The organism is Halorubrum depositum (genome assembly GCF_007671725.1).
GTDB lineage: Archaea > Halobacteriota > Halobacteria > Halobacteriales > Haloferacaceae > Halorubrum > Halorubrum depositum.
This window is the reverse complement of the sequence record NZ_VCNM01000001.1, coordinates 1-111,446: the sequence shown is the minus strand read 5'-3', so window position 1 is coordinate 111,446 and position 111,446 is coordinate 1. Positions and strand designations below refer to the sequence as shown.

Below are 111,446 nucleotides of genomic sequence, written 5' to 3'. Positions count from 1 at the left end.
TGCCGACGCATTAGGGACTCCCGGCTAGCGCGGCACCTCGTGAGAGGCATCACTATCGATCCGGGGAATTAGCGGCCTATTTTGCTTCTTTTCTGATGGTGTTCGCGACTAGTTCGTCGATCCCTCGCTCTCTCAGTGACGATACCGTCTCCCGCACCGCCCTAACTCCGAGGTGGGGTCCCACCTTTCCGTTAGGTGTGTGGCTAAGAAGCCACTAGAGTAAACCACTGCCTCGCTTCGCTCGGCAGATTCCAGCAGAAACACAGGGGTCGGCGCGCCTGACTCGGCGCGCCTCGATCAGCTATGTCCAATCTATAGGACTTTGAGACTATACGCAGAGTAGCGCTCCGACTCAAACACCAGAGTAGTCAGACTACTAGCGTGTTCCCCCTGACTCGCAGCCATTCGCGCCGGTCCTCGTAGTCAGAAATGAGGATCCCGACGCTGTCGAAGAGATTGGTCCGGATGTAGTTGACGGTTGATTTATCGAATCCTGGATGAGAAACAGTGATCTCAATGCTGTCTGCGGATCCAAGAGAGAAGAAAGGTCAAATTAACGAATGTAATATTGACTTATAGATTATGTCAATCCATTATGTAGATTTTTCTTATTTATTATAAGTCTGTGTATGCTTACGATGCGAGGAATGTCAACCACTCGTCACAATGGTGGTGGCTGGGAATGATCGGATCGCCCAAGAAAACAGCTGTCGTAGCAGTTGCCCTGTTCCTGACATTGTTAGTGGGATCGGGAGCAGGATTCGGACAACCAACCAGTGCACAGATTCAACAAACACCTTCCAGTTCAACCAGGACGGAGTCGTCAACGTGGTTGACGTCCAGAAACTGTTCAACGAGGTGCTGAGCTAAATGAGCACACGTAACATCACACTGTACAACCGCCAACCCTTCGCGGACGGACTGACACCGGCTGATGTTCAGACGCGCGAAGAGATTGCAAACCAAGAGTACGGTGACGATATGGGCGATCTCAGTCTCGACACGCGGTTAGAGATCGAGCAGAAGTACCACGAGCAGTTTAACGGAGAGGGTGGTGAGTCAGATGATTAGGAAGAGACTCGTCACGGTGTTCATTGTATTGTTAATGCTTACAGTCGGTCCGATATCAGCGGTTGGAACGGTTTCTGCTGCGGACGGTGGGACAATCTCGAACGTCAACGTATTCGGCGTAACTGACGAAGATGGGGACGGTAAATACTCTTCGATCGGTATAGCCATTGCCGCCGACACGCGAGTCGGACAGGTCGGAGACTTTTCGACCAACCCATACTTCAAGATATACGTCAATGATCAACTTGTACGTACCACGACGATAGTAGAAACCGAGCAGAACGGCATTTTCGAGTACTCACTCTCGCAGAAGGAACTTGCGGATATCTCAGCTGGCCAGGCGGACGTACGGGTCGAACTCTGGGAGGGCGACTCGGTCTCGAGCGACGATTATTTTGCAACTTGGGATGACTCGGGAGAATACGTTGAGTTCGAACCTGAGAGCGAGGATTATACTATCAGGGAACGTAGTCTCAAGGGTATTCGGCCACTCGACAGCTCCTATGAGGCTGCAAGCAAACGACTTAGTCAGGACTATCTTTTAAATGAGAATCTTGATGGTGTCTTGGACGCGTTCGGGGCACTTGTTCCGGATTCCGAAAGGGAAGCCGAGCTAGAGTCTGCAATCACAGTCCTTGACGATGCTGCTGGGACCTCTGCTGGGGGCATTGGAACCAGCTTGCTCTCGGCGCCAGAGGTGGGCGTTGAGCTAGCGACGTCAGTCCAGGCGGGCAAACTCTCTAACACCCTGTCAAAGACAGATAGGAACACGCGAGAGGATTTCCATCGTAACCTCGACAAACTGAAACAGAACACACAAACGGTCGTTGATAGTTCGGACGTTTCGGACTCAACACTTGAGAAACGCCTCTCGATTATCGAGACCGTCTATAAGAAATCGAAAAAGTACGAATCGGAGGTCGACAACAGCTATACTGACAACCAGCAGTTCTTCCCTGATCTAATAGTTGAAGTATTTGGAGCGGACCAACAGAGCTACCAGACGGTTAAGGGTAATTTCGACCAGCTTCAGCAGACCCTCATCGCAGACTACTACTTTACTCAACTTGCGCTCAATCCGAACCAGACGCCATCGAACCTGACGAATATCGTTGATGACGAGGAGCCTGAGTACCCCGATGCGAAGATTACAGATGTCTCCTATCCGAAGACGGTCCACGTTGGCGAGACGGTAACGGTATCAATGACAGTTGAAACCCAGTATGCGGACACGCCGTACCAGACGTTCACGCTGGGACTCCCAGACGATGAACGCGTCTCTGACATATCGACCGCCTCAAACACCCTCCCCGATCCTTCTTACGCGAAGGTGTATGCCAGCGGGAGCAAACTCTGGGGAGACTATGGTGAGACCGAAAAGACGGTCAATTACCCAGTCGTTGAGGCAGGAGACAGCTTGAATGGTGGGACGACTCATTCAATTACGGTAACATTCACGCCAACAGAGGTGGGTGACATTCGGGTTTGGGCAAAATCGATCGCTTGGGCGGACAACTCTCGAGGGAGCCTCAACCCGGACCCGGGATGGGAAGATGCTGGCAACACTGGTGTGCTGAAGGACGACCAAGGAGAGTACGCATATGAGCACGTTATCACTGTCGAACAAAAAGACACTTCAACACCAACTGCGACTGCTGGCAAAGACAAGACGATCTCTGTTGGTGAGACCGTATCGTTCGACGGAAGCATCTCCTCTGATAACGTCGGTATTGAGTCCTACGAGTGGGACATTGATGACGACGGTAACTACGAGAAACCCGGAGCGACAGTCTCCCACACTTTCCAAAACGTTGGTACTCAAACCGTTACTCTCCGCGTTACTGACGCCGCGGGGAACGCAGACACCGACACTGTGCAGGTAACTGTCGGAGATCCTGTCAGTCCCACGGCAGACGCTGGAGGAGACAAGACGGCTTCCATCGGCAGTGAGATCTCTTTTGATGGAAGTGGATCGTCAGATAATGTTGGCATCACCACCTATGAATGGGATCTTGACGATGACGGTAACTTCGAGAAATCCAGTGGGTCACCTTCTATCGCACACACGTTCCAAACGACCGGGACGAAAGATGTCACATTACGAGTGAGAGATGGCGCAGGGAATACGGACACCGACACCGTTTCCGTGACCGTCGAAGATGGGACCGACCCAACAGCCGATGCTGGCCCACATAAAACGACTACTGTTGGAAGTAGTGTCACTTTCGACGGAAGTGGATCGTCAGATAATGTTGGCATCACTACCTACGAATGGGATCTTGACGATGATGGTGACTTCGAGAAATCCAGTGGGTCATCTTCTATCGCACACACGTTCCAGAATACGGGTCCGACGATTGTCACGCTTCGTGTCTCTGATGCAGCTGGAAACACGGATACCGACACCGTGGAAGTGACCGTCGAAGACGATGCAGGACCGACTGCTGATGCGGGAGATGATATAGCCGTTTCAATCGGTGTCGAGGTGAATTTCGACGGAAGTGGCTCCTCTGACAATGTCGGTATCGAGTCCTACGAGTGGGGCATCGATGGCGACGGAGACTACGAGAAATACGGACCGACCGTCTCCCACACCTTCCAGACCGTGGGTACTCAAACCGTTACTCTCCGCGTTACTGACGCCGCAGGGAACGCAGACACCGATACTGTGCAAGTAACTGTTGAAGATACCGCCAGTCCCACCGCAGATGCTGGAGGAGATAAAACGGCTTCCATCGGCAGCGAGATATCTTTCGACGGAAGTGGCTCCTCTGACAATGTCGGTATCGAGTCCTACGAGTGGGACATCGATGGCGACGGTGACTACGAGAAATACGGACCGACCGTCTCCCACACCTTCCGAACTGCGGGTACTAACACAGTCACTCTCCGTGTGTCGGATGCGGAAGGCAACATGGATACAGATACCGTCGAGGTGGCTATCGAGGACAATTCGCCACCTACTGCTACTGGTGGCGAAGACAAGAGTATCTCTGTCGGTGAGACCGTATCGTTCGATGGAAGTGGATCGTCTGACAATGTCGGTATCGAATCCTACGAGTGGGACGTTGATGGCGACGGTGACTACGAGAAATCCGGACAGTCTATCACGCATACGTACCAAGCCACCGGTACTCAGACAGTGACTCTGCGTGTTTCCGATGCCACAGGAAACACGGACACCGACACCGTGGAAGTGACCGTCGAGTCGCCGGATCCGGCGAACTTCCAGATCTCGAACCTGAGCGCACCGGAGAACGCGACACAGGGCGACGCGATCGACGTCTCCGCCAACGCCACCAACGACGGTGAACAGGTGGCCACCCAGTCGGTGGCGTTCCGGCTCGACGCTGACGACGACGGCTTTGGCGACGACGACGTGGTCCTCACTCGGGAGGTCCAGTTGGATCCTGAACAGTCGACGACTGTCACCTTCAGTGACATTGATACGAGCGACCTTGACGCCGGCGACTACGACCACGGCGTCTTTACCGACGACGACTCGGCGACCGCGACGATCACGATCGACGCGCCCGAACCGGAGCCGGCGGACTTCCAGGTCTCGAACCTGAGCGCGCCGGGCGCGGCGACGCAGGGCGAGAACATCACCGTCTCGGCGGACATCAGCAACGCCGGTGGACAGGAAGCCACGCAGTCGGTGGCGTTCGGTCTCGACACCGACGATGACGGCACCCTCGAAGAGCTGACCGCGCAGGACGTGACGCTGACGTCCGATGAGACGCGGACCGTCACGTTCGACGGGATCGATACGGGCGTCCTCGCACCTGGCGACTACACCCACGGCGTCTCCACGGAGAACGACTCGGCGACCGCGACGATCACGATCGACGCGCCCGAACCAGAGCCGGCGAACTTCCAAGTCTCGAACCTGAGCGCGCCGGCTACTGCCACGCAGGGCGACGCCGTCGACGTCTCCACCGACGTCACCAACGACGGCGGTCAAGGCGCAACGCAGTCGGTCGAGTTCCGGCTCGACGCCGAGGGCGACGGCTTCGGCGACGACGACGACGTGGTCATCTCTCAGGACGTCCAGTTAGAGCCCGGAGAGTCGACGACCGTCGAGTTCACCGGCATCGGGACGGACGGTCTCGAAGCCGGCGATTACGCTCACGGCGTCTTCGCCGAGAACGACTCCGAGACCGCGACCCTCTCGGTCGAGGAACCGGACGACGGCAAGGGGGAGGGACCGCCGGCGATCGGCGACTTCGAGAACGCGCCGACGGACCCGGACGGTGACGGCCTCTACGAGGACGTCAACGGCGACGGCGACTTCACCATCGTCGACGTCCAAGCGCTGTTCGCCAACCTCGACGACGAAACGGTCCAGAGCAGCCTCGACGCGTTCGACTTCAACGGTGACGAAACGGTTGACGTCGTCGACGTGCAGAAGCTGTTCACTGAGGAGGGAACATAACTGAGTACAAGCAACATCGGGACGACATTCGAGTTGGAAAGCATCATGACCATCGCGACGGTGGCGCTGGTAGTGGCTGCCAGCTTCGGCGGCGCTGCACTGGGCGTCGGACCGATCGATAGCCAGGAAACGGTGGCAGCACAGCAGGAGAACCCGCTCAAGACGCGGTGAGCCTCTAGCCGAACAGCGCGACCGTCACGAGCGGCGAGATGACGACGTACGACGTGGTCGTCGACGCGACCAATGGAGGTGTCGGTGCCTACGACTTCGCCGTCAGCATCGCCGATCCGAGCGTCACCTCAATATCCGATGTCGCCGTCAACGGAGACCCGGCCGATCAGACGACCGACATCTCGATCGCGAACGACGGGTCCTCGGCCGACGTGAGAGCCACGCTCGCCGACCAACTTCGAGCAGCCAGCACGGACGGAACTGCCCACGAGGAGTTCGAGAAACTCGTCGCGAAGGCCTTCTCCAAATTAGGGTGTACCGCTGACTGGATCGAGGGAGGGGGTGATACCGATGTGGAGATCCGACCCCCAAAACACGTCGTTGTCGAAGTGAAAGCTCGGGGTAATGGGCGAATCAACTCCTTGGAGGTCACTAATGTGGACAAGCACCGCCGCCAACGAGGGGCCGACCATGCTATCGTGGTCGCCCCGGGGTTCGTACCGAAGGTCATCGACAACGCCGAGACGACCGATCTGACCACCCTTGCCGTCGATGACCTCGTCGAGCTCCTCGACCGCCGGGACCGATACGCTGTTCCCCCGGAGGAGACCCTGGCTCTCTTGACCCGCTCCGGAGCCTTCCAGGACGACAGGCTTGATCTCCTCGACGAATCCATTCAGGACCGCGTTGACGCCGGAGAGACCCTCCTCGCAGTCATCCGGGCCCTCGAACGCGCCGATGGGGCTGTGGAAACGGCGGAAGACGTCCGGTGGATCGTCGTAGGCATGGAGGACTCCGACGATGTCCCGTCCATCAAAGAGGTTCGGTCCGCCCTCCAACTCCTCGCACACCCGAGCATAGGGGTTGTAACACAAGACGAGGACGGGTATCGGGTCACCACCAACTACGAGAACGGGGTCCAGCTAGTGCGGTCCCTCGGAGACGTTGTACAATCCCCTGCCGAAGAAGGGGACAGCTAACAAGCGGAGTGACCGATTTCGACATTTCAGTTCCATCAAACCTGTCGAATTCGAGTATTATGGGTGCTTCCTCTCTTCCCGGCTCTGGGGATTCAAGCGATCCCTAGTTTTTGCCAGGGAAGTCCCCGGAGTAGCCCCGGAAGTCCCGACCAACTCCCCGGAGATTTTGAGAGGTCCCTCCGAGAATCGGACGTCGTTGACGCAGTCCACCAGAGACATCTTACTGTCTCCTAGAAATGGCCGGTAGTTGCTAACCGAAGTATCGGCCGATTTCGGCGTTTTCGTTCGATCAAAAATGCTGAATTCGGATATTCCGAGTACCCCCTATCCTCTGACTCTAGAGACACGTGCCACGTCCAGTCTTTACCGGGACACTCCCGAGTCTCCCCCGGGAACCCCGACCAATTCTCCGGGACCGTTTCGGTTGGGAGTCGCGTACCTGTGATACTTCACAGACACTGTGCTTCCCCCCTCTATGGGCGGCAGCTACTGACTACAACATCGCTCGATTTTACCGTTTCATTCCCACTGGAACTGCCAAACTCACATATTTAGAGGGCTTCGCGTTCATGCCCCTGGTGCGGAGAATAATCTTCCCGGTATCTGTTGGGGCTGTTTCCGGGGGAAGGGGATGATCTCGACCAATTCTCTCGAGGCGTTACCCGTGAAGCCCAGCTGATTCGAAGGCGTCGTCGACGGCGGTGGGGGCAGGAGCGTTGAGATACGGCACGATAGCTTGGAAGGAGTCCCACCCGCCGACCTGTCTCACCACTCGGGGATTCATGTTTTCCTCCACGAGTAACCGCTGGGCGAATCGCCGGCGAAGGTCGTGGGAGATCACATGACGGTAGTCCGAATAAATCGGTACTCGTTGAAAGCTAGATTTTGACTGATCGGTGATTGAATTCGGCCTCACGGTGTTGGACCCGAGCAATCCCGCTTCTGTAATTCGATGAACACACAGAGTTGACTTCAGGTGCCATCGATTACGACCCGGCGGCGAGGACGTCGTACAGCCTTGAGACCACTGCACACACGCTAAAGCTAAACATCGTAACCGCGATTAGCGCGAACGGACCGAAAATCAACATCACGAACAGTGGAAGCGGAGCCTGAAAGGCGAGTTGAATAACGACGATCGCGATACAGAACTCAGCGAAGAGTATCCACAATATCTCCCGGAAGACGGGCGCATGAAATCCGCCCGCGAGCGTCCTGTCGCTCAGTGTGAGTATCCTATCCCTGCCGCCCTCCTGGTCAATCGGCAGTTGCTCTATCGAGACTGACAGCAAAAGTAATCCGATGCTGATGTAGAGGTAGGTCAAAAGAGGTTGCCATCCGAGCAACGCGATCGATGACGCCGCCTCGAGACGCACGTTCCCTGTCGGTGGGACTGACCGAAGCACTCCACCTCGCAGACCCCCGAGAAGTAGTGTCAGCGCGTTGATACCGAGATAGCCGGCGATCGCGACCTCGATCGAAACGATGCGCACGTCAGACTCAGACATATGCTCATCGGAGTCGTCGTCAGGTGGAATGCCCAACTGGGGAGGGTCTCGCGGAACCATCTCTCGGGAGAGCTCGAAGAACGGGAATGCTTCGATCCGTTGCATCCCGTACAGCCGGCGTGTCGGCGAGAGTTGTGAGAGGAGACTGATGACGCACAGGAGGAGCAACGCCGGCCAGTACGCGAACGCGACCACGATGCCGAAGACTTCCCCAACCAACGCGTCCGGTCCGCCGGTTGGAGTCAGCCATCGCGCGACGGCGAAGAGGGCTGAAAGCTGTGTGAACGCGAACAGCAACCACCCTATCGCGAAGACATCCATCGGAGGGCGACGTACCAATCGTTTCGGTCCGGAATGGTCGACCTCGCCATCATCTCTATCGACGGAATAGGACAGCCGTTGAAGCATCCGGTACCAGTACCAGAGGTTGAACAGGCCGACCGACACCGGAATCATTGTCCAGCTCAACTGTTCCAGTGGAACTAAGAATGCCTGAAGGGGCGCACCGCTCACACCAAGCCGCCACAACTCGGTCAGCAGCGCCTCGAAGTGCGCAACCTGGCTCGGCGCGAACCCCATCTGGAGCAGCCTTACTGAAATCGAGAATCCGAGGACGATCACGAGCATCCCATAAAGTCCCTCTCGACCACTTCTGAGCACGTTCAAGTGCGAGTAGATCCGGCCTTCGAGATCCTTGCTCCCGCGGAGGACTTTCCTTGACCTGGGGCCGAGGTCGCGTCGACCGTCGAGCCAGTCGCCGAGAAGCCAGATTGCGATGACGGATTCCAAGATCGGGAACGTGTTCACCCCGAGCGCACCTAGGATGCCGAGGAACAGACAGTAGAGAGCAGGAACAGCGGCGATGCTGCCTGCTGCAGCGAACTCGGCGTCGCGCCACCGGTTCGACGAGCGGGTCGATCTCTCCACGGTGTGTTCGGTTGATCCGCTACGGACCCGAGTGAACCACACGCCCAACATAGACCGGAGCGCTTGGGTAGGAGTCTCGCCAGTGAAGATGTCATCTTCGCCCCGATGGGTGTGGTAGTACGCAAACACTTGGATGGTGAAGACAAACACCCCGACCGTCGCTACGGCAGCACCGAAGCTCATTTCAGGAATCCTCAGCGCAACGAGCAGAGGCAACGCAAGTAATGTGCTCTGAAAGGAGGACAGCACTCTGAAGCCCTTCGCGACTGCCTCCGAATCGATCGTCGGCCGAAAGATCGCGGGGATCACCTGATAGAACGCCGCAAAGAGGATCAATCCCTGGAACGCTACCTCAACAGCGAGCGGTTGTGGGAACAGCTCAAGTCCGGTCGAAATGAGCAGCGCCAGCTCGTTCCCGAGGGGTCCTACGACGATCTCGAAGAGGTGCCAGAGCACATCGACCGAAACGAGGATCGCCACGATCCGTTTTCCACCCCACTCTGGGGAACGCATAGGCCGAGTGACTTTCGACGTTGACGCGTATTAGTATACATCGCGTATCGCGTGTATATGTGACGTATCATCTCTGTTCGAGACGGCAGCGTAAAACTCCGATGCTGACGCCTCGAATCTCACAACGCGGCGAGCGTCCCCCGCGTCGGCTCCTACATCCCTGACAGAATGTCACAATCCATCGACATTGAGCACTTCGCCGTGGATGAACAACGCCTCGTTACTGTCGAGGAAGGCCGCGATTGCCCTGTTCTCCCCGTCGTCCTTTTCCTACCTTCCACGTCGACAAACCGCCACAGCATCTACTACCGGGCAAGGTTCTGAGCTATAGCAATCAGATCTGGATTGGAGATAGAACCCCGTCAACTACGTGCGCACTATAGGCCATGACACGACCGACGTGGGACGTTGGAGATGCAATTCCTGAACCGAATTCGGATGTTTCGGCGGGAAAAGGCCGTTTTCTCGACACAACCCGGTACCGCGAGTCGTTTTTAATTAACACTCCAATATCCTCGACCAACTGGCAATTGTATGGAGTTATCCCCGGCCAATTCGACCCGGCTTAATAGTTGACGAACCCACACCCAGTATAATACAAATCGGTCGTTTCCTCGGGCGAAAATGACGGTTTAGCCGGTAGAATAACCTACAGCGTCCGACACTGAAGACGATCTCAGTCAATGCTCGGAGGTCCCGGGCGACAACCGGAGTCGATAGGTCGAGATTCCGGCCATTTCTACCCGGACCAATGGAGAGTGAACCCGACTCTCCGGAAATCGAATACGGACATTTCGCCCGGCGAAAAAGGCGATTCTACCGACAGAACAGAGTTATTCGCTGACTCATCCATTTGTTGCTCATCGGAGCCTGTCAGTTCTCGGCCATCACCCGACCAATTTATGCCGGTGAGCCGGGAAGGCTCACCCCCGAGATCCCCAACCGTTGTATCCGTATTCCTAAATCCGAATTTCGACGTTCCGGCCGAGCGAGATTCCGATTCTACGGATAGATCGGATTTACTTCCACCGGGGATCTTCCTCACCGTCGATCTCCTGTTCTCTCCTCCGGCTCCCCCGGCCCTCAGTGGCGACCCTATCTACTCTTGGAGTACCTCACCCCCGACAGAGACACTCGTGTGACACCCGCGTCATATCGACGAGGTGCCGGTGGATATCGTCGGCGAGCCGGTACATCGCCTCGGCCTGTTCCTTCGTCGCGATACCAAGTCTGTAATAGGTCTTCGTTCGATTCCGGTTCCACAGCTCGGCAAGGTCCTCCCCAAACGCGTCGTCGTAGAGGCCAATCTCGGCACCACGTTGGTAGAGTCGTCGGTGGCTGCTGATGACCTCCGCTGCGGACATGGCTCCATCGTGGATCAATCGGAACTGGATAGTGCGCTCGATAGCGACGAACGCCGACTCGATCACGACTGTGTAGTACCCTTGCTCGAGGAGATTCGAGCCGACCTCCAACAGCCGGCAGGCACGGCGAAGTTGGACCAACTCTGCGTCGTCGACGTCCAGTCCCTCCTCGATCGTTCCGGGACTGCCCTCGAAGGTTCGCTCGGCCTCCACCAATTGGTCTCGAATATCGTCATTCATCGGCGTACACCTCGGTCCGGAGCTCGGAGAGTTGGTCGGAACCCACCAACGTAATCCCGTCGTCGAACTGCGGGCGGAGTTGGGCACCAATTCGTTGGACGCTGTCCGTCGATTCGACGAGCGGCTGGTACGTGTACCGATTCCCCTCGAACCGTTGATCTTCGAGATCACTAACGACTGACTGAACGGTCCGACGAGCTACCGTTCTATCTTCGTCGACGATCACCAAGAGGTCGATGTCGCTGGTCCTATCTGCTTCCCCCCGAGCGACGCTTCCGAACAGGACGACCCCGACTATCTCGTCCAACCGGCCCTGGAGTTGTTGCAGAAATGCCTGGACTGGTTGGTGAAACTCGTCCTGCGGAATCGAGAGAACCGGGTCCGGTTTTGTGAGCCGGTCACGGTTGATCCGGACCTGCTGGGTCCGCCCGTCCTGTGCAGTCTCGATGACATCGAGATCGGAAAGTAGCCTAACTGCCTTTGAGATCGTTCCTTGATTTGCCCCTGTGAGGTTCGCGAGCTCGCTCATCGAGTACGTCGCATACGGCTGGTCGATGAGAATGTCGAGAACGTCCTGCATCGCTTGGTATCGGAATACCCGATCCTCCGGAAACGGATATTGCAACTCTATCGAGATAGAATCTTTCCTATTAGGCATACAATTCCTATTAGGAAATGGTCTGAAAACTCTGGCGGTGAACTGTTCCAATTATGACGTGCTGGATTCGGCTCTCTTAGTTCGGCCTCATGTCCGCATCGCCTCTCCGATACGTGCCTCGGTCGGCTCTGCAAGGTAGGGCTCGATAGCGGAGTAGTCAGACCACCCACCGACACTCATCATAGTCCGGACGTCGACCTGGCGCTCGACGAGATGATACGTCGCCCAGGACCGACGGAGGTCATGCAACGAGACTGACTGCCAGCGTGGGTCGTCAGTTTTCTCTGAAACGGCGTGAGCCGCTTCCTTAACCCATCGACGAACAGAGGGGGTAACTGGCGTCGACCCACGGGTTGGATAGGCTGAGGTCTCGTTCACGGCTGTATTTGTGGATGTCCTCGGCGACGTCGTCGGGCATCCATGCGTCGCGTGTCGTCTTTGACCCGCCTTTCGTATTCTTCCCCTGGATCTCGAAGAGCCAGATGTCGCCATCGTCGGAGTACCGGAGGTTGCTGTCGTTCGGATAGCTCACCTCCGACGCCCGGAGCCCGCACCGCCCCATCAGTTGAATTGCGACCTCACGCTCCCAACCATCCTCCCCAGCCGTTCGCTCGAGTCGATCCAGTTCGTCAGGGGAGAGCCAGCACTTTGTCACGTCATCGCTGTCATCGATGCGGACCATAATCGGATATCACAGTAAACCCGGTTATAGCTTTGCGTTCCTGAGGCCGACTTCACCGATTAGTGCCGTTCAACGGCTAGTTCGTAATCGGGTTATACAATAACTCGATTATAGGATGGGGTAATTACTATGACCGTTATATCTACCATCTGGTAGAGCAGTGGAATAATTGAACGCTCTGACTCACACAATTAGCGGGAAAATCCAGCTGATCTATTGACGAGGTACAGGATAGAGTCAGTTTTACCTAGAGGATGAGATAGACGTAAGAAACAAGATGAGGCCACGGTCAAGTTGATTTTCATAATCGGCCAGTACCCTAATTATTATTCACCGTAAATTCTGGGACAGGTTTTTATAACGAGTCTATCAAATTCAACCAATAAGGTCTGCCGAAAGGCAGGCAGGAGTGATACAATGGGATTTGATTCGGAACAGGAAATGAGAAAGGTGGCCATAGATTCGATTAGCCAAGACTTTGCGCAGGACGAATCCATTCTCCTAGAAGAATTTACTTATGGGAATGGCAGGGCAGACATTGTACTCGCAAATCCTTCAACAGCCTATCTTGATCACCGGATCAATGAATTGCGAATCTCCTCGGTATTAGAAAGAAAATCACACCTCCAGGCTTTTCTACAACTTCACGGACGGGGTCCGATTACTCGAGACTTTTACTATAGCGTTGGCGCAATGGGGAAGCGGAAAAAGAAAAATGCACTAGAGGAATTGATTAAAAAAGGGTTCGTTGATGAGCTAGATAATGGGAAAATACAGACTGCACATGATCTGCGGCGCCACGTAACCACATCATATTCTATAGAACTAAAACTTAGTAAGTGGAAGAAGGCACTGGAACAGGCCGTCCGAGGGAAGTCCTTCTCTGAGTATCAGTATGTGGCTTTAGACGAGGATAATGTTCTTAGAGCTATAGATAATCTCGAACTATTTGAGGAATATGGTGTTGGTTTGATGGAGATTTCCGAAGACGGAGACGTTTATATTCATAAAGAACCATCTCGTCAGAAACCATATTCACCAATGAATAAGTGGCGCCTGAATGAAAGGACTATAATGGAAGAACTTCCACAATCAATTTGCTCCGATTAATATGTCCCCAGATATAAGTAGATCAGAGGTTGAAGCAGCATTCCCTCAGTTTGAAATAATAGAAGAAATCAGACAGGGGAATATCAAGCAGGTTTACACCGCTGAATACGATGGTGAAAGAGTCTGTTTGAAGATTATACCTGTTGGTGATAATGGGAGATTACGAGAGTATACCCAGCGTGAAGTAGAGATCATGCAACGAATAGACTCCGAATATTTTGTTGACCTAGTTGATTCAGACGAAATATCTCTTGCAGGCCAACAGACCATAGTTCTTGTAGAGCAATACTTGGAAGGAGGTATTTTAAAAGATAGAATCGATAATCGCGAGACGAGCGTCTCACTTGGAATCAAGGTGGCAAACGCGATTCTAAGTGTCCTGCCCGAGTTTGCCAAGGACGATATTGTCCATCGAGATATTAAACCAGGCAATGTATTATTCACGTCAGAAGGCGAGATCCGTCTTATAGATGCTGGCGTCGCAAGAATGAACCAAAAAGATACACTCACTCCTGATTTTAAACAGAGTGGGCCTGGAACCCCTGCATACTCAGCACCCGAAGTTCTCCGAAACGAGAAGAAAAAGGAGAACACCCGCTCTGATTTGTTTTCTACAGGGATCGTATTCTTTGAGTCGATTACTGGGGAACACCCATTCAACCACACACGGGGGGACGCATCAGACGCGATTCGTGAATATAATCGGTTGGAGTTATCCGGGTACTTAGATAACCAACCCCTTGAGCGTGATTTGAATAGCTTCTATCTGCGAATGACCGAGTATGAACCCATGGATCGTTACCGCAAACCGCAACACGCCCAAGAAGACCTCGTTGAAATTTTCAACACCCACCTCAAATAAGAATGTTCGAAGAACCAACGTTCCTAGTCCAAATCGGACACAACGGTCATAAGCTGAGTCAATCACTAATCAGTCAGAATCACGCCGACGGCGCAATTCTCAGTCCGGCAGATTTCACTAAAGAAAAGAACAAAGAAATCGCTCAAGGAATTAACGATGAGGGCGGTACGGTACTCTTTGATCCACAATATTATATACCGAGAACTGAGCGTCCGGGCCTAGAGACATACGATTATTTTGACGATTTTGGTGGTGATGACTTTGATACTGCAATGGTTTCCAGCAGATATAGAGATCTTTGCTCAGACATAATCTCTGTCCAAGATGATCTTCAGACTGATGCATACATTGCACCAGCGAGAAATTTAGATGCATTCTCAGATGAAAAGATAGAGAGTTGGGTTGAACTGACTATGGAATTTAAACAAATAGCTGAAGAGATCGGAAGAGATATTCCAATTCTGGCCTCGCTACCGGTCTATCAAAAATCGCTCGTTGATGCTGGAAGACGGAGTGAGCTACTCAATCGTATAACGAAACATGATGTAGATGGATTCTACGTTTCCGCTGAGTTCGAAAAAGAACAAAGACATCCACTTACAGGATCTTCCGAGGTATATTCTCTACTGCAACTCTTGAACACTCTTAACAAAAATCGATATGAGGTGGTAGTCGGACATACTCACCAAATCGCTCATCTATTCTTTGGAATTGGAATCAATGCATTTGCGTCGGGGCACTATCAAAATCTGAGGGCGTTTGATACACGTAGGTGGGATCCGCAGGATGAGCAGGGAGGGGGACGTCTCGTTGTTAAGTACTATTCTGAGGAAATCCTAAATGAACTAAGAGTGGACCCAGAACTTGATCTAATGTACCAGAAGCCTGATTTTGATATAGAGACTATTCGTACTCCCTCACCTTATGATGAAGATCTCTTTGATGATTCTGTCCCACCATCTGCCACCGGTTGGGACTTCCGTGAAGCAGCTTGGGACCACTATCTGTGGTGTTGCAATCAAATAGCCGAAAAATATCGCGGTTTAGATGATGACGAGCGACTGGATACAGCGAAGGAGAAGTTGGAAGACGCCGAGGAGACATATAACAACGTGAATGATGTCTTCGGTATGTTGTCTGAGCCCGAGCCTGCGATATATTCTGACTGGCAGGTTGCTCTTTCGCTCATTGAGTCCGATTTATAACCCTGTGTCACAACTAATTCTCTAATGAGAATCGGCCTGGTTTCTGATGTTCACTCTAATTCGCCTGCTCTGGAGTCCGTATTTGAGGAACTAGAAAGACTGGGAGTTGACCGAACACTCTGTGCAGGAGATCTTTTAGGATATAATGCATTTCCAAACAAAACCCTCAATCAATTAATTGAGAATAATGTAACCGCTATCCGAGGAAATCATGATGAGGCTATAGTTACTGAGACCCCCTCAAATTTCAATATTCCAGCAAAGCGCGCTGTCGATTGGACTCGGCGACAGTTGTCTGATGAGGAGAAACAATATCTAAAGGATTTGCCGAACAAGCGACGAATGAGTATAGATGGCAAGGATGTAGTCGTAGCACACGGGTCCCCTACGAACCCGGTAAATCAATATGTGTTTGAGGAAGATGTGACTCCATCTGCATTAGACCACTGGTTTTCCTCAAAGCCAGATATAGTGGTCTTGGGACATATTCACCGACAATTCACAAAATCAATTAATGATGTGAAAGTGGTAAACCCTGGAAGTGTAGGCCAACCTAGAGACGGAGACAGTAGATCTGGGTTCGCGGTTTGGAATACGGAAGAGGGTTCTATTGATTTACACCGGACAGAATATAATATTGACAAAGCTGCTCGACGGACTCGTGCAGTTCTACCACGCGAATTAGGTGATAGGCTGAGCGAGGGTTTATAGACTGAATCTCTATAGAACCTTATTTTGTAGATTCTTCGACAGTACCAAGGATCAGAGGAAGAACTCGGAGAGGGTGAAACCGATTCTCGCCTAGATGATGAGATGGTGGCGATAACGTTTGTACGTCGTCTGACTCGCTATGTGATACTATGACTCTCTCTGCATCCGGGGAATATGTCCACCGAAGGAATGGGGAGGTGTCGTCTGTCTGGTCCGTCTGATACGTGATGATGAAATCTCTCGTCTCGTACCATTGAACCTCAAGAATGCCGTGTGCTGTCGATGAAGCCCTATCAGTAACAGTTGCACGTACCAGACGCGGATGAGTCCTCTGTGGCTCAAGGCTAACATTCTCGATCTCCTCCCGCTGATTCAGGAATCGATAAATTACCCGCAAGGACTCCCTATCTGGGTGGGTGTCCCACCGTTTGATCGTCGGGGTATGGTTGGTAGTCATTATTGCGACTCAGCCGGTGCATGGTCATCGGAGGGGATCTCAACAAACGCTGATATCAGGCGCCCATCATTCTGCTGGAGTTGACGTGCTGCCTCGTAAAGGCGGATATCCCGTTGGATACCGTCCCAGGTACCGATTGCCTGCATCAGTTCGTGTGTCGATCGATCACTGTTAGACGCGTATACTGAGGCAGTATCTGGCCCTTCGACACCGAACTCCTCTTGCAGCTCGGATTCTTTCGTTTCTAGCTCACGAACCCGCTCAGCGAGGTCTTGAACGGAATGTTCTTCCGAAATCTGGGTTACCTCTCGCCATTCCAGATATGCATCGTTCCGCCGGAACGCGAGAGACCAGTGCGAACTTTGGCATTCTGCGATTCCCATCTGATTCAGACGGTTCAAATGCTTCTTTGCGGTATTAGGGGCACATCTGGCAATCTCGGCAATATCATTGTGTCCTGTATATTCAGAAATACCTAGAATCGCTTCGTAAACCCGTCCAAATGCATCGTTGTCTCCTTCCCATGAATCGCGGATGTTGGTGACAACCTCCTCTGATGGTTCCATACGGTCTACTAGCCGGGTGGTGCAAACTATTTTTTGATTACGCAATTATCTGGTCTCACTAACCTATTTTTGTCTATGGTCCCTCGTCCCGAGTGTGAATCGCACATCGGCTCTTGAAGGAAATCCAAGATTGCTGGCCGCCGGGGTATCGGTCAGTACTGCGGTCCTTCCCGGAGTCGAGAACGAATTGACGCCGTAACCGACAGCACGAGGAACTCAAAAAATGTCCACAGAAGCGACCAGCATCTGCTCTAGCCAACGAATCACGCGCAAATCGGCTGCCCAGACGGAGGGCGAGCGATGAGTAGCCAAGAATCCATCTCAGAAGTGAGCCAATACGCGGACCGGAATACTGAGTTCCTGTCTCGGGTTCTCGCTCACGGCGACGAAGAGGCGAGAGCCTACGCACTCGCGCTGCTTGCCAACAGCGGCTCCGTCGAGGCGATAGATGAGGTCCAGGCGCAGTTGGACGAGATCCGCAGAGAGATCCGGTAACAGATCGTTCTCACATCAGCGTCACACCACAGTGAAGCAAGCCACTTTGTCAGCCGGTACTCACCGATGGAGAGGTAACGTTCGACCGCTATTCTTCCGAGAGCGCCTCTGCGAACTCACGAGCGTCTTCGACAAGTTCGGGATGGTCGTCGACGAGCTCGGAGAACGCACGGGACTGTTCGAGGTCGTCGAGGAGTTCGTTGTTGTCTTTGACGAAACTGAAGACGGCTTCCCGAACCTCCCGCTCCTCTTCCTCGATCGATCCGAGAGCTCCGTATTCGAGCGGCTGGTTACACCAGACACACGTCGCATGCTCCCGGGGGGTCCGTTCGTGACAGCGCGGACACTCCACCGGTCCGATGGGGTCGGGTTCCTCTTCTTCGACCTCCATTCCGTGTATTCGCGCGTATTCGGAGTCAGCCTCCCCTCCGAACCGGGCGATGTAGTGGGCCGTCGCGTCGCTTCCCCGTTTCCGTCCCTGTCGATCCTCGATACGGGCCTGACTCATCCCTTGGCGGGCGAGGTAGGTGGCGTTCGACTTCCGGAAGTTGGTCGGAGTGACAGGCTTATTGACGCCCGCACGGTCGGCAGAGTCCTCGAAGCAGTTTTTGAACTGCCGATAGCTGAGCCCTTCTGGCTTCGACAGCTTCGACCAAAGGGGAGCACCGGGATCGTCCGGTGCCGGATGGTCGGTCATCCACCGCTGGACGTACGGCACGCTCGGCACGAGGGAGACGGACCGCTGTCCGGTTTTCCCGTCGACTCGGATCATGAGTCCGTGCTCGTGGTCGCTCACGTCGCCGACAGTAAGGTCCTGAAGTTCCCCGCTCCGGGCCCCGGAGTCGAACGCCATCGCGATGAGTGCGGCGTCACGGGTGTTTCGCGTCGCCTCGATCATTGGAACGACGTCTTCGTTCCAGTCGAGCATATTCGAGGGATCGGGAACGGGGTTGTAACTGTTCGAGGTCCCGGACGGAATCCATTCGATGCCAGGGGGATATCCTTCGTCTTCAGTAACGCGTTTCCCGAAAACACGGAGGGCAGTTCGGTAGTCCGAGTTGGTGTTCTCGTTGTCGTAATTGCGGTTGATCCACCGAACGATGTCTTCCGTCGTGGACCGATCCTCAAGCGCTTCAGCGAGTCCACCAACTTCCTCGGCCATGATCGTGCAGTGCCTGAGAAGTTTGTTGTGCCGGTGGTCGGTATACTCCGATTTCAGGAGGTCGAGGCGGTCACTGAACGCGAGCAATACCTCCCTATCTTCCTCTTTGATGTCACTAGACGTCTCAATTCTGTCTTGGAGATTTCTGATTTGCTTCCTGATATCTGGCATTTTTAGGATACCTTATCTTTAATAGGTTGGACTTTGAACCTTCCGGTTGTGTTTCTGCCCTGGCTTCGATATTCTCCGTAGATCCGCGCCGACACCGTCGGGATCCGCTTATGTACGCTCCGAACGGATCCGCGGTATGGACCGGACCGACACCGCGCTGCTCGGGGTCGCCGGGGTCGTCGCCGCCCTCGTCCTCGCAATCGTCTTCGCCGCTGGCGTCCTGTTCGGCCTCGACGAGTCCGTGACGCGGCCGATCCGGCTGCTCGCCGTCGAGCCGTTCGCGTGGATCGTCGTCGCGGCGCTGCTCGTCGCGGTCGTCGGCCACGCGTACATCGACGGGTGACGACCCGACTCGGCGTCGACCCGATTGGGGCGTCCCCGCTCAGCGCACGACCGTCACGGGGACCGGCGAGTGCTGGAAGACGGACTTCGCCACGTTACCGACGAGGAGCCGGTCGGCCAGCGACCCGCCGTGCGTCCCGATCACGACCACGTCGAACTCGTCGGCGCGCTCGACGATCCGGCGGGCCGGCGACCCGACCTCCGCCAACGTGTCCAGCTCGACCCCGTACTCCTCGGCGATGTCGTGGGCCCGTTCGAACACGTCCTCGCAGAGCTCTCGGACCCGCTCCTCGCTGTCGTCCGCGAGAGCGATCCCCGTCGCCGCCCCCATCATCCGAGAGGGCTCCCCGACGACGTGTAACACCGTCACGTCGGCGTCCCGGTGCACGTCGAGCGCGTAGCGCAGCGCTCGCTCGGAGAGCTCTGAGTCGTCCATCGGCACCAGCACGCGTTCGACCATGGCGCCCGTACACGAGCCACGGGGATAAACGCTCGCGCGCTCGGACGTTCGACGCCGGCGTCGGCGACCGGTCTCACTCCCCGGCGTCGACCTCGCGGATCGCTCGGAGCAAGGCGTCGAGCGCGGCGTCGACCGCGCCGCGTTTCACGGCGGCGCGGTCCCCGTCGAGGACGACGCGCTCGCTCCGGACGAACGACGCCTCGGTCCCCCACGGCGCGGCGTACGCGACGCCGACGTAGACGAGGCCGACGGGCTTCTCCGCGCTGCCGCCGCCCGGGCCGGCGATCCCGGTGGTCGCGACCGCCCACGTCGTGCCCGCGCGGTCGCGCGCCCCGGCCGCCATCTCCTCCGCGACGGCCGCGCTCACGGCCCCCTCGGCGTCGAGCGACTCGCGGGAGACGCCGAGCAGCTCCCGCTTCGCGTCGTAGGCGTAGGTGACGAATCCCCGGTCGAAGTAGGCGCTCGCGCCGGGCACGTCCGTCACGCGCGAGCCGACCAGCCCGCCGGTCAGCGACTCCGCGACCGCGAGCGTCTCGTCGCGGTCGGTCAGCAGCTCGCGGAGGACCTCAGCGGCCGACTCGGTCTCGTCCATGCCCGCACTGAGACCCGCACGCCCGTGGGGTTTACGCTCGGCCGGGCGCAAGCGCCCCCATGACGGACTGGGACGAGCGGTTCGCGTCCGGCGAGTACCCACGAGAGCCGGAGCCGTCGCCCGTGTTGCGCTCGTACGAGCCTTCGATCCCCGACGGGCGCGCGCTCGACGTCGCCGCGGGCACCGGCCGGAACGCGGTGTTCCTGGCGGAGGCCGGCTACGCGGTCGACGCGCTCGACGCCTCGCGCGAGGGGCTGAAGATCGTCGGTGAGCGCGCCGCGGAGCGCGGGATCGGCGACCGGATCGAGCCGATCCGCGGCGACGTCTCGACGTACGGCTTCCCGAGCGAGGCGTACGAGCTGATCACCGTGAGCTTCTTCCACACGCTCGACCGCTTCGCCGACCTCGCGGAGGCGCTCGTCCCCGGCGGCTACCTGTTCGTCGAGGGGCACCTCCGATCGGACTCCTCTACCCCGTCCGGCCCGAGCGACGATCGGTACCGGTTCGCGGCCAACGAGCTCCTCCGGGCGGGCCTCGGGCTGACGGTGCTGTACTACGACGAGACGGCCCAGGAGCGCCCCGACGACCGGCGGCGCGCGACGGCCCGACTGCTCGCGCGGCGGTCGACCGGCGGTCGGCAGTCGTACCCGGCGCGACCCGGCGGGGACGCGATCGATGAGTGAGAACGCATCGCACGGAGACTCGCTCCGCGCGCTCGTCGCCGAGGCCGTTGACGGCGACCACTCGGGGATGGAGAGCCGAGTCGCCGTCGTCGAGCGCGGCGAGGACCCCGGACCCGCCGCGCGGCTCTCCGCGCTCGTCACCGGCGGCGGCCCCCTCGTCGGCGTGATCCCCCGGGTCGACCCGTCGCTCGCACGACGGGTCGCGGACGGGATCGAGGGGGAAGCGCGGCTCGTCTTCACCGGGAGCGCGGGCGACCGGTTCGACGGTCCCGCGGGCGCCGCGGTCCGATCGGCTCTCGCCGGACACGGCGTGGAGGCGTACCGCCACGAGGGGGACTCCCCGATCGGCGTTCTCCTCGTCGGCGACCGCGCCGTCGCGGGCCTGTTCGACGAGCGGGGACTCGCCGCGCTGCTGTGGTCCGACGCGCCGCCGGTCCGGGAGTGGGCGGCCGCGACCTGTCGCCGGTTCCTCGCGGCCGCCGAGCCGGTGTGACGGGCGGCGGCGCGCCGCGTCGAACGCGAGCGCCCGCGGCGCATCGCTTTTGCCCGCGCCCGACGAATCGACGGCCATGAAAGCCGCGCTGCTGTTGGTCGTCGGCCTCGTCGGACTGGTGCAGACGCTCGCCCCGCGCCCGGTCGTGCGGGCGTGGACCCGCGTCGTCTACCGCGATGCGGGCGACGCGGAGCCCCGCGAGTGGGCTTACGTCGCCGCGCGAGCCGAGGGAGCGGTGCTCACGCTCGTCTCGCTCGTCGGGCTGTACCGCGTCGCGACGGCGTCGGACGACGCCGAGGCGTCTTCGACGAGCGACGAACGGTCGGACGGATAAACGGCGGTCGCCCTCTCAGTCGTCGCTCGCGTCCACCGGCTCTCCGATCTCGTCAGCCCGTGCGTCCGGATCGTCCGAGTCGGCCTCGCCATCGGCCAGGTACGACCGGCCGCCGTCGGCGCGCTCGCCGGTCCGCAGGACGTGACAGTCGCGACACCGGGCCTCGTAGGACTCCTCGGCGCCGACGAGGATGGTCGGGTCCTCGGCGTGGGCCGGCTCGCCCTCGATCAGGCGCTGGTTCCGCGAGGCGGGCTCGCCGCACTGCGAGCAGATCGCCTGGAGCTTGTCGACGTACTCGGCGGTCGCCATCAGCTGCGGGAGCGGCTCGAACGGCTCGCCCCGGAACGTCTGATCGGTGCCGGAGACGATCACGCGGGTCCCCGCGTCGGCGAGCGCGTTACAGACCTCGACGAGCGCGTTCGAGAAGAAGTTCGCCTCGTCGACCGCGACGACCTCCGGGAACGGCTCGTCGTCGAGGATGTCGAGGGGGCCGTCGCCCTCGTTGTCGACGACGGTCGCGTCCCACTGGCGGCCCGTGTGGCTGCCGATCGTCGTCTCACCGTAGCGGTCGTCGACCGCCGGCTTGTACACCGCGACGGACTGCCCGGCGATCTCGGACCGGCGGAGCCGGCGCAGCAGCTCCTCGGTCTTTCCCGAGAACATCGACCCCGAAATGACCTCGATCCAGCCGGATCGAGTGATGGCGTGCATGAGCGATCGGGCCGGTGCCAGCGACTAAACCGTTTCTCTCCCGGCTCGTCTCGGCGACTGCGACGGCGACCGAATCGCGGTCAGATACCGGCCGCGATCGGCTTCAGTCCCCCGCCGAGCCGATCTCCTCGCCGCCGATCACGACCCGCGAGACGTCCGCGGCGCCGGCGCGCCGGACGATCGCTCTGACGAGGTCGTGCGCCCCGGCGAGGTTGTCCGAGTCGCCGTCGAGGACGAGCAGGTCCGCGTCGGCGCCGGGGTCGACGACCCCCTTGTTCAGCCCCGCGATCCGGGCGCCGTTGACGGTCGCCATCCGGAGCACGTCGCGGGCGGGCAGGTCCGCCAACTTGGCGGCGAACTCCATCTCGCGGAACATCGACGGGGAGTCGAGCATGACGTTGTCGGTGCCGAGCGCGACGGTCGTCCGCTCCGCGAGATCGCGAATCGGCGGGACGCCGACCTTCGTCACGAGGTTCGAGCGCGGGCAGACGACGACCGGCGTGCCGCGGTCGTCGAGCCGTTCGAGGTGGATCGGCTCCGCGTGGACCATGTGGACGAGGAAGTCCGGGTCCAGGTCCATCGCGGGGTTGACGTCGTCGGCGTCGCGCTCGCCCGCGTGGATCCCGAACAGCTTCCCGGCCTCGCGCGCCTCCGTGCGTACGGCGTCGAAGTCGGCGTCGCGGGCGCCGGAGGCGCCGTAGCCGTCGGCGACGGAGAGCACGTCGGGATCGTCGCGGCCGAACACGACGGGGTCGATCGCGCGCTCGCCGAAGGCGACGCCCTCGCCGGCGACCGCGTCCCGCAGCGCGGCCACGCCGTCGACGCCGCCCTCGCGGAACTCCAGGAAGGCCCCGGTGCCGGTCGACTCCATGTACCGCAGGGTGCGGGCCATCGCCGCCACCTTCTCCTCGCGGCTCGCCGACCGGAGGAGCCGGTGTTTGAGCCCGTCCGGCGGGGCGACGAGCTCATCGAGCGAGAGCCCCTCGCCCGCCTCCTTCGCGATGGAGTCGCCGATGTGGGTGTGGGCGTTGACGAAGGCGGGGAGGATCACGTCGTCGCTCTCGACGGACTCCTCCTCGACCCGGACGATCTCGCCGTCGTCGACGACCACCCGTCCCTCGACGGGCTCGAACGCCTCGCCGACGAGGACCGTCCCCTCCAGATGCATACCTCTCGGTCGCCAGCCCGAGGTTAAAACGGTACGGGAACGGGTCGACGGAGGGCCGTGGCTTCCCCTACTCGAACTCGTCGAGCGTCGTCGGCATCGCACCGCGCACCTCGGTCACGAGCCCGTCCGGGTCGAGGCCGAGCACGTCCGCGGCCGCGCGCCCGACGCGGTCGGTCGCCGGCCGGGGGGCGTAGACGCCGAGCCGCCACTGGTTGCGCTGTGCGGTCCGGAGCGCGGAGACCAGAGGCGACTGCCGTTCGAGCCGGCGCACCTCGCCGCTGACGGTCACGCGGGCGGTCGACTCGCGCATCGACGGCTCCGGCGGCACGTCGAGGATCACGTGTTCGCGGTCGACGCCGGCCTCCTCGGCGATCTCGCGCTCTAAGGCGACCTCGGTCTCGCGGTCCGCCTCGTGGACGCGCTCGGGGACGTCGTCGTACTCGGCCCACACCGCCAGCTTGTAGAGGTCGCGCTCGTCGTAGCGCCGGGAGAGCTCGGCGGTCGCCCGGCAGTCGCGGACCGCGGCGAGGAAGTCGTGGTCGTCCATGCGCCGGAGCTCGGGGGCCGTCGTCGCGGTCGCCTCCAGCAGGTCGCTCGCGGCCCGCCGCAGCATCGCCTTCGAGATGCGCGCGACGTGGTGGGTGTAGACGACCGGGTTCATCAGCGCGCGGGCGAGCAGGAGGCTCTCCGCGGTCTGGACGTTCCCCTCGTCGAGGACGAGTTCGGGGCCGTCTCCGCCGGGGCCCGCTGCGTCGCCCTCCCGTTCGACGAACGTCAGTTCGCGGACGAACCGCTCGGTGTCGATGGTGCCGTACGGGACGCCCGTGTGGTACGCGTCGCGGACGAGGTAGTCCATGCGGTCGACGTCGAGCTCCCCCGAGACGAGCCCGGCGTACCGACCCTCGCCGGCGACGATCCCGGCGATCCGGTCCGGGTCGAGGTCGTGGTCGCGGAGGACTTCTCCGACCGCGCCGGTCGCGAGCAGTTCGCCCACGTCGTCGTGGTACTTCCCGGTGCGCCGATGGGTGAGCGACTCCAGGTTGTGGCTGAAGGGTCCGTGGCCGACGTCGTGGAGCATCGCCGCCGCTTCGATGCGTTCGGCCCGCTTCCCGCCGATGCCGAGGTGATCGAGCGCGCGGCTGGCGAGGTGGTAGACGCCGAGGCTGTGCTCGAAGCGGGTGTGGTTCGCGGAGGGGTAAACGAGCTGAACCGTGCCGAGCTGTTTCACGTGGCGGAGGCGCTGGACGGCGGGGGTGTCGATGAGCGCGGCGGCGACACCGTCGATCTCGATGTGGTCGTGGACGGTGTCCTTGACCGTGATCATGCGGACCGGTTCGTCGGCATCTGATAAAAGGAGTGGGAGGGCCGGTGGCGGCGAGCGGGAACCGCGGCTATTATTTATAAGGGTCGTCCGCGAAGGTCGGCGTATGTACGAGGTACTCATGGGGATCGATAACGCGACGGACAGCCGCGCGGTCGCGCAGGCGGAGGCCGTCGCCGACCTCCCGCGGGCGGCCGACGAGACGAAGGCGCACCTGTGTCACGTGTTCCGAGACAATCCCGAGGGGGCCTCGGTCCACCAGCTCTCCGCGGTGCGGCGCGCCCGGGAGACGCTCGAAGCGGCGGGGGTCACCTGCGTCCACTACGAGGCGAGCGGCGAGCCGGCCGACGAGCTGCTCTCGGCCGCCGCCGACGTCGACGCGAACGCGATCTGCGTCTCCGGGCGCCAGCGCAGGCCGTCGGGGAAGGCCGTCTTCGGGAGCGTGACCCAGGACGTGATCCTCGGGAGCGATCGGCCGGTGTTCGCGGTGCCGGCGCCGCGGGACGAGTGAACGGGGACGACCGGACGCGTTACGTCCGCGCTCCGGCGGTCCGGAGCCCGAGCACGTCGCTCGCGGCCTCGCCGACCGCGTCGACGTGCTCCGGCGGACAGTAGACGCCGAGCGTCCAGCGGCGGCGCTCGGCGCTCCGCAGCCCGCCGACGAGCTCGGAGGCGTCCTCCAGCCGCTGCGGGACGCCGTCGACGACGACGGTGGAGCCGGACTCCTTCAGCCCGGGCCGAGAGGGGACGTCGACGACGACCGCCTCGCGGTCCAGGCCGACGCGCTCGGCGATCTCGCGCTCGGCGGCGACCTCCTCGGCGTGGCCCGCGTCGACCGTTCCGGCCGGCACGTCGGCCAGCCCGACCCACACCGCCCGCTTGTAGAGGTCGCGGCGCTCGATGCGCCGGCCGAGCTCGGGGACGGTCTCGCGGAGCTCGACGAGCAGGTCGTGGTCGGCCATCCGGCGGAACGTCTCGGCGTCGGTGTCGGTGCGGTCGAGGTAGCGTTCGCAGGCGCGCTCCAGCATCGCGCCGGCGACCCGCGAGACGTGGTGGCGGTAGACGACCGCGTTCATCAGCGACCGGGCGACGAGCAGGCTCTCCGCGGTGGGGACGTTCCCCTCCGCGAGCACGAGCTCGGCGCTTTCGGGATCGACCGAGCCGAGGTCGCTCGCCCCGCCGTTCCCGGCTGAGCCGCCCTCGCCCGCCAGCCGGAGCTCGTTGACGAGCCGCCCGGTGTCGACCGTGCCGTACGGGACGCCCGTGTGGTGGGCGTCGCGCACGAGGTAGTCCATGCGGTCGACGTCGAGCTCGCCCGAGACGAGCGCACCGAGCCCGCCCTCGCCCGCGATCAGCGAGGCGACGCGCTCGGGGTCGAGCCCGTTGCGCTCCAGGACCTGGCACACCTCGCGGTCGGCGTCGGTCAACAGCCACGCCACGTCGTCGTGGTCACGTCCGGTCGCGCGCCGGATGATCCCCTCGGTCTGGTGGCCGTAGGGGCCGTGACCGGCGTCGTGGAGGAGCGCCGCCGCGCGGACGTGGGCGGCGGTGTCGGCGTCGACGTCGAACCCCTCGACGGCGCGGCCGGCGAGGTGGTAGACGCCGAGGCTGTGCTCGAAGCGGGTGTGGTTCGCGGAGGGGTACACCAGCCTGACGGTGGACAGCTGTTTGACGTGGCGCAGCCGCTGGAAGGCGGGCGTGTCGATCAGCTCGGCGGCGACGTCGCCGAGCCGAACGTGGCCGTGGACGCTGTCCTTGATCGCCTTCATCGTCCCCCGCGGGTCACTCGTCGACGATCTCGACGCCGAGCCGCTCCTCTACGGCCCGGACGACGGAGCCGCCGACGCCGGCCGTCGCGGCGCGGCCGTCCTCCACCGCGAACAGGTCGTCCTCGTCGACGTCGAGCTCGTCGGCGAGCTCCTCGACGGTGAGGCCGGCCTCCTGCCGGGCCGCCGCCACGTCGTCGCCGTAGCCGGAGACGAGGTACGGGAGGCGGTCGGACTCGTAGCTCGTGCCGCCCTCCTCCCAGTGCTTGGAGTCGCCGGTCACGGAGTCGTACATCTTCGCCTGCTTCCGCGCGAGCTCTTTCTTCCGGCTCTCCGAGCCGCTCGACTCGGCGCTGGCGCCGCCCGGGCTCCCGCCGGAGCTGCCGCCGCGACTGCCGCCCGAGCCGGAGCCGCCCCCGCTCTGCGGCGCGTTGCCCGCGTCGTCGTGCGGGCGGCAGTCCGAGCACACCAGCAGCTTCGCGCCGGCGACCGTGGCGCGCTGGAGCTTCGTCGTCTCCCGCCCGCAGAGCTCACAGGCGTCGCCGTCGTCGCCGCCGCCGCCTCCGCCCGTCGAGTACTTCGCCATACCGCGAGTGGTGGACCCGGACGGTTAAAAAGTCGTGGAGCGACGGCCGTTCGAACGAGCGGCGACCGTCGGCGCCGGCCTCACTCCCCGCCGGGCCCGAACCTCACTCTCCGCCCGGACCGAGGTACCCCCACGCGAGCAGCCGGTCGCCGTCGCCGTCGACCCACCGCTCGCCGATGTCGTCGCGGTAGTACATGTTCGGCATCACGATGTCGTCGATGCGGTCGTACGCCCGCTCGCGGGCGGCCTGCATCGTCTCGCCCTTGCCGGTGACGACGATGGGCATTCCGTTGTCGCCCGCGGCCCGCCACTGCCCGTCGACGCTCTTCGCGTCTTCGAGGTGGATCCCGTCCCTGCTCTCCGTCTCGAACACCACGGCCGCATTCCGCGAGTTCTCGTCGTACGTCTTCTCGTCGTCGAACGGGAACGGCGGGAGCACGACGCGGACCGCGATCTGGTACCCCCGGTGGACCGACAGCTCCGGGTCGTTCCCGTGGGCGAGGTCGTAGAAGAACTGGCCGGTCCCGGACTCGAACGACTCCTCCTGTAACGCGATCGTCGGATAGCCGAACCGCGGCGTGAACTCCAGCGGGTAGATCCCGCTCTCGTTCACGATGCAGTTGATGTCGATGCTGCCGACGTACCCCTCGTCGGCGAGCCAGCCCTCGATCTTACCGAACGTTTCTTCGAATAACTCGTTCTGGCCGGCCCAGAACATCGACGTCCCCATCTCGCCGGTCGAGGGACCGATGTTTCCCGGGAACAGTTTCTTGTGCTCGAAGTTGAAATTGACCTGGTCGATGAACTCGTCGCCGTTGAAAAATCCGCAGATGGCGATCTCGACGCCCTCGACCTTTCGCTGAAGCTGGAAGCCCTTCATGCGGTGGCCCCACGCCTTCTTGTACGCTCGGAGAACGTCGACGACGTCGCTGCCGTCGTCCTCGTTACCGACGTAGAGCAAGCGCTTGACGTTCTGGACCTCGCCGAGGGGTTTGATGACGTACGGCGCGGGGTTCTCCTGCACGTGCCGGATGCCCTCGTCGAAGTCGCGGAAGACGTGGTGGTCGATCGTGGTGACGCCGTGCTCCTCGAGCACCTCCATCGCGTAGCCGCGGTCCTCTTCGAGGCGATCGGTGTTCGGCGTCCCGCCGACGACGGCTTTCCCCTCCTCGCGGAGCTCCTCTGCGAGCGCGCCGGTGCCGACGTCGGAGCCGACCCAGATGTCGTCGAAAACGACGACGTCGGCCCAGTCGACCTCGGCCTCCCAGTCGTCCGTCTTCGGGACGAAGCCGTCGCCGATCTCCTTGTCGCTCTCGGCCTCGATGTAGTACTTCACGTCGTGGCCCTCGCGGTGGACCTGCCAGGCCAGGTCGGTGATCAGCGCGGCGTCGGCGGAGACGAACAGGAAGCGAGCGGAGTCCATACGTCGGTGTCTCCCGGCGAGAACTTGAGTATGGGTGTCGACCCCGCCGCTACCGTCCGACGACGTCCGGTTCGAGCGCGCCGACCTCCTCGAGAATCGCCTCGACGTCCCCCTCGGCGACGCCGTTCTCTCGGAGCGCCTCGCCGAGGTACGTCGCGACGCGACCGAACGCCTCCGCCGTGATCCCCATCCCCTCGTGCGCCGTCCGCATGTCGGCGCCCTCGTACGAGACCGGCCCGCCGGCGACGGCGCTGACGAACTGCACCTGGTGGGCGTACAGCGCCTCCCGGTCGACGCCCTCGAAGTACGGCTCGAGGAGCGGGTCGTCGAAGACGCGGTCGTAGAAGTCGGACACGACGGCCTCGACGGCCTCGCGGCCGCCGATGTCGGCGTAGATCGATTGGCTCTCCGTCATCGCTTCGACCGTGTTTCTTGCGACTTAAGACCGATTCGAAAGAACATGTTCGGGGACGTCGTTCGCGACTCGCGGGGACCGGAGGCTCGTGGCGAACACGTTCGGGTGAACGCTGACCCGCGTGGCGGCCGGCGATCCGATATGAGACACGAACGGCTCGACGCGCGACGACGACCGGCCGTTCGCGAGCCCGGCGACGAATCGAGCGGAGACGGAGGGGCCGACAACGGATCGGCCGATGACGGAGCTCCCGATCCGGACCGCGTCCGGCGGCGGATACGGGACCGAGCGGAGCGGATCGAGCGCCGCGAGGTCGGGGAGGCGATCTCGTCGCTCGAGGCGCGCGGCGGTCTCACGGACGAGCAGCGCGAGACGGTCCGTCTCCTCGGAACGGCGATAGCCAGGGGGCTGACGGCCGCTCCCGAGTCGGCCTTGGAGCGACCCGCACGGGACGAGCCGGCGACCGTTCGGGCCGTCGCGCGGTTGTTCGACGTCGAGCGCGAGTAGCCGCGACCCGGCGCCTACGTCTCGACCTTCGGGAACTCGGCGACGAACTCGTCGGGCGCGTCCTGCCGGACCTCGTACCCCTCCTCGTCGAAGGCGGGCACCTCGGCGGCCATCTCGTAGTACAGCGGCTTCGGTTCGTGGTCGTTGACGATGGTGAGCGTCTCGCCGGGCTCCATCCCGTCGAACTCGTCGTGGATCCGGTCGTGCCTGTTCACCGGCGGAATGTCGCGCACGTCTAGTCTCGGCATGCGGTCGACCGTTGCGTGCGCGTCCGCATCCGCCTTGAGACGAACACGTTCGGGTACAGCCACTCCCCGCACGGGCCCGAAGATCCGGACGTGACACGCTCGATGACGCCGTCGATCGGAAGGCGCACGGACAGAAACCGCCGCTCGGACGGGCGACGCGGCCCGCACCGCCGGGGTGAGTGACGTGCCGGCGACGAGCCTCGACGCGGAGCGAACGTACGACGAGGAGCGCTTCTCGACGAGCGGCGTGTTCCGGAGCGACCGAGCGAAGGTCGTCTGCGGCTACTTCGAGCCGGGGCAGTTCATCCCGGTCCACGCCCCCGAGAGCGACGTGGTCGTCACGGTCCAGTCCGGCACGGGAACGGTCCGTGAAGGTGACACTGACCACGCCGTCGCCCCCGGCGACGTGGTCGTCGTCGAGGCGGGGACCGAGCGCGGCGTGAAGGCGGACGAGGGCGAGCGCCTCGAAGCGGTTCTCGTCACCGCGCCGCCCCCGACCGACGCGGAACACGATCCGGTCCGGGAGGGGATCCGACGCGGCGAGTTCGACCCGCGGGACGGACGGGAGTGAGGATCGCCGCGGGGATCGACCGCCGCACTCGGCCGTCACCTCACGTCGAATACAGTATTTAAACACCAGTATATGGGGGAGAACTGCGGTGTTCGCCCCGGTATTATAGAACAGTATATACGATATATGATGCGACGTCGCGTCCGTTCGAACGGAGAAAGACGATGACACAGAACCTCAGCAGGCGGCGGGCGGTGCAGGCGATCGGCGCGGGAGCGGTCGGTGCCTTCGCCGGGTGTATCGGCGCGCCGGTGAACGCGGAGCCCGCGTCCAACGCCGGGACGAGCCCGGACGAGGCCCCCGAACTCGACCCCGCACGCGACGTCGACGTCGACCGGATCGCGGCGGACCCGACCGACGTGCCGGCCCCCGTCGACTGGGACGAGCCCCGCGAGCACGACGTCACCCTTCGCACGAAGGAGCTCGTCGCGGAGATCGAGCCCGGCGTGACGTTCAAGTACATGACGTTCGAGGGACAGGTCCCCGGACCGATGATCCGCGTCCGGCGGGGCGACACCGTGAACCTCCGGTTCGAGGTGCCGGCCGACGACAACAGCGACATCCACAACGTCGACTTCCACGCCGTCTACGGCCCCGGCGGCGGCGCCGTCGACACGACGCTCGTGCCCGGCGACGACGCCGCGGAACTGAGCTTCCGCGCCGAGTTCCCCGGGCTGTTCACCTACCACTGCGCGGTGCCGGCGATGGACCACCACGTCAGCTCCGGGATGTTCGGCGCGATCCTCGTCGAGCCCGAGGCGGGACTGCCGGCGGTGGATCGCGAAATCTACCTCGGACAGCACGAGCTGTACACGACCGGCGACCTCGGCGAGAAGGGCCACCACGCGTTCGACCAGGGCGCGATGGTCGACGAGGAGCCGACGTACGTCGTCTTCAACGGCGAAGACCACGGCTTCACGAAGGACCGTCGCGGCGCGATCGGCGCCGCGGTCGGCGAGACCGTCCGGGTGTTCTTCGTCAACGGCGGACCGAACCAGTCCAGCTCGTGGCACCCGATCGGCAACGTCTGGTCGCGGCTGTACCGCGACGGCGACCTCGTCTCGCCGCCCGCGCGCTACGTCGAGACCACGCCGGTCGCGCCGGGTACGGCGACGGTCGGGGAGATGGACCTCGTGGTTCCGGGGCCGATCAAGATCGTCGACCACGCGCTCTCGCGCGCCGGCCGGCGCGGTGCGCTCGCGGTCGTGGACGTCGAAGGCGAGCCGAACCCAGACGTGTACGACCCCGGATCCGACGCGTGAGCCGTTCGGTCCGCCTCGGGAACCCCCCGCGGCGAACCGCCCGATAGCGGTACTCACTTACCCGCGGCGCGACCAGCGGGGGACGATCGGGTCGGCGAACGGCCCGCCCGCGAGTACCACCGATGACCGAGTCACCTCGAACCGACGAGACGCCCGCCGAGTCGACGATGTCGGAACGCCTCGGCGCCGCGCTCCGAGAGCTCGACCCGGCGTACTTCGGGCTCGTCATGTCGACCGCGATCGTCTCGATCGCGTTCCGGGAGCTCGGCGTCTCCGCGGTCGCCCGACCGCTCGCGGTCCTCTCCGCGGCCTGTTACGCGCTGCTGATCGGTCTGTTCGCGGTCCGAACCGTCTCGTTTCCGAGGCGGATGCTCGCCGACCTCCGGGACCGACAGCGACACTGGGGGTCGCTGACGTTCGCGGTCGCGACGAACACCGTCGGGACGGTCTTACTGCTCTTCTTCGACGCGGTTCACGTCGCCGCCGCGCTCTGGGGAGTCGCGGTCGTCGCCACGCCAGCGCTCCTCTACTACCTGTTCGCGACCGAGATCGTCGGCGCCGAAAAGGCGGCCGTGAGCGAGCGGATCGACGGCGCCTTCCTGTTGGTTATCGTCTGCATGCAGTCGCTCGCCGTCCTCGGCGGACTGCTGGCCGAACCGCTAACCGAGAGCGCGAACGCGCTCGTCCTGTTGAGCATGAGCTACTTCGGGTCGGGGTACGTCCTCTACTTCGTCGTCGTCACCGTCGTCGCCTATCGGCTCCTCGACGGCCCAGTCCGGCCCGACGACTGGACCGGACCGTACTGGATCACGATGGGCGCGGCGGCCATCACGACGCTGGCGGGGGCGACGCTCGGTCCGCGCCTGGGGACGGTTCCCGGCTGGGAGCCGTACGTCCCCGTCGTCGTCGGCGCCACGTTCCTCGCGTGGGCGATCGCCTCGTGGTGGATCCCGCTGCTGCTCGTCCTCGACGCGTGGGCGTTCCTCGCCGACGGGATCGACGGCCGCCCTCCCGCGTGGGTCGCGGTCCTGCCGTGGTCGCGACTGGCGTTCGGCGACCGCCTGCACGCCTACGCGCCGACGGCGTGGGGGCGAGTGTTTCCGATGGGGATGTACACCGCCAGCACGCTGAACCTCGCCGGCATCGGGACGTTCGAACTCCTCTCCGTCGTCCCCGCGTACTGGGGGTGGTTCGCGCTGACCGTCTGGGCGCTGACCTTCGCGGGGACGGGACGAGCGGTCGCGCGGGTGCTCGTGGGTTCCGAACCCGAGACGGACGGACGGTCGTCGTCGACGTAGCCTCGCGCGAGCCGAGCGAATGTAACGGTGCGAACCGAGCGCATCCGACGGCGTGAACCGAGCACGTGTAACGAAGTCGTACCTTTTTCGGAGATTCGAAACGAATCTTCATAATCTCAAAATACAGGTTGTTTTCACCGGGTGTTTCTCTCCAAAGTGAACACCTTTTTATTCGAGGTGACGGAAGGTTCGGACGACTCTGATGATTCAGAAGACAGACCGCGAGTGGTGGCCGAACCAGTTGAACCTGGAGATACTCGACAAGAACGCCCGCGACGTCGGACCCTACGACGACGACTTCGACTACGCCGAGGCGTTCCAGTCGCTCGACCTCGACGAGGTGAAGGCGGACCTCGAGGAGCTGATGACGAGCTCACAGGACTGGTGGCCGGCCGACTACGGTCACTACGGGCCGCTGTTCATCCGGATGGCGTGGCACAGCGCCGGGACGTACCGGACGGCGGACGGCCGCGGCGGCGCGGCGGGAGGTCGGCAGCGGTTCGCCCCGCTTAACAGCTGGCCGGACAACGCGAATCTCGACAAGGCGCGCCGGCTGCTCCTCCCGATCAAACAGAAGTACGGCCGCAACCTCTCGTGGGCCGACCTGATGATCCTCGCCGGGAACGTCGCCATCGAGTCGATGGGGTTCAAGACGTTCGGCTTCGCCGGCGGTCGCGAGGACGCCTTCGAGCCCGACGACTCCACCTACTGGGGCCCGGAGACCGAGATGGACACCCAGGAGCGCTTCGACGAGCCCGGCGAGCTGGAGCCGGGACTCGGCGCGTCCGTGATGGGGCTCATCTACGTGAACCCCGAGGGGCCGGACGGCAACCCCGACCCCGAGCAGTCGGCGAAGAACATCCGCCAGACGTTCGACCGCATGGCGATGAACGACAAGGAGACGGCGGCGCTGATCGCGGGCGGTCACACGTTCGGGAAGGTCCACGGCGCGGACGACCCCGACGAGCACCTCGGCCCCGAGCCGGAAGCCGCCCCCATCGAGGCGCAGGGCCTCGGCTGGGAGAACGACCACGGCAGCGGGAAGGGCGGCGACACGATCACGAGCGGGATCGAGGGCCCCTGGACCGGGTCGCCGATCGAGTGGGACATGGGGTACATCGACAACCTGCTGGAGCACGAGTGGGCGGCCCAGAAGGGCCCCGGCGGCGCCTGGCAGTGGCTCCCGGTCGACGCGGACGAGGTCGAGAGCGCCCCGGACGCGCACGACCCCGACGAGGAGGTCACGCCGATGATGCTCACGACGGACGTCGCGCTGAAGCGCGACCCCGACTACCGCGAGATCATCGAGGAGTTCCAGGAGAACCCGATGGAGTTCGGGGTCAACTTCGCGAAGGCCTGGTACAAGCTGACCCACCGCGACATGGGCCCGCCGGAGCGGTTCCTCGGCCCGGAGGTCCCGGACGAGGAGATGATCTGGCAGGACCCGCTCCCCGAGGTCGACCACGACCTGATCGGGGACGCGGAGGCAAGTGATCTCAAAGGGGCGATCCTCGACACCGACCTGACGACGCGACAGCTCGTCAAGACCGCGTGGGCGTCGGCGTCCACGTACCGCGACAGCGACAAGCGCGGCGGCGCGAACGGCGCGCGCGTCAGGCTCGATCCCCAGCGCGACTGGGAAGTGAACGAGCCGGCGCAGCTCGAGACGGTGCTGGCGACGCTCGAAGAGATTCAGGAGGAGTTCAACGCCTCTCGCACCGACGACGTGCGCGTCTCGCTCGCCGACCTGATCGTCCTCGGCGGCGCCGCCGCGGTCGAGGAGGCGGCTGCCGACGCCGGCTACGACGTGACGGTCCCGTTCGAGCCGGGGCGTGTCGACGCCTCGCCGGAGCAGACCGACGCCGACTCGTTCGAGGCGCTCAAGCCGCGCGTCGACGGGTTCCGGAACTACCTCGGCGACGGCGTCGACCACCCGCCCGAGGAGCTGTTAGTCGACAAGGCGGACCTCCTCGACCTGACCGCCACCGAGATGACGGCGCTCGTCGGCGGCCTGCGCGCGCTCGGCGCCACCTACGAGAACACGGACCGCGGCGTCTTCACCGACAGTCCCGGGACGTTAACGAACGACTTCTTCGTGAACCTGCTCGACATGGGCACCGAGTGGCGCCCCGTCGAGGAGGACGCGGAGGACGCGGACGTGTACGAGGGGATCGACCGCCAGACCGGCGAGGTCGAGTGGGAGGCCACCCGCCTCGACCTGATCTTCGGCTCGAACTCCCGGCTCCGCGCCGTCGCCGAGGTGTACGGGAGCGAGGACGCCGAGGAGACGCTCGTCCGCGACTTCGTCGACGCGTGGACGAAGGTGATGCGGCTCGACCGCTTCGACCTCGAGTAACGCGGTCCGACCGATTCGCGGCGGTGTTTTTTGGTCTTCCAGGCCCCGAGAGGCGTCACCACACCGGCGCGAGCAGCAGCGCGACCGTCGCCGAGATGAAGACGAGCTTCAGGGCGGTGTTGACCGCGATCACCTTCGTGCCGAACTCGGCGCCCCAGATCCCGTACTGGAAGGGGATCGAGCGACGGAAGGTGGAGACGGCGAACGAGAGGATGCCGCCGATGAGCAGGCTCGCGACGGCGGTCCGGGTGGTGAACACGCCCGCCTCGGTCCCGGCGAGCGTCACGGCCCCGGCCGTCGTGTCGAGCGTGTAGACGGCGATGACGGGGACTGCGGCGCCGGGCAGCCCGAGGAGGCCCGTGATCGGCTCGGCGACGCTCGTCAGGGCCTCGACGTCGTAGTAGGTGACGAACGCGATCACGAGGGTGTAGACGACCGCGAGCCGCGGGACGATCCGGCGGAGGGTCGACCACGACTTCTCGCCGGCCTCGCGGACGCGCTCGCGGCTCGTCCGGTCGTCGGCCTCGGGCCCGCTCGCGTCCACGTCGGCGAGCGCGGCGCGGTCCACGTTGCGCTCGGAGAGCAGGACGCCGCCGGCGAGGACGCCCGTGACCGTGATCGCGAGGGCGATCCCGGCGCGCGCGGAGACGTAGACGGTGCCGGTCTCGACGCCCAGGATCGGGATCAACACGGGAATATAAAAGGTGAACACGTGCTGGACGAAGCTGAAGAACGTGTTGATGGTGACGGCGACGAGCGTCGCCCGGTCGTCGAGCAGTCCGGACTCGCGGTATTCGGCGAGCGTTGCGTAGCCCGCCGTCGTCGACGCCGCGGTCGTGAGGATCGCGGTGCCGACCTCGTCGGGGAGGTTCGCGGGCCGGGTGAGCCACCCCGCCAGCCCGGCGACGTACCGGATCAGCCCGAACGCGACCGCGACGTTGGCGGCGAAGACGCCGACCGCGATGAACGCCGCGATCCGCGCGAGCCGCGGGGCGACCTCGCCGAGCAGGGCGACGACCTCTGCGGCGACCGATTGCACGAGGCGTGGTACGCGGCCGCCGACCTAATGCGCGTCGAAACGGGCGGGCCCTTGGTCGGGTTTCGGACGACGATCGGTCCCGGCGCGGCGAGCGTTCGGGGGGCTTATGCGACCCGCGCGCGAATCCTCCGCAGATGGCACCCGCGGAGGACGACATCTCGATCGAGGAGAAGCGCGTGTACGCCGGGACGGCGGGCCGCACCGACGCGTACGTCGCCACCGGGAGCGGCGTCGTCCGGGTGGCGCTGTCGGCAGACAAGGTGGGCGCGTTCGACATGGTCGCCCGCGAGCCGGCCCGCGACGTGGCCGTCCTCCCCCGCGACGACGCCCCGGACCTCGTCGGGATCGCGACCCCGGACGGCCTGCGCGTCGCGCCCGTCGGTGACGACCCCGAGTTCGATCCGATCGCGGCCGACGCGGACCCGGTGGTCGCGGTCGGCGTCCACGACGGCGCGTTCCTCCTCGCCGGCGAGGACGGCGGGATCGACCGGATCGCTATCGGCGGCGCGGCTTCCGACCCGACCGCGACCTCGATCGGGACCGTCTCGGAGCCGCGCGCGATCGACGGCCCCCTCGTCGCCGCCGGCGACGGGGTTTATCAGGTCACCGGGAGCGACGGCGCGGGTGGAGAGCTCGGTCTCACCGCCGTCGGCCTCGACGACGCCCGCGACGTCGCCGGCGCGGGGATGCCGCTCGCGGCGACCGGCTCGGGGCTCTACTGGCTCGGTAACGGCTGGATGACGGCGCTGGAGGGGACCGCCGAGGCGGTCGCGGCCGACGGCGACGGTCACGCGATGGCGGTGGTCGACGGCGATCTCCGACTTCACACCGGCGACGCGCCGGAGAGCGAAGTTTCGGGATGGGACGCCGAAACGTGGCGGATCGCCGACCTGCCGGTCGACGAGGCGGCGGTCGCTCTCGGCTACGGGCCCGGGATCTCCGTGGTCGTCACCGCGGCCGGGACGCTCTGCGTCGACGCGGGCGACGGCTGGCGACACCAGGTGGTCGGCGTGCGGGACGTCGCGGGCGTCGCGCTCGCGGTCGTTGAATAGTGTCGCGATCGATTATAAACGGTTGCTGCCGCGGTAGTAGCTTAAAAACACTCAACCGTTCGCTTATTAGCAACCGCTGGTGGCGGATCGATGGTGTATACCTCCAAAGCCCCAGCCGTGAGGCCGCCCCTTTGAGTCCACCCCGCACAGCACCGCAGCCTCACGCCTCCCCAGCCTCGCGGCTCCCTTCGGTCGCCGCTTCCCTCGCGCGTGCTCCTCGGCCGCGAGGCGGCCTCGGAGGCACGCGCCGACCGTCATAGTGGTTTATAAGTGAGCGACTGTCTCTGACCCGACTACCCCTACGCGGTCGGCAGTTCGACTTCCTCGCCGTCGGCGTAGACGGTCGGGTTCCGGAGGATCCCGTCGAGGTGGATCGGGGCGTCCGTCTCCCCGCCGATGCCCGCGTTGTCGCCGATCGCGATGTGGACCGTGCCGCCCGCCTTCTCGTCCAAGAGGACGGAGCCGACCAGCTCGTCGACGCCGACGTTGGTCCCGATCCCGAGCTCGGCGAGGTTGTACGCTGCGTCGCCGACCGACTCCGCGGCCGCCTCGACGTCGGCGCGGATCGCGTCGTCGTCGATGCTCGTGACCAGTCCGTCCTCGACCTCGAAGGTGAGCTCTTGGTCCTCGTCGAGCAGCCCGTGGGGCATCATCGTCCCGTCGACGACGAACGTCCCGGTCGCGGTCTCGGGCGCGACGAACACCTCGCCGGCCGGCAGGTTCGAGAAGTCGCCGGGGTCGCGCACCATGCCGGTGTCGGAGAGCCACTCGCGGTCGCCGATCCCGAACGCGATATCGGTGCCCGCGGGCGAGGTGACGCGGACCTCGTCGGCGCCGGCGACCTGCGCGAGCACGTCGTCGCACGCGGCCTCGATGGCGGCGTAGTCGGCGTCGAGCCCGGTGGCGAACACGTCCTCGGTGATTCCCGGGAGCGTCGCGCCGCGGGCGCCGGCGTCGCAGGCGGCCCCCCGAGCGCGGGTGTGGCTGAGGCTCTTCGTCGTCGGCGCGAGGAACACGTCGCTCTCGGCCATCGCGGCCGCCACCGGCGCGGGCGGCTCGGTCCCGTGCTGTTCGGCCGGCGGGTATCGGAGGACCGTCGCGTCGTCGGTTACGGCGACCGCGGCCACGTACAGCGCCTCGCCGACCGGTTCGCGCTCGTCGTCCGTGACGACCACGACCGACTCGTCGGGCGCGACGTTCAGACACTGGTTCACGGCGGTGGCTGCCGCCTCGGAGAGGGAGGGTGACATACGCGACGATCGGTACTCGTGGGCGTTAGGCCTGTCGCATTTTCGCTTATTTACTCTATTTTGAAATTCAGTTACACGCTCTCGTCACGCGAATTAACCGACCGATTACTCACGCCGTAGTTAATTTCTTTCTAAATTCCTCGAAAAGATTATGCCGATACGCGAGGGATGGTTCGGTATGATACGTGTGGGCGTCAACGGCTACGGCACGATCGGCAAGCGGGTCGCGGACGCGGTCGCGGCCCAGCCCGACATGGAGCTCGTCGGCGTGACGAAGACGAGCCCGAACTACGGCGCCGAGGCCGCGGTCCGACACGGGTACGACCTCTACGCCGCGATCGACGACCGAGTCGACGAGTTCGAGGCCGCCGGCCTCGGCGTGTCGGGGACCCTCGCGGACCTGCTCGACGAGATCGACGTCGTCGTCGACTGCTGTCCCTCCGGGATCGGCGAGCGAAACGGACCGACGTACGAGGCCCACGACGTGTCCGCGATCTACCAGGGCGGCGAGGACGCCGGGGTCGCCGACGCCTCGTTCAACGCCCGGGGGAGCTACGACGCCGCTCGCGGCGCCGACTCGCTCCGCGTCGTCTCCTGTAACACCACCGGGCTCTCCCGGCTCCTCGCGCCGCTCGACGAGACGTACGGCGTCGAGAAGGCGCGCGTGACGCTCGTCCGCCGCGGCGGCGACCCGAGCGAGACCGACCGAGGGCCGATCAACGACGTCGTGCCCGACCCGCGGACGGTCCCCTCCCACCACGGTCCCGACGTGAACACGATCCTCCCGGACGTCGACGTCGACACGGCCGCGCTGAAGGCACCCGTAACCGCGATGCACACCCACAGCGTCAACGTGACGCTCGAGGAGGAGCCGAGCGCCGCCGCCGTCAGGGACCTCCTCGCCGGCGAGGGCCGCGTGTTCCTGATCCCCGAGCGCGCCGGGATCGACGGCGCCGGCGCGCTGAAGGACTACGCCGCCGACGTCGGGCGCCCGCGCGGCGACCTCTGGGAAAACTGCGTCTGGGAGGAGTCGATTAGCGTCCAGGGCCGGGACCTCTACCTGTTCCAGAACGTCCACCAGGAGGCCGACGTCGTCCCGGAGAACGTCGACGCGATCCGGGCGCTGGCGACCGACGCGTCCCGCGAGGAATCCGTCGCCCGTACCGACGAATCGCTCGGGATCGGCCTCGACAGCCTGCTCTCCGACGGCGGCAGCACGCGGAGCCCGCTCACGGCCGACGACTGAGTCGGTCTGCGCCGGCGGCGGCGCTTACTCCGACGGCCGCGTCACGAGGAACGTCCGTCCGCCGCGGCGTTCCAGTGCCACCTCGCTCCCGCGCACGCGGTTCACGCGAACGCGGTCGGCGATCCGGTCCGTTCGACAGTCGGTGACGTCCACGCGCGTCGGCGTCGCGTACTGGGGTCGGTCGCGGGTACTCGCGCTCATACCTCCGACTGCGAGCGGAACGCCCGTATAAGCGAGCCATGTCCGGAGTGAAAGTGAAAGTGAACGTATCGCCGTCGAACGCCGCCGATCTCGTCTCGATCGCCTTCGGAACGAACGCGGACCTACCGACGGAGCCCCGCCTCCTCGTCGCCCTCGACGAAGCGGACTGTGAAGTAGTCGTATCCACCGTAGGCGGCGTCGAGCGCACCGAGCCACCAGTTCCAGCGCTCGACGAGCGAGGAACCGTCGGGCGCGTCCTCGAGGTGGTCGATCACGCCGGGGACGGTGAGCGCGTGCCCGCGGTCCCGGGAGGGACGTCCGGAGTCGTCGAGGTCGCAGGCCGCGCGAGCGACCGCCCGCCGATCGGCCTCGGTACCGCCGAACGCCTCCGCCAGCGCCTTTTCCAGACGGGTTCTGTCCATGTGCGTCGCTAGGAGAGCCGAGTATATGAGTCGCGTGGTAGAGGGTGGCACGTCCGGTGTCGACGGGGGAGCGTTCCGGCATCTCGGTCGGCGGTCACAGCCGCGCCGCGAGCGCGAGGAAGAGGATGCTGAACGGCGCCGTCAGGAGTGTCAACAGCATCCCGGCCGCACCCTCGCCCGCCGCGACGGCCATCGCGAGGCCGACGACGAGCGACGCGGAGCCCAGCATGGCGAGGATGACGCGCTCGGGGACGCTGGCCCGGTCGGGACCGTCGCTCCGCGCGAGCGCCTCGGCGAGTCCCCGTTCGACGTCGTCCGCGAGTTCGGTCGGAACGAACAGCCACGGCGTCGAGCGGTACCAGGCGTTCCCGCGGTACGCCAGCAGGAACACGGTCGTCCACGGGAGGTCGATCCGGCGCGTCCGGATCACGGAACCGAGGTCGTCCGAGCGGGTCCGGTCGTGGCTCCGGTCGGTTCGCTCCACGCTCAGCGCGCCCTGATCGAACCGCACGTCGGTCCCGCGCGAGCCCGCGACGGCCGGCGTAAACGCGAGGAGCGCGACGACCAACGGCGCGAGCCCCGGAGACAGCGACGGGAGGGCCGGAAGCGGGCCGACCCCGGTCGCCGCGATGGCAACGGCGAGCACGGCCCCCACCCCGGCGAGCGTCCAGCCGGGGCGGAATCGCGAGGGATCGAACGAGTAGTCTCCGAACTGCGACAGGAGCTCTCGGCGCCGCTCCGGGGAGGTTCGGTCGTACGCCACGAGCCAGTAGAGCAGCGACACCGGGCCACCGACCAGGAGGACGACCGCCACCGCCCACGTCGACGCCGGCGGCCCGTCCCCGCCGAGTAGCGAGGCGCCGACCCTGACGGCGGCGACCGCGAGCACCGCGAGAAGGAGCCCGCCCGCGGTCACGGTCGCGCCGAGCGCCAGCGAACGCAGGCGGTCGAAACGGACCGGCCCCCACTCGATAACGTCCGTCGACTCCGGGGAGACGGCCGAGTCGAGCGCGTCGCCGGCGTCACCGTCGGCGACCCCCGAGACGGTCTCCTCGGCCGAAGGGGGCGAATCGGAGGGCACGCCGCGGAGATAGCGGTCTGAGCGGCTTAAATCCCGACGGCCGTGCCGTCCCGGCGAATACTTACCTCGCGACCGGCTATCGTCGGGCATGACAGACTGGCGCGCCGTCGGCTACGGGTTCGTCGTGATGCTTATCGCCGGACTGCTCGCGACGTTCGCGCCGGTGGTCGGGCACGTCGGTGCGGGACTGATCGGCGGGTTCGTCGCCGGCTACGTCGCCGGCGGGGGACTCCTCTCCGGGACGTGGCACGGCCTGCTGGCCGGCTCCGTGAGCGGCGTCGCCGTCACCCTGCTTCTGGCCGCGTTCGGCGGGCTCGTGGGGCTCGCCGGCGGACCGATCGGAAGCCTTCTGGGAGGCGCCGGGGTCCTCGTCGTCGGCCTGTTCCTGACCTTCCTGTTCGCGATCGACTCGGCGCTGGCGGGGGCCATCGGCGGCGTGCTCGGCGACTGAAAAAAGCGCGTTCGGTACCGGGACAGTTCGGGAAGCGGACCGCGGGCGCTCGCCGGAATTCAGACGGACCGCGCCGCGTCGAGGACCGCCTCGTAGTCGGGCTCGTTCGTCGGATCGTCGGCGACCCAGTCGTAGACGACCTCGCCAGACTCGTCGAGCACGAAGACGGCGCGGTTGGCGATGCCGTAGAGCCCGAGGGCGGCGATGTCCATCTCGAGGCCGTACGCCCGGATCGCGTCGCCGGCCGTGTCGCTCACGAGGTCGAACTCGAGGCCGTGCTCCTCGCGGAACGCGCCCTGCGAGAACGGGGAGTCGGCGCTGACTCCGAAGAGGGTCGCGCCGGCCGCCTCGAACTCGTCGGCGTGCTCCTGGAGCGCCACCATCTCGTTCGTGCACGGCGGCGTGAACGCCCCGGGGAAGAAGGCGAGGACCACCGGGCCGTCGCCGAGGTGATCGTCGAGATCGAACGGTTCGTGGTCGCTCGTGCCGACCGTCGCGGAGATTCCGGGTGCGGTGTCACCAGTGGATACCATCGCCCGTTGATACGTGCGAATCGTCCAAAAGGCTTGCCGCGAACCCGTTCGGATCCGGTACTCGCGTCGGCCGAGGGGCGCTACTCCCGGTCGAGGTACTCCTGTTGAATCGCGACGATCTCGGCGGAGTCCTCGCAGTCCGCGTACCGCCGGAGCGGCTCCTCGTTGAGGTCGAGGAACGTCTCGCCCCACGTGAACTTCGCCATGATCCGCTCCGCGTGGTCGGGCTCGCCGAGGATCGCGAGCGCGGCCGCGAACGCCTCCACCGTCGTGAGCCGCATCGGTCGGCCGAAGTTCACGGAGTTGCCGGCGACGAGGTACGGGAGCGCGCGGTGTTCACCTGGGAGGCTGAACATCTTCTCGCCCGCGGACTCCCACGAGCAGTCCAGCGCGACGAGCGCGTTCTCGCGGGCGAGGTCGGCGTCGGCGGGCGAGAGCGCGCGCTCGGCGTGCGGGTTGAGCACGACGCCGTAGGGCGTCGCGCGGTCCGAGCGGTGCAGCTCGGCGAGGTCGAACCGCGCGAGCTTCCGGGCAGTGCACTTGTCGGGATCGTCGTCGCCCTCATACCGGACGTGCAGGTCCACGGTACGAGATTGGCGGTTTCGGTTATAAGACGTGCGGAGCGGCGGGATACGGACGAGTATATATCGTCCGATACCGACAGATGGTGAACACCTCCAAAGCCCCAGCCGTGAGGCTGCCCCTTTGAGTCCCACTCCGCACAGCACCGCAGCCTCACACCTCCCCAGCCTCGCCGCTCGCTCGGGGCTCCCTACGGTCGCTCACGTCGCTCGCGGCGTCCCTCGCGCGTGCGACTCACGCCCTCCGGGCGTTCGTCGGCACGCGCCACCGCATTCAGTTTATAAGCGATTGTCCCAAGTGCGGTGGCGAATCCGCCGTTCTATCGCCCGAACCCGGTACCGTCAATCCGACCCGGTACCGGCGGGGTTTTTCCTCGTCGCCGCGCAGGGATCGGTATGGAGCTGTTCGCCGTCCCGGACCTCCCGGAGATCCGGGAGGGAGACGATCTGGCGGCCATGATCGACGAGCGCGTCGACCTCCGCGAGGACGACGTCGTCGTCGTCGCCAGCACGGTCGTCTCCAAGGCCGAGGGGCGGACGTTCGACCTCTCCGACTTCCCGGCCGGCCCGCGCGCGAACGAGGTCGCCGACCGGCTCGCGGCAATTTCGGGCGAGGAGAAGGACCCGCGCTTCGCGCAGGCCGTCATCGAGGAGTCGACGGAGCTGATCATGGAGGCCCCGTTCCTCCTGACTGCGACGCGGTTCGGCCACATCGGCGTCAACGCCGGGATCGACCGGTCGAACGTCCCCGACGGCGACCTGCTGCTGCTCCCGGAGCGCCCCTCGGAGAGCGCGGACCGGATCCGCGAGGGGCTCGCGGCCGACCGCGTGGTCGTCAGCGACACCTGCGGGCGCCCGTTCCGACACGGCCAGCGCGGGGTCGCGATCGGCTGGGCCGGCCTGCCGGCGAGCCGGGACTGGCGCGGCGAGCGCGACCGCGACGGCCGCGAGATGGGCGTCACCGTCCAGAACGTGATCGACGAGCTCGCGTCGGCCGCGAACCTCGTCGCCGGCGAGGGCGCCGGCGGCACCCCCGTCGTCGTCGTCCGCGACTGGGCGTTCGGCGACCACGACGGGTCTGACAACCACTTCCGCGAGGTCGAGGGCGACTTCGTCCGGCAGGCGTTACGCAACTGGCGCTACGAGGGCGACGGACGGAATGAGAACCACTGACATGCTCGGTATCGAACTCACCCCCGAACACGACCTGCATCGCCTCGTCGACCTCGGCGTCCGCGCCGAGGCAGCCGGCTACGACGCCGTCTACTCGACGTGTCACTACAACAACCGCGACCCGTGGGCGTTCCTCTCGCAGCTCGCGACCGCCACGGACACCGTCCGGCTCGGCCCGGGCGTCGCCAACCCTTACGAGACGCATCCGGTGACGCTCGCCTCGCGGGTCGCCACCCTCGACGAGCTCTCCGAGGGGCGCGCCGTCTTCGGGATCGGCCCCGGCGACCCCTCCACGCTCGCGAACCTCGGACTCGCCGACGAGCGCGGGCTCCGGTCCGTCCTGGAGGCGTTCAAGACGGCCCAGAAGCTGTGGGCCGGCGAGCGCGTCGACCACGACGGCACCTTCGACGCCAGCGAGGCGGGACTCAACTACGAGCCCCCGCAGGGCGCGTCGATTCCGGTCCACGTCGGCGGCGAGGGGCCGCACATGTGCCGGATGGCGGCGAAACACGCCGACGGCCTGCTGTACAACGGCTCGCATCCGAAGGACCTCGCGTGGGCCCGCGAGCAGGTCGAGGACGGGCTCGCCGACCGCCCCGAGCACCGCGGCGAGTTCGACCTCGTCGCGTACGCCGCCGTCTCGATCGACGAAGACGAGGACGCGGCCCGCGAGGCCGCCCGGCCGCCGGTGGCGTTTATCACCGCGGGCGCGGCGCCGCCCGTCCTGAAGCGTCACGGGATCGACCCCGACGCGGCCGCCGCGATCGGCGAGCGCGTTTCGGCGGGCGAGTTCTCGGCGGCGTTCGATCTCGTGACGCCGGGGATGATCGACGCCTTCTGCATGGCCGGCTCGCCGGAGACCGTCCGCGAGCGCGCCGCCGCCGTGTCGGAGCACGCCGACGGGCTGGTCGTCGGCTCGCCGCTCGGCCCCGACCTGGAGGCGGCGGTCGACCTCGCGGCCGAGGCGCTTGACGGATTATTTTAAAACAGCCCTACTCGGACCGGCCGCGTCCGCCGAGCGAGGGGAGCTTCACGCCGATCTCCTGTAAGAGGGCGCCGACCGCGGCGTAGCCGAGCGCGGCCACGGAGGCGACGATCAGGACCTGGCCGACGGCGACGAGCAGCGCCGAGAGCGGGTCGCCGGCGCCGAGGACGAGGTCGTTCAGGAAGATGTCGACGAAGCGGCCGACGTCGCCGACGATCCGCGAGACGAAGTCGATGAGTGCGAACATGGAGAGGGGTTGATCGGCGGGGTACTTGGGTGTTGAGTTCCCGGCCGTTCCTCGCCCGGGGCGCGATTGCGAGGCCGCGTCGGATCGGCTCGCCTCGGCGGCGATCCCGCACCGCGGCGGTTCCGGTAACCGAACGCCTTACACCGAACGGACACGGACGTGTCGGTAATGAACGCGCTGACGGACCTGTTCGCCGAGAACACGCTCCTGTGGGTCCTCACCGGTGTCCTCGCGTACTCCGCGGCCGCGCTGTGGCTCCGGGACCGCGGGATCCTCCCGGAGTCGGTCGGCGTCTCCGGCCCGATACTGACGCTCCGCACGCTCCGCGGCCGGGAGTTCCTCAACCGGCTCGCGGCGCCGCGACGCTTCTGGCGCGGGCTCGCGAACCTCGGCCTCGGCGGGGCGCTGGTCGCGATGGTCGGGTCCTTCTTCCTGATCCTCTCGTCGGCGGCCTCGGCGCTGAACACCGCCCAGCCCTCCGCGATCCAGCAGCCGCAGAACTTCCTCATCATTCCCGGCGTCAACGACTTCCTCCCCCTGTCGGTCGCGCCGGAGATCATCGCCGGGCTCGCGATCGCGATGGTCGTCCACGAGGGCGCGCACGGCCTGCTGTGCCGCGTCGAGGACATCGACATCGAGTCGATGGGGCTCGTCTTCTTTACGATTCTGCCAGTCGGCGCCTTCGTCGAGCCGGACGAGGAGGCGACGCAGGCGGCCTCCCGCGGCGCCCGCGCCCGGATGTTCGCGGCCGGCGTCACCGCCAACACGCTGCTCACAGTGCTCGTGTTCGCGCTGCTGTTCGGCCCCGTCGTCGGCGCCATCTCGCCGGCGCCCGGCTACGCCGTCGGCGAGGTGAACCCCGACTCGCCGGCCGAGGCCGCCGGGCTCTCGGCGGGCGACCGGATCGTCGAGGTCGGCGGGACGCCCGTCGACACCGCCGCCGAGTTCGAGGACGCGATCGGTGACGCGGGCGACACGGTGACGGTCACGGCCGACGACGGCGACGGGGAGCGCACGGTCGAGGTGGACCGGCAGTTACAGGCGGTCGGCTCAGCCGGCGGCAACCCGCTCGGCGTGACGGTCGCGGAGGCGCCGCTGACGATCGAGTCGGTGAACGGCGAGCCGGTGGCGACCGAGCGCGGCTTCTACGACGCCGTCGGCGACGCCGAGCGCGCCACGGTGTCGGTGCGGCCCACCGGGAACGCCGGCGACGGGGGAGCGAACGCCACGACCGCGGAGATCCCGATCGGCGCCTACGCCCTCGGCGTGCAGGCGGACGGGCCGCTCGACGACGCCGGGGCGACACCGGGCGAACCGCTGACGATCGTCTCGATCGACGGGGAGCGGATTCACGACGCGGAGGACCTCTCGGCGGTGCTCGGCGAGCGCGATCCCGGCGCGACGGTCGAGGTGATCGCGTACGACGGCGGCGACGAGCGGCGGGCGTACGACGTCGAGCTGGCTCCGCACCCGAACCGCGACGGAGGGTTCGTGGGCGTCACGGTGTTCCCCGGCTCCAGCGGGCTCGCGCTCGACGACTTCGGCGTCTCCGAGTACCCCGCCGGTGCCTACCTCGAACTGCTCGGCGGCGACGGCGGCGAGACCGCGGGCGACGGGGTCGCGATCGGCGGGCTGACCGACTCGCCGCTGGGGCTCGTGTTCGTCTCGCTGATCCTCCCGCTCGGCAGCCTGTTCGGGCTCCCGTTCAACTTCGCGGGGTTCACCGGCGACGTGACCAACTTCTTCGTCGTCGACGGGGCGTCCGGCGCGCTCGCCGGCGCGGTCTTCCTGCTCGCGAACCTCCTCTTCTGGACCGGCTGGATCAACATCCAGCTCGCGCTGTTCAACTGCCTGCCGGCGTTCCCGCTCGACGGCGGCCGGATCCTCCGGATGGTCGCCGAGGCGGTGATCAGCCGGATCCCGCTCTCCGACCGCCACGCCGCGGTCCGGACGATCACCGTCTCGTCCGGGCTCGTCATGCTCGCCGGGCTGATCGCGATGGTGTTCGGGAACCAGATCCTCGCGGCGCTCGGGCTGATCTGACGGGGGGATCGTCGACGGCAGGGGAAACGGGTTTCTCCGCGGGCCGAAACGGTGCGGTATGAGCCACGAACGCACCGTCGAGCTCGAGGGCCACATCATCGACAGCGGGACGATGCAGCGCTGTTTCGGCGCGGTGATGGACCTGGGCGGCTCCTTCGACGTGGAGCGGTTCGACGTGGGGAAACACGAGGACGAGGAGTCGTACTGCCGGATGACGGTCTCGGCCGACGACGAGGGGTCGCTGCGGGCGATCCTCCACGAGCTCCACCAGAACGGCGCGGTGCTGGAGGACCCGACCGACGTGGACCTCGTCGCCGCGCCCGCGGACAGGGTCGTGCCGCCCGACTTCTACTCCACCACGAACCACCCGACAGAGGTGTTGTACGACGGGGAGTGGATCGAGGTCGAGCGGATCGAGATGGACTGCGCGCTGGTCGTGGAACCAGAGCCGGACGCCGACGGCGACGAGGGGAGCACGGGAAGCGATTCGGACCGCGGACCGCGCGCGTACACGAAGGTGCTCAACGCGGTCGAGGAGGGCGACCTGATCGCGACCGACCGGTCGGGGATCCGGGTGCACCCGCCGGAGCGTCCGCGAAGCGGAGGCGGCGCGTTCGGCTTCATGCAGGGGGGCGTCTCCGCCGAGCGCCCCTCGGAGTCCACCATCCGAGAGGTCGCCGCGGAGCTCCGGGAGGTGAAGCGCTCGGGCGGGAACGTGATGGTCGTCGCCGGCCCGGCCGTGATCCACTCGGGCGCCGGCGACGCGCTCGCGGACCTCGTCGCGGCGGGCTACGTCGACGCGCTCTCGGCCGGGAACGGCTTCGCGACGCACGACCTGGAGCGCTCGCTGTACGGCACGTCGCTCGGGATGAACGTCGAGACGCTCGAACACCCGCGGAAGGGGCACAAACACCACATCTGGACCATCTCGGAGATCATCCGCGCGGGCGGGATCGAGGCCGCCGTGGAGGAGGGTATCGTGACCGAGGGCGTGATGTACCAGTGCGTCGAGCGCGACGTCGACGTCGTGCTCGCGGGCTCGATCCGCGACGACGGCCCGCTCCCGGACACGATCACGGACGCCGTCGAGGCGCAGGACGCGATCCGCGAGCAGGCGCACGAGGCCGACATCGTGATCATGCTCGCGACGCTGCTCCACTCGGTCGCCGTCGGGAACTGCCTCCCGTCGACGACGAAGACCGTCTGCGTCGACATCAACCCCGCGACAGTCACCCAGCTGCTCGACCGCGGCTCGGCGCAGGCCGTCGGGATGGTCACCGACATCGGGACGTTCGTCCCGAAGCTCGCGGAGTTCGTGCTGGAGGACGGGGACGTCGAGGGAGGAGATGACATCGAGACCGGGAACGGGGGCGAGGAGGCGTGAGCTTCTCGCTCCGTCCGTACGATCCCGCGACCGACGCCGACGGCCTGTACGACTGCAAGCTCGCCTTCGAGCGCGGCCTCGGAGAGAACACCGGCGGCGAGGAGAAGGCGGCCGCCTACGAAGGGAAACTCACCGACGAGTACCGCGATCGGTGGCTCGTGTGGGTCGATCGGTGCGTCGCGGACGACGAGCGCTGCGTGACGGTCGCCGTCGCAGAGAGCGGCGAGGGGGAGGAGGCCGGCGGCGAGACCGCCGGAGACGACGAGGTCGTCGGCTACGTCTTCGTGCTTCCCGCGCGGCTGGCGATGGTCTGGGACGCGGCGGTGGTAAACGAGCTGTACGTCGCGCCCGACCACCGCGGCACGGGCGTCGCCGACGACCTGATGGCCGCCGCCGTCGACCTCGCGGGCGACCAAGACCTCCCGTTGGACCGGGTCGTGCTCGACGTCGACCCCGCGAACGAGCGCGCTCGGGCCTTCTACGATCGGCACGGATTCGAGCCGTGGGGCGAGATGGTCGCGCGACCGGTCGACCGCGACTGAGGCCGGCCCGGAACCGCAGGACGTGAGAACGCCGGACAGGAGTTATATGCGAGCCGGCGCCATCTCCGGGTATGAGCTATCTCGTTGCGACCGACGGATCGACGGAGAGCGACGAGGCCGTCAGATACGCGGCGCGGCAGGCGGTCGCGTTCTACGAGACCCTCGAGATCGCCCACGTGTTGACGCCGGACTCGGAGCTCGTCGACGGCACGATCGTCCTCCCGGGCGAGGAGGCCGCGGTCGACGCCGGCCAGAGCGTCCTCGCCAACGCCAAGACGATCGCCGAGGAGGCGGTCGGCGACGAGTCGATCGACGTGGAGACGCAGCTGCTCACCGGGCGTCCGGCCGACGCGCTCGCGAACTACGCGGCCGAGGCGGACGTCAACGCGATCTACGTCGGGCACCGGGGGCTGAGCGCGGAGCGCGAGCAGGTCGTCGGCAGCGTCGCGAAGAGCGTCGTCGACAAGGCCGACGTGCCGGTGACGGTGATCCGGTAGCGTTCGCTCCGAGCATTCGGAACGGCCCGTCACCCCCCGCGTCAGAGACCACGGCAAGGACCACCATTACCGGGAGTTCAAAAGCGTCGCCCGCGTAACAGAAAGTGATGTCTGAGGACGTACTCGTCACGGCGGACTGGGTGGAATCGAACCTCGACGCGTTTCAGGAGGACGACGCCGACCTGCGACTCGTCGAGATCAACAATCCGACCGTCACCGACGAGTCGGAGTACACGCCCTACGAGGAGGGCCACATCCCCGGCGCGCTGAACTTCGAGTGGGACGAGGTGTTCACCGACGAGACGGAGCGCGACATCGTCTCGAAGGCGGACTTCGCGGCCCGGAACGGCGAGGGCGGCATCGACGCCGACACCACCGTGGTCGTCTACGGCGGCGGTCGCGTCCCCAACTGGTTCGCGCTGTTCGGCTACTGGATCTACAAGTACTACGGTCACGAGGACGTCCGCGTGATCGACGGCGGGAAGGGGTACTGGGTCGCCAACGACTACCCGCTCTCCACGGAGGAGCCCGACTTCACGCCGCGCGACTACGAGGCCCGCGGCCCCTTCGAGAGCGTCCGCGCGTACAAGGACGACATCGACAAGGCGATCGAGGAGGGGATCCCGATGGTCGACGTCCGCTCCCCCGAGGAGTTCTCCGGCGAGGTCATCGCGCCCGAGGGGCTCAACGAGACCGCCCAGCGGGGCGGCCACATCCCCGGCGCGAGCAATGTCCCGATCTCGACCACGCTGAACGAGGACGGCACGTTCAAGAGCGCGGACGAGCTCCGCGAGCTGTACTCGGACGCCGGCGTCGACGGCGACGAGTCGACGATCACGTACTGCCGCGTCGGCGAGCGCTCGTCGATCGAGTGGTTCCTCCTGCACGAGCTGCTCGGCTACGACGACGTCCGCAACTACGACGGCTCGTGGACCGAGTGGGGGAACCTCGTCGGCGCGCCGATCGAGACGGGCGAGTAAGCGGCGATCGCGGTCGCCGGCCGACTCGTCGATATTTCACATTTTTCGCGACTCCGGCGGGACGCCCGCGGCCCGGTCCGCGCTGATCCGATGCGACCGGTGCTCCGACGACCGGACTCGGCCGAGTGCGAACGTATATATGGTTGTGCGTAGTATTGTGCGGTATGAACCAGAACGTCGGATCCGCGGACAAGCTCGTCAGAACGGCTCTCGGTGCGGTGCTCGGGACCGTTTCGCTCGCAACCCTCGCCGGGGCGGTTCCCCTGTCGGCACTCGCCGCGCCCCTCCTCGGCGTCGCGTCGCTGCTCATGCTCGGGACCGCCGCGAGCGGCACCTGTCTGCTCTACTCGCTGCTCGGCGTCGACACGTGTCCGGCGTCAGCCGGCGGGTCGCGATAGGGCTCTCGACGGACTCGGATATACCCGCATCTGAGATTTGGGACGGCACTTCTCGACGCTTTTCGAGCTGTCGACGACGGTAACCCCGACTGTGCCGACACGGCGCTGACTGAAAAGGGACGGACGAGAGAGACGATCGCGAGCGAGCGTTACTCGTCGTCGATCAGGCCGCCGAACACGGACGTCGCGGTGTCGGGGACGTCGAAGTCGTGGTAGTGCTCGCCCTTCTCCTTCGAGAGGATGTTGAGGGCCGCGGCGGCGCCGTCGCCGGCCGAGATGACCGCCTGCCACTCCTCGGCGCGGACCATCCCGCCCGTGGCGTAGGCGCCGTCGACGCTGGTCTCCATCGAGACGTCGACGTCGACCGTGTCGTCGTCGCCGAACGCGCAGCCGAGCGACTCGGCGAGGTCGCGGCTCGCGCCCGTCGCGAGCACGAGGTAGTCGGCCTCGTACTCGCCCGACTCGGTCGTCACTGCGAACCCGTCGCCCGACTCGGCGACGCCGGTGACCTCCTCGCCCTGCTTCCGGTCGACGCCGAAGTCGTCGGCCTGCTGTCGCATGGTCGCGAGGAGCTCGCTGCCGCCGACCGAGCCGATGCCGGGGTAGTTGAACAGGTGCGCCTTGTGCATCCAGGTCTTGTCGGCGTCGAACAGGACCGCGTCAAGACCGTTCTTGCCCGCGAACAGTCCCGCGCTGAGTCCGGCCGGTCCGCCGCCGACGATGGCTACGTCTGCCATGGCGGTACTTCCCGAGCCGGAGTGATAAGGATTGGCGGAACCGGCGACGCGGGTGCGGTAGTCGCCGCCCGTCGGTGTTCGCGGAGAACCGTGCGGTCGGTGGCCCTCGGCGGAACGGACCCGTCGCGGCCCACCGACGGCTACGACGAGAAGTCGGAGAGCGACCCGTCCGGGTCGTCGGCGTCGTCTCGACCTTCGCCATCTGCCCGGTCTTCCCGCGCGCTCTCGTCGTCCCCTCCCTCGCCGATCGTCTCGGGCTCGTGCCACGGGTCGTCCGGGTCGACGGGCTCGACGGCGCGGTCGAGCTCGGCGGCGGAGTAGTCGCGCTCGTCGTCGAGCAGCATCGCGAGGCGCTGCCAGCGGGCGCTGTGCTCGCCTTCGCCCTCCGGCCCGACCCGCGCGCCGCGGGTCTTGAAGAAGCGCGTCCCGCGCCCCAGCTTCGACCCCTCGCCGGTGTGGCCGTCGAAGATCGCGTCGAACTCGCCGCCGGGTTCGAGGTCGCCGACCGGGAAGTCGTGGGCGGGCTCCTCGCCGCGCTCGCGGGCCTCGGCGCGCAGGTCGGCGACGGCCCGGAAGTACTCGTCGGCGTTGGGGCCCTCGCGGGTCGACTGGGCGCGGGCGGCCGCCAACGCGGCGTGGATCGCACAGAGGCGGCCCTTCCACTCGGCCGGCTCCCAGCGCTCGGTCGCGAGCTCCTCGTAGCGCTCGATCGTCAGCGCGACCTCGCTACCGGCGCGGAGGTCCTCGACGACGTAGAGGGTCAGCCTGTCCCAGAGGTTCCACGCGTAGCCGGAGCGCGCGAGCTCCCAGGCGGCCCATGCGGCGACCTCCTCGTCGGAGCGGCGCACGGCCTTCTGGAGGAGGCTGGAGACGGCGTAGCGGTTGTAGCCGCCGTCGGTCTCGTTCGGCTCCTTCGGCTCGCCGAAGTCGTTCTCGCCGGTCGCGTCCGGCGTCGTGTCGGTCTCCAGGCTCCCGTCCGACCCGAACGTCGCCTGTCTGTCGTCGCCGTCGGCCATACCTCCGCTCCCGCCGCGAGCGACTTAAAAACCGCGCGCGGCGGGCGGGGTCGGAGCGAGGCGGATGGTTCCCGAAGCGCCCGCGGTACGGCGGATCACACCTGCGCTGAAAGGGAACCCTTAAGTTGAATCCGGCGGCTAGAATACGGTAACCGCCCTTAGCTCAGCCTGGTAGAGCAGTCGACTGTAGATCGACTTGTCCCCCGTTCAATTCGGGGAGGGCGGACTGAACCTCTGCACCCGTCAGCGATAGCGAACGGTTGCTGACCGGAAATTGAGACTGGATTTGAATATCGCTGAGCGACAGCGATCGAGTACTGAGCGTGATTTACCGCACGAACCCGACGAAAAACGATCGACCGTCGGACCGCGGGAATTCTCGATCACCACCCATTTAAACAGTCCGGGTTATCGGTCCTCGGTAAGAAACCGTGAAACGCCCGTAAAGACGCCTTAAATTGTTTTAGACGTATCTCAGAGATAAGCGAGGGACCACCGAACACCACCCAAAAACCGTCGACAACTCCCCTAATTTATTACATACCAGTTTAATATCTATTGTGATCATTACTTAAGAATGTCCGTAGGACAGGAGTTACTCGACGTACCGTTCCCCGAGATGGTGGCCAGCATGGGCCAGGGGATCGCGGACGCGCAGAACCAGTTGGACATGAACTCGGTCGAGGTCGCCAAGACGCTCGCGGAGACCGAGATCGAGGTCGTCCCGGCGATCACGCGGACGATCGACTCGAACGGCGACGTCACCTACTCCTCGGCGGACGCGATCGACGTCTCGCTGCTGCAAGCGGGGCTGTTCCCGACGTTCTATCAGTTCTCGGAGGCCGTCATCGAAGTCGAGATGGACATCAAGACGACCACCGAGCGGGAGACGGACATCGACGTCAGCGCCAAGGCGCACGCCGGATTCGGACTGTGGGGCGGCAGCATACAGACCGACGTGAGCCACAACCGCAAGTTCGGGAAGGAGGTCCACGGGACGAGCAAGTTGAAGACCACGATGGTCCCGGTGCCGGAGCCGCCGTACCTCTTTCCCGAGGTCGAGACCGTCGACAACCGCACCACGCCCGAGGAGTGATCGAATCGGTTCGCGGTCCCGCCGTCGAGAGAGCGGCTCCCGACGGCGACGCCTGAACCCCACCTGCGACAATCGAACCGCACCCGCGATACCGCCATCTATGCCACTACGTGCCCATCACGTGAGTCTGCCCAGTACCGCCCGCCGCCGACCGGACCAGCCGGTCGCGGACGTCCCGTTCGACGACCTCGTCTACCTGCTGGCCGCGGGCGTCGCCCACGCGCAGACCGCGCTCGACGCGCACAGCGCGGAGACGGGGACGTCGCTCGCGGAGACCGAACTCGAGGTCGTCCCGTCGGTCACGCGGACGATCGACACCGACGGGACGGTCACCGCGACGCCGGCCGCGACGGAGCGCCGATCCCTGCTGGAGATCGGGATCACGCCCGCCTGGTACCGGTTCAGCGAGGCGACGGTCGAAGTCGACGTCGACGTGCGCGCGACCGAACGCGAGGGCGACGACGGGAGCACTAACGGTGACCCCGCCGACCCCGCGAGCGGGCTCACGGCGAGCACGCAGTCGGTGATCGACTGGAGACGGTTCGACCGGGAGTTCGGCGCGAACGCCCGACTGGCCGCGCGCCTCGAACCGACGCCGCTTCCGGTGCGGGCCGACTCATCGACGGGGACCGACGCGGAACGCGGAGGCGACCGTGCCGACTGACGAGTGGCTCGCGCGACCGCTCTCGGAGTTCGTCCGCTCGGTCGCGTTCTCGGTCGCCGAGGGGCAAGAGGAGCTGGACCGCCGGTCGATGGCGTCCCAGCGCGCGCTCGAACGCGAGATCGAGAGCGGCGAGCTCGCGTACGACCTCGACGCGTCGTGGCTCCGCTTCGCCGAGGTCGAGGCCGACTTGGAGGTGACGCTCTCCGTCGAGGGCAAGGAGATCCGCGACCCGGAGACGAACCAGGTCCGCGGGTACAAGCCCGTCGTGAAAGCCGTGCCGCTCAACCATCGCGTCGCGGACGAGTACGAGGTGGACGCCGAGATCGCGAGCGAGGTCCGCCTCAAGATCGCGCCCGTGCCGCCGGAGACGCGTCGACCATGAGCGACGGGTTCGACGTCAAAAGCGACCCGTATCGGATCGCCGAGACGTTCCAGCTGGCGGAGGTCCCGCAGCTCGACGTCGACAAGCTCGACACCGTCGAGCGGGCGGCGCTCGAGCGGGTGATCACCGAGCGGCAGGAGTCGCTCGTCCGGCTCCAGACCGACGTACTCGACGTGCGGAGCGAACGCGACGCGCTCGAGCACCGGCTCTCGACGCTGAGCGACGACCGCGATCGGCTGCAGGAGCGCGTGCGGGAACTGGAGGCCGAGCGGCCGGCGCTGGAGCCGAAGACCGTCTTCTCGAACCTCGGCGCGGCGCTGGAGGCGGCCGACGACGACCTATCGAGCGAGCGGTACCGCGTCGACGACGTCGACTTCACGCTCAAGGCGAACGTGACCCAGACCGAGGAGGGGGTCCGGATGCACCTCCCCTCGCTGGACGAGTCGTCGCTCTCGGCGAACCTCAGCGAAGTCTCGTTCCGGCTGCGGGCGCCCCGCACCGAGCCGGACAGACCGGAGACGGAGTACGTCGACGTGCCGGAGCTGCGAGGGCTGTCGCGCGAGGCCGCGGTCCGCCGGCTGACCGCCGCCGACCTCGCGGTCGGCGCGGTCGAGCGCACCCCCGACCCGACGACGACCCCCGGAGCCGTCGTCGAGCAGTTCCCCGACGCGTACGCTGTCGCCGAGCCCGGATCGCCCGTCGACCTCGTTCTCGCCGAGGAGCCCGCCGCCGGTCCGGAGGCGACAGACGAATCGAGTACGGAGACGACGGACGAATCGAACGCGGATGAGGATACCGACGACTCGACCGACTCGACCGACGCTGACGCGACGGGGGGCGGCGACGCAAGCGTCGACGAACCCGCGGAGGAGAAGCCCGACGAACCGACCGACGCCGACGAGAAGGAGCGCATGGAGGCGTTCCGCCGCGCGATCGTCGAGGCCGATCCGGAGAACGGTTCGGCCGTCGCGGACCGGCTGCACCGCGCCGGCGTCACCGACCTCGAGTCGCTGGTGAAACAGGACCCGGAGGAGCTCGCCGAGCGGCTGTCGATCCCGGTCGAGCGGGTCCGCGCGTTGCAGGACGAGCTCGCCGGCCACGAGGAGTCGCCCGGGCTCGAGTCCGTCTCCGGCATCGGACCGACGTACGCGAGTCGACTGCGCGAGAAGGGGATCGAAAACGTCGCGCAGCTGTCGGCGCTCGACCCGGAGACGGTCGCCGAGATCACGCGGGCGTCGACGAGCCGGGCCGCGGACTGGATCGAACAGGCGGCCCGGATGACGGAGGGGCGGTGACCCTCGCGGAGCGGTTCGGCGCGTCGATCGAGGTCTCGGGACCGGATCCCGACGCGGAGGCGTTCTTCTTCGTGAAACGCCCCGAATCGGTCGACCACGACGCGTTCGTCACCGGGCTGCTCGGGCTCGTGGGGACGTCGGGCCGGCTCGTGCTCCACCACCGGTCGGGGTTCGCGGTCGTCCGCGTGTCGCACGACCGGGCTCGGCGGCTGGGGCGGCTCCCGTGGATCGACTCGATCGGCGGGGTTCGGTTCGATCCGGAGCAGTTCGCGGCGGTGACCGGCGCCCCCGTCGTGTGAAGCGCGGCCCTTCGATTCTCAACGCGAATATTCGCACCGACAGCGTATTTATCCCTCCGCCACAACCTTCCCGTCATGACTCTCGTCGTGGTCCCGGTCCGATTCCCTCCGTCGTCGCACTCAGCGGCGACGCTGCGGGAGGCCGTCCGCGTCGCCGAGGAGCGCGACGCCGACCTCACGATCCTCCACGTGGACCTGTATCAGAACTCCGGCGGCGTCTCACGCAGCGACCTCAAGCGCGCCGTCGAGCGGCGGATCGGGGCGGTGGACCGCGCGCGGTACGTCGTCCGGCGCGGCTTCCTCGTCGAGGAGACCATCCTCGAAGAGATCGTCGCCGAGAAGGCCGACGTCGTCGTCATCGGCTCGAAGCAGGCGGGTCGCTGGCGGCGGATGGTCCAGAAGCTCCTCTCCGACCCGGACATCGACTCGTTCCTCCGGAGCGAGCTCGACTGCACCGTGATCACGGTCGAGGCCGACGGCGCGACCACGAGCAACGAGGCCGGGGAGAGCGAGGCCGACGCCCCGCTTCCCAACGACGGCGACGACTGACCGGCGTCAGTCGCTCTCGCTCTCGCCCGCGACCTCGTAGCGGCGCTCGTACTCGATGACGGTCGCGACGCGGTCGGCGACGTCGCCGCCGAACTCTCGCTCGACGAGGTACAGGGCCAGGTCGATCCCGGAGGTCACGCCGCCGGCCGTGAGCAGGTCGCCGTCGTCGACGACGCGCGCGTCAACGACCTCGGCCCCCGACTCGCGGAGCTCGTCGATCGCGCCGGCGTGGGTGACGGCGCGCCGCCCGTCGGTGACGCCGGCCTCCGCCAGCAGCATGGACCCGGTGCAGACCGAGGCGATCCGCGTGCCGGCCGCGTGGTGGGCCGCGAGGGCGCGGGGAACGTCCCCCTTCCGCGCCTCCGCCCACGCGCTCGCCTCCTCGTCGCGCGCGTTCCAGCCGCCGCCCGGGACGACCAGCAGGTCGGGGACGTCGGCCGCGTCCGGCTCGGGCAGGGTCCCGTCGACCCCGACCCGCGTCCCGTGGCTCGCGGTCACCGAGTCGCGCTCGTCGAGGGTCACGTACCGGACGCGGCCCGCGGCGTCGCCGCTCTCGCTCGCGTACTCCATCGCGTAGTCGAACACCTCGTACGGGCCGATCCCGTCCAGCTCGTCGAAGCCGTCGTACAGCAGAATATCGACGTTCATACCCGCCCGGAGGGCGGCGGGCGGCTTGTGCGTTCCCCCTCCGGGCGTGCGGCGATTCCGTGCCCTGTCTCCTACCGCGACGCGCTCACTCCGCGGCGCCCCAGCGCTCGACGCGCTTCGGCCGGTCGGAGACGGCCATCACGTCGATGTCGTCGCCGGCGTGCTCGATCGCCTCCAGCGCGGCCTTCGCGGAGGCGTGCGTCGAGAAGTAGGTTATCTCCTCTTCGACCGCCACCTCGAGCAGGTCGCGCTGGCGGGAGACGATGAGGTCGATCTCGCCGCGCCTCGCGGCCTCGATCAGGTCCGTCGCGGTCGATAGCTCGAAGTGCTCGGCGTACCCATCGACCAGCGCCTCGCCTTCCTCGGTGTCGGGGTCCGGGAACTCCTCGGCGGAGAGGTCGACGACGGCGGTTCCGGACTCCGGGATCGGCTTGCCGGTGGAGTCCTGCGCCTTGTCGTACGCCTTGCCGAACGACCGAGCGGTGCCCATGACCTCGCCGGTCGACTTCATCTCCGGGCCGAGCCGCGGGTCGGAGCCCGGCAGGCGGTCGAACGGTAGGACGACCTCCTTCACGCTGCGGTGCTCCGGGATCTGCTCGTCGGCGTCGAGGTCGGCGAGCGTCAGGTCGTCCGTCATCACCTTCGCGGCGAGCTTCGCGATGGGGACGCCCGTCGCCTTCGAGACGAACGGGACCGTCCGCGAGGAGCGCGGGTTCGCCTCCAGCACGTACACCTCGCTGTCGACGTCGTCGCCGACGCCGGTCACCGCGAGCTGGACGTTGAGCAGGCCGACCGTGTCGAGCGCGCGGGCGATGTCCTCGGTGACCTCGCGGACCCGCGCCATCGTCTCGTCGTCGAGCGACCGCGGCGGGATCATGCACGCGGAGTCGCCGGAGTGAACCCCCGCGCTCTCGACGTGCTCCATCACGCCGCCGAGCAGGACGTCCTCGCCGTCGGCGACGGCGTCGACGTCCAGTTCGACCGCGTCGTCGAGGAACTGGTCGACGAGGATCGGCTTGTCGGGCGAGACCCGGACCGCCTCCTCGATGTACTCCTCCAGCTCCGCGTCGTCCTCGACGACCCGCATCGCGCGCCCGCCGAGCACGTAGGAGGGGCGCACCAGCACCGGGTAGCCGATGTCGTGGGCCAGCTCCAGCGCCTCCTCCTCGCTCGTCGCGGTGCCGCCCTCGGGCTGGGCGATCCCCATCTCGTCCATGAGGACGTTGAAGCGGTCGCGGTCCTCGGCGAGGTCCATCGCCTCGACGCTCGTCCCCAGAATCGAGCAGTCGAGCCCGCGGCGCTCGATCTCCGCCTCGAGCGGGTCGCCCACGTTCACGGAGGTCTGCCCGCCGAACTGGACCATCACGCCGTCGGCACCGGTCGTCTCGATCACGTCGGCGACCTCCTCGGCCGAGATGGGCTCGAAGAAGAGCCCGTCGGAGGTGTCGTAGTCGGTCGACACGGTCTCCGGGTTGTTGTTGACGACGTGCGCGTCGATGCCCAGCTCGCGCAGCGCGCGCACCGCATGGACTGCGCAGTAGTCGAACTCGACGCCCTGGCCGATACGGATCGGGCCGCCGCCGACGACCACGACGCTCTCGACGTCGGGGTCGACGCGGACCTCGTCCGTCGCGCCGGCCGTGTCGTCGCCCCGCAGGAACTGGGGCAGACGGGCCGAGTAGTAGTACGGCGTGGACGCCTCGAACTCGCCCGCGCATGTGTCGACCTGCTTGTACGTCCGGTCGGGAACCGAGGTCTCCACCTCGCTCACGTCCGCCTCCACGCCCCCGGCGGTCGCGGTCGCGGCGATCTCCGCGTCAGTGCGGCCGACCATCGCGGCCTCGGTGAAGTCGCCCTCGGCGGCCGCGGCGGTCCCCTCGGCGATGTTCTCGAAGCGCTCGACGTACCAGCGGTAGATGCCCGTCAGCTCGATCACGTCGTCGACGGCGTAGCCGCGGTCGAACGCCTCGAACATCGCGTACGGGCGGTCGGGGCTCGGGCGCTCGAGGTACTCGGACTCGAGCTCCCCGTCCGACACCTCGTCGAAGTCGACGGCGGGGTCGTACTCTGAGGAGCGGAGCGCCTTCACCATGCTCTCCTCGAACGTCCGCCCGATCGCCATCGCCTCGCCGGTCGACTTCATCGCCGTCCCGAGCTCGAAGTCGACGTCGTCGAACTTGTCGATCGGCCACCGCGGCACCTTCGTCACCACGTAGTCGATGGCGGGCTCGAAGGCGGCGGTCGTCTCGCCGGTGATCTCGTTGTCGATCTCGTGGAGCCGTTTGCCCAGCGCGACCTTGGCCGTGACCCGGGCGATCGGGTAGCCGGTCGCCTTCGACGCGAGCGCCGAGGAGCGGGAGACGCGCGGGTTCACTTCCACCACGCGGTACTCCCCGCCGGGCGTCCCGTCGTCGTGCCACGCGAACTGGATGTTACAGCCGCCCTGGATGCCCAGGTCGCGGATCACTTCGAGCGCGGCGTCGCGCATCTCCTGGTGGCCGTCGTCCGGGATCACCTGCGAGGGGGTGACGACGGTTGACTCGCCGGTGTGGATCCCCATCGGGTCGATGTTCTCCATGTTACAGATGATGATACAGGAGTCGTCGGCGTCCCGCATCACCTCGTACTCCAGCTCGACCCATCCCGCGATGGACTCCGTGATCAGTACCTCGCTGTTCCGCGAGAGGCGGAGCCCCTTGCGGACGCGCTCGACGAGCTCCTCGAACTCGTCGACGACCCCGGAGCCGGAGCCGCCGAGGGTGTACGTCGTCCGAGCGATAACGGGGAGCCCGCCGACCGCGTCGACCGCGTCTTGAACGCGACCGCGGAAGGCGTCCTCGTCGAAGTCGGTGACCGACTCGCCCTCGTCGAGCGAGATGGTGGTCGACTTCGGAACCGGCTGGCCCAGGTCCTCCATGCGCTGGCGGAACAGGTCACGGTCCTCCGTCGCGTAGATGGTGTCGAGCGGCGTCCCCATCACCTCGACGTCGTGCTCCTCTAAGATCCCCTCCTCGGCGAGCTCGGCGGTGACGTTGAGCCCGGTCTGGCCGCCGAGCCCGGCGATGACGCCGTCGGGCTCCTCGATGCGGATGACCTCCGCAATCGCCTCCGGCGTGATCGGCTCGATGTACACCCGGTCCGCGGTCTCCGGGTCGGTCATGATCGTCGCCGGGTTCGAGTTCACCAGCACGACGCGAGCCCCCTCCTCCTGGAGGGCGCGACACGCCTGTGCGCCGGAGTAGTCGAACTCTGCCGCCTGTCCGATCTGGATCGGCCCGCTACCGATGAGTAGAATGGTCCGGTCCTCGCTCATTATCGCGACGGAGTACGCTCATCGTAATAAGGCCGACGATAGAATACGAATCTCGCAGCGACTTTGCGATTTTCGCAAGGTACGTCGAGACGTACCGCACGTGATGGAGTATCATACGACCCGGTGACGTATCGGGACGTCGAACGCAAGCCGCCGACATGGCGTTTGCGACGCCCCCACCGCTCGGGGACGATCAGAAGCTGGCGGTCGTGGCGCCCTCGCGTCCGGCCGACGCGACGCAACTCGGGATCGGCCGCGAACGACTCGCCGCGATCGGCGTCGAGACCCGCGTGTTCCCGACCGCGGACCCCGACCGCGAGGAGCCGGCGTCGCCCGCGACGCGCGCGGCCGCGATCAGGTCTCCAGCCTGTACCGGTACGGGCGGTCCGCGATGACCTCGACCTCGCCGCGCTCGGCCCACCGGCCCAGCACGGTCGCGACGCGGTGCGGGCTGTCGATCTCCTCGCACTCGTCGGCGAGCGCGAGGATCTCCCGCGCCGTCAGCGGCTCGTCGGCCTCGGCGAGCACGCTGCGAATTCGGTCGTAGCGGTCGTATTCGCCGCCGCTCATACGTCTTACGTACGACAGCCGTACATATAGGGTTCAGTGAGACGCGAGTCGGACAAATGTCTGACAGGAGCGCCGAAACGGGAGATCTCGGCCGTCCGAGCCGTCTTCCGGGGCCCCGTTTAAAATCGACGGAGCACGGCGTTCAGGCGTACGGGTCCTCGGCCTCGAGGTCGCGCTCGGCGCGGTACTGCTCGACGAACTCGCTCACGTCGAACTCGACCATCTCCGCCTCGAACGCCGAGAGCGCCTCGTCGTCGTCGGCGTGGCTCACGGCGTGCTCCATCAGCTCGACGACGAGCTCGACGACGATCTCGTGGAGGCGCCGGGAGTCGAAGTCGGTCACCCACGCCATCGCGTAGCCGACGTCCGCGTTCTCGCTGGCGTCGTACGCGACGACGGCCTCCGGGAACTCCTCTAACACGACGCCGAGCAGGTGCGGGGTGTCGAACTCCGGCATCTCCTCGCTGGTCGTCTCGATCGCCTCGCGGAGCACCTCGACGAGGAAGTCGGGGAGGAACCGCTCGGGGGGATGCACGTCCATCACGACCGCGTGCGTCTCGCCGCAGTCGCACTCGAACTCGCGCATCCCGAGGTCCAGCTCGCCGGCCGCCATCGTCTGCCCGCAGGGCAGCTCCAGCGTGTTCTCGTCACCGCCCGGGACGCGCGGCTGGGACATGGCTCCGCTTGGTCGCTGTCGGGGTTAAAAGACGCGGAACGAGACGCTCGGGAGTCGCGCTCGCGGGCGACGGCGTCGGGCTACTCGTCGTCGTCCGCGTCGTGATCGGCCTCGTGCTGGTCGGTCTCCTCCTCATCGCGACCGTGCTCCTCGTCGTCGCCCCCGTGCGTCTCCACCTCGGCTTCGATGCCGATCTCGACGCCGCTCGCCTCGTAGCTCGCTTCCACGACCTCGGCGTCGTCGCGCTCGATTTCCAGTTCGTCGCTGTCGACCTCCACTTCGACCTCCACGTCGACGGTGACGTCGTCGGACATAGCCGTGCGTCAATACGCTTCCCAGCCGAAAAAACGGTCGGCGCGGGCGGACGGCCTCCGGAGACGGCTCCGCGGCTTACTGGAACCCGATCCGGCCGCCGGTGTCGCGGATCGCGTTTCCGCTGCCGCCCTTGAACTGCTGTTCGACCTCCTCGTAGTACGCGAGGATGTCGTCGTTGATCGTGGGACGCACCGACTCCATGGCGCGCCGGAAGTGCTTCATCTCGACCTCCTCGGCGTCGTCGTCGTCGCGCAGGGCCTCGATGGCGGCCTCGCGGGCGATCCCCTCGAGGTCGGAGCCGACGTAGCCGTCCGTGATCTCCGCGATCTCGCGGAGGCTCACGTCGGGCGCGAGCGGCGTGTCCTGGGTGTGGATGTCGAGGATCTGCTCGCGGCCCTCCTGGTCGGGCTGGCCGATCATCACGAGCCGGTCGAACCGGCCCGAGCGCAGCAGCGCGGGGTCGATCATGTCGGGGCGGTTGGTGGCGCCGATCACCATCACGTCGCCCATCTCCTCTAACCCGTCGAGCTCGGTGAGCAGCTGGTTGACGACGCGCTCGGAGACGTTGTTCCCCATCTCCTGCCCGCGCGAGGGCGCGAGACTGTCGAGCTCGTCGAAGAAGATGATCGTCGGGCTCACCTGCCGGGCCTTCCGGAAGGTCTGTCTGATCGCCTTCTCCGACTCGCCGACCCACTTCGAGAGCAGCTGCGGCCCCCTGACCGAGATGAAGTTCGCGTTCGTCTCGTTGGCGACCGCCTTCGCCATCAGCGTCTTCCCGGTTCCGGGTGGGCCGTACAACAGCACGCCCTTCGGGGCGTCGACGCCCATCCGGTCGAACTTCTCGGGCGAGGTGAGCGGCCACTCCACGGACTCTTGGACCTGTTCTTGGGCGTCGCTGAGCCCGCCCACGTCGTCCCACGAGATCTTCGGGAGCTCGACGAGCACCTCCCGCATCGCCGACGGCTCCACCTCCGTGAGCGCGCCCGAGAAGTCGTCGCGCTTGACGATCATCCGGTCGATCAGGCTCGGCGGGACCTCCTCGTCGTCGAGGTCGATCTCGGGGAGGTAGCGACGGAGCGCCTTCATCGCGGCCTCCTTCGTCAGGCTCTCGATGTCGGCGCCGACGAACCCGTGCGTCTCGTCGGCGAGGTGGTCGAGGGAGACGTCGTCCGAGAGCGGCATCCCGCGGGTGTGGATCTGGAGGATCTCCTTGCGGCCCGTCTCGTCGGGGACGCCGATCTCGATCTCGCGGTCGAACCGGCCGGGGCGGCGGAGCGCGGGGTCGACGCTGTCGACGCGGTTGGTGGCGCCGATGACGACCACCTGCCCGCGCGTCTCCAGGCCGTCCATCATCGTCAGCAGCTGGGCGACGACGCGGCGCTCGACCTCGCCCGTGACGTCCTCGCGCTTGGGCGCGATCGAGTCGAGCTCGTCGATGAAGATGATGCTGGGGCTCTCCTCCTTCGCGTCCTCGAAGATCTCCCGGAGCTGCTGTTCGGACTCGCCGTAGTACTTCGAGATGATCTCCGGGCCGGCGATCGAGAAGAACGACGCCGACGTCTCGTTGGCGACGGCCTTCGCGAGCAGGGTCTTCCCCGTGCCCGGCGGGCCGTGCAGGAGGACGCCCTGCGGCGGCTCGATCCCGAGCTTCGAGAAGATCTGCGGGTGCTTCATCGGCAGCTCGACCATCTCGCGGACGCGCTGGATCTCGTTCTGGAGGCCGCCGATGTCCTCGTAGGTGATCCCGCCGCCCGTCTTCTCGAACCCGGAGATCGGCTCTTCGCGGAGCTCGACGTCGGTGTCCTCGGTGATCAGACAGACGCCGTCCGGCTCGGTCTCCACCGCGATCAGCGGGATCGCCTGCCCGGGCGACCGCATGAACGGGTGATTCGTCGAGGACATCACGGGGACGATGTCGCGCTCGACGACCGGGCGCTTGAGGATCTGGCGTTTCACCATGCCGGCGGCGTCGGAGCCGAACTGGACCGACGCCTCCTCCGGCGGGGCCAAGACGAGCTTCTCGGCCTTCTCCGCCTCCGCCTTTCGGATGGTCACGCGCTCGCCGATGCCGACGTCGGCGTTCTGGCGGGTGAACCCGTCGACGCGGACCGTGTCGGTGTTCCAGTCCTGGCGGTCGGCGCGCCAGACCTTCGCGGCGGTCGTCTCCGCGCCCTCGATCTCGATGATGTCGCCGGGCGAGAGCTTGAGGTGCAACAGCGTGTCGGGGTCGAGGCGGGCGATGCCGCGTCCCGAGTCGTTCGGGTACGCCTTCGCCACTTCGAGTTGGACTTCGTTCATGGTTCCTCGCGGGGGTTACCCGTATCTCCAGCCGGTTCGGGAATAAGCCTGTTGCCCCTGCCCGTGCCGCCGGTCCGTCCGGGAGAACCGGGACCCGCGGCGGACTGTGTCATCATGTGACACGGTACGGACCCCCGACTTAAAACGCCGTCGTAAGCGTGCGTTTTCGCCGTCGACCCGGCCGGGATAGCGACGCCGGCTCCGGCCGCGGTCGCAGGGCGGTTCCGGGGGGCCCGCCGACGGATCCGGAGGTATTTGTCCCGCGCTCGCCTCCGGTCCGCCATGCGAACGCTCGTCTTCGACGGCCGGACCGGCGCCGCCGGCGACATGATCTGCGCCGCGCTGATCGCGGCCGGCGCCGACCCGGAGGTCCTCTCGCCCGTGACCGATCGGCTCCCGGTCCGGTACGAGATCGGGGAGACGACGAACAAGGGGATCCGAGCGACGACCGTCGACGTGCTCCTCGACGAGAAAGACGGCGACGGCGGAGAGGCCGGGGGCGATCCCGATCACGGACACGACCACGGTCACGGCGAGGACGACCACGGTCACGGCGAGGACGACCACGGTCACGGACATGACCACGACCACGAACACGGCGAGAGTGAGCGCGACCACGGACATGACCACGACCACGAACACGAGCACGGCGATCACGCCGAGGGAGCGGGCGTCCACCGCAGCTACCCCGAGGTCGTCGCGCTCGTCGAGTCGATGGATCTCCCTGCGTCCGTCGAGTCGGTCGCGCTCGACGCCTTCGAGCGTCTCGGGCTCGCCGAGGCGTCGGTCCACGGCACCGATCTCGACGAGACGCACTTCCACGAGGTCGGCGCGGACGACGCGATCGCCGACGTGGTGGGGGCGGCGCTCCTCCTCGACGACCTCGACCCCGACCGCGTCGTGGCGACTCCGGTCGCGACCGGCGGCGGCGAGGTCTCGATGAGCCACGGCGTCTACCCGGTCCCCGCGCCGGCGACGACCGAGATCTTAGCGGGCGCCGGCTTCTCGGTGGTCGGTGGCCCCGTCGACCGCGAGCTGCTCACGCCGACGGGGGCCGCGATACTGGCGGCGGTCGCCGAGGGCGTCGACCGCCTGCCCTCCCTCGACGTCGACGCCGCCGGCTACGGGGCGGGCGACGCGACCTTCCCGGATCACCCGAACGTCCTCCGCGTCCTCGTCGGCGACGGCGGTAGCGAGGGCGGTGCGACCGCGGGAGCGGACGTCGGCGGACTCGTCCGCGACGAGATCGCGGTGCTGGAGACGAACCTCGACGACGCCTCGCCCGAGGTGCTCGGCGGACTCCAGGAGAGCCTCGTGCGCGCCGGCGCCCGAGACGTGACGGTCGTCCCGACGACGATGAAGAAGTCGCGGCCGGGCCACCTCGTCACGGTCGTCTGCAAGCCGGAGGACGCCGAGGCGGTGGCGGAACGGCTCGCCCGCGAGACGGGGACCCTCGGCGTCCGACAGTCGGGCGCGAGCCACCGATGGATCGCGGAGCGTGCCTTCGAGACGGCGACGCTCGCGGTCGACGGCGACGCGTACGAGGTGTCGGTGAAGGTGGCGTCGACCGCCGACGGCGACGTCTACGACGTGAGCGCCGAGTACGACGACGCGGCCGCGGTCGCCGAGACCGCGGGGCTACCGGTCCGAGACGTGCTCCGGCGGGCGGAGGCGCGGGTGCGCGATCGCTTGGGCGAGTGAAGTCGGCGGGAGACGGAAGCGGGGTGAGACCCGGTTCGGTTACGCGCCGTCGACGAGTTCGACGCGCTCCGGCTCCACGCCGAACCCGTCACTCAGTCGCTCCGCGACGCGGTCGGCGACGCCGCCGGGAGCGTCTGCGTCGGTGTGATGCTCGGGGTCCGTGACCGGTTCCTCGCCGTCGACCGAGAGGGTCGCGACCGCCTCCACCGTCGTGTCGTTGAGCCCCGGCCGGACGCCGGCGATCGTCAGCCCCTCGACGGCCACCCCGTCGACGCGCTCCAGCTGTCGGCGGGTGCCGGCCGCAAGGTCGCCGCCGGCCGCCTGCGAGACGCGAACGCTCACCGTCGCTTCCACCGTCTGCGTGCGGATGGCTGCTGCCATGAATCCCTCGCCGCGAATCGAACGCGGTGCGACCTCGAACGCCGGGCTCCGTTCCTCGGCGCCCGCGGGAGCGGGCGGCGGGGCGGCCTCGGCGCTCGCGAGGGTGACACGGTCGCGTCCGGCGGTTCCGCGGTCGATACGGCGGCGGCTGGAGAGAACGGGGTGCGGTCCGTCCCGCGGGGGAACCCTCCCCAGCCGACGCGCGTTACGCGGTCGGCCGGACGGACCGTGTGTCCGGAGTCCCGTAGCCGTTCCAGCCGAGGAGCGCGCCGCTGGCGATGGCGGCGGACGCCGAGGCGACGGAACGGAAGCGGGTCATACGTGGACTCCGCGGCGCGAGTGCGCCGTTGATAGGCGAATCCGTCGGACGGATATTAAATCTGTGGCGAGATTGTGCCTCGGTAGCACACGTCGGAATCCGACTGCGGCGCCGACCGCGCGACCGCCGCGAATCCGCGGCGAGACCGCCGCGCGCGACGGGTTCCGTCGACGGCGAGACGACAGGCCTATGGCGAACGCCCGACCAGACCCACGTAACGCAGCCACCGTCATGATCGAGCGAATCCACACGTCGGACGTCGAACCGGACGCGGACGAGGTCGCCATCGCCGGCCACGTCCACGAGATCCGCGACCTGGGAGGCCTCGTCTTCCTCATCGTGCGCGACCGCGAGGGGCTCATCCAGATCGTCTTCAAGGAGGAGCGGGAGCCGGAGCTGTTCGAGGCCGTGCAGGACGTCGGTGCCGAGGACGTGGTCCGCGTCGTCGGCGAGCCGCTTGAGAGCGACCAGGCGCCCGGCGGCGTCGAGATCGCGCCGACCGAGTACGAGGTCATCGACGAGGCCGACTCCCCGCTCCCGCTGGAGATCTCGAAGGACATCGAGGTCGACCTCTCGACCCGGCTCGACAACCGCGCGCTCGACCTCCGGAAGCCGGAGACGCTCGCCGTCTTCACCCTCCGTTCGAAGCTGATGACCGCGATGGAGGAGTGGTTCGACGACGAGGGGTTCGTCGACATCAAAACGCCGCTCATCTCGAAGGGCGGCGCCGAGGGCGGCGCGGAGCTGTTCCCGATCCTCTACTACAATAAGGACGCGTTCCTCTCGCAGAGCCCGCAGCTGTACAAGCAGATGCTGATGGCCTCGGGCTACGAGGCCGTCTACGAGACGGGCACCGCGTTCCGCGCCGAGGACTTCGCGACCTCCCGGCACGTCTCCGAGATCGCGATGTTCGACGTGGAGCTTGCGTACATCGACGACCACGACGACGTGATGGACGTGCAAGAGGAGTCGCTGCGGTACGCGCTCCGCGCGGCCGCCGAGAACGCCGAGCGCGAGCTCGACCTCCTCGACGTCGACCTCGACGTGCCCGAGGACGACTTCCCGCGGATCACCTTCGACGAGGCGCTCGACATCCTCGAGCGCGAGTACGGCCACTTCCCGGACGACCCGACCGACCTCGACACGAAGGGCGAGAAGCTGCTGGGCGAGCACTTCGAGGAGCAGGGGCATCCCGCGTTCTTCGTCGTCGGCTACCCCGACGAGAAGTTCTACTACATGCAGGACGTCGAGGGCGACGAGATCGCCTCGCGGAAGTTCGACCTCATCTACAAGGGCCAGGAGCTCTCCTCGGGCGGGCAGCGCGAACACGACGTCGACCGCATGGTCGAGGTCATGGAAGAGGAGGGCGTCGAGACGGCGAACTTCGAGTTCTACATCGAGGCGCTCAGCTTCGGTACCCCGCCCCACGGCGGCTACGGGCTCGGCATCGACCGCCTCGTCCAGAAGGTCGCCGACCTCGACAACATCAAGGAGGCGATCATGTTCCCGCGCGACCCGAACCGGCTGGAGCCGTAGCCGGATCGCCCCGGCCGTCTGACGCGCTGTTTTATAAGTAGGTCCGAATAGAGACGGAATCCGTTCTTCGGCCCGCCTTCGGACGATTAAACCGAGTTAAATCGGGGGCAAATGGGCTGAACGGCTTGTGCCATTAAAGGGGGTAGCGCCCCGAGAGGAAACCGTCATGAACGCGATCCGAACGACCTTGATCGTGGCGCTGGCCACGGTGGTACTGATCGGGACCGGCGCGGCCGGCGGTGCCGTCGCGGCGACGTCCGGTCCGGACGACCCGGCGGGCGACGCGGGACCGCCGAGCGACCTGCCGGATCAGGTGCCGGACTTCGTCGGTGACGTCCTGAGCAGCGTGAACGACTTCCTCTCGGGCGGCGTCGACGACCTCGGTGACACGGTGAGCGACGTCGCCGGCAACGGTGACGACGCCGGGTCCGGCGACGGCGACGACTCGGGGGGCGCGTAACGTGACGGACCGCACGCCCGAGGCCGACGCGTCCGAGACCGATTCGGTCTCCCGCCGGACCTACTTGCAGGCGACCGGCGCCGCCGCGCTCGGGGTCGCCGGGGTCGCCGGCTGCGTCGGCCGCGCGACCGGAACCCTCGCGACGCGGGTGACCGACCAGCCGGCCGACATCGGCGACTTCGAATCGCTCGTGGTCACCATACAGGGGATCTGGCTCGGACCCGAGGGCGCCGAGAGCGGCGCGGACGGGAACGAGACGGACGACGACGGCGGGGACGACGAGAACGCGACCGACGGGGACGACGCCGACGGCAACGAGACCGACGGCGATGGCGGAGACGACGAGAGCGACGAACCCGCCGGCCGTGAGTACCTCGAGTTCGACGAGCCGCAGGAAGCGGACCTCGTCCAGTTGCAGAACGGGGAGACGCAGCTGATCGACGAGCGCGAGCTGTCGGTCGGCACGTACCGGTTCCTCCAGCTCGACGTCTCGAACGTCGACGGCACGCTGGAGGGCGGCGACGAGGCCGACGTCGACCTGCCCGGGAACGCGCCGCTGACGTTCAACGAGGAGTTCGACGTCCGCGAGAACACCCGGACCAGCTTCACGGCCGACTTCGCGCCGGTCCGGCGCGGAAACGGCTCGTACCTCCTGCGTCCGGTTCCGCGCGGGATCGAGGTCTCCTACGAGGAGTCCGACGGGAGCGGGGACGACGCGAACGGGACCGAAGACGACTCGTGAGGACGGACGGCGTGTCACCCATCGACCCCCGTTGAAGCCGTCTCGGATCGGCGCCGTCGGGGCGCCGCCGCGGCTTCGGGGTTAGGGCTGGGACGGTCCCGGGATCCGGGGTCATGGGAATGCACGTCCGCACCGGCTATCGGAGAGGCACACGAGCCGCCTCGACCGTCCGGAGGCACCGCGCCTCCGGTCGATCGGCGCGTTCCGCCCGCAGTCGCGGTTCTGATCGGGACCGCGCGATAGCGACGACCGCCCGCCGCGGCGTCTACCCCGCGGCCGGGACGGCACACGCCCTGCCGCGATCCGCCGGCGACCGCAGTCGAATCCCGCGGTCGCCCGCCGAGGCGGTCACGCAGTCGTAGCGGGTTCTTCTCGGACGAGCGTTCGATACAGCGGCCCGGCGAGCAGCAGCGCTCCCGTGCCGGCCATCGCGACCAGCACGGTCGGATCGACCGCGGAGAGGTCGCCGGCCGCGAGCCGGTCCAGCGAGACGCCGACGGCGACGCCGACGATCACCCAGGGGAGTTCGCCGACCGCGGTCCCGAGGAGGAACGGCCGCGGGCGGATCCCCGCGGCCCCCGCCCCGACCGAGACCGCGTCGGATGGGAGCGGAAGCAGGCGAGTGGCCGCCACGGCTCGGAGACCTCCGGCCGCGGTCGCCAGTCGCTCGCCCGCGTCGCAGAGCCGGTCCGCGGTCCGGGAGGCCCCGCGGACGCGGACCCGTCCCGCCCGCGCGAGTCGGTAGGGGACGACGGCGGTCGCCACCAACAGGGCGACGCCGAGCGGGACGCCGACCCAGCCGTACCCGAACCCGACGGCAACGGCGAGCAGCGTCGTCGGCCACGCCAACAGCGGCCTGACGGCGGTCAGCGCGAGGAGCGCGACGCCGAACCGGACCGGGTCGTCCGCGAGCAACGCGAGTCGCGCGACGGCGGCCTCGGGCGACGCGATCCAGGCGACCGCAGCCGCGCCCGCGATCGCGACGCCCGCGACGAGGTATCCGAACAGCGCGAACCGGCGGTTCACGGCCGACGGTTCGCTCCGCGGTATAAACGCTTTGTGGGCCGGCCTCGCACCTCGCGGCGTCGCCGGCGTCCGCGGCCGACCGCTTCGCCCCTCGCGGCTTCACTCCTCGGCGAACGCCCGCCGGAACTCCTCCGGGAGGTGCTCCCGCTGCCACTCCCCGACGGCCTCTTCGCCGAGGACGCTCGCCCAGAGCGCGAGGAGCCCGGCGCCGAAGGCGACGCCCGGAACGGTCAGTGCCGCCGCGTCGAGGAACAGCCCCGGCTGGAAGACCAGGAACCCGATCCGGTCGCGGACCGCGTCCCAGGCCGGGCCGAAAACGCTCCACCGAAACGCGAACGGAACCAGCGTCACTGTCGCGATCGGGTAGGCGAGGGCGTCGGTCACCGGCCCCCCCTTGCCGCGCACGAAGGCCGCGGCGTAGAACCCCCAACAGGCGAGCGACGCGAAGGCGGACGCGACCCGGCGCGGTCCCGCGGGCTCGCCGTGGTCGAGCGCGCCGAGGCCGAAGAGGAGGACCGCGGCGCCGACGTAGCCGACCAGGCAGGCGACCGCGCCTCCCACGAGCACGCCGGCGTGCTCGGTGCGGGACTGCCCGGCGAACGGCACCAGTCCGAGAGGGACCTCCATCGAGCGCGGATGCGACGGGCGGCCGGTTGAAGCTTTCGCGTCGGGGGCGGTCGCGGAGCGACCCCGCCGCTCAGGAGAGCTTCCCCAGCGCCTCGAAGAAGTCCGACGGAGGGCCGGCGATCCGCATCGGCGGCGTCGTCCGCTCGACGGTCACCTCGACCGGCGCCTCCAGCGTCGTCACGTTCCGCCCGTCGCTGACGACGGTCGCCTCGTCGACGCCCTCGACCGCGACCGTGACCGCGGCGTCGACGTCGACGACGAGCGGCGGCATCCCCGACTCGGCGGCCATCTCGTTCACGATGAGCCCGCTCACGCCCGGGCCGACGAGCGGGCCGCGCTCGGAGAGGTTGTACGCCGTCGAGCCGGTCGGGGTCGCGACGAGGACGCCGTCGGCGTGGCCGCCCGCGTAGCGGCTCCCGTCGACGCGGACCTCGTAGTCGATGCCGGCCCCCGGACCGCGGCGGCCGCTCTGGATCACGATCTCGTTCGCCGCCGGCACCGACGTCCAGTCGCCCGCGCGCGCCGCGAGCCGCGGCGCCTCTCGGACGTCCAGCTCGCCGCGGCCGAACGCGTCGACCTCGGCGAGCACGGCCGCTTCTGCGTCCGCCGGGGGAACCGCGTTGAGGAACCCCACCTCGCCGAGGTTGACGCCGACGATGGGCGTGTCGCCGGCGTTGCGCGCGACGAAGAGGAACGTCCCGTCGCCGCCGACCGCGACGGCGAGGTCCGCGTCGACGAGGGCGTCGACCGAGCGCCCGCGGTCGCCCTCGCCGAGCGCGTCGGCCGTCTCCGCGTCGAGCCAGACGGACCCCCCGGCGGCGACGACCGCGTCGCGCAGCTCGGCCGCGAGGCTCGCCGCGCGCTCGCTCCCCTTCCGCGCCACGATGCCGACCTCCATGCGCCACCGATTCTCCCCGCCGGACAAAAGGATGCGGACTTCGGCTCCCGGTTCCGGAAAGTTTCAAGCCGGCCGCCCGCGTTGCCCGAGACATGTCGACCCCCCACGGCCGACTGGAACAATGAGCGAGGAGGACGACTGGTTCGAGCGCGCGTTACGCGACCTCGACGAGGAGTCCGACGGCTCGACCGACGGCGAATCCGCCGACGCGAGGGCCGACAACGGCGAGGGCGTGGGTGACGGTCCCGGGAACGACAGGGCTTCCGACCGCGGGGGAGAGGAAGACGATCCGTTCGGTGGGGTCCGCGACGGAACTGACGAAACCGGCCAGACGGACGGAACGGGCGGACCGGCGCCCGAGGACGGAGACGACGGCGCCGAGAGCGATCCGTTCGGCGCGGGGTCGTTCGGCGCGGGGTCGTTCGGCGACGACGATCCGTTCGGCGGAAGGGGATCCGGTGAGACGGACTCGTCCGGTGAACCGACCGGTGGCGACTTCGGTGGTGGCGATTTCGGCGGTAGCGACTTCGACGGCGGCTCCGACGGCTCCGACGGGGGCCCTTTCGGCGGCGGGTCGTTCGGCGAGGACGATCCGTTCGGCGGGTATCGCAACCGCGCTCAGGGCGGGTCCGACGACCTCGGGTCAGACGACTTCGGGTTCGGCGACTTCGGCGGCGGTGGAGACGGGACCGAGCCCGGATTCGACGTCGACCCGGACGAGTTCGAGTCGTCGATCGAGCGCACCGACGTCGGCATCGAAGGGCTCGACGAGATGATCCTCGGCGGCGTCCCGAGTCGCTCCCTGCTCTCCGTTATCGGCGGGGCGGGGACGGGGAAGACGACGTTCGCGCTCCAGTTCCTCAACGAGGCGCTCGAGTCCGACCGGAAGGGGATCTACATCACGCTGGAACAGACGCGCGAGTCGATCTTCTCGACCGCCGAGGAGAAGGGGTGGTCGTTCCGCGAGCACGCCGACGAGGACCGGCTCGCCGTGGTCGCCATCGACCCCATCGAGATGGCGAACTCGCTCGCGTCGATCCGGAACGACCTCGTCCGGCTCATCGCCGAGTTCGACGCCGACCGGCTGGTGCTCGACTCCGTCTCCCTGCTGGAGATGATGTACGATCACCCCGCGAAGCGGCGCTCGGAGGTGTTCGGGTTCACTCGGTCGCTGAAGGAGGCCGGCGTGACGACGCTGCTGACCTCGGAGGCGAACCAGGAGACGCCGTACGCCTCCCGACACGGGATCGTCGAGTACCTCACCGACGCGGTGTTCGTACTCCAGTACGTCCGCGGCTCCGACTTCCGCGAGACCCGGCTCGCCGTCGAGATCCAGAAGATCCGCGACGCGAACCACTCCCGGGAGACGAAGCCGTACGAGATCACCGACACCGGGATCTCCGTCTACGGCCAGGCGAACATCTTCTGACGGGCGGGTTCGGTCGGGACACGACTGATAGGGTTCAATTCCTCGGCACACCTGCGGCTCACGAGCCTGTTCGCCGCAGGAATGCGCCGTCCGGGAGTCACGCGAGCGGAGCGAGCGTGACAACGGACGGTGCACGACCGAAGGGAGTGCACCGTCCGGGAATCGAACCCGGGCTATTAGCTTGGGAAGCTAATGTCCTACCACTGGACCAACGGTGCTTACAATCGGCAACAAGTTCCGGATGTTGCCCCTGTTTGATCTCGCATTTGGCTAAAACGTATCCTCTGGTATAAACTCATTCATTGTGCTACCACGAGGGGCAGTACAGTATCTCAAGGAAACACAACATCTGTTCCGCTCAAAGAATTGTTATAAGCGGTCAGATCTGTTGAAATCCTATTCTTCCGATTCAAAACAGGATGAAACAGCTGGTCGCTAAAGAGTGCTTATTGAACCCGGTCATAGAGTACCTGCTCGTTTTGGGTACTATCTATATCTCTAATTTCCCGCGACCTTCTCGGTGAAAATCTTATACAACCAGAGAATCCCCATGGTGTATGGACTCACGGCTAGAATCGCTTCTTCTCGGGAAGTCGTTGAACCTATCACTTCGGTATCTCGGATACTCAGTCATTCTCATGGCCTTGTTCTTCGGCCAGCTCTATCTTACTGGGAATTTCGAGATCGGAAACTCATTTGGTTTGCTTATGAGCCCGCTTGGAGTCACGGTATCAGCGATTATTCTGGCAGGGATACACACATATCGCAACGACGGAATACTCGTGAGTATCGCCGTCGCCGTGATCGTCATAAGCGGCTTTGCCCTGTATAGTGTCATCTCGCTTAATCACCCTCAACCTGACTATGGACTTTTAACCGGCGTGGGGGGAGCAATGTTGTATGGCGTCCCAATAGGGATTGTATCATCTACTGTTGCGTTTGCTTTACGGCGATTTTCCCCGAGCCAATCCCCTGTAGTATCTGAGAAGAAATAGAAGTATAAGCACTCCTCCACTAAGTAAACCCCCGAAATCTTCAGTAGTTCACCTGTACTGAACGATCTACAGTAAATATTTCCAGGGTTGCGAGACTGAATCAACCGCGAGATCGCGCTTGCGAATTTAGCAATGGCTTCCGATAACATAGGCATATCTCCTACGAACACTTTTCACTACAACGACCATACATATAATCATGGATAGAAATAGAATTAGAGTGTTAGCTGGACTTGTCGGCGTCTTCGGACTTGTCATTCAGTCCGTACCGGATATTATTCTCGGTCGGGGGATTGACCGTGGATTTGAGGGCGCAATCCCGATGATAGGGAGTGTCGGGCAGACCGTGACAGTCTACAATGACATGGGCAGAATCGTTGGGCCGTTGGTGACGCTCGCTATGGCAGTCGGTCTCGGCTTGTACGTTGCCCGACGAGTCGATCTCTCTACGGAGTATCGGCGGGTCGGTGGGGCAATCGCTATCGGGAGTACAATCGGCGTCCTCGTCGCCGCCGTTCCGATACTACTCCAAATGTCGGGCATAACGTCGATGAATCTCATTACCGGCATCATATTAGTCGCAACCGTCGTCAGGATGCTCGTTGAAGTGGCACTTCTCATCACAATCGGCGCTATTGCTGGAGGCGCAATCGTCACGTTCCGGACGGATGAGGAGCGACCGGTCACACCGACCGGTGCGGATGATTCTCTATCAACCTCCCCGTCTGGATCTACACAGGAGGACTCACGCCCTGAATCTCAGCCTGCTCACTAATCACCGACCGTTATCTACCTGAGCTGTATTGAGCAATCCGTGACTCTCTTGCGCTGAAGGATCGAGAGTACAGAAAACTATCGTTTTGATTTGTTATTACCACTTTGAGTCAGCCAGTTTACCACGTTCCTCTGATCCCGAGTGAACATATCGCTCTGTTGTCTCAATTTGTTTGTGACGTAGCTGCTCTTTCGCGTTGTGAATACCCTCCTCGTTTGCCCAAAGAGTTGCAACTCCCCGCCGGATTGAGTACCAAGTGAGATCCCGATTCCGCGGCTCAATGTTTGCCCGCTCAATGAGTTTATTTAGCAGACTGTTCAGTGACCCAGAGCTGTAGGGATTCCCGTATTTGGTGAGCCAGATCGCATCGCTATCGTCGTATTTTTTCAGAGCATCACGCTCGTCCATCCAGTTACTCAGGGCGCGTGTTGCCTCACTTGACAGCACGACTTCCCACATTGAATCTCCCTTACTCGATTCCTTGGAGGGGATCACGAGTTCTTGATCGCGGAGGTTGATCCACTCTGTGTTCGACCGCTTGACCTCAATGGGTCGGAGTCCCGTGTCACAGCAGACTGCGATAATTGACGGGTACTTCCAAGAACCGGCTTCTTTGAAATCCTCCGGACCAATCTCGTCAACTTTCACCCCATTCCGATCTGCAAGGTGATGGGACAGCCGTTCGCGCTCAATCGGGGTCAGTGACTTGTTGTTATAACTGCGAAAATCAGAGATTTCCAGCGCCGCTTCATACAGTCGACCGAGTTCGTACTTTTTGAAGTAGCTATGACTCATTGAAGAGCCACCCTTGCTGTTCAGGTATCCAGGGTCCCACTCGTAATCGCGGCCTTTTGCGCGATTGAAATATTTGAACAGTCGCTTGATCGCCTTCTGGTACTTTGCTACCTCTGACTCGGGCTTTGTCGTTCGTGCATTGAGTAGTTTGATGAGGTCGTCGGCGTCATCAGGAGTGAAATCTGTCGTGATTCCATCTTTCTCCCATTTCCAGCGGTATGCGTGCTCAATGCGATAGTGTGTCTGCCGAACCGTCTCTATCGCATATCCATCTCCCTTATCTGGAGCTTTGCCAGTCCGGAGTAACCACTTGAGGAGGTCGATTTTGAACCCCTTGTAGTTCTCTCGGTGTAGTGGAGGATATTCTTCAAGATCTTCCACAGTTGACTCTGCGACTGGTGAGACAGGCAATTCTACATCGTCGTCGTCGATCGTGTCGAACATGGCTGATTCATGTAGAAGCCGGAGGGGGGGGGGATGGCAAACCGCAGTACGGCGTGGGGATTGCCGGATTAGTGTTAGACCAGTATATTACTGGTCTATTTTCACTACCAAATTCGGAGGAAAGTGGGTATACCGCGCGTCTTAGCTCCCAACGCACCAGTACCCGATTGAACCGACGGGCTATTAGGTTGGGAAGCTAATGTCCTACCACTGGACCAACGGTGCTCGGTCAGATTTACCTGATGACCGCACTTGAACGTAGCGTTTCCGGTGCCGGGAGCCATACCCTTAACAGGCTACCGGAGCAGTCTGCGACATGCACTCGCAGCCGACCGAAACCGACGTATCTGCCGATCCGGAGGCCGTCGAGCGCGTCCGCGAGCGACGCGACGCGCTCGCGCCGGCGCTCGGCCGGACGTGGACGGACGACGAGCCGTGGCGCTTCCTCACCGACCTCACCGCGATCGGGAGCCGCATGGCCGGCAGCGACGGGGAGCGCCGGGCGGCCGGGATCGTCGCTGAGGCGTTCGAGCGCGCGGGACTCGCCGACGTCGACACCGAGCCGTTCGAGCTCGACGCTTGGGAGCGCGGGAGCGCGGCGCTCCGGGTTCGGGTCCCCGACCGAGGCGGTGTGGGGACCGCCCGCGAGTTCGAGTCGATCGCGCTCCCCTACTCGCCCGCCGGGGAGGTCGCAGGCGAACTCGTCGACGTCGGGTACGGCACCCCCGCCGAGATCGACGAGCGAGACGTCGAGGGGCGGATCGCCGTCGCCTCGACGACGACCCCGGACGGGCGGTTCGTCCACCGGATGGAGAAGTTCGGCTACGCGATCGACGCCGGCGCGGTCGGCTTCGTCTTCGTCAACCACCTCGACGGCCAGCTCCCGCCGACCGGCTCGCTGACGTTCGGCGACGAGGCCGACGCGGTCGCCGTCGGCGTCTCCAAGGAGACCGGCGCGTGGCTCCGCGAGTACGCGGCCGGTGGGGGCGGTGCTGGCGGCGTCGGCGGAACGCGCGGCGCGGGAGACGCCGCGGCCGAGGCCGAGATCGCGGTCGAGGCGACGACCGCCCCCGGCGAGAGCCGGAACGTCGTCGGCCGCGCGGGCCCCGACACCGACGAGCGGCTCCTGCTGCTCGCCCACTACGACGGCCACGACATCGCGGAGGGGGCGCTCGACAACGGCTGCGGGATCGCGACCGTCGCGACCGCGGCGGGGATCCTAACCGAGGCGGACCTCCCGATCGGCGTCGACGTCGTCGCCGTCGGCGCCGAGGAAGTGGGTCTGCTCGGCGCGGAGCACCTGGCCGAGACGGTCGACCTCGACCGGATCCGCGGCGTCGTCAACGTCGACGGCGCGGGGCGATTCCGCGACCTCGTCGCGCTCGCGCACGCCTCGGACGCCGCCGCGTCGGTCGCGGAGTCGGTGTCGACGGCGACCCGGCAGCCGATCGCGGTGGACGCGGAGCCGCACCCGTTCTCCGACCAGTGGCCGTTCGTCCGCCGCGGAGTGCCGGCGCTCCAGCTCCACAGCGACTCCGGCGACCGCGGTCGGGGGTGGGGCCACACGCGCGCCGACACGCGGGACAAGGTCGACGACCGCAACGTCCGGGAGCACGCGATTCTGACGGCCCTGCTCGTCTGCGAGTTCGCGGCCCCCGAGCGCGACGTGCCCCGGCTCGACCGCGACGCCCTCGTCGCCGAGTTCCGCGACGCCGACTTCGAGACGGGGATGCGCGCGGCCGACCTCTGGCCCGACGACTGGGAGTAGCGCGACTCGACCCGACCGTGGCGGGGAGCCGAGCGCTATCGCCCGCGACCGGTCGGCACGCTCGGCGCCGTGCGCTTGTGGGCCGTGGCGCGGTGTCGCGCGAGCAGGTCGGCGACGGTCGCCTCGTCGACGTCGACACCGGCGTCCTCGCCCTCCGACAGCCGGTCCGCGACCGCCGCGGCGTCGAGGCCGCGGTCGGCGCCGAGTCGGAGCACCCGGTCGATGACCTCGTACGGGGCGCCGAGGTCGTCGGCGTCGCGCTGGCCGGGGAGGAACCCCGCGGTCGGCGGCTTCTCGACGACGAACTCGGGGACGTCGAGTTCGGCCGCGAGCGCGCGGACCTCGGTCTTGTACAGGTGTCCGATCGGATGCACGTCCGCGCCCCCGTCGCCGTGTTTCGTGAAGTAACCGAGCAGCAGCTCGCTCCGGTTGGCCGTGCCGCAGACGAGTCTATCCGTCGCGTTCGCGGCGAGGTACGCGAGCGTCATCCGGAGCCGGGCGACGGCGTTGCCGGACAGGACCGGTTCGTCGTGGAGGTCGAATTCGTCGGGCGCGACCGCGCCGAGCTGCGCGAACAGTGAGTGGAGGTGGACGGTGTCGTGGTCGATCCCGAGCGCGTCCGCGAGCGCCTCCGCGTCGCGGGCGTGGTGCGCGCCGACCTTGTTACAGGGGAGTATCAGGCCGTACACGCGGTCGGCGCCGAGCGCCTCGACGGCGAGCGCCGCCGTCACCGTGGAGTCGAGCCCGCCGCTCATGTTGACGACAACCCCCTCCGCGCCGGCGGCCGAAACCGAGGACTCGACGAACGAGCGAACGCGCTCGCGCTCGTCACCGGGGTCGCGGAGTCCGAGGTCGCGGTCGGCGAGACCGCCGTCGGAGGACGTTCCGTCGGTCGTTCCGCCCTCGTCGCGTGCTCTCGACGGGACCGCGCTCGCGCCCCGCTCCTCGAGCGAATCGCCTTCGAAGGCCGGGGATCCGCGCTCGCTCATCCGCCGGCACTCCGGTCGGTCGCTCGGGTCGTCGCTCGGCGACTCCACCGTACGGTGCGGTCGGGTTCCGCGGCTCGGTGACGACGTGGCCGCAGTCGGTCGTCGGTTCGACGGTCCATGATCACCCGCCGCTTCCAAACGAACGGGTAAATACTCACGGTGTAGATTGTATAAGGTATTACGCTTTCTTTCCCATATACGTCATAATTCTGGATTTAGACTGGGCAGATACATATTTATAACCCGGAATACCGCACACATACGTTACCGATCCTCTCGATCTCTATCAAGATACGTATTCATATATTTTTGCCGCCAGATACAAGACGTTCATTAGATTATGGGCTAATAATTTACTGTAACAAGAATATAAGGTGCGTAGAAGAAAACATTTATCAATCTATGTTTGCTGCTTTTGGTCATGTCGACGATACGGCTCACGTCGAGTCAGAAACGCGTGTTGACCGCGCTCGTAAACCTCGCGGAGAACGCCGATCGGCCGGTGTCCGGGAGCGAGATCGCCGAGTCCATCGACCGCAACGCGGGCACGGTCCGGAATCGGATGCAGAGCCTCCGGGACCTCCGGTTGGTCGAAGGTGTCCCGGGTCCCAACGGCGGCTACGTCCCCACCGACGGCGCCTACGAGACCCTCGGCGTCGAGCGGATGGACGACGCCGAAACCACGCCGGTCGCCGTCGACGGCGAGCCGGTAGAGGGGGTGAACGTCGAGGAGATCGACCTCTCCAGCGTCGCCAACCCCGAGCTCTGCCGCGCGGAGCTCGTGATCCGCGGCCCGGTCGGCTCCTTCGAGGCCGGCGACCGGGTCACCGTCGGTCCGACGCCGGCCGCCGGGCTCCGGCTCTCGGGGACCGTCGACGCCACGCACGTCGACGGCAACACCCTCCTGCTGCGCGTCGACGGGATGGAGACCCCGGCAGCCGACGCGGCCGAAGTGAGCGCGGCCGACTAAGCGGCGTCGTCGCGTCGTCCGGAGGGCTCGCCCGGGTCCCCCGACGCGACCCGGTCCCGAATCGCCCCCGTCGCCGCCGCGACGTGGCGGGCCGTTCGGTACCGCTCCCCGAAGGCGACGCGCGCGCTCTCGGCGGCCTCCCGGTCGACGTCGAAGGCGACCCCGTCGTACGCGACGTCCCACAGCACCAGGGGCTCGGGCGGTGCGGGACCGACCCCGATCTCGCCGGGGACCGGCTCTGAGGCGAGCAATCGGTCGATCCGCGACGGCTCACTGTGTCCTCGGCCGACCGCTCGGACCGCGGCGACGAGCCGCCGGACGAGCGCGCGCGGGAAGCCGTCGGCGGCGACCTCGATCACGAGCAGATCGCCGTCCCGCGTCGCGGTCGCGGTCAGGTCCCGGACGGTTCCCGCGTCGTCGCTCGTCAGGTTGTGGAAATCGTGTCGCCCCGAGAGACGGTCGAGGGCGTCGCGGACGCGGTCGTCCGTCACGGCGTGGGTCGGGTCCGCCGACGCGGTTCCCGACTCGGGCGCGTAGAGGTGATACCGGTACGTTCGCCTGACCGCGTCGTGAGTCGCGTGGAACCCGTCCGGGACGTCGGCGGCCGCCCAGACCCGCACCGATCCGGGGAGGTGGCCGTTGAACGCCCGCGGCGTGAGCCACGCCGGCGCCTCGAACGCGACCGTCTGCGCGACGGCGGAGACCCCGGCGTCGGTGCGTCCCGCCGCGGCGTACCCCGGCGGCGTCGCGTGCGTCGGCCCGTCGCCGCGGTCGAGGATCCCGTGTTCGGCGAGCGCTCGGAGGAGCGTCCCCTCGACGGTCGTCGCGTGGGGCTGACGCTGGAAGCCGGCGTACTCGCGGCCGTCGTACGCGACCCGGAACGCGCGGGTCGTCGCGGCGGCGGTCACGTCCCGTCGGCGGTCTGCCCGTCGTCGGCGCTCGCGGCCGCTTCGTCCACTTCGTCGTCGGGGTCGGCCATCGGCACGGTGACGACGGGAACGGGCGAGACCCGGACCACCTTCTCGGTGACGCTCCCCAGGAGGACTCGCCGGAGGCCGCTGCGGGTGTGACTCGGCATCACGACGATGTCGGCGCCCGTGTCCGCGATGGCGTTCTCGATGACGTCAACCGGCTCCCCCTGCCGGAGGGAGCCGACGACGTCGACGCCGGCGGCCTCCAGCTCCGCGGTCACCGACTCGACGCGCTCCTGCGCCGCGGATTCGACGCGCTCGGCGAAGGCGCCGGCGTGCGGTCCGCGAAGCGTCCGAGCGAGCGTGTCGACCGCGCTCACGACGTGGACGGTCGCGTCGTAGCGCTCGGCGAGGCTGGCCGCGTGCGGGACCGCGTCGTTCGCCTCGCCGCCGGGCGCGACGGGGAGGAGGATGTCGTCGTACATACGCGACACTGCTCGGGCCGGGTGCAAAACGATACCGGCCAGATCGGCGTTCGGAAGACGACTCCCCCGGCGGCGCCTGCGACGACGCGGATGGGTAGGGTTTTCCGACACGCGTCCCTCCACGGCGACATGGCACGAGAGGTTTCCAACCCCGACAACCCGCAGGTGACGCTCCACACGAACCACGGCGACGTCGTCGTCGAGCTGTTCGCCGACCGCGCCCCGAAGACGGTCGAGAACTTCCTCGGACTGGCGCGACACGACCCCGCCGCGGACGCCGACCCCGCGCGCGACACCAACACGTGGGCGGACCCCGACTCGGGCGAGGTCCGCGGCGACTCGCTGTACGAGGGGAACGTCTTCCACCGCGTCATTGAGGACTTCATGATTCAGGGCGGCGACCCGCAGGAGAACGGCCGCGGCGGCCCCGGCTACCAGTTCGACGACGAGTTCCACGACGACCTCACCCACGACGGCCCGGGGATCCTCTCGATGGCGAACTCCGGCCCGAACACCAACGGCTCGCAGTTCTTCATCACGCTGGACGCGACCCCGCACCTCGACGGCAAGCACGCCGTCTTCGGGCAGGTCATCGACGGGATGGACGTCGTCGAGGAGATCGGCGCCGTGCCGACCGACCGCCGCGACGAGCCCCGTGACACGGTCGAGATCGAGCAGGTCACCGTCGACGAGTAGACCGGCGACCCGCGGCGTCGTCCGGCGTTATCAGTGGTCGGTCCGGCGACGCCCCCTTCCGCCCAGCCGCGACGGATCGCGCGGCTCCCTGCGTTAGTCGCACCCGAGAGCCGCTCTGTGGCACACGCAGTCGAGCGACCGGGCCCGATCCTCGACGCGGACACAGGCGACGTTCCGGATACGGAGTCAGTGACGGGGACCGTTGATCCCTTCCCCGGTCCGCCTCGCTCGTGAGGACCCGTCTGTTCACCGCGGTAATTCCGGCTCCGGTGGGAGCGTACACCCGGTTTGCCGAAAGAACTAATTCCGCGTTGACGGAAATGGGGCGAGTGTCGCTCTACGATGCTGTTCTGTTCGACAGTGACGGAATACTAGTTGAGCCGCCGGCGTACGAAACGAAAGTGGAGGCCACGCGGGCCGCCTTCGCGGAGGTAGGCGTCACAGACCCCCCTCGAGAGCAGATCGACGACATTGTCACCGGCACGACGAGGGAGAGAGTTCGCGAGATCTGTGCCACTCACGGTATCGACGTGGAGCCGTTTTGGCACGCGCGTGAGCGACTCGACGAGCGGTCGCAGTTCGAGAAGTTCGAGACGGGATGTCGGACCGGATACGACGACGTCACGTGTATCTCGTCCGTTTCGCAGAGATGTGGCGTCGTGAGTAACAACCACCACAGCACGATCGAGTTCGTGCTCGATTTCTTCGGCTTCGAGTGGATGTTCGACACCTATTACGGACGCGAGATGACGGTCGAGAGTCTCGACCTGAAGAAACCAAACACGCATTACCTCGACCGAGCGCGCACGGAACTCGACGCCGAGTCCGTCCTCTACGTCGGCGACAGCGAGAGCGATGTGCTCGCTGCCCGTCGGGCGGGCATGGATTCGGTGTTCGTCCGTCGAGCGCACTGTGAGGACGTGACCCTCTCCGTAACCCCGACCTACGAGACACGCGATCTACGCGGTGTGACGGACATCGTGGGGTGAGCTATCGCCGGGAGAGACCCCGCGTCAACTGACCCGACCAGACTCCGCGCCTCGTCGGCGCGCTTTACGCTGACCTGGGCGCGCTCCCGCGCGCGGTCACACCACCCGATTCTCAAGCTCCTCGCCGCCCTCGAGCCGATCGAGGTTTCCGGCGAGGATGTCGGCGACGCGGTCGTAGTAGTACGGGGTGTGACCCGCGTTGTGCGGAGTGATCGTGACGTTGCCCAGCCCCCACAGGGGGTGATCCTCGGGGAGCGGCTCGGGGTCGGTCACGTCGAGCGCGGCCCCGCGGATCCGGCTGTTTCGGAGCGAGGAGACGAGCGCGTCGGTGTCGACGATAGGGCCGCGCGCGATGTTGATCAGGACGGCGTCGGAGCGCATCGTCTTCAGCGCCTCCTCGTCGACGAGCCCCCGCGTCGTCTCGGTGAGCGGGCACGCGAGCACCACGTACTCCGCGTCGGCGATCGCCTCGTGGAACTCGTCGAAGCCGTACACCGCGTCGGCCGGCCCGCCCTTCTCCGGGGAGTAGCGGACGCCGACGGTGTCGACCTCGAACGACGCCAGCCGGTCGAGCACCGTCTGCCCGATGGCGCCGAGCCCGACGACGGCGACCGTCGAGCCGTACACCTCGGTCGTCTCGTAGGTGCGCCACTCCCGCTCCGCCTTCTGTCGGTGCGCGCGCGGCCACTGTCGGGCGTGAGTGATCATCGACCCGACGACGTACTCGGCGATGTTCGGGCCGTGGACGCCCGAGGCGTTCGTCACGGCGACGCCGCGGTCCGCAAGCGCGTCGCGCGGCAGGTGCCCGGTTCCGGCGAACACGCAGGCGAACAGCTCGAGCTCCTCGGCGGCGGCCAGCAGCTCCTCGTCGATGTGGAGCCCCACGGCGGCGCGGGCGTTCGCGATCAGCTCGCGCTCCTCCGCCGGCGTCCGCGCCAGCGCGATCTCGCGGTCGGGGAGTCGCTCGCGGAGCGACGCGACGAGGTCCGACGCGTCGGATCCGTGGATCGTCTGTCGCAGCACGAGGACGTCTGGATCGCTCATGGCGACGCCACTCGGCGCGACCCTTATAAAGGGTGCCCGTGCGGCGAAGGGTGCCGGATTCGGCGCGGGGAGCGGCGGCCGACGCGAGACGGACCCGACGGCTCGCCCTCGCTCACTCCAGCGCCGCGTCGAACGCGGCCTGCAGGTCGGCCTTCATGTCGTCGACGTGTTCGAGACCGACTGAGACGCGGATGAGCCCGTCCGTGAGCCCGGCCGCGAGGCGCTCCTCGCGCGGGATCGCGGCGTGGGTCATCGCGGCCGGCTGTTCGATGAGGCTCTCGACGCCGCCGAGCGACTCCGCGAGCGTGAACACCTCGGTCTCGCTCACGACGGTCGACGCCTGGTCGAGCGTCCCGTCGAACTCGAAGGAGAGCATGCCGCCGAAGGCGTCCATCTGCTCGGCCGCGAGCTCGTGGTCCGGGTGGCTCTCCAGCCCCGGGTAGTAGACGCGGCTCACGTCGTCGTGGGACTCCAGCCACTCGGCGAGCGCCATGGCGTTCTCGCAGTGGCGGTCCATCCGCACCGGGAGCGTCTTCGTCCCGCGGAGGACGAGGAAGGAGTCGAACGGGCCCGGAGTCGCGCCCACCGAGTTCTGGTAGAAGCCGAGCCGCTCGTCGAGCCCCTCGTCGTCGACGATCAGCGCGCCGCCGATCGTGTCGGAGTGGCCGCCGAGGTACTTCGTGAGCGACTGGCAGACGACGTCCGCGCCGTGTTCGAGCGGGCGTTGGAGGTACGGCGTCGCGAACGTGTTGTCGACCGCGCAGAGCGCGTCGTTGGCGTGGGCGATCTCCGCGAGCGCGCCGATGTCGTTGACGTTCATCAGGGGGTTCGTCGGCGTCTCCACCCACACCAGCTCCGTCTCCTCGCGCACCGCGTCCCTGACCGCGTCGTGGTCGGTGGTGTCGACGAACGTCGTGTCGACGTCGTACTCGTCGTACACCTGCGTGAGGATGCGGTGGGTGCCGCCGTACACGTCGTCGCCGGCGACGACGTGGTCGCCCGCGGACAGCAGGTTCAACACGGTGTTGATCGCCCCCATCCCCGAGGAGAAACAGCGCGCGTGGCTCCCCGACTCCAGCGACGCGAGGTTCGCCTCCAGGTCGGTCCGGGTCGGGTTTCCGGTCCGGCTGTACTCGTAGCCGCGGTGGTCGCCCGGCGCGTCCTGCTTATAGGTGGAGTTCGCGTGGATCGGCGTCATCAGCGCGCCGGTCTCGGGATCGGGCTCCTGTCCCGCGTGGATCGCGCGGGTCTCGAAGCGAGAACGGTCGCCGTCGCGTACCGTCGCGTCGTCGTCGGACTGCTCGGTCATACCGGAGCGTCGTCGGCGAGCGCCGTGATTCTTCCCCTTCGGAGGCGGGGACGAGACGACGGCACCGCTGCTCGCTGTGTGGGTTCGCGAGAAGTGCTCGGTCAGGGATTTGAACCCTGGTCGTCGGCTGACTTCCGAACCGGCGCACCGTCGCGCCGCATCCGTCGAAAGGCCAACATGATTGGCCGGACTACACCAACCGAGCGCAATTTCCGCTTGTGCCGCATCCGATTTAACTCTTCTCAACTCCCGTCACCGTGGGACGGCGCGGCAGGGATCCGGTCGCCGGATTCGGCCGCGTCGAAGCCGAGAAAACCTGGCGAGCGAGAGCGTCCCTAAAGAAATATATAGGCCTATATAAATCAGGCTGTTGCCGCGTCTTACGCTTTTCCCATAGCCGTTACTCGGTAGTAGAGACGTGCGAAAACCGTTTGAAACGGTCTACTGGCAACGGGACGATAGTATATATTTTGAATAAACTTAAGGGAGCGCGTGTGCGATAGTGGAGCATGGAAACGAGGAAGGTGCAGGTCACCGGCGGCTCGACGTACACGGTCTCGATCCCGAAGACGTGGGCGACCGAGAACGACGTGGAGGCCGGCACCGAGATCGAGTTCTTCCCGGACGGCGACTCGCTGTTCCTCACGCCGCGGTCGGAGGAGGAGCGGACCCGCGGCACCCTCGACGTCACCGACCTCACGGGACAGGCGCTCACCCGCGCGGTGACGACGATGTACGTCAGCGGGTTCGACGTGATCGAACTGGAGGGCGCCGAGATCACCACGGAGCAGCGCTCCGCGATCCGCGAGGCCGTCCAGGGCCTCGTCGGGCTGGAGGTGTTAGAGGAGACCCGCGACCGGGTCGTCATCCAGGACCTGCTCGACTCCTCCGAGCTGTCGATCCACAACGCCGTCACCCGGATGCGGCTGATCTCGCTGTCGATGCTGGAGGACGCCATCGCCGCCCTCTCCGAGCTCGACCACGACCTCGCCCGCGACGTGATCGGTCGCGACGACGACCTCGACCGGCTGTGGCTCGTCGTCTCCCGGATCTTCCGGGCGACGCTGCGCACGCCGAAGGCGGCCGAGGAGCTCGGGCTCCCGCGCGAGGAGTGTTTCGACTACCACTCCAGCGCCCGCCAGCTGGAGCGGATCGGCGACCACGCGACGAAGATCGGCCACCTGACGCTCAGCATCGACGAGCCCCTCCCAGACGAGGTCGTCGAGGCGGTCAGCGACCTCCACGGCGACGCGGTCGAGGTGATCGACACCGCGATGGACGCGCTGTTCGCCGACGATAGCGACGAGGCGACGCGGCTGGCGAACGACGCCCGAACCGGCGTCAGGGCGATCGACGAGCGGGTCCGCGCGATCGACGAGCTCCTCCGCGACCTGGACCCCGCGCGCGCTCAGCTGCTCGGCCTCGTGGTCGACTCCGTGCTCCGGTCGGCCGACTACGGCGGCAACATCGCGGAGACGGCCCTCCAGAAGGCCGCGCCGACGCCGTGAGTCGGGTGGGTTTTTGACCGTCCCGTCCGGAGTCCCGGACATGCCAGAGATAGAGCTCGGCGTGCCCCGAGGGGTCGTCGAGTCGCTCCCCGAGGAGGACGGCACCGCCGAACAGGACATGCGGCGCGCCATCGCCGGCATTCAGTCGCGGATCAACGAGGAGATCGAGGACGCCGAGCCCGCGGAGGCGGCCGAGGTCGTCGCCGACGCGGTCGAGCGCATGGAGGAACAGGCGAGCACGTACCACGAGTTCGTCCCCGAACTGCGGGCGTGGGGGCAGTCGCCGATCTACGCCATCGCGTGGCGCAACCTCTACGTGGAGCTGATCGGTCAGCTGTACGAACACGAGTGGCTCGGCGACGAGCTGGGCCGCGAGCGCAACTTCCGGCTCGTCGAGGACGGGATCCGGCTCTCGGATCTGTAGGCGAACCGCCGTTTTTCGCCGCGAGAGACCCGCCGTTTTTCGTTGTGGTCGATCCGGTCGGCCCCGCATCGATCCCCGCAGCCGCCCGTTTTTAAGCCGTGGGGCCTTGATACACCGGTATGGAACTGGAACTGCGGTTCTTCGCGACGTTTCGTGAGGCCGCCGGCGGGAAGATCGTCGAGGCGGAGTTCGCGGACGGCTCGAGCGTCGGGGACGTGTTGCGGGAGCTGGAGGGCGAGTACGAGGGGATGAGCGGTCGCCTGATCGTCGACGGCGGCCTCGCCCCGCAGATCAACGTGCTGAAGAACGGTCGCGAGGTGCTCCACCTCGAGGGATTGGAGACGAGCTTGGAGGACGGCGACCGCCTCTCGGTGTTCCCGCCGGTCGCGGGTGGCGCATGACCGCGGACGGCGAGACGAGAGCCGACGGCGACGCGGGAGAGGGAAGCGACACGGGCGACGACGGCCACCCCGGCGACGGCCTCCCGACCGCGGAGGAGGGATGGGAGCGCGAGACGGTCGCGTACCGCGGTATCTCGCGGCGGCTCGCGGCCCACTACCTCGTCAACCTCGGCGGGGAGCTCGTCGGCACGGACGACCCGGCGGAGGCGACTCGCGTCGACGGCGACGGGTGGCGCGTCGCGCTCAGCGCCGAGAAGGTGACGGCCGCGGCCGCGATCGAGCTCACAGAGGTGACCGCCGAGTTCGTCGGCGATCCGGAAGTGCTGGCGGAGCTCCTCCCGAAGTACAGGCAGAAGGCGATGCGGGCCGGCGGCTGATGGCCGGCGACGAGGAGTCGTCGGGCGCGGAGACGCCGGGTGCGGAGTCGGCGTCGCCGGACGGCGACTACCCGATCGACGGCCCCGCCCTCGTGAAGACGGCGGCGCTCGCCAGCGTCCCCGCCGAGCGGCTCCCCGCCCTCCTCGCCCGCGTGCAGGCGGACCTCGGCCCGCGGATCGACGACTACCGCCGGCGGTACGAGCGCATCGCCGCCGAGCCGGACCGCGAGACGTTCCTCGTCGAGCCCGATCACTGGGAGGACGTGGGGGAGCGGCTGGGACTCACTGACCGCGAGCGCGACGCCGTCGCACGCGCCCACGAGACGGCGGTCGAGCGCGCGGGGTCGGGACGGACGCGGCGCGAGGAGTACGAGACCGCGCTGGAGATCCGGTCGGGGGTCGTGATCGGGACAGCGGGCGAGCGCGACGACGACTGATCGCGGCTGAGCGGGACTACCATTGACTGCGACGAAGCGCGACGACGACCGACCGGGACCGACGCCTTTTCGACGCCCCCGCGTGGACGTGCCGCCATGCGACTCGCACGCCTGCTCACGCCGGACGGACCGGTCTCCGGACGCTACGAGGACGGGACGATCGTCGCCGACGACGGCCGCTACGAGGTCGGCCGCGACGGGCGGCTCCTCCCGCCGTGCGACCCGAGCGCGCTCTACTGCGTCGGGCGGAACTACGTCGAGACGCTCGACCAGATGGAGTACGAGCGGCCGGAGGAACCCGACTTCTTCATCAAGCCGCCGGCGAGCCTGCTCGCGCACGGCGAGTCGATCGCGTACCCCGAGTGGACCGACGAGCTGACGTACGCCGGCGAGCTGGTCGCCGTCATCGACGAGCGCTGTCGGGACCTCGACCCCGAGGAGGTCCCCGACGTCGTCCGCGGCTACACGGTCATGAACGACGTCGACGCGCTCGATCAGCAGGGCCGGACCGCGCGTAAGGCGTTCGACGGCTCCGCGCCCCTCGGCCCGTGGATCGAGACCGACGTCGACCCGACGAACCTCGACATCTCGACGACGGTCGGCGGGGAACAGCGCCAGGACGCGAACACCGAGCTGATGCTGTTCGGCCCCCACGAGATCGTCTCGTACCTCTCCGAGCGGTTCACGTTCGAGCCCGGCGACTGCGTCGCCTTCGGCAGCCCGGCGAACCCGGGGCTCGTCGAGCCCGGCGAGCGCGTCGAGATCACCTACGAGGGCGTCGGGACGCTGTCGAATCGGGTCGTCGACGAGGCGTAAGCGGGGACATTTTAAAATCGAGTGTGCGGTGGCGCGTGCCTGTGAGGCCGCCTCGCGGCCGAGGAGCACGCGCGCGGGAGCCCGCGGCCGCCACCGGCGGCCGCGGCGAGGCTGGGGAGGCGTGAGGTGCGGTTGCGGAGCGGTGCGGGGCGGGACTCAAAGGGGCAGCCGCGAGGGCGACGCATGACGACGCAAGGACCGCAGGGAGCGAGTGAAACGAGCGACCGAGGACCGTGGTTCGAGAGAGCTCCGCTCTCTCGTCATCACGAGACGCCTTTGGCGTCTCGAACGACAGCGAGTCACGCGAGCCCTCGCGGCTGGGGCTTTGGAGGTGTTCGCTGGCGATCTCTCGGTAACTATTTATAAGCGAGCGGTCGGGGCTTTGGCGGTGCTCACCGTGTCGCAGGCAGTAACAGAACGAACTGCAGGTAAATCGACGAAGAGACGCTCCTCATAGCTCGATCACTCCGGGTTTCGCATCGGCTGTCGTTCGCCGTACGTCAGCGTCCGCCAGACCCACTCGACGGGGCCGAACCGATAGTACTTGAGCCACACCACGGACAACACGACCTGGACGACCCAGATCGCGAGGACGATCCCGTACTGCTCGACGCGGGTCACGGAGCCGAACAGGCCGAGTCCGTGACCGTAGAAGATCGAGGTCGCGAGCACGGTCTGGAGGAGGTAGTTCGTGAACGCGGTCCGGCCGACCGCGGCGAAGGTCCTCGTCATCGGACCCTCGGGGCGCCGCTTCGCGTACAGCATGACGAGCCCGAGGTAGCCGCCGGCGACGAGGAGGCTCCCCCAGTAGTTGAACTGTCGCCAGTACAGCGCCGCGCCCGCGCTCCAGTCGTTCGCCTCGATGTAGGCGACGCCGGCGACGACGATCGCGACGCCGACGACCCCGCCGCCGACGAGCCGTTTATAAAATCTCGCCGAGCGCTCCCCGGTCAGCGCGCCCCAGCGGTACAGCGCCATCCCGAGCAGCATCACGCCGCCGACGCGCCAGAAGCTGGACCCGATGAACCCGGTCGTCTGTCGCTCGAAGGAGGACTGAACACGGTGGTCCATCTGTTCGAGCCAGCCGCCTCGGTAGGTCGCCACCTCCTGGCGCAGCGCGGCTTCGCTCGGCGCCCACTGCGCCGCGATCGCGTCGCCGCCGATGCTGACCGCGGCAAACAGCTCCGTGGCGGGAACGAACAGCAGGAAGAGCCCGCCGAGCGCCGCGAGCCGTTTCGCCTCCATGTCGCGGACCGTGATGAGGAACAGGCCGGTGAAGCCGTAGGCGACGAGGATGTCGCCGTACCACAGCAGGTACGCGTGCACGAGTCCGATCGCGATGAGCACCGCGGTCCGCCGGTAGTGGAGCCGGACCGCGTCCTGGCCCTTCTCCTCTTTGCTCTCGACGAACAGCAGGACTCCGGCGCCGAACAGCGCCGAGAACAGGGTGATGAGCTTCGACTGCGCGAACACGTGGCCGGCGAACCACGCCCAGTAGTTCGCGCCGGTGAAGTCGCCGTAGACGGCGGCGTCGGCGTAGACGGTGGGGTTCAGCAGCGACGCCTCGGGCATCGCGAACACCCAGACGTTGATGACGAGGATGCCGAGGAGGGCGAATCCTCTAAGCGCGTCGAGGCTGACGATGCGTTCGGAGGGAGGGGTCGGGCCGGCGTCGCGTGTCACGGATTGGTTCCGAGGAGGGACCGGAGGACCGAATAGGTTCGGATAGCGGGAGCGGTCGGCGCGGCGACCCGGCAGCCCGTCCGACCGCCCGCTCAGTCCAGGCGGACGGCCTCGCCGCGCTCCGAGGATCGGTAGATCGCGTCGATGACGCGCTGGACGGAGAGCGCCTCGTCGACCGTGTTGATCGCGGGCGCCTCGCCCGCGGCGACCGCCTCGAGGAACGTCGCCTGCTCGGCGGCGTGGCTGTCGCCCTCACGGGTCTCGACCTCGGCGTCGGAGAAGTGGTGCTGGTCGCCGTCGAAGCTCCGCGCCTCGTGGATCGCGAGCTCGTCGCTGCCGCGGTCGAACGTCGCGCCCGCCTCCGTCCCCCGGATCACGAACTCGTCGTTCGTCGGTCGGTTCGTCGCCCACGCGACCTCCAGCGATACCGTGTTGCCGTCGGCGTCGCGGATGAACGCCGACGCCGAGTCCTCGACGTCGAACCCGTCGGCGCCGTTGTCGTCGCCCCACATGTGGACGAACGCGTAGTCGTCGCGGTTCCCGAACTCGGTGCGCGTCTCGCCCGACACCTCGACGACCTCCGGGTGGTCGAGGAAGTACAGCGCCAGGTCGATGGCGTGGACGCCGATGTCGATGAGCGCCCCGCCGCCGGCGACGTCGCCCGACGTGAACCACGAGCCGCGGCCGGGGACCCCGCGGCGGCGGACGTAGTTCGCCTCGACGTGGGTCGTCTCGCCGAACCGTCCCTCGTCCTGATACCCCTTGATCACCTGCACCGGCTCCGCGAACCGGTTGTTGAACCCGACCATGCAGAACCCCTCGGCGTCGCGGGCGGCCGCCGCGATGCGCTCCGCGCTCTCGACCGTGTGCGCGAGCGGCTTCTCTAAGAGCACGTCGAGTCCGGCCTCCAGCGCCGACACCGCGTACTCCTCGTGGAACCGGTTCGGCGTCGTGATCAGGACCGCGTCGCACTCCTCGTAGAGGGCCGCCTCGTCCTCGTACGCGTGGACGCCGAACTCCTCGTGGAACCGACGCCGGGCGTCGGCGTCGATGTCCATGCCGCCGACGAGGTTCGCGTCGCGCTCGGTCAGCTTCGTCGCGTGGTGGTGTCCGATCCCGCCGAGTCCGACGATGCCGACGGCGACGTCGTTCGCGTGAGTCATAGGCGCGATTCACAACGAAAGTTGTTAAGGTTCACGTTCCGGGTTACGCAGACGATACCGACGCGAGACGCCGACGCACCGGCGATTTCTCTCACCCGTTCCGCGTCGTCCCGTCTCTTCGCTCACAGGTCCCGCGTCATCCACTCGCTCGCCTGCGGCTCCGCGGGGTCCGTGACGACCTCGACGAGCGCGGGGCCGTCGCGTCGCCGGGCCGCGTCGACCGCGTCCCCGACCGCGTCTCGGTCGGTCACGCGCTCCGCGGGGACGCCCATCCCGGACGCGACGCTCACGAGATCGAGGCCGGCGTCTTCCCACCCGTAGGCGCCCTCGGGGAAGCCGTACGAGCGCGACGCCTCCTCGCTGATGATCGCGTAGTCGTCGTTGTTGAGCGCGACGACCGTCACGTCGACGTCTTCGGCGGCGAGCGTGTGCAGTTCGTGCACGCACATCATGAGCCCGCCGTCACCGGTGAGCGCGACGACGTCGCGGTCGGGATTCGCGAGCTTCGCGCCGATCGCCGACGGGAGGCCCGTCCCCATCGTCGCCCACGAGCCGGGGTTGACGTACGAGCGGGGGCCCGCCGCCGGGAAGGAGACGAGCGTCCAGAGCCGGAAGCCGCCCGCGTCCGCCGTGACGACCGTCTCCTCGGGGAGCGCTTCGCGGACCTCCCGCAGGACTTCGACCGAGCGGAGCGGCCCGTCGGGGGCGCGGTCGTCGTCGAGCGCCGCGAACCGCTCCTCGTCGGCCGACCTGACCGCTCGGGCGCGCTCGGCGCCGTCCTCAGCCGCCGGTGTCGACGGATCGGCTCCCTCGTCCCCGGCGAAGCGGTCCCCGAGCGCCCGGAGGAACGCGTCCGCGTCGGCGACGACCCCGAGGTCGGTCTCGTAGCCGAACCCGACGTCGTTGCCGTCGAGGGTGACGTGGACGAGCCGGTCCGGCATCCGGACCGACCACGAGGCGGTCGCGACCGCGTCGAGGTCGGAGCCGACGACGAGCCCGACGTCGCCGTCGGCGAGTAGGTCGCGGAGTGCCGCGCTCGACCCGCCGCAGAGGACGCCGGCGGAGAGCGGGTGGTCCTCCGGCAGCGTCCCCTTCCCCTTATACGTGGTCACCACGGGCGCGTCGAGCGACTCCGCGACCGATCGGAGCGCGTCGCTCGCGCCGGCGCGCCGCACGCCGCCGCCCGCGAGGACCACGGGCGCGTCGGCCGCCGCGAGCAGTTCCGCGGCGCGGTCGACGGCCTCGGCGGGCGGGGCCGGCGGCGCGCTCGGTGACTGGTCCCCGATCGCGGGCTGGGGCGTCCGGCTCGCGAGGACGTCCTTCGGGATTCCCACGCGGACGGGCCCCTGCGGGTGCTCGCGGGCGACGCGGATCGCGTCGGCAACGGCGGGGACCGCGCCCGCGGGGGAGTCGACGAGGACGTTCTCCTTGACCACCGTGTCGTACGTCTCGGGCGGCGTCTCGTGGATCCCGTCACCGCCGCGCACCTCGCGCTCGGTCTCGACGGCGAGGTGGAGGAGGGGGACGCAGTCGTTCAGGGCGTTCTTCAGCCCGTTCATCGCGTTCATGTCGCCCGGGCCGGGGACGACGACCGACGCCGCCATCGCGCCCGGCTCGCTCGTCTCGGCGTACCCCCATGCCTGGTGGGTGACGGCCGTCTCGTGGCGCGCGACGACGAACCGCGCGTCGCGGTCGGCGAGCGCCCGGTTGAGCGGGAGCGTCTGCTTCCCGGGGATCCCGAAGGCGACGTCGACCCCGCGGTCGAGCATCTGGTCGACGACCGCTTCGGCGACGATCGGGGCGTCGGCGGCGCCCGGATCCGTACCGCCCGGGGAGTCGGGAGTGTCCATACCGCGCAGTCGACTGAGCGGGTGTTGAAAGCTTCGGCGGGGCCGGGGACGCCGGCCGATCGGTATCGTCGCGGCCGCGAGGCATCCGAACCGATACGTCGCTCGGCGAGAGACGGCTGATATGGTCGACATCGCGGTCCAGCTGTACACGCTGCGCTCGCTCGACGCGCCGCTCCCGGACCTGCTCGACCGCGTGGGCGAGGTCGGCTACGACGGGGTGGAGTTCGCCTACCGGGTGCGCGAGTCGCCGACCGAGGAGGTGCTCGCGGCGCTCGACCGGAACGGTCTGGACGCGGCGTCCGCGCACGTCCCGATCGAGGCGCTGGAAGCCACTCCGGCCGAGGCGTTGGAAGACGAGTTCGACGAGACCGTCGACCGCTACGACCGACTCGGCGTCGACACGCTCGTCGTCCCGTGGTTCGACCCGGAGCAGTTCGAGAGCGCGGCCGCGGTCGACGCGGTCGCGACGCGGCTCGACGACCTCGCGGCGGCCCTCGGCGCCGAGGGCGTCCGGCTCGCGTACCACAACCACGACCAGGAGTTCGCGACCGTCGACGGAGCGCCCGCGTTTGAGCGGCTGATCGATCGGACCGACGATCGGGTCGGCTTCGAGGTCGACGCCGGCTGGGCGCTGGCCGGCGGCGCGGACCCCGCCGCGTTGATCAACCGCCACGCCGACCGGATCACGCGCGTCCACGCCGCGGACGTCGACGTCGATCGCGGCGAATCGGTCGCGCTCGGCGAGGGCGACGTGGACCTCGACGCGGTCGTCGCGAGCGCTCGGCGAGCGGACGCGGAGTGGCTCGTCTACGAGCACGACGAGCCCGCGGACCCGATCGCGTCGATTGAACGAGGTGCGAGGGTGCTCCGCGACGCGCTGGAGTGATTCGGCGTACGGTTCTCCTCCTCCGTCGCGACCGATTCCGCCGCGACCTACTCCGCGACGTTCGTCTCGCGCACCCGCACGCCCTTGCGCGCGAGGTGTCGCATCTGGCGCTGCGCGAACTCCTCCTCGCTGGACCCGCGCGTGGCGAGCACGTAGACGAGCGCGGAGCCGGCGGGACGCATCGTCCGACCGGCGCGCTGGGAGCCCTGCCGGCGAGAGCCGCCGAGCCCGCTGGCGACGATGGCGACCTCGGCGTTCGGGAGGTCGATCCCCTCGTCGCCGACGCGGGACACGACGAGGGTGTCGATGTCCTCGCCGTCCGAACCGGCTTGTTTCCGGTCTCCGCCCCCCTCCTCGCGGAACCGCCGGAACAGCTCCGTGCGCTCGCGGTGCGGGGTCTCGCCGCTGATGAACGGGACGTCGAGCGCATCGGCGATCGCCTCGCCCTGATCGAGGAACTCGATGAAGACGAGCGCCTTCTTGTCGCGGTGGGCCGCGAGCAGGTACCGGATCTCCTCGATCTTCGCGGGGTTCTCGGCGGCGAGCCGCCGTCGTTCGCGGCCGTCGGCGCTCGCGTATTCGTTCTGCGCCATCTCGTCGCGCCACGGGACGTACCGGATCTCGACTTCCGGCTCTTGGACGAACCCGGCCTCGAACAGCTCGTCCCAGTCGGCGCCGATGGGTTGGCCGATCAGCGTGTAGATCTCCTCCTCGCTGCCGGTCTCGCGGACCGGCGTGGCGGAGAGGCCGAGTCGGTGTTTGCTCTGAAGCTCTGCCGTGCGGCTATACACCGGGGCGGTAACGTGGTGACACTCGTCGAAGCAGATCAGCCCCCACTTCCGGGAGTCGAACAGGCTCCGGTGCCGGTCCATTCCGGCGATCTGGTAGGTCGCGATCGTGATCGGTCGGATCTCCTTTCGCCCGCCGTGGTACAGCCCGATGTCGTTCGGATCGACCGTTGAGTGTTCGAGCAGCTCCTCGCGCCACTGGCCGGCGAGCTCGCGCGAGGGGACCAGGATGAGGGTCTCGCCGCCGACGGCGGCGACGGTCGCGATGGCGGCGACGGTCTTCCCGGAGCCCGGCGGGCCGACGTAGACGCCGGAGCGGCGTTCGAGGAACGTCTCCACCCACGTCTCCTGATACGGGCGGAGGTCGGTGGTGAGCTCGACGTCGACCGGGTCGCCCACGTCGAGGTCGCGGTCGTCCTCGACCGGGTAGCCCGCGTCGTAGAGGGCGCGTTTGATCTCGGCGACGGCGCCCTCGTTCACCCACGCCTCAGTCTCGGAGATGGGCGCCCGGAGGTGGTCGTCGTCGAGGTGCTGGTCCGCGACGTTGCCCATCAGGCTCTCGGAGGCGGCCGCCAAGACGACGTAGTCGTCCTCGTGAGTGTACAAGCGGAAGCGGTGCGCGCGGCGCCACTGGTCGCGGATCCACTCCTCGAGGTGGTCGAACCGGCGCGGGAGCACCGACCGGAGGCTCGCGATAAGCGCGTCGGCGTCGTCAAACGGCGCGGCCCACACGTCCTCCTGGCGGATCCGGTAGAGGTACCCGCGGGTGCCGGGCTCCGTGCCGGTGGTGTCGACGAGGTGCGCGAACTGCGAGAGCCGCGCGCGGGTGTACTGCGTCGGGCGGTCGACGACGATCTCGCGGCGGTTCGGGAACGCGACGACGCGCTCGCGGCTCGCCAGCCGTCCCCAGTCGGTCGGGTAGAAGACGACCGGGTCGCTCTCGACGTCGAGCCGATCTACGTCGCCGCGGTCGACGAGCGCCGCCAGCGCGTCGCGGGCGGCCGACTGCGTCGTGCCGAGCCGGCGGGCGACCTCGCTGGCGGTCGCGATCGGGCGCTCCTCGGCTTCGAGCGCCTCGTGGAAGCGGTCGAGCGAGAGGTCTTCGTCCGGCGGGCCGTCGTCGGCCGGATCGTCGCTAGCCCCGGAGTCGTTTCCGGCGGCGTCGCCGGCGTCGTCGGTCATTGAGTCTGGTTCGACCGCGACGCTGAAATGGGTAGCGTCCGCGGGCCGCGGTCGGTTACGGGCCGGCGGCTACCGACCGGAGCGACCGTGACAGCCGCGGGAGGTTATCGCGTCCTTCGAGCGGAACCGGCAGCCGCAGTCGGCGCACCTGACGTACGGTTCGCCCGGTTCGGTCTTCAGGCGATGGTCGCCGACGACGAACGGCCGGGTCACGGTCCTCGGGCGGATCCGGTCCGGAATCGGCGTCGAGGCGGATTCGCTGAGCGCCGCCCGCACGGCGATGGTGTCGACGTCGACGGGATCCCACCGGCGGGCGTCGAGCGCGGCGTCGCGGTCGGCCACCTCGGTCCAGCCGGTGACGACGACGGGGGAGTTGGTCTCCGTGTCGCCGACGACGACGACGAACCGGATCCCGCCCTCGACGAGGGCGAACCGCCAGCCGTCCGTCCGGTTCCAGCGGAGCTGGCCGCGGCGGATCGCGTCGCTCACGGTGCGAGTCGACACGTAGCGCCCCGGCTGTTCGAGTCGCTCGCGGAAGTGATCGGTCAGCGCGTACAGCCCGGGGTCGCGGATCGGCGGGTCCTCCGCGGTTCGCGCGACCGCCGACCGCCGGTCCGGTGCGGGGTCGCGGCGCCGCGAGCCGCCCGTCTCGGGGTCGAACGGGAGGGAATCCGTCCTCGCCGTCCGCCGGCGAGACCCCGCCGGCGCGGTCGTGGACGCGGTCCGACGCTCCGTCGATCCGGGTCGGGACGACTCCGCGTCTCCCGGCCCGCCCTGTCGGGATGCCACTGACTCCTACTACAGAGCGATCTGTTAAGTGTGTTACGCTGACACAGGGGTGAGATCGGGGACGCCGTGGTGGGAAAATCGACCGCACCCGTCGAGACCTACTCGTGCCCGGAGATACGGACGGGCTCGTACGGTTCCTCCAGCCACTCGACGTCCGACTCCGAGAGGTCGACGTCGAGGGCCTCGACCGCGTCCTCCAGGTGTTCGACGCTTGACGTCCCGACGATGGGGGCGTCGACGACGTCCTTCCCGGCCACCCAGCGGAGCGCGATCTGGGCCATCTTCACGCCCTTCTCGTCGGCTAGCTGTTGAACGCGGCGATTGATCTCCTCGCCGCCGCCCTCGCGGTACGGGCGCCCGAGCGCGGTCTCGTGTTCCCCGCGAGTCGTGGCGTCGTCGCGCTCGTACGGGCGCGCGAGGTAGCCGGCGCCGACCGGGCTCCACGGGATCATACCGACGTTCTCTCTCTCGCACAGCGGGACCATCTCGCGCTCCTCCTCGCGGTACGCGAGGTTGTAGAGGTTCTGCATGGTGACGAACCGCTCGTACCCCTCGCGGTCGCTCGCGTGGAGCGCCTCGGCGAACTGGTGGGCCCACATCGAGGAGGCGCCGACGTATCGCACGTCGCCGCGGCGGACGGCGTCGTCGAGCGTCGCCAGCGTCTCCTCGATCGGCGTGTCGTAGTCCCAGCGGTGGATCTGGTAGAGGTCGATCGTGTCCATGCCGAGCCGGTCGAGACTGTGTTGGAGCTCCTGTTCGATCGCCTTCCGCGAGAGCCCGCTCGAGTTCGGGTTCGACTCGTCCATCTCGCCGTACACCTTGGTGGCGACGGTGAACCGGTCGCGGTCGTACTCGGCGAGCACGTCGCCGAGGATCGCCTCGCTCTCGCCGTTCGAGTAGACGTTCGCGGTGTCGAAGAACGTGATCCCGAGCTCGATCGCGCGCTCGACGAGCTCGCGTCCCTCATCCTCGTCGAGCATCCACTCGTGCTCGCTCCCGAAGCTCATGCAGCCGAGCGCGAGCTCGCTCACGGTCGTTCCGGTGTCGCCGAGCGTCGTGTACTCCATACCCGTCCGGGGGTCGCCCGAGTAATAAATCGGGGCGACTGCGCGGCGTCGGACGCTCGAGCGGAACCGGCCGGCCGCCCTACAGCGCCGGCGGCTCGTCGCGGCCGATGACGATCTCCTGCCCCTCGACGTCTTCAAGCGCGGCGACGCGGCCGCCGATCTCGACGCGCCCGGTGGTCGTTTCGACCACCAGCGAGGCGACCTCCTCGGACTCCTCGAACGCGAGGTCGACGACGCGGCCGCGGACGGTGACGGACTCGCCCGTCTCGATGTCGCGCCCCTCGACGGTGGCGTAGAACTCCTCGTCGCCGAACTCCTTGACGTCCTTGACAGCCCGGCGGATCGACGCGTAGCGGCGCGGGAACGGGCGCGCGCCCCCGTCGGTCGCGAGCGTCTCGGCCGTCGTCCACAGCACGGTGCCGAAGAAACCCGAGACGAGGAAGCCGAGCGCGGAACGGTTGAAGATGACGCCGTAGCGCTCGCGGTCGTCGCGGAGCGCATCCTGCGTGGCGTAGACGGAGTACTCCCCGTCGGCGACCGCGAGGATCGGCGTGGTGATCCCGCGTCGTGCCCGGGCGATCGTGGCGACCTCGAGGTAGTCGAACTCGTCCGGGTCCGGCGCCTTCGACGCGGGCGTGACGAGGAGCTCGACGCTGACGCCGGCGGCCACCTTCGCCGCGAGGTCGTCGCGGAAGCGACGCAGCAGGCCGGGGGTGAGCGAGAGCGCGAGCTCGTACTCCGCGCCCGCGATGACCTCCTCCAGGTACCGGAGGATCGTCGATCGCGACTTCACGAGCGAGACGGCCTCGGTCTCGCGGGTCGGCGCGGTGTACCGCGCCTCGAGCTCGTCGACCATCTCGGCGAACGACGACCGGAGGTCGCCGAACGCGTCGTCCGGGTCGACGGCGACGATCTTCATCGGCCGCGATTCGCGCAGTTCCACCAGCCCGCGGTCCGAGAGGCTCCGGACCGTGTCGTACACGCGCGGCTGCGGGATGTCGGTTCGATCGGCGATGTCGCTCGCGGTCAGTTCGCCGTGTTCCAACACCGCGAGGTAGGCGTCGATTTCGTACTCGCCGAGGTTGAATCTGTCCCCGACGTGGTCGAGCGTGTCGCGGAGGTCGTCGGTCATGTCCAGGCTGACACGCCCCTCGGATATAGGTTTTTACTATGAGCCGAGTTGCACGCGTTTTCAGAGTCGGATCCCTCGGCGCGATCCGCTGACCCGAGTCGCCCTCACATGTACATCCGGTCGTACCCTCCCTCCGGCTCGCGCTCTTCCATCCGTTCGGCGAGCCCCTCGTAGTGTCTGCGGATCTCCTCTGCGAACGACGCCAGCGGCTCGGAATCGACGCCGAGGTCGTAGGTGTCGTCGACCGTGTCCACGAGCCGCACCGCGGCCTCCACGTCCGGCGCCTGCGCGTGGACCGGCGTGATGAACACGCCGACGCCGAGCGGCGAGTCCATCCCCCGTTCGAGCAGCGAGGCGTTCGTCCCGTCCAGAAAGCCCGCCTCCATCGGCGGGACCGTCTCGTCCGCGAGCCGCGCCTCGCGGTAGTCGTCCGTCGCGACGTAGAAGGTCCGGTGGGCGTCCGGGCCGTGCGGGATCGGAACGCCGGCCAACACCGCAATCTCCGAGACGCCGGCGCCCTCCGTCCAGTCGAGGATCGCCGACGAGAGCAGCTTCCCGAGCGCGGGCGGAACGAACTGCTCGGCCACGAGCACGGTGACGTCGACGTCGTCCGCCGAGTACAGCCGGATCGGGTGGCGCGGCCGCCCCTTCGCGAACGGGGTGATCGACGGTAGCCCCTCGATCCGGACGTGTCCGGTCTCCTCGAGGTCGAGGTCGTCGACCAAGTAGTCCACGGCGGTCAGTCCGGCGAGGCCGTACGACGAGAAGCCGGCGACGAGAACGTCGCTCGGCGTGGAGTCGTGCGCGACACTGAAAGACGGGTTGGCGGGCGGGGTCTCGGACATGGTACCGGGTTCGCTCGGCGGGGTGATAGTGGTTACCCAGTTCGCGACCTCGAATTCCCGAACGCGGTCTTGACTCTGCCTCCCCTAACATCGTCCCGACTCCGCCCGGAGGGAGAAACCCTTTTTCCGGTGGGCGACGCCGGATTGGCTATGGCACAGTCCGCGGGCGCGGCATCGGTCTCGGGGACCGCCCTCGATCCGGCGCTTGGACGGGTCCTCGGCCCCGCGGTGGGACAGGTCCTCGATCCGGTGACGAACGCCGTCTCGCGGCTGGGGTCGCTTCCCGGCTCGCGACTGTTGGTAGTGATTCTGTCGGTCGCGCTGGGGGCGCTCCTCTCGAAGTTCCTCGTTCGGCTCATCGGCCGTCCGGTGGCTCGGCGGGTGTCGAGACAGAGCGTCGCACAGACGATCGTCCGGGGGGTCCGAGTCGGGACGGTCGTCATCGCGCTGCTGTTCGGGCTCAGGGCCGCCGGATTCCAGTTCACCGATCTGCTCGTCGGGACGGCGGTGTTCTCGGCCGTGATCGGCATCATTCTCGCCCCGCTCGTCGGGAACTTCATCAACGGCGTGTTCATCCTCGCGGACCAGCCGTTCGAGATCGGCGACATGATCGAGTTGGAGAACGGGACGACGGGGTTCGTCGAGGACATCACGATCCGGTACACGAAGATATTCACGCTCGATAACACTTTCCTCGTCGTTCCCAACGGGACGATGCGCGAGCGCGACGTGACCAACTTCTCGGCCGAGGACGAGCGAACGCGGCGGACTATCGACGTGCTCGTCACCTACGAGAGCGACATCTCCGAGGGTCGCCGGCTGATCGAGCGGGCGGCCCGCGACTGCGACGCGGTGATCAACGGCGGTCCCGACATTCGGGTCGGCGTCGCGCGCTACACCGCCAGCCCCGACTGTCGCCTCCACGAGTTCGGCGACGACGGCATCCTGCTCCGGCTCCGGTACTGGGTGAAGAAGCCGTACAAGCTCGCGAAGGTACAGTCGGACGTGAACACGCGCATCCGCGAGCGTCTCACCGACGCCGACGTCGAGATGGCGTACCCCCACCGCCACCTCGTCTTCGACGACACCTCCGGCGTCGCGCGGGTTGGAAGTCCGGAGGACGGACGCCCGCCGGGCGAGCGGGCGGGCGACAAGCCGGACGACGACGGCGCGCGGGACGGTCGGACGGCCGACGGCGACTCCCCGGCCGGTGGCTCCCGGGGCGACGATTCTCCGGCCGACGATCCCGAAGGCGATCGGGCGGGCGGTACGGGCCTCGTCGGCGACGCTCCGGAGAACGACCGCGCGACTGGGGGAGACGGGGTCTGAGACCGTCGTGCCACGCAGGCCGCCGGAATCGGAAGCCTGATTGACGGAGCCGTTCACTTATAAATCAGTGAGCGACGAGCCCTCCGAGGACCGACCGGATTCCCCGCCCGGGGTCGACGGAAACGGTTCTCACGACGACGATCTCCCCGATGACGACGGTTCCGGCGGCGACGACGGCGACGACGGCGACGAACGCGTTCCCGAGGAGTCGATCACCGAGGGAAGCCTGGTGCGGCCGCTGTTCAGCCTGGCGTGGCCCATCGTCGTCATCCAGTTGCTGCAGGTGATGTACAACGTCGTCGACACGCTCTATCTCGGTCGGCTGTCGGCGGAGGCCGTCGGGGCGATCAGCCTCGCGTTCCCGCTGATCTTCCTGCTCATCGCCGTCGCCGGCGGATTCACCACCGCGGGCGCCATCCTCGTGGCGCAGTACACGGGGGCCGACGGCGACCGGTCGGCGGGGCTGGTCGCGGGACAGACCATCTTCACGGTCTCCGTGCTGTCGGTGTTCATCGGGGTCGCGGGGTACTTTTACACGCGGCCGGCCCTGGAGCTCCTCCCGAGCGACCCCGCCACGGCGGCGACGGTCATCCCGCTGGCGGCCGACTACATGGAAGTCATCTTCGCCGGCATCCCGCTGATGTTCGGCTTCTTCGTCTTCTCCGCGCTGATGCGCGGCTACGGCGACACTCGGACGCCGATGGCGGTGATGCTCGTCTCCGTCGTCCTGAACGTGTTCCTCGACCCGTTCCTCATCTTCGGGTTCGCGGACAACCCGCTGTTCGAGTGGCTCGCGGGGGTCCCGATGATCGGCGCCGTCGACCCGGTCGCGCTGGAGGCCTCGCTGTTCGCGCTCACCGGATTCACGGGCTACGGGATCGAGGGTGCCGCGATAGCGACGATCTTCTCGCGAGGGGTCGCCACCGCGATCGGCATCTGGCTGCTGTTCGGCACCGAGTTGGGTCCGGCGGTTTCGGTGAGCCACCTCGCTCCGGACATCGGGTTCATCCGCGACATCTTCCGTCTCGGGCTCCCCTCCAGCGTCGAGCAGACGACCAGCGCGCTCGCGATGATCACCCTCACGGCGATGGTGGTCACGTTCTCGCCGCCGGTGGTGGCGGCGTACGGCCTCGGGAACCGGCTCATCTCGCTCGTCTTCCTCCCCGCGATGGGGCTCGGGCGCGCGATCGACACGATGGTGGGGCAGAACCTCGGCGCGGACCGGGCGGACCGCGCGGGGCGGTCGGTGAAGATCGCTGCCACGACCGGGGCGGGCGTGATGTTCCTCGTCGCCGTCGTCGCGGTGACGTTCACGGAACCGATCGTCGGGGTCTTCCTCGGCGACGTGCCGGACGCGCCCGCGACGGTGGGCTACGCGGTCGAGTACGTCCGGATCCGCTCGGTGGAGTTCGCCTTCATCGGCGTCTCGCAGGTGATCCTCGGGGCGTTCCGCGGCGCCGGCAACACGAAGACCGCGATGGTCATATCGATTCTCACCCTCTGGGTCGGTCGGGTCGCCAGCGTCGGCTACCTCGTCTTCGTGGCCGGGTGGGGCGAGACCGGGATCTGGGTCGGGATGGCGCTCGGGAACGTCCTCGGCGCGATCATCGGTGTCGCGTGGTTCGCCCGGGGGACCTGGACCGAGCGGTACATCGACGAGCCGGAACACGACGTCGATCCGGTCGCGAGCGACTGAGCGTCGGCATTCCGTCGCGCGAACGACTGAGCGTCGGGGTCCCGTCACACCGGATTTCGGCCGGACGGGCGGTCAGTGCCGGAACAGGTGGATCGCGTCGTCGTCGCGGAGGAGACAGAATCGAGCCCCGTCGTTCTCGGGGAACGTCGTTCCCGCCTCTCGCGTCGTGAACAGCCGATCGAACGGGTCGTCACAGACGGGGCACGGGACGTCCTTTCGGTTCTCCCAGAGTCCCGTCGAGCCGGTGTCTCTGAGCTGTTTCAGCGCGTGGCGGTGATCGTGGACGTCGAACCGCGACATGGTTGGGGGTCGGCGAGGCGGAGGTTGAATGTGCCCCCGCGAGTATCATGGGTGATTCCGACGTGTCCGACGTCGATCAGACGTTCCGTTCAGCACTCAGGCGTCCCGTTCGGCTCTCAGACGTCTCGTTCGTCCCTCAGACGTTCCGTTCGGCCAGTAGCGACCGAGCCCGTTCGATCGCGGTGTCCTCGCCGGTCCGGACGTACTCGCCGAGCGCGTCGGCGGCGTCGACGAGCGCGTCGGCGTCCGCCGCTGGAACGTCACCGTTGAGCGCCTCGACGCGCTTCGCTCGGTCGCGGAGGCGTCCCAGAAGTTCTCTGGCCGGAGCGATCCGTGACTGCGGGTCGCCGCCGGCGACCCTGACCGTTGGCGCGTCTGCCTCGGTGCCGGTTTCTGCCCCGGAGTCGGGTTCGTCGTCTGTCCCGGAGTCGGGTTCGTCGTCTGTCCCGGAGTCGAGTTCGTCGAGGAACGCGAGGAGATCGCTCCGGTACTCGTCGACCGCGCGCGCCGCCGCCATTCCGCGCGCCTCGCGGAGCCGCTCGGGGACGTTCTCCGTCGCGGGGCGGTCGCCGTCGTCGGCTCCGGCGAGCAGACCGAGGAGGTACTCGCGGTCGGCGTCGGCGGGATCGCGGAGCCGGTCGTAGCAGTCGACCGCCTCCAGGAGCTCTCGGGCCGCGAGGTACGTGGTGTCTAGCGGGAGCAGCTCTCCGCCGCGAACGAACCCGCGCTTGCGGACGTACTCGCGGAGGTCCGATTTGAGCTCGTCGACGCCCTCCGTGGGAAGCGTCCCGCTCGCGTCTCCGAACCGGGTGCGATGGGGGGTGAGGTCGAGCGACGCGGGCGCGTCGGTGTGGGCCGTGCGGTCGTCGACGCCGACGCTCCGGAGGCTCCCGCAGTCCGGGCACTCGACGCTTCCCGTCTCGTAGTACGACCACCGGACGCCGCATTCTCGGCACTCCCGTTCGCCGCGGACTTTCATACTCGTAGCCTCGCACCGTCCGGCGTAAAGGGCTGCGGTCGGACCAAGTGCGACGCCCCGACCCGCTTCTTCAACGTATTATATAAGCGATCCGTGAGAACCGCCGGACATGAGCTGGCACGCCATCGACGCCCTCGACGACGCGGTCGACGCCACGCGTCGGTTTCTGTTCCCGTTCAGCCTGGTTCGCTGGACGAAGCTCGCCCTCCTCGTGCTCCTGATGGGCGGCGGCGGCGCGAGCGCGAACGTCCCCGTTTCCGTCGTCTCCGACGCCGGCGTGACGTCGCCTCAGGAGATCGATTCGGTCTTCGGCGGCGTCGGTCCGGGCTCCGGTGGCGTCGGTCCGGGCGCCGGTGGAGTCGATCCCGGCGCCGTGACCCCTGAGGGGATCGTCGGGGCAGTCGATTCGGGGACGTTCGCGGTCGTCGCCGTCGGGATCGTCCTGCTGGTCGTCGCTCTCTCGATCGCCTCGCTGTCGCTGCGGCTGGTCTTCTACGACGCCCTCCGCACGAACGAGGTCCGGATCTGGCGGCCGTTCCTCGCGCGGCTCCGTCAGTCGCTCGGGCTGTTCCTGTTCACCGCGGTGCTCAGCGTCGCGGCGGCGGCGCCCGTTGCGCTCGCGGTTCTCGTCGCGGTCGCCGCGGACGCTCCGATCGGGTGGGAGCCGGTCGACGCGCTCGCCGGAACGTTCGGTTCGCTGTCGGTCGGTACGACGATCATTCTGGGGTTCCTCGGCGCGGTACTCGTCGCGGTCGCGGTCCTCGCGCTCCGCTTCACCTACGAGTTCGTCGTGCCGACGATGATCGTCGAGGAGACCGGTGTCCTCGGGGGGTGGAGTCGATTCTGGGACACTCCTCGCGCGGAGTGGACGGAACTACTGGTGTATCTCCTCGTCCACGTCGTCGTCTCGCTGGGACTCTCGGTCGTCGCGGGGGTCGCGGCCGCGTTCGCGTTCGCGCTCGTGGCTACGGTCGGCGGCCTCGTGCTCCTGCTCGTGGCCGCCGCGCTCGGCGGGCTCGGTGCGCTAGTCGGGACCACGGCCGGGATGGCGGCGCTCGCGATCACGGCGCTTGTGGGGGTTGTGACCGTACTCGTTCTCCTGTTGCCGGTACAGGTTCTCACGCGTTCGTACCGCATCGCCTACGAGGTCTCGACGCTCGGTGGGATCGATCCCGAACTCGCGCTCCTTCACAGAGATCTCGATCCGGGGGCTTCCGGATCGTCGCAGTCGGACGCCGCCGATCCCTCCGATCGCTGAGACTCTGCTCGTTGCAATCGACGGTCTGGGGGACCGGCGACCGTCGTGGCCGCTCGGTCTAGAGTGATTCCCGTCAAGGAGGAGAGTGACACACCGGGTTTCCGGTGAAACGGGGAGTGTGGCGGATGCGGTCGGGGGAGGGTTTCGGACGATCTCCCGATTCACTGACATCCGTCACAATCACTTCTATAAAGAATTATAAACTAGTTTTGAGTACAGTCCATTGCCAGCAATAGTGGAGAGATATCACCACAGAATGTGGAGAGACTTTCACCGGAAATAAAGTCGTCAGATCCGGCTCTTCGGGGTTGAAATCCGCGTTTCCGACGGCAAGAGGTTATAGGCGAACACCGTGTTTCCGGTGAATTCGAACGTCACGATGGCTCCGATCCTCGCTTCGCTCCTGTCTCCTCCTTCGCTCCCGTCTCCTACTTCGGTCCTCCATCCCACTCCCGCCGAACACCACCCAACCCGTCTATCCCATTTCACCGGAAACACGGTGTGTGTCTCAATCGCCCGGTGTCTCAATCGCCCGGCTTCGGCACACGCTCGAAACGGAATGCATTTCACCGGAAACCCGGTGTCGATCCCATGGACGCAGCGGACGACCTCTTCACTCGGGAGGACCCGATATTCGCGAACAAGGAACTCCTCGAGATCAGTCATCTCCCCGGGGAGGGCCGGATCGTCGGTCGAGACGACGAGATCGCCGACCTCGCGAACGCGGTCAACCCGGCCATCTTCGGCCAGAGCCCGAGCAACGTGCTTATCTACGGAAAGACGGGGACCGGGAAGTCGCTCTGCGCGAAGTACGTCTCGAAGCGGCTCGTCTCGACCGCCGGCGAGGAGGGCGTCAACGCCACCTTCGCGTACGTCGACTGCGCGCAGGACACGACCGAGACGCAGGCCGTACAGACGATCGCCGACGGGGTGAACGACCCCGACGCGACCGGGATCAACGTCCCCGACAAGGGACTGTCGACGTCGACCTACTACAAGCGGCTCTGGCGCATCCTCGACCAGCGATACGACGTCGTGCTCATCATCCTCGACGAGATCGACAAGCTCGACGACGACGCGATCCTGATGCAGCTCTCTCGGGCGGGCGAGGCCGGGAAGATCACCGACTGCAAGCTCGGCGTCGTCGGGATCAGCAACAAGATCCAGTACAAAGACCGGATGGACGAGCGCGTCAAGTCCAGCCTCTGTGAACGCGAGTTCGTCTTCCCGCCGTACGACGCGAACCAGCTCCGAGAGATCATGCAGGCGCGGGCGGACGCGTTCCACGACGACGTGCTTGACCCGTCCACTGTTCCGCGTGCCGCGGCTCTCGCGGCGCGGGAGCACGGGGACGCGCGGAAAGCGATCGACATCCTCAGATACGCCGGCGAGATCGCACAGGGGAACGACGAGCCCACCGTCCGCGAGGAGTTCGTCACGCAGGCGCGCCAGCGCGCCGAAACGGACCGTTTCCGCGAACTCATTCGCGGATCGACGCCGCACTCCCGGTACGTCCTCCAGGCGCTCGCGCTGCTGTCACTCTCGAACGGGCGACAGGACGGCTTCCGAACCAGTCACGTGTACAAGATCTACGAGAACATCTGCCGGCAGGAAGGCTCGGACAGCCTCTCTCTCCGACGCGTCCGCGACCTCCTCAAGGAACACGCGTTCCTCGACATCATCGAACAGTCGAAACACAGCGGCGGGAGCGCGGAGGGGAGCTACACGAAACACCAACTGCTCGAGGACCCGAGCGTCGTCAAGGAGGTGCTGACTGAGGACAGCGCGGCGTAGCCGCCGCGGTGCCGACGACCCACCGGTTTACCGGTCGTCGTCCGGGCGCGATCGAGCCCGGGCGTGATCGAGCCGATCCGATCTAGCCGATCCCATCGAGCGAGCAATTAGCCGAGGAGGCCGAGTCCCTCGATCCGCTCGACGATCTCCTCGACGGCCTCCTCGGCGTCGTCCGTCCGCTTCCCACCGGTGATGACGATCTTCCCGCTGCCGAACAACAGGATGACGACCTCCGGCTCGTCCATCCGATAGACGAGCCCGGGGAACTGCTCCGGCTCGTACTCGACGTCCTCCAAGCCGAGCCCGATCGCCAGCGCGTTGAGGTTGAGGTTGTGTCCGAGGTCGGCGCTCGACACGATGTTCTGGACCGTGATCTCCGGGTCCTCCTCGACTGGGATCTGGAGCCCGCGAAGCTTCTCGAAGATGATCCCGAGCGCCTCGTGCACGTCGTCGATGCTCTTCGCGCCCGTACAGACTATTTTCCCTGACCGGAAAATGAGCGCGGCCGCTTTCGGTTCCTGGGTCCGGTAGACGAGTCCGGGGAAGTTGTCCGGGTTGAAATCGGCGCCCGGGAGGTCCTCTGCGAGCGCTTCCAAGTCGAGCTCTTGGCCGATCCCGGTTGATGCAACGACGTTCTGGATCTCGATCGAATCAGCAGGGTTCGTCATCGTTCGCTTTTATATGCGTCCCCCTCCCTTATAAACGCCCGTGGTATAAACGACCGCTCGCTCGCGGCGTGTTCCTCACTACTTTCCTTTCGTTCGCTTGCGGGGCCCTGTCGTCTCGACCTATCTAGCGGTATCATCCGGCCAGCGATATCATATCTCGTCCCGCGTGCACGCGACCGAGAACGGCTACCGGACGAGTCGGAGCCGAGCGGCACCTCTCCGCCGAGGACGGGCGTCTCGTCCGGTTCCGCTCCATCCCTCCGCGATGTCGCGCTCGTCTTTCGGGGATCCGAACGACGCGGGTCGCGTCCGACGCGAAATCCGAACACCGGTTCGTCTTCGCGGGCGTGAGACGGTCCTCGTGATCCGTCCGCGATCTCCGGTCCATTCACTGACAGAAATCAGATATGTTCGAGCGGATCCGCCTTTTGCGGTCCGTCCGAACGCCCCCTGAATAATCTGTCCGAACGCTTTCAGTCCGCGATCCGTCGTGGCAACCGATCCCAATGAAACCGCATGACGTGGCGGCGATGGTTCGACGGGGTTAAGTACAAGCCGGGATTCGTGTTGAATGCGAAGGTCCCCCGGCGTGGGGGACGACGGTCGGCCGCTCCGCGGCCGGTCGAAGCGTTCCGACGTGCTTAAGTGTATAAGCCCGTTCGGTCAAGACGCGAAGAACGCATCGCGGATTCGGGCCGTTCAACTCGGCCCGGTTTCGCAGAGTCGGTTCGTCCGACTCACCGATATGAGGATTTCGCCCCCTGCGCTCCGGCGTAAGAGGAAATCTGATGTGAGCCGTGGTAGTTCGGTGTCATCCAGATCGCTGGCTGACCCGGACACCACATAGACCATGCAATGGTGTTTTGGCTCATCGCGAGTCAAAACCCGCCAACACCCCCTCCGAGCCGGGAACCAGGTTCGGAGGTTATACATTCCGGTTGATCCTGCCGGAGGCCATTGCTATTGGGATTCGATTTAGCCATGCTAGTCGCACGAGT

General features: G+C 66.6%; 112 protein-coding genes, 3 tRNA genes, 1 rRNA gene and 1 pseudogene. 60 read left to right on the top strand and 57 right to left on the bottom strand.

Features of this window, described 5'->3' with window-relative positions; genetic code table 11:
• The first annotated feature begins 870 nt into the window (after positions 1-870).
• From FGM06_RS00580 to FGM06_RS00570, 4 genes are read left to right on the top strand one after another with little or no spacing between them, the layout of a single operon-like run.
• Complete coding sequence (locus tag FGM06_RS00580) at positions 871-1,071, top strand: hypothetical protein (protein ID WP_144796444.1); 201 nt, start codon at positions 871-873, stop codon at positions 1,069-1,071.
• Positions 1,064-5,506 carry a PKD domain-containing protein gene (locus tag FGM06_RS00575; protein ID WP_144796442.1) on the top strand — a complete coding sequence of 1,481 codons (4,443 nt, stop codon included), beginning with the start codon at positions 1,064-1,066 and terminating at the stop codon, positions 5,504-5,506. Before FGM06_RS00580 ends, FGM06_RS00575 begins: the two co-directional genes overlap by 8 nt.
• A 45-nt stretch (positions 5,507-5,551) precedes the next feature.
• The gene (locus FGM06_RS16325) at positions 5,552-5,677 is read left to right on the top strand and encodes a hypothetical protein (protein ID WP_277752393.1); all 126 of its coding nucleotides are present in this window, start codon (positions 5,552-5,554) and stop codon (positions 5,675-5,677) included.
• Positions 5,678-5,715: 38 nt separating this feature from the next.
• Positions 5,716-6,657 (top strand): restriction endonuclease, encoded by a 942-nt coding sequence (locus tag FGM06_RS00570; RefSeq protein WP_241662508.1) that lies wholly within the window; start codon positions 5,716-5,718, stop codon positions 6,655-6,657.
• Positions 6,658-7,315: 658 nt separating this feature from the next.
• On the opposite strand, the pseudogene FGM06_RS16220 reads toward FGM06_RS00570, so the two are convergent.
• The 6 genes and pseudogenes from FGM06_RS16220 to FGM06_RS16210 form a co-directional block, all read right to left on the bottom strand.
• Positions 7,316-7,510 (bottom strand): annotated as a pseudogene (locus FGM06_RS16220) (site-specific integrase); the annotation flags it as partial.
• Between the two features lie 133 nt (positions 7,511-7,643).
• A complete protein-coding gene (locus FGM06_RS00560) occupies positions 7,644-9,572 on the bottom strand; it encodes a hypothetical protein (RefSeq protein WP_144796440.1) in 1,929 nt (642 codons plus the stop codon).
• 1,148 nt (positions 9,573-10,720) lie between these two features.
• Positions 10,721-11,209, bottom strand: coding sequence for a hypothetical protein (locus tag FGM06_RS00555; RefSeq protein ID WP_144796438.1), 489 nt, complete (start codon positions 11,207-11,209; stop codon positions 10,721-10,723).
• Complete coding sequence (locus FGM06_RS00550; RefSeq protein WP_144796436.1) at positions 11,202-11,789, bottom strand: nucleotidyltransferase domain-containing protein; 588 nt, start codon at positions 11,787-11,789, stop codon at positions 11,202-11,204. The genes FGM06_RS00555 and FGM06_RS00550 overlap by 8 nt, the downstream gene beginning before the upstream one ends.
• Before the next feature lie 165 nt (positions 11,790-11,954).
• Positions 11,955-12,245, bottom strand: a complete 291-nt coding sequence (locus tag FGM06_RS16215) for a tyrosine-type recombinase/integrase (protein WP_241662506.1) — start codon at positions 12,243-12,245, stop codon at positions 11,955-11,957.
• The gene (locus FGM06_RS16210) at positions 12,175-12,549 is read right to left on the bottom strand and encodes a site-specific integrase (RefSeq protein ID WP_241662505.1); all 375 of its coding nucleotides are present in this window, start codon (positions 12,547-12,549) and stop codon (positions 12,175-12,177) included. Before FGM06_RS16210 ends, FGM06_RS16215 begins: the two co-directional genes overlap by 71 nt.
• A 417-nt stretch (positions 12,550-12,966) precedes the next feature.
• Between FGM06_RS16210 and FGM06_RS00540 the strand changes: the two genes are divergently transcribed.
• Genes FGM06_RS00540 through FGM06_RS00525 form a run of 4 tightly spaced genes read left to right on the top strand, consistent with a single transcriptional unit; the run spans position 12,967 to position 16,437 of the window.
• Positions 12,967-13,659, top strand: a complete 693-nt coding sequence (locus tag FGM06_RS00540; RefSeq protein ID WP_144796433.1) for a hypothetical protein — start codon at positions 12,967-12,969, stop codon at positions 13,657-13,659.
• Between the two features lies 1 nt (position 13,660).
• The gene (locus tag FGM06_RS00535; protein WP_144796431.1) at positions 13,661-14,521 is read left to right on the top strand and encodes a serine/threonine protein kinase; all 861 of its coding nucleotides are present in this window, start codon (positions 13,661-13,663) and stop codon (positions 14,519-14,521) included.
• Between the two features lie 2 nt (positions 14,522-14,523).
• Positions 14,524-15,726 (top strand): hypothetical protein, encoded by a 1,203-nt coding sequence (locus tag FGM06_RS00530; RefSeq protein WP_144796429.1) that lies wholly within the window; start codon positions 14,524-14,526, stop codon positions 15,724-15,726.
• Positions 15,727-15,750: 24 nt separating this feature from the next.
• Complete coding sequence (locus FGM06_RS00525; RefSeq protein ID WP_144796427.1) at positions 15,751-16,437, top strand: metallophosphoesterase family protein; 687 nt, start codon at positions 15,751-15,753, stop codon at positions 16,435-16,437.
• Between the two features lie 456 nt (positions 16,438-16,893).
• Here the strand turns inward: FGM06_RS00525 and FGM06_RS00520 are convergent, their stop codons facing one another.
• Positions 16,894-17,460, bottom strand: a complete 567-nt coding sequence (locus FGM06_RS00520; protein ID WP_144796425.1) for a DUF7342 family protein — start codon at positions 17,458-17,460, stop codon at positions 16,894-16,896.
• A gap of 300 nt (positions 17,461-17,760) precedes the next feature.
• On the opposite strand from FGM06_RS00520, the gene FGM06_RS00515 reads away from it, so the two are divergent.
• Entirely contained in the window at positions 17,761-17,955 is a 195-nt protein-coding gene (locus FGM06_RS00515) for a hypothetical protein (RefSeq protein ID WP_050023531.1), read from the top strand.
• Between the two features lie 88 nt (positions 17,956-18,043).
• Here FGM06_RS00515 and FGM06_RS00510 read toward each other — a convergent pair whose 3' ends face one another.
• Positions 18,044-19,288: a tyrosine-type recombinase/integrase gene (locus FGM06_RS00510; RefSeq protein ID WP_144796423.1), complete on the bottom strand. Its 1,245-nt coding sequence runs from the start codon at positions 19,286-19,288 to the stop codon at positions 18,044-18,046.
• Positions 19,289-19,424: 136 nt separating this feature from the next.
• On the opposite strand from FGM06_RS00510, the gene FGM06_RS00505 reads away from it, so the two are divergent.
• Positions 19,425-19,631 carry a hypothetical protein gene (locus FGM06_RS00505; protein WP_094522573.1) on the top strand — a complete coding sequence of 69 codons (207 nt, stop codon included), beginning with the start codon at positions 19,425-19,427 and terminating at the stop codon, positions 19,629-19,631.
• A 39-nt stretch (positions 19,632-19,670) separates the two neighbouring features.
• Here the strand turns inward: FGM06_RS00505 and FGM06_RS00500 are convergent, their stop codons facing one another.
• Both FGM06_RS00500 and FGM06_RS00495 read right to left on the bottom strand, forming a co-directional pair.
• Entirely contained in the window at positions 19,671-20,090 is a 420-nt protein-coding gene (locus FGM06_RS00500; RefSeq protein WP_144796421.1) for a universal stress protein, read from the bottom strand.
• A 73-nt stretch (positions 20,091-20,163) separates the two neighbouring features.
• Entirely contained in the window at positions 20,164-20,682 is a 519-nt protein-coding gene (locus tag FGM06_RS00495) for a CinA family protein (protein ID WP_144796419.1), read from the bottom strand.
• A gap of 59 nt (positions 20,683-20,741) precedes the next feature.
• On the opposite strand from FGM06_RS00495, the gene FGM06_RS00490 reads away from it, so the two are divergent.
• From FGM06_RS00490 to FGM06_RS00480, 3 genes are all read left to right on the top strand, one after another.
• Entirely contained in the window at positions 20,742-21,365 is a 624-nt protein-coding gene (locus tag FGM06_RS00490) for a class I SAM-dependent methyltransferase (protein ID WP_144796417.1), read from the top strand.
• The gene (locus FGM06_RS00485; RefSeq protein ID WP_144796415.1) at positions 21,358-21,858 is read left to right on the top strand and encodes a transcriptional regulator FilR1 domain-containing protein; all 501 of its coding nucleotides are present in this window, start codon (positions 21,358-21,360) and stop codon (positions 21,856-21,858) included. Before FGM06_RS00490 ends, FGM06_RS00485 begins: the two co-directional genes overlap by 8 nt.
• Positions 21,859-21,934: 76 nt before the next feature.
• Positions 21,935-22,192, top strand: a complete 258-nt coding sequence (locus FGM06_RS00480) for a hypothetical protein (RefSeq protein WP_144796413.1) — start codon at positions 21,935-21,937, stop codon at positions 22,190-22,192.
• A 15-nt stretch (positions 22,193-22,207) separates the two neighbouring features.
• Here FGM06_RS00480 and FGM06_RS00475 read toward each other — a convergent pair whose 3' ends face one another.
• The 3 genes from FGM06_RS00475 to FGM06_RS00465 all read right to left on the bottom strand — a co-directional run bounded on the left by FGM06_RS00475 (position 22,208) and on the right by FGM06_RS00465 (position 25,395).
• Complete coding sequence (locus FGM06_RS00475; protein WP_144796411.1) at positions 22,208-22,903, bottom strand: thymidine kinase; 696 nt, start codon at positions 22,901-22,903, stop codon at positions 22,208-22,210.
• A gap of 103 nt (positions 22,904-23,006) precedes the next feature.
• Positions 23,007-24,071 carry an amidohydrolase family protein gene (locus tag FGM06_RS00470; protein WP_144796408.1) on the bottom strand — a complete coding sequence of 355 codons (1,065 nt, stop codon included), beginning with the start codon at positions 24,069-24,071 and terminating at the stop codon, positions 23,007-23,009.
• Positions 24,072-24,138: 67 nt separating this feature from the next.
• Positions 24,139-25,395: an HD domain-containing protein gene (locus FGM06_RS00465; protein ID WP_144796406.1), complete on the bottom strand. Its 1,257-nt coding sequence runs from the start codon at positions 25,393-25,395 to the stop codon at positions 24,139-24,141.
• A gap of 103 nt (positions 25,396-25,498) precedes the next feature.
• Between FGM06_RS00465 and FGM06_RS00460 the strand changes: the two genes are divergently transcribed.
• Positions 25,499-25,903, top strand: a complete 405-nt coding sequence (locus FGM06_RS00460; RefSeq protein WP_144796404.1) for a universal stress protein — start codon at positions 25,499-25,501, stop codon at positions 25,901-25,903.
• Between the two features lie 19 nt (positions 25,904-25,922).
• On the opposite strand, the gene FGM06_RS00455 is transcribed toward FGM06_RS00460, so the two are convergent.
• From FGM06_RS00455 to FGM06_RS00440, 4 genes are all read right to left on the bottom strand, one after another.
• The gene (locus tag FGM06_RS00455; protein WP_144796402.1) at positions 25,923-27,161 is read right to left on the bottom strand and encodes an HD domain-containing protein; all 1,239 of its coding nucleotides are present in this window, start codon (positions 27,159-27,161) and stop codon (positions 25,923-25,925) included.
• Positions 27,162-27,174: 13 nt separating this feature from the next.
• Positions 27,175-27,744 (bottom strand): helix-turn-helix domain-containing protein, encoded by a 570-nt coding sequence (locus FGM06_RS00450; RefSeq protein ID WP_144796400.1) that lies wholly within the window; start codon positions 27,742-27,744, stop codon positions 27,175-27,177.
• Between the two features lie 103 nt (positions 27,745-27,847).
• Positions 27,848-29,167 carry a phosphoribosylamine--glycine ligase gene (locus FGM06_RS00445; RefSeq protein ID WP_144796398.1) on the bottom strand — a complete coding sequence of 440 codons (1,320 nt, stop codon included), beginning with the start codon at positions 29,165-29,167 and terminating at the stop codon, positions 27,848-27,850.
• 49 nt (positions 29,168-29,216) lie between these two features.
• Positions 29,217-29,582, bottom strand: a complete 366-nt coding sequence (locus FGM06_RS00440) for a group I truncated hemoglobin (RefSeq protein ID WP_144796396.1) — start codon at positions 29,580-29,582, stop codon at positions 29,217-29,219.
• 141 nt (positions 29,583-29,723) lie between these two features.
• Between FGM06_RS00440 and FGM06_RS00435 the strand changes: the two genes are divergently transcribed.
• Positions 29,724-30,089 (top strand): glutamyl-tRNA reductase, encoded by a 366-nt coding sequence (locus FGM06_RS00435; RefSeq protein ID WP_186310934.1) that lies wholly within the window; start codon positions 29,724-29,726, stop codon positions 30,087-30,089.
• A 14-nt stretch (positions 30,090-30,103) separates the two neighbouring features.
• On the opposite strand, the gene FGM06_RS00430 is transcribed toward FGM06_RS00435, so the two are convergent.
• On the bottom strand, positions 30,104-30,337 hold the full coding sequence (locus FGM06_RS00430; RefSeq protein ID WP_144796392.1) for a DUF2249 domain-containing protein: 234 nt from the start codon (positions 30,335-30,337) through the stop codon (positions 30,104-30,106).
• Between the two features lie 184 nt (positions 30,338-30,521).
• On the opposite strand from FGM06_RS00430, the gene FGM06_RS00425 reads away from it, so the two are divergent.
• From FGM06_RS00425 to katG, 4 genes are all read left to right on the top strand, one after another.
• Positions 30,522-30,908: a cupin domain-containing protein gene (locus tag FGM06_RS00425; protein WP_144796390.1), complete on the top strand. Its 387-nt coding sequence runs from the start codon at positions 30,522-30,524 to the stop codon at positions 30,906-30,908.
• A gap of 164 nt (positions 30,909-31,072) precedes the next feature.
• Entirely contained in the window at positions 31,073-32,170 is a 1,098-nt protein-coding gene (nirK, locus tag FGM06_RS00420) for a copper-containing nitrite reductase (RefSeq protein ID WP_144796388.1), read from the top strand.
• 122 nt (positions 32,171-32,292) lie between these two features.
• Positions 32,293-33,468, top strand: coding sequence for a tellurite resistance/C4-dicarboxylate transporter family protein (locus FGM06_RS00415; protein ID WP_144796386.1), 1,176 nt, complete (start codon positions 32,293-32,295; stop codon positions 33,466-33,468).
• A gap of 202 nt (positions 33,469-33,670) precedes the next feature.
• Positions 33,671-35,824 (top strand): catalase/peroxidase HPI, encoded by a 2,154-nt coding sequence (gene katG / locus FGM06_RS00410; protein WP_144796384.1) that lies wholly within the window; start codon positions 33,671-33,673, stop codon positions 35,822-35,824.
• A 55-nt stretch (positions 35,825-35,879) separates the two neighbouring features.
• On the opposite strand, the gene FGM06_RS00405 is transcribed toward katG, so the two are convergent.
• Positions 35,880-36,863 carry a nucleoside recognition protein gene (locus FGM06_RS00405; RefSeq protein ID WP_144796382.1) on the bottom strand — a complete coding sequence of 328 codons (984 nt, stop codon included), beginning with the start codon at positions 36,861-36,863 and terminating at the stop codon, positions 35,880-35,882.
• Positions 36,864-36,997: 134 nt separating this feature from the next.
• Between FGM06_RS00405 and FGM06_RS00400 the strand changes: the two genes are divergently transcribed.
• The gene (locus tag FGM06_RS00400; RefSeq protein WP_144796380.1) at positions 36,998-37,915 is read left to right on the top strand and encodes an HVO_0234 family beta-propeller protein; all 918 of its coding nucleotides are present in this window, start codon (positions 36,998-37,000) and stop codon (positions 37,913-37,915) included.
• A 299-nt stretch (positions 37,916-38,214) separates the two neighbouring features.
• Here the strand turns inward: FGM06_RS00400 and FGM06_RS00395 are convergent, their stop codons facing one another.
• Positions 38,215-39,165, bottom strand: a complete 951-nt coding sequence (locus FGM06_RS00395; protein ID WP_144796378.1) for an aminopeptidase — start codon at positions 39,163-39,165, stop codon at positions 38,215-38,217.
• Between the two features lie 178 nt (positions 39,166-39,343).
• Between FGM06_RS00395 and FGM06_RS00390 the strand changes: the two genes are divergently transcribed.
• Complete coding sequence (locus FGM06_RS00390) at positions 39,344-40,411, top strand: type II glyceraldehyde-3-phosphate dehydrogenase (RefSeq protein WP_144796376.1); 1,068 nt, start codon at positions 39,344-39,346, stop codon at positions 40,409-40,411.
• A 24-nt stretch (positions 40,412-40,435) separates the two neighbouring features.
• Here FGM06_RS00390 and FGM06_RS15890 read toward each other — a convergent pair whose 3' ends face one another.
• The 3 genes from FGM06_RS15890 to FGM06_RS00380 form a co-directional block, all read right to left on the bottom strand.
• Positions 40,436-40,612, bottom strand: coding sequence for a hypothetical protein (locus FGM06_RS15890; protein WP_186310933.1), 177 nt, complete (start codon positions 40,610-40,612; stop codon positions 40,436-40,438).
• Positions 40,613-40,734: 122 nt separating this feature from the next.
• The gene (locus FGM06_RS00385; protein ID WP_144796374.1) at positions 40,735-41,034 is read right to left on the bottom strand and encodes a hypothetical protein; all 300 of its coding nucleotides are present in this window, start codon (positions 41,032-41,034) and stop codon (positions 40,735-40,737) included.
• Positions 41,035-41,128: 94 nt separating this feature from the next.
• Complete coding sequence (locus tag FGM06_RS00380; RefSeq protein WP_144796372.1) at positions 41,129-42,115, bottom strand: hypothetical protein; 987 nt, start codon at positions 42,113-42,115, stop codon at positions 41,129-41,131.
• Between the two features lie 88 nt (positions 42,116-42,203).
• On the opposite strand from FGM06_RS00380, the gene FGM06_RS00375 reads away from it, so the two are divergent.
• Positions 42,204-42,566: a DUF5518 domain-containing protein gene (locus FGM06_RS00375; RefSeq protein WP_144796370.1), complete on the top strand. Its 363-nt coding sequence runs from the start codon at positions 42,204-42,206 to the stop codon at positions 42,564-42,566.
• A gap of 59 nt (positions 42,567-42,625) precedes the next feature.
• Here the strand turns inward: FGM06_RS00375 and FGM06_RS00370 are convergent, their stop codons facing one another.
• Positions 42,626-43,099 (bottom strand): redoxin domain-containing protein, encoded by a 474-nt coding sequence (locus FGM06_RS00370; RefSeq protein WP_144796368.1) that lies wholly within the window; start codon positions 43,097-43,099, stop codon positions 42,626-42,628.
• A gap of 80 nt (positions 43,100-43,179) precedes the next feature.
• Positions 43,180-43,683: a DUF367 family protein gene (locus FGM06_RS00365; protein WP_144796366.1), complete on the bottom strand. Its 504-nt coding sequence runs from the start codon at positions 43,681-43,683 to the stop codon at positions 43,180-43,182.
• 393 nt (positions 43,684-44,076) lie between these two features.
• On the opposite strand from FGM06_RS00365, the gene FGM06_RS00360 reads away from it, so the two are divergent.
• Positions 44,077-44,853 (top strand): coenzyme F420-0:L-glutamate ligase, encoded by a 777-nt coding sequence (locus FGM06_RS00360; RefSeq protein WP_144796364.1) that lies wholly within the window; start codon positions 44,077-44,079, stop codon positions 44,851-44,853.
• Position 44,854: 1 nt separating this feature from the next.
• Positions 44,855-45,838 carry a 5,10-methylenetetrahydromethanopterin reductase gene (locus tag FGM06_RS00355; protein WP_144798486.1) on the top strand — a complete coding sequence of 328 codons (984 nt, stop codon included), beginning with the start codon at positions 44,855-44,857 and terminating at the stop codon, positions 45,836-45,838.
• A 7-nt stretch (positions 45,839-45,845) separates the two neighbouring features.
• Here FGM06_RS00355 and FGM06_RS00350 read toward each other — a convergent pair whose 3' ends face one another.
• A complete protein-coding gene (locus tag FGM06_RS00350; RefSeq protein WP_144796362.1) occupies positions 45,846-46,085 on the bottom strand; it encodes a hypothetical protein in 240 nt (79 codons plus the stop codon).
• Positions 46,086-46,253: 168 nt separating this feature from the next.
• Here FGM06_RS00350 and FGM06_RS00345 point away from each other — a divergent pair, with 168 nt between their 5' ends.
• From FGM06_RS00345 to FGM06_RS00320, 6 genes are all read left to right on the top strand, one after another.
• Positions 46,254-48,128: a site-2 protease family protein gene (locus tag FGM06_RS00345; protein WP_144796360.1), complete on the top strand. Its 1,875-nt coding sequence runs from the start codon at positions 46,254-46,256 to the stop codon at positions 48,126-48,128.
• A 58-nt stretch (positions 48,129-48,186) separates the two neighbouring features.
• Complete coding sequence (locus FGM06_RS00340; protein WP_144796358.1) at positions 48,187-49,512, top strand: ornithine cyclodeaminase; 1,326 nt, start codon at positions 48,187-48,189, stop codon at positions 49,510-49,512.
• A complete protein-coding gene (locus FGM06_RS00335; protein ID WP_144796356.1) occupies positions 49,509-50,054 on the top strand; it encodes a GNAT family N-acetyltransferase in 546 nt (181 codons plus the stop codon). Before FGM06_RS00340 ends, FGM06_RS00335 begins: the two co-directional genes overlap by 4 nt.
• 71 nt (positions 50,055-50,125) lie before the next feature.
• Positions 50,126-50,551 (top strand): universal stress protein, encoded by a 426-nt coding sequence (locus FGM06_RS00330; protein ID WP_144796354.1) that lies wholly within the window; start codon positions 50,126-50,128, stop codon positions 50,549-50,551.
• A 107-nt stretch (positions 50,552-50,658) separates the two neighbouring features.
• Positions 50,659-51,531, top strand: coding sequence for a sulfurtransferase (locus tag FGM06_RS00325; RefSeq protein ID WP_144796352.1), 873 nt, complete (start codon positions 50,659-50,661; stop codon positions 51,529-51,531).
• Positions 51,532-51,695: 164 nt separating this feature from the next.
• Positions 51,696-51,929: a YgaP family membrane protein gene (locus tag FGM06_RS00320; protein ID WP_144796350.1), complete on the top strand. Its 234-nt coding sequence runs from the start codon at positions 51,696-51,698 to the stop codon at positions 51,927-51,929.
• Positions 51,930-52,078: 149 nt separating this feature from the next.
• Here the strand turns inward: FGM06_RS00320 and FGM06_RS00315 are convergent, their stop codons facing one another.
• Positions 52,079-52,666 (bottom strand): NAD(P)/FAD-dependent oxidoreductase, encoded by a 588-nt coding sequence (locus FGM06_RS00315; protein WP_144796348.1) that lies wholly within the window; start codon positions 52,664-52,666, stop codon positions 52,079-52,081.
• 140 nt (positions 52,667-52,806) lie between these two features.
• On the bottom strand, positions 52,807-53,682 hold the full coding sequence (locus FGM06_RS00310; RefSeq protein ID WP_144796346.1) for a hypothetical protein: 876 nt from the start codon (positions 53,680-53,682) through the stop codon (positions 52,807-52,809).
• 152 nt (positions 53,683-53,834) lie between these two features.
• Between FGM06_RS00310 and FGM06_RS00305 the strand changes: the two genes are divergently transcribed.
• The 7 genes from FGM06_RS00305 to FGM06_RS00275 all read left to right on the top strand — a co-directional run bounded on the left by FGM06_RS00305 (position 53,835) and on the right by FGM06_RS00275 (position 57,967).
• A tRNA-Tyr gene (locus FGM06_RS00305) sits at positions 53,835-53,908 on the top strand.
• 351 nt (positions 53,909-54,259) lie between these two features.
• Entirely contained in the window at positions 54,260-54,778 is a 519-nt protein-coding gene (locus FGM06_RS00300) for a hypothetical protein (RefSeq protein WP_144796344.1), read from the top strand.
• 121 nt (positions 54,779-54,899) lie between these two features.
• The gene (locus FGM06_RS00295; protein ID WP_241662504.1) at positions 54,900-55,442 is read left to right on the top strand and encodes a hypothetical protein; all 543 of its coding nucleotides are present in this window, start codon (positions 54,900-54,902) and stop codon (positions 55,440-55,442) included.
• Positions 55,432-55,824, top strand: coding sequence for a hypothetical protein (locus FGM06_RS00290; RefSeq protein WP_144796340.1), 393 nt, complete (start codon positions 55,432-55,434; stop codon positions 55,822-55,824). The genes FGM06_RS00295 and FGM06_RS00290 overlap by 11 nt, the downstream gene beginning before the upstream one ends.
• A complete protein-coding gene (locus FGM06_RS00285; RefSeq protein ID WP_144796338.1) occupies positions 55,821-57,119 on the top strand; it encodes a helix-hairpin-helix domain-containing protein in 1,299 nt (432 codons plus the stop codon). Before FGM06_RS00290 ends, FGM06_RS00285 begins: the two co-directional genes overlap by 4 nt.
• Entirely contained in the window at positions 57,116-57,418 is a 303-nt protein-coding gene (locus FGM06_RS00280; RefSeq protein ID WP_144796336.1) for a hypothetical protein, read from the top strand. Before FGM06_RS00285 ends, FGM06_RS00280 begins: the two co-directional genes overlap by 4 nt.
• 75 nt (positions 57,419-57,493) lie before the next feature.
• Positions 57,494-57,967: a universal stress protein gene (locus tag FGM06_RS00275; RefSeq protein WP_144796334.1), complete on the top strand. Its 474-nt coding sequence runs from the start codon at positions 57,494-57,496 to the stop codon at positions 57,965-57,967.
• Positions 57,968-57,973: 6 nt separating this feature from the next.
• Here the strand turns inward: FGM06_RS00275 and FGM06_RS00270 are convergent, their stop codons facing one another.
• The 6 genes from FGM06_RS00270 to FGM06_RS00240 form a co-directional block, all read right to left on the bottom strand.
• A complete protein-coding gene (locus tag FGM06_RS00270; protein ID WP_144796332.1) occupies positions 57,974-58,615 on the bottom strand; it encodes a DJ-1/PfpI family protein in 642 nt (213 codons plus the stop codon).
• An 85-nt stretch (positions 58,616-58,700) separates the two neighbouring features.
• The gene (gene carB, locus FGM06_RS00265) at positions 58,701-61,928 is read right to left on the bottom strand and encodes a carbamoyl-phosphate synthase large subunit (RefSeq protein WP_144796330.1); all 3,228 of its coding nucleotides are present in this window, start codon (positions 61,926-61,928) and stop codon (positions 58,701-58,703) included.
• Between the two features lie 354 nt (positions 61,929-62,282).
• Complete coding sequence (locus FGM06_RS00255) at positions 62,283-62,498, bottom strand: hypothetical protein (protein WP_144796328.1); 216 nt, start codon at positions 62,496-62,498, stop codon at positions 62,283-62,285.
• 142 nt (positions 62,499-62,640) lie between these two features.
• Entirely contained in the window at positions 62,641-63,174 is a 534-nt protein-coding gene (locus FGM06_RS00250) for a DUF5815 family protein (RefSeq protein WP_144796326.1), read from the bottom strand.
• Between the two features lie 80 nt (positions 63,175-63,254).
• Entirely contained in the window at positions 63,255-63,488 is a 234-nt protein-coding gene (locus FGM06_RS00245) for a hypothetical protein (RefSeq protein WP_144796324.1), read from the bottom strand.
• A 76-nt stretch (positions 63,489-63,564) separates the two neighbouring features.
• Positions 63,565-65,787: a CDC48 family AAA ATPase gene (locus FGM06_RS00240; RefSeq protein ID WP_144796322.1), complete on the bottom strand. Its 2,223-nt coding sequence runs from the start codon at positions 65,785-65,787 to the stop codon at positions 63,565-63,567.
• A gap of 282 nt (positions 65,788-66,069) precedes the next feature.
• On the opposite strand from FGM06_RS00240, the gene larC reads away from it, so the two are divergent.
• Entirely contained in the window at positions 66,070-67,488 is a 1,419-nt protein-coding gene (gene larC, locus FGM06_RS00235) for a nickel pincer cofactor biosynthesis protein LarC (protein WP_144796320.1), read from the top strand.
• Positions 67,489-67,527: 39 nt separating this feature from the next.
• Here larC and FGM06_RS00230 read toward each other — a convergent pair whose 3' ends face one another.
• On the bottom strand, positions 67,528-67,869 hold the full coding sequence (locus FGM06_RS00230) for a hypothetical protein (protein WP_144796317.1): 342 nt from the start codon (positions 67,867-67,869) through the stop codon (positions 67,528-67,530).
• 550 nt (positions 67,870-68,419) lie between these two features.
• Here FGM06_RS00230 and aspS point away from each other — a divergent pair.
• The 3 genes from aspS to FGM06_RS00215 all read left to right on the top strand — a co-directional run bounded on the left by aspS (position 68,420) and on the right by FGM06_RS00215 (position 70,926).
• Entirely contained in the window at positions 68,420-69,724 is a 1,305-nt protein-coding gene (gene aspS / locus FGM06_RS00225) for an aspartate--tRNA(Asn) ligase (protein WP_144796315.1), read from the top strand.
• 166 nt (positions 69,725-69,890) lie between these two features.
• Complete coding sequence (locus FGM06_RS00220; RefSeq protein WP_144796313.1) at positions 69,891-70,184, top strand: hypothetical protein; 294 nt, start codon at positions 69,891-69,893, stop codon at positions 70,182-70,184.
• 1 nt (position 70,185) lies between these two features.
• Positions 70,186-70,926, top strand: a complete 741-nt coding sequence (locus FGM06_RS00215) for a DUF4382 domain-containing protein (RefSeq protein ID WP_144796311.1) — start codon at positions 70,186-70,188, stop codon at positions 70,924-70,926.
• 348 nt (positions 70,927-71,274) lie between these two features.
• Here the strand turns inward: FGM06_RS00215 and FGM06_RS00210 are convergent, their stop codons facing one another.
• From FGM06_RS00210 to FGM06_RS00200, 3 genes are all read right to left on the bottom strand, one after another.
• Positions 71,275-71,952 (bottom strand): TVP38/TMEM64 family protein, encoded by a 678-nt coding sequence (locus FGM06_RS00210; RefSeq protein WP_144796309.1) that lies wholly within the window; start codon positions 71,950-71,952, stop codon positions 71,275-71,277.
• A 99-nt stretch (positions 71,953-72,051) separates the two neighbouring features.
• Positions 72,052-72,579 (bottom strand): hypothetical protein, encoded by a 528-nt coding sequence (locus FGM06_RS00205; protein WP_144796307.1) that lies wholly within the window; start codon positions 72,577-72,579, stop codon positions 72,052-72,054.
• Positions 72,580-72,649: 70 nt separating this feature from the next.
• On the bottom strand, positions 72,650-73,477 hold the full coding sequence (locus FGM06_RS00200) for an NAD(+)/NADH kinase (protein WP_144796305.1): 828 nt from the start codon (positions 73,475-73,477) through the stop codon (positions 72,650-72,652).
• A 121-nt stretch (positions 73,478-73,598) separates the two neighbouring features.
• Between FGM06_RS00200 and FGM06_RS00195 the strand changes: the two genes are divergently transcribed.
• The gene (locus FGM06_RS00195; RefSeq protein ID WP_144796303.1) at positions 73,599-74,906 is read left to right on the top strand and encodes a KaiC domain-containing protein; all 1,308 of its coding nucleotides are present in this window, start codon (positions 73,599-73,601) and stop codon (positions 74,904-74,906) included.
• A 147-nt stretch (positions 74,907-75,053) separates the two neighbouring features.
• Here FGM06_RS00195 and FGM06_RS00190 read toward each other — a convergent pair.
• Positions 75,054-75,124: transfer RNA gene (locus FGM06_RS00190), tRNA-Gly, on the bottom strand.
• 339 nt (positions 75,125-75,463) lie between these two features.
• Between FGM06_RS00190 and FGM06_RS00185 the strand changes: the two genes are divergently transcribed.
• Both FGM06_RS00185 and FGM06_RS00180 read left to right on the top strand, forming a co-directional pair.
• Positions 75,464-75,901 (top strand): hypothetical protein, encoded by a 438-nt coding sequence (locus FGM06_RS00185; RefSeq protein WP_144796301.1) that lies wholly within the window; start codon positions 75,464-75,466, stop codon positions 75,899-75,901.
• A gap of 199 nt (positions 75,902-76,100) precedes the next feature.
• Positions 76,101-76,676: a hypothetical protein gene (locus FGM06_RS00180; protein ID WP_144796299.1), complete on the top strand. Its 576-nt coding sequence runs from the start codon at positions 76,101-76,103 to the stop codon at positions 76,674-76,676.
• 96 nt (positions 76,677-76,772) lie between these two features.
• On the opposite strand, the gene FGM06_RS00175 is transcribed toward FGM06_RS00180, so the two are convergent.
• Positions 76,773-77,915, bottom strand: a complete 1,143-nt coding sequence (locus tag FGM06_RS00175; RefSeq protein WP_144796297.1) for a tyrosine-type recombinase/integrase — start codon at positions 77,913-77,915, stop codon at positions 76,773-76,775.
• 316 nt (positions 77,916-78,231) lie between these two features.
• Between FGM06_RS00175 and FGM06_RS00165 the strand changes: the two genes are divergently transcribed.
• Complete coding sequence (locus FGM06_RS00165) at positions 78,232-79,683, top strand: M28 family metallopeptidase (RefSeq protein WP_144796295.1); 1,452 nt, start codon at positions 78,232-78,234, stop codon at positions 79,681-79,683.
• Positions 79,684-79,718: 35 nt separating this feature from the next.
• On the opposite strand, the gene nadE is transcribed toward FGM06_RS00165, so the two are convergent.
• Entirely contained in the window at positions 79,719-80,672 is a 954-nt protein-coding gene (gene nadE, locus FGM06_RS00160) for an NAD(+) synthase (protein ID WP_144796293.1), read from the bottom strand.
• Positions 80,673-81,093: 421 nt separating this feature from the next.
• Here nadE and FGM06_RS00155 point away from each other — a divergent pair, with 421 nt between their 5' ends.
• Positions 81,094-81,642 carry an Rrf2 family transcriptional regulator gene (locus tag FGM06_RS00155; RefSeq protein ID WP_144796291.1) on the top strand — a complete coding sequence of 183 codons (549 nt, stop codon included), beginning with the start codon at positions 81,094-81,096 and terminating at the stop codon, positions 81,640-81,642.
• Here FGM06_RS00155 and truA read toward each other — a convergent pair.
• Together truA and FGM06_RS00145 are read right to left on the bottom strand one after the other, a co-directional pair.
• Positions 81,639-82,550, bottom strand: a complete 912-nt coding sequence (truA, locus tag FGM06_RS00150; RefSeq protein WP_144796289.1) for a tRNA pseudouridine(38-40) synthase TruA — start codon at positions 82,548-82,550, stop codon at positions 81,639-81,641. The genes FGM06_RS00155 and truA overlap by 4 nt on opposite strands.
• Positions 82,547-83,038 carry a universal stress protein gene (locus tag FGM06_RS00145; protein ID WP_144796287.1) on the bottom strand — a complete coding sequence of 164 codons (492 nt, stop codon included), beginning with the start codon at positions 83,036-83,038 and terminating at the stop codon, positions 82,547-82,549. Before FGM06_RS00145 ends, truA begins: the two co-directional genes overlap by 4 nt.
• A gap of 129 nt (positions 83,039-83,167) precedes the next feature.
• On the opposite strand from FGM06_RS00145, the gene FGM06_RS00140 reads away from it, so the two are divergent.
• Together FGM06_RS00140 and FGM06_RS00135 are read left to right on the top strand one after the other, a co-directional pair.
• Positions 83,168-83,734 carry a peptidylprolyl isomerase gene (locus FGM06_RS00140; protein WP_144796285.1) on the top strand — a complete coding sequence of 189 codons (567 nt, stop codon included), beginning with the start codon at positions 83,168-83,170 and terminating at the stop codon, positions 83,732-83,734.
• Between the two features lie 329 nt (positions 83,735-84,063).
• The gene (locus tag FGM06_RS00135) at positions 84,064-84,723 is read left to right on the top strand and encodes an HAD family hydrolase (RefSeq protein WP_144796282.1); all 660 of its coding nucleotides are present in this window, start codon (positions 84,064-84,066) and stop codon (positions 84,721-84,723) included.
• A gap of 96 nt (positions 84,724-84,819) precedes the next feature.
• Here FGM06_RS00135 and FGM06_RS00130 read toward each other — a convergent pair whose 3' ends face one another.
• The 3 genes from FGM06_RS00130 to FGM06_RS00120 form a co-directional block, all read right to left on the bottom strand.
• Positions 84,820-85,767, bottom strand: a complete 948-nt coding sequence (locus tag FGM06_RS00130) for a D-2-hydroxyacid dehydrogenase (RefSeq protein WP_144796280.1) — start codon at positions 85,765-85,767, stop codon at positions 84,820-84,822.
• Between the two features lie 112 nt (positions 85,768-85,879).
• Positions 85,880-87,076, bottom strand: coding sequence for a cystathionine gamma-synthase (locus tag FGM06_RS00125; protein ID WP_144796278.1), 1,197 nt, complete (start codon positions 87,074-87,076; stop codon positions 85,880-85,882).
• A 94-nt stretch (positions 87,077-87,170) separates the two neighbouring features.
• Positions 87,171-87,281: transfer RNA gene (locus tag FGM06_RS00120), tRNA-Glu, on the bottom strand.
• A 304-nt stretch (positions 87,282-87,585) separates the two neighbouring features.
• Here FGM06_RS00120 and FGM06_RS00115 point away from each other — a divergent pair.
• The 6 genes from FGM06_RS00115 (at position 87,586) to FGM06_RS00090 (ending at position 91,039) form a co-directional block, all read left to right on the top strand.
• Positions 87,586-88,584, top strand: a complete 999-nt coding sequence (locus FGM06_RS00115; RefSeq protein ID WP_144796276.1) for a phosphate signaling complex PhoU family protein — start codon at positions 87,586-87,588, stop codon at positions 88,582-88,584.
• A gap of 40 nt (positions 88,585-88,624) precedes the next feature.
• Positions 88,625-89,008: a hypothetical protein gene (locus FGM06_RS00110; RefSeq protein WP_144796274.1), complete on the top strand. Its 384-nt coding sequence runs from the start codon at positions 88,625-88,627 to the stop codon at positions 89,006-89,008.
• 119 nt (positions 89,009-89,127) lie between these two features.
• Positions 89,128-89,409, top strand: coding sequence for a ubiquitin-like small modifier protein 1 (locus FGM06_RS00105; protein WP_144796272.1), 282 nt, complete (start codon positions 89,128-89,130; stop codon positions 89,407-89,409).
• On the top strand, positions 89,406-89,786 hold the full coding sequence (locus FGM06_RS00100; RefSeq protein ID WP_144796270.1) for a hypothetical protein: 381 nt from the start codon (positions 89,406-89,408) through the stop codon (positions 89,784-89,786). Before FGM06_RS00105 ends, FGM06_RS00100 begins: the two co-directional genes overlap by 4 nt.
• A complete protein-coding gene (locus tag FGM06_RS00095) occupies positions 89,786-90,223 on the top strand; it encodes a hypothetical protein (RefSeq protein WP_241662502.1) in 438 nt (145 codons plus the stop codon). The genes FGM06_RS00100 and FGM06_RS00095 overlap by 1 nt, the downstream gene beginning before the upstream one ends.
• A gap of 96 nt (positions 90,224-90,319) precedes the next feature.
• The gene (locus tag FGM06_RS00090) at positions 90,320-91,039 is read left to right on the top strand and encodes a fumarylacetoacetate hydrolase family protein (protein WP_144796268.1); all 720 of its coding nucleotides are present in this window, start codon (positions 90,320-90,322) and stop codon (positions 91,037-91,039) included.
• 462 nt (positions 91,040-91,501) lie between these two features.
• Here the strand turns inward: FGM06_RS00090 and FGM06_RS00085 are convergent, their stop codons facing one another.
• The 3 genes from FGM06_RS00085 to FGM06_RS00075 form a co-directional block, all read right to left on the bottom strand.
• Positions 91,502-92,722, bottom strand: coding sequence for a DUF418 domain-containing protein (locus FGM06_RS00085; protein WP_144796266.1), 1,221 nt, complete (start codon positions 92,720-92,722; stop codon positions 91,502-91,504).
• Between the two features lie 92 nt (positions 92,723-92,814).
• Positions 92,815-93,885: a Gfo/Idh/MocA family protein gene (locus FGM06_RS00080; RefSeq protein ID WP_144796264.1), complete on the bottom strand. Its 1,071-nt coding sequence runs from the start codon at positions 93,883-93,885 to the stop codon at positions 92,815-92,817.
• A 122-nt stretch (positions 93,886-94,007) separates the two neighbouring features.
• Entirely contained in the window at positions 94,008-95,735 is a 1,728-nt protein-coding gene (locus FGM06_RS00075) for a thiamine pyrophosphate-binding protein (RefSeq protein WP_144796262.1), read from the bottom strand.
• Between the two features lie 121 nt (positions 95,736-95,856).
• Between FGM06_RS00075 and FGM06_RS00070 the strand changes: the two genes are divergently transcribed.
• Positions 95,857-96,621 carry a sugar phosphate isomerase/epimerase family protein gene (locus FGM06_RS00070; protein WP_144796260.1) on the top strand — a complete coding sequence of 255 codons (765 nt, stop codon included), beginning with the start codon at positions 95,857-95,859 and terminating at the stop codon, positions 96,619-96,621.
• 47 nt (positions 96,622-96,668) lie between these two features.
• Here the strand turns inward: FGM06_RS00070 and FGM06_RS00065 are convergent, their stop codons facing one another.
• From FGM06_RS00065 to FGM06_RS00045, 5 genes are all read right to left on the bottom strand, one after another.
• The gene (locus FGM06_RS00065; RefSeq protein WP_144796258.1) at positions 96,669-98,591 is read right to left on the bottom strand and encodes a DEAD/DEAH box helicase family protein; all 1,923 of its coding nucleotides are present in this window, start codon (positions 98,589-98,591) and stop codon (positions 96,669-96,671) included.
• Between the two features lie 69 nt (positions 98,592-98,660).
• Positions 98,661-99,380, bottom strand: a complete 720-nt coding sequence (locus FGM06_RS00060; protein WP_186310932.1) for a hypothetical protein — start codon at positions 99,378-99,380, stop codon at positions 98,661-98,663.
• A gap of 98 nt (positions 99,381-99,478) precedes the next feature.
• Positions 99,479-100,447: an aldo/keto reductase gene (locus tag FGM06_RS00055; protein WP_144796257.1), complete on the bottom strand. Its 969-nt coding sequence runs from the start codon at positions 100,445-100,447 to the stop codon at positions 99,479-99,481.
• A 79-nt stretch (positions 100,448-100,526) separates the two neighbouring features.
• Entirely contained in the window at positions 100,527-101,579 is a 1,053-nt protein-coding gene (gene trmB, locus FGM06_RS00050; RefSeq protein ID WP_144796256.1) for an HTH-type sugar sensing transcriptional regulator TrmB, read from the bottom strand.
• A gap of 104 nt (positions 101,580-101,683) precedes the next feature.
• Complete coding sequence (locus tag FGM06_RS00045) at positions 101,684-102,424, bottom strand: proteasome assembly chaperone family protein (RefSeq protein ID WP_144796255.1); 741 nt, start codon at positions 102,422-102,424, stop codon at positions 101,684-101,686.
• 129 nt (positions 102,425-102,553) lie between these two features.
• On the opposite strand from FGM06_RS00045, the gene FGM06_RS00040 reads away from it, so the two are divergent.
• Together FGM06_RS00040 and FGM06_RS00035 are read left to right on the top strand one after the other, a co-directional pair.
• Positions 102,554-103,753 (top strand): mechanosensitive ion channel family protein, encoded by a 1,200-nt coding sequence (locus FGM06_RS00040; protein ID WP_394348603.1) that lies wholly within the window; start codon positions 102,554-102,556, stop codon positions 103,751-103,753.
• A 67-nt stretch (positions 103,754-103,820) separates the two neighbouring features.
• Complete coding sequence (locus FGM06_RS00035) at positions 103,821-105,449, top strand: MATE family efflux transporter (RefSeq protein WP_144796254.1); 1,629 nt, start codon at positions 103,821-103,823, stop codon at positions 105,447-105,449.
• A 72-nt stretch (positions 105,450-105,521) separates the two neighbouring features.
• Here FGM06_RS00035 and FGM06_RS00030 read toward each other — a convergent pair whose 3' ends face one another.
• The gene (locus tag FGM06_RS00030; RefSeq protein WP_144796253.1) at positions 105,522-105,749 is read right to left on the bottom strand and encodes a DUF7385 family protein; all 228 of its coding nucleotides are present in this window, start codon (positions 105,747-105,749) and stop codon (positions 105,522-105,524) included.
• Between the two features lie 136 nt (positions 105,750-105,885).
• Complete coding sequence (locus FGM06_RS00025; RefSeq protein WP_144796252.1) at positions 105,886-106,728, bottom strand: DUF7117 family protein; 843 nt, start codon at positions 106,726-106,728, stop codon at positions 105,886-105,888.
• Positions 106,729-106,837: 109 nt separating this feature from the next.
• Between FGM06_RS00025 and FGM06_RS00020 the strand changes: the two genes are divergently transcribed.
• On the top strand, positions 106,838-107,986 hold the full coding sequence (locus tag FGM06_RS00020; protein ID WP_144796251.1) for a DUF7544 domain-containing protein: 1,149 nt from the start codon (positions 106,838-106,840) through the stop codon (positions 107,984-107,986).
• A 591-nt stretch (positions 107,987-108,577) separates the two neighbouring features.
• Entirely contained in the window at positions 108,578-109,780 is a 1,203-nt protein-coding gene (locus tag FGM06_RS00015) for a Cdc6/Cdc18 family protein (protein WP_144796250.1), read from the top strand.
• A 107-nt stretch (positions 109,781-109,887) separates the two neighbouring features.
• On the opposite strand, the gene FGM06_RS00010 is transcribed toward FGM06_RS00015, so the two are convergent.
• Positions 109,888-110,448, bottom strand: coding sequence for a TATA-box-binding protein (locus FGM06_RS00010; protein WP_015910251.1), 561 nt, complete (start codon positions 110,446-110,448; stop codon positions 109,888-109,890).
• Positions 110,449-111,379: 931 nt separating this feature from the next.
• Between FGM06_RS00010 and FGM06_RS00005 the strand changes: the two genes are divergently transcribed.
• A 16S ribosomal RNA gene (locus FGM06_RS00005) occupies positions 111,380-111,446 on the top strand; the annotation flags it as partial.

Excerpts from the sequence above, each read along its gene's own strand:
- FGM06_RS00045 (WP_144796255.1), bottom strand. The coding sequence starts at position 102,424 with ATGTCCGAGACCCCGCCCGCCAACCCGTCTTTCAGTGTCGCGCACGAC.
- FGM06_RS00360 (WP_144796364.1), top strand. The coding sequence starts at position 44,077 with ATGGAGCTGTTCGCCGTCCCGGACCTCCCGGAGATCCGGGAGGGAGAC.
- FGM06_RS00180 (WP_144796299.1), top strand. The coding sequence starts at position 76,101 with ATGGATAGAAATAGAATTAGAGTGTTAGCTGGACTTGTCGGCGTCTTC.
- nadE (WP_144796293.1), bottom strand. The coding sequence starts at position 80,672 with ATGAGCGAGCGCGGATCCCCGGCCTTCGAAGGCGATTCGCTCGAGGAG.
- FGM06_RS00550 (WP_144796436.1), bottom strand. The coding sequence starts at position 11,789 with ATGCAGGACGTTCTCGACATTCTCATCGACCAGCCGTATGCGACGTAC.
- FGM06_RS00385 (WP_144796374.1), bottom strand. The coding sequence starts at position 41,034 with ATGGACAGAACCCGTCTGGAAAAGGCGCTGGCGGAGGCGTTCGGCGGT.
- FGM06_RS00110 (WP_144796274.1), top strand. The coding sequence starts at position 88,625 with ATGCCAGAGATAGAGCTCGGCGTGCCCCGAGGGGTCGTCGAGTCGCTC.
- FGM06_RS00350 (WP_144796362.1), bottom strand. The coding sequence starts at position 46,085 with ATGTTCGCACTCATCGACTTCGTCTCGCGGATCGTCGGCGACGTCGGC.
- FGM06_RS00540 (WP_144796433.1), top strand. The coding sequence starts at position 12,967 with ATGGGATTTGATTCGGAACAGGAAATGAGAAAGGTGGCCATAGATTCG.
- FGM06_RS00375 (WP_144796370.1), top strand. The coding sequence starts at position 42,204 with ATGACAGACTGGCGCGCCGTCGGCTACGGGTTCGTCGTGATGCTTATC.
- trmB (WP_144796256.1), bottom strand. The coding sequence starts at position 101,579 with ATGACCGACGACCTCCGCGACACGCTCGACCACGTCGGGGACAGATTC.
- FGM06_RS00580 (WP_144796444.1), top strand. The coding sequence starts at position 871 with ATGAGCACACGTAACATCACACTGTACAACCGCCAACCCTTCGCGGAC.
- FGM06_RS15890 (WP_186310933.1), bottom strand. The coding sequence starts at position 40,612 with ATGAGCGCGAGTACCCGCGACCGACCCCAGTACGCGACGCCGACGCGC.
- FGM06_RS00520 (WP_144796425.1), bottom strand. The coding sequence starts at position 17,460 with ATGGAACCATCAGAGGAGGTTGTCACCAACATCCGCGATTCATGGGAA.
- FGM06_RS00255 (WP_144796328.1), bottom strand. The coding sequence starts at position 62,498 with ATGAGCGGCGGCGAATACGACCGCTACGACCGAATTCGCAGCGTGCTC.
- FGM06_RS00140 (WP_144796285.1), top strand. The coding sequence starts at position 83,168 with ATGGCACGAGAGGTTTCCAACCCCGACAACCCGCAGGTGACGCTCCAC.
- FGM06_RS00320 (WP_144796350.1), top strand. The coding sequence starts at position 51,696 with ATGAACCAGAACGTCGGATCCGCGGACAAGCTCGTCAGAACGGCTCTC.
- FGM06_RS00445 (WP_144796398.1), bottom strand. The coding sequence starts at position 29,167 with ATGGACTCCGCTCGCTTCCTGTTCGTCTCCGCCGACGCCGCGCTGATC.
- FGM06_RS00330 (WP_144796354.1), top strand. The coding sequence starts at position 50,126 with ATGAGCTATCTCGTTGCGACCGACGGATCGACGGAGAGCGACGAGGCC.
- FGM06_RS00300 (WP_144796344.1), top strand. The coding sequence starts at position 54,260 with ATGTCCGTAGGACAGGAGTTACTCGACGTACCGTTCCCCGAGATGGTG.
- FGM06_RS00475 (WP_144796411.1), bottom strand. The coding sequence starts at position 22,903 with ATGCACGCCATCACTCGATCCGGCTGGATCGAGGTCATTTCGGGGTCG.
- carB (WP_144796330.1), bottom strand. The coding sequence starts at position 61,928 with ATGAGCGAGGACCGGACCATTCTACTCATCGGTAGCGGGCCGATCCAG.
- FGM06_RS00015 (WP_144796250.1), top strand. The coding sequence starts at position 108,578 with ATGGACGCAGCGGACGACCTCTTCACTCGGGAGGACCCGATATTCGCG.
- FGM06_RS00315 (WP_144796348.1), bottom strand. The coding sequence starts at position 52,666 with ATGGCAGACGTAGCCATCGTCGGCGGCGGACCGGCCGGACTCAGCGCG.
- FGM06_RS00440 (WP_144796396.1), bottom strand. The coding sequence starts at position 29,582 with ATGACGGAGAGCCAATCGATCTACGCCGACATCGGCGGCCGCGAGGCC.
- FGM06_RS00345 (WP_144796360.1), top strand. The coding sequence starts at position 46,254 with ATGAACGCGCTGACGGACCTGTTCGCCGAGAACACGCTCCTGTGGGTC.
- FGM06_RS00455 (WP_144796402.1), bottom strand. The coding sequence starts at position 27,161 with ATGAAGGCGATCAAGGACAGCGTCCACGGCCACGTTCGGCTCGGCGAC.
- FGM06_RS00240 (WP_144796322.1), bottom strand. The coding sequence starts at position 65,787 with ATGAACGAAGTCCAACTCGAAGTGGCGAAGGCGTACCCGAACGACTCG.
- FGM06_RS00055 (WP_144796257.1), bottom strand. The coding sequence starts at position 100,447 with ATGGAGTACACGACGCTCGGCGACACCGGAACGACCGTGAGCGAGCTC.
- FGM06_RS00415 (WP_144796386.1), top strand. The coding sequence starts at position 32,293 with ATGACCGAGTCACCTCGAACCGACGAGACGCCCGCCGAGTCGACGATG.
- FGM06_RS00495 (WP_144796419.1), bottom strand. The coding sequence starts at position 20,682 with ATGGACGAGACCGAGTCGGCCGCTGAGGTCCTCCGCGAGCTGCTGACC.
- nirK (WP_144796388.1), top strand. The coding sequence starts at position 31,073 with ATGACACAGAACCTCAGCAGGCGGCGGGCGGTGCAGGCGATCGGCGCG.
- FGM06_RS00465 (WP_144796406.1), bottom strand. The coding sequence starts at position 25,395 with ATGATCACGGTCAAGGACACCGTCCACGACCACATCGAGATCGACGGT.
- FGM06_RS00490 (WP_144796417.1), top strand. The coding sequence starts at position 20,742 with ATGACGGACTGGGACGAGCGGTTCGCGTCCGGCGAGTACCCACGAGAG.
- FGM06_RS00355 (WP_144798486.1), top strand. The coding sequence starts at position 44,855 with ATGCTCGGTATCGAACTCACCCCCGAACACGACCTGCATCGCCTCGTC.
- FGM06_RS00435 (WP_186310934.1), top strand. The coding sequence starts at position 29,724 with ATGAGACACGAACGGCTCGACGCGCGACGACGACCGGCCGTTCGCGAG.
- FGM06_RS00115 (WP_144796276.1), top strand. The coding sequence starts at position 87,586 with ATGGAAACGAGGAAGGTGCAGGTCACCGGCGGCTCGACGTACACGGTC.
- FGM06_RS00100 (WP_144796270.1), top strand. The coding sequence starts at position 89,406 with ATGACCGCGGACGGCGAGACGAGAGCCGACGGCGACGCGGGAGAGGGA.
- FGM06_RS00510 (WP_144796423.1), bottom strand. The coding sequence starts at position 19,288 with ATGCCAGATATCAGGAAGCAAATCAGAAATCTCCAAGACAGAATTGAG.
- FGM06_RS00130 (WP_144796280.1), bottom strand. The coding sequence starts at position 85,767 with ATGAGCGATCCAGACGTCCTCGTGCTGCGACAGACGATCCACGGATCC.
- aspS (WP_144796315.1), top strand. The coding sequence starts at position 68,420 with ATGATCGAGCGAATCCACACGTCGGACGTCGAACCGGACGCGGACGAG.
- FGM06_RS00220 (WP_144796313.1), top strand. The coding sequence starts at position 69,891 with ATGAACGCGATCCGAACGACCTTGATCGTGGCGCTGGCCACGGTGGTA.
- FGM06_RS00200 (WP_144796305.1), bottom strand. The coding sequence starts at position 73,477 with ATGGAGGTCGGCATCGTGGCGCGGAAGGGGAGCGAGCGCGCGGCGAGC.
- FGM06_RS00535 (WP_144796431.1), top strand. The coding sequence starts at position 13,661 with ATGTCCCCAGATATAAGTAGATCAGAGGTTGAAGCAGCATTCCCTCAG.
- FGM06_RS00370 (WP_144796368.1), bottom strand. The coding sequence starts at position 43,099 with ATGGTATCCACTGGTGACACCGCACCCGGAATCTCCGCGACGGTCGGC.
- FGM06_RS00575 (WP_144796442.1), top strand. The coding sequence starts at position 1,064 with ATGATTAGGAAGAGACTCGTCACGGTGTTCATTGTATTGTTAATGCTT.
- FGM06_RS00460 (WP_144796404.1), top strand. The coding sequence starts at position 25,499 with ATGTACGAGGTACTCATGGGGATCGATAACGCGACGGACAGCCGCGCG.
- FGM06_RS00095 (WP_241662502.1), top strand. The coding sequence starts at position 89,786 with ATGGCCGGCGACGAGGAGTCGTCGGGCGCGGAGACGCCGGGTGCGGAG.
- FGM06_RS00390 (WP_144796376.1), top strand. The coding sequence starts at position 39,344 with ATGATACGTGTGGGCGTCAACGGCTACGGCACGATCGGCAAGCGGGTC.
- FGM06_RS00165 (WP_144796295.1), top strand. The coding sequence starts at position 78,232 with ATGCACTCGCAGCCGACCGAAACCGACGTATCTGCCGATCCGGAGGCC.
- FGM06_RS00505 (WP_094522573.1), top strand. The coding sequence starts at position 19,425 with ATGGACCGGACCGACACCGCGCTGCTCGGGGTCGCCGGGGTCGTCGCC.
- FGM06_RS00500 (WP_144796421.1), bottom strand. The coding sequence starts at position 20,090 with ATGGTCGAACGCGTGCTGGTGCCGATGGACGACTCAGAGCTCTCCGAG.
- FGM06_RS16210 (WP_241662505.1), bottom strand. The coding sequence starts at position 12,549 with ATGGTCCGCATCGATGACAGCGATGACGTGACAAAGTGCTGGCTCTCC.
- FGM06_RS00025 (WP_144796252.1), bottom strand. The coding sequence starts at position 106,728 with ATGAAAGTCCGCGGCGAACGGGAGTGCCGAGAATGCGGCGTCCGGTGG.
- FGM06_RS00090 (WP_144796268.1), top strand. The coding sequence starts at position 90,320 with ATGCGACTCGCACGCCTGCTCACGCCGGACGGACCGGTCTCCGGACGC.
- FGM06_RS00065 (WP_144796258.1), bottom strand. The coding sequence starts at position 98,591 with ATGACCGACGACGCCGGCGACGCCGCCGGAAACGACTCCGGGGCTAGC.
- FGM06_RS00470 (WP_144796408.1), bottom strand. The coding sequence starts at position 24,071 with ATGCATCTGGAGGGGACGGTCCTCGTCGGCGAGGCGTTCGAGCCCGTC.
- FGM06_RS00400 (WP_144796380.1), top strand. The coding sequence starts at position 36,998 with ATGGCACCCGCGGAGGACGACATCTCGATCGAGGAGAAGCGCGTGTAC.
- FGM06_RS00030 (WP_144796253.1), bottom strand. The coding sequence starts at position 105,749 with ATGTCGCGGTTCGACGTCCACGATCACCGCCACGCGCTGAAACAGCTC.
- FGM06_RS00525 (WP_144796427.1), top strand. The coding sequence starts at position 15,751 with ATGAGAATCGGCCTGGTTTCTGATGTTCACTCTAATTCGCCTGCTCTG.
- FGM06_RS16325 (WP_277752393.1), top strand. The coding sequence starts at position 5,552 with ATGACCATCGCGACGGTGGCGCTGGTAGTGGCTGCCAGCTTCGGCGGC.
- FGM06_RS00270 (WP_144796332.1), bottom strand. The coding sequence starts at position 58,615 with ATGAACGTCGATATTCTGCTGTACGACGGCTTCGACGAGCTGGACGGG.
- FGM06_RS00450 (WP_144796400.1), bottom strand. The coding sequence starts at position 27,744 with ATGGCGAAGTACTCGACGGGCGGAGGCGGCGGCGGCGACGACGGCGAC.
- larC (WP_144796320.1), top strand. The coding sequence starts at position 66,070 with ATGCGAACGCTCGTCTTCGACGGCCGGACCGGCGCCGCCGGCGACATG.
- FGM06_RS00480 (WP_144796413.1), top strand. The coding sequence starts at position 21,935 with ATGAAAGCCGCGCTGCTGTTGGTCGTCGGCCTCGTCGGACTGGTGCAG.
- FGM06_RS00230 (WP_144796317.1), bottom strand. The coding sequence starts at position 67,869 with ATGGCAGCAGCCATCCGCACGCAGACGGTGGAAGCGACGGTGAGCGTT.
- FGM06_RS00515 (WP_050023531.1), top strand. The coding sequence starts at position 17,761 with ATGAGTAGCCAAGAATCCATCTCAGAAGTGAGCCAATACGCGGACCGG.
- FGM06_RS00195 (WP_144796303.1), top strand. The coding sequence starts at position 73,599 with ATGAGCGAGGAGGACGACTGGTTCGAGCGCGCGTTACGCGACCTCGAC.
- FGM06_RS00250 (WP_144796326.1), bottom strand. The coding sequence starts at position 63,174 with ATGTCCCAGCCGCGCGTCCCGGGCGGTGACGAGAACACGCTGGAGCTG.
- FGM06_RS00395 (WP_144796378.1), bottom strand. The coding sequence starts at position 39,165 with ATGTCACCCTCCCTCTCCGAGGCGGCAGCCACCGCCGTGAACCAGTGT.
- FGM06_RS00020 (WP_144796251.1), top strand. The coding sequence starts at position 106,838 with ATGAGCTGGCACGCCATCGACGCCCTCGACGACGCGGTCGACGCCACG.
- FGM06_RS00530 (WP_144796429.1), top strand. The coding sequence starts at position 14,524 with ATGTTCGAAGAACCAACGTTCCTAGTCCAAATCGGACACAACGGTCAT.
- FGM06_RS00205 (WP_144796307.1), bottom strand. The coding sequence starts at position 72,579 with ATGGAGGTCCCTCTCGGACTGGTGCCGTTCGCCGGGCAGTCCCGCACC.
- FGM06_RS00105 (WP_144796272.1), top strand. The coding sequence starts at position 89,128 with ATGGAACTGGAACTGCGGTTCTTCGCGACGTTTCGTGAGGCCGCCGGC.
- FGM06_RS00310 (WP_144796346.1), bottom strand. The coding sequence starts at position 53,682 with ATGGCCGACGGCGACGACAGACAGGCGACGTTCGGGTCGGACGGGAGC.
- FGM06_RS00075 (WP_144796262.1), bottom strand. The coding sequence starts at position 95,735 with ATGGACACTCCCGACTCCCCGGGCGGTACGGATCCGGGCGCCGCCGAC.
- FGM06_RS00325 (WP_144796352.1), top strand. The coding sequence starts at position 50,659 with ATGTCTGAGGACGTACTCGTCACGGCGGACTGGGTGGAATCGAACCTC.
- FGM06_RS00340 (WP_144796358.1), top strand. The coding sequence starts at position 48,187 with ATGAGCCACGAACGCACCGTCGAGCTCGAGGGCCACATCATCGACAGC.
- FGM06_RS00430 (WP_144796392.1), bottom strand. The coding sequence starts at position 30,337 with ATGCCGAGACTAGACGTGCGCGACATTCCGCCGGTGAACAGGCACGAC.
- FGM06_RS00010 (WP_015910251.1), bottom strand. The coding sequence starts at position 110,448 with ATGACGAACCCTGCTGATTCGATCGAGATCCAGAACGTCGTTGCATCA.
- FGM06_RS00155 (WP_144796291.1), top strand. The coding sequence starts at position 81,094 with ATGTCGACGATACGGCTCACGTCGAGTCAGAAACGCGTGTTGACCGCG.
- katG (WP_144796384.1), top strand. The coding sequence starts at position 33,671 with ATGATTCAGAAGACAGACCGCGAGTGGTGGCCGAACCAGTTGAACCTG.
- FGM06_RS00125 (WP_144796278.1), bottom strand. The coding sequence starts at position 87,076 with ATGACCGAGCAGTCCGACGACGACGCGACGGTACGCGACGGCGACCGT.
- FGM06_RS00555 (WP_144796438.1), bottom strand. The coding sequence starts at position 11,209 with ATGAATGACGATATTCGAGACCAATTGGTGGAGGCCGAGCGAACCTTC.
- FGM06_RS00070 (WP_144796260.1), top strand. The coding sequence starts at position 95,857 with ATGGTCGACATCGCGGTCCAGCTGTACACGCTGCGCTCGCTCGACGCG.
- FGM06_RS00080 (WP_144796264.1), bottom strand. The coding sequence starts at position 93,885 with ATGACTCACGCGAACGACGTCGCCGTCGGCATCGTCGGACTCGGCGGG.
- FGM06_RS00175 (WP_144796297.1), bottom strand. The coding sequence starts at position 77,915 with ATGTTCGACACGATCGACGACGACGATGTAGAATTGCCTGTCTCACCA.
- FGM06_RS00285 (WP_144796338.1), top strand. The coding sequence starts at position 55,821 with ATGAGCGACGGGTTCGACGTCAAAAGCGACCCGTATCGGATCGCCGAG.
- FGM06_RS00245 (WP_144796324.1), bottom strand. The coding sequence starts at position 63,488 with ATGTCCGACGACGTCACCGTCGACGTGGAGGTCGAAGTGGAGGTCGAC.
- FGM06_RS00485 (WP_144796415.1), top strand. The coding sequence starts at position 21,358 with ATGAGTGAGAACGCATCGCACGGAGACTCGCTCCGCGCGCTCGTCGCC.
- FGM06_RS00275 (WP_144796334.1), top strand. The coding sequence starts at position 57,494 with ATGACTCTCGTCGTGGTCCCGGTCCGATTCCCTCCGTCGTCGCACTCA.
- FGM06_RS00145 (WP_144796287.1), bottom strand. The coding sequence starts at position 83,038 with ATGTACGACGACATCCTCCTCCCCGTCGCGCCCGGCGGCGAGGCGAAC.
- FGM06_RS00185 (WP_144796301.1), top strand. The coding sequence starts at position 75,464 with ATGGACTCACGGCTAGAATCGCTTCTTCTCGGGAAGTCGTTGAACCTA.
- FGM06_RS00570 (WP_241662508.1), top strand. The coding sequence starts at position 5,716 with ATGACGACGTACGACGTGGTCGTCGACGCGACCAATGGAGGTGTCGGT.